The 115,343-nt window shown below is 50.2% G+C and carries 109 protein-coding genes, 7 tRNA genes and 2 pseudogenes (2 of these 118 cut by a window edge); 76 read left to right on the forward strand and 42 right to left on the reverse strand.

The window, feature by feature from the left end:
- From napA to maeB, 7 genes are all read left to right on the forward strand, one after another.
- Positions 1-1,005 carry the 3' portion of a nitrate reductase catalytic subunit NapA gene (gene napA, locus AC2A06_RS04680; RefSeq protein WP_484379525.1) on the forward strand. It extends 1,482 nt beyond the left edge of the window, so only the last 1,005 of its 2,487 coding nucleotides appear in the window; the start codon falls outside the window, past its left edge; its stop codon occupies positions 1,003-1,005.
- 9 nt (positions 1,006-1,014) lie between these two features.
- The gene (gene napG / locus AC2A06_RS04685; protein WP_023491111.1) at positions 1,015-1,764 is read left to right on the forward strand and encodes a ferredoxin-type protein NapG; all 750 of its coding nucleotides are present in this window, start codon (positions 1,015-1,017) and stop codon (positions 1,762-1,764) included.
- The gene (gene napH / locus AC2A06_RS04690; protein WP_484379626.1) at positions 1,764-2,672 is read left to right on the forward strand and encodes a quinol dehydrogenase ferredoxin subunit NapH; all 909 of its coding nucleotides are present in this window, start codon (positions 1,764-1,766) and stop codon (positions 2,670-2,672) included. Before napG ends, napH begins: the two co-directional genes overlap by 1 nt.
- On the forward strand, positions 2,669-3,118 hold the full coding sequence (gene napB, locus AC2A06_RS04695; RefSeq protein ID WP_023491109.1) for a nitrate reductase cytochrome c-type subunit: 450 nt from the start codon (positions 2,669-2,671) through the stop codon (positions 3,116-3,118). Before napH ends, napB begins: the two co-directional genes overlap by 4 nt.
- An 11-nt stretch (positions 3,119-3,129) precedes the next feature.
- Complete coding sequence (gene napC / locus AC2A06_RS04700) at positions 3,130-3,747, forward strand: cytochrome c-type protein NapC (protein ID WP_023491108.1); 618 nt, start codon at positions 3,130-3,132, stop codon at positions 3,745-3,747.
- A 111-nt stretch (positions 3,748-3,858) separates the two neighbouring features.
- Positions 3,859-4,434 (forward strand): GDP-mannose pyrophosphatase NudK, encoded by a 576-nt coding sequence (nudK, locus tag AC2A06_RS04705; RefSeq protein ID WP_484379526.1) that lies wholly within the window; start codon positions 3,859-3,861, stop codon positions 4,432-4,434.
- Positions 4,435-4,748: 314 nt separating this feature from the next.
- On the forward strand, positions 4,749-7,028 hold the full coding sequence (gene maeB, locus AC2A06_RS04710; RefSeq protein WP_484379527.1) for an NADP-dependent oxaloacetate-decarboxylating malate dehydrogenase: 2,280 nt from the start codon (positions 4,749-4,751) through the stop codon (positions 7,026-7,028).
- A 77-nt stretch (positions 7,029-7,105) separates the two neighbouring features.
- Here maeB and mmuM read toward each other — a convergent pair whose 3' ends face one another.
- The 13 genes from mmuM to nrfA form a co-directional block, all read right to left on the reverse strand.
- Positions 7,106-8,041, reverse strand: a complete 936-nt coding sequence (gene mmuM / locus AC2A06_RS04715) for a homocysteine S-methyltransferase (protein ID WP_484379528.1) — start codon at positions 8,039-8,041, stop codon at positions 7,106-7,108.
- Entirely contained in the window at positions 8,031-9,446 is a 1,416-nt protein-coding gene (mmuP, locus tag AC2A06_RS04720) for an S-methylmethionine permease (RefSeq protein WP_484379529.1), read from the reverse strand. The genes mmuM and mmuP overlap by 11 nt, the downstream gene beginning before the upstream one ends.
- A gap of 179 nt (positions 9,447-9,625) precedes the next feature.
- Positions 9,626-11,011: a purine-cytosine permease family protein gene (locus tag AC2A06_RS04725; protein ID WP_484379530.1), complete on the reverse strand. Its 1,386-nt coding sequence runs from the start codon at positions 11,009-11,011 to the stop codon at positions 9,626-9,628.
- A 132-nt stretch (positions 11,012-11,143) separates the two neighbouring features.
- Positions 11,144-12,259 (reverse strand): histidinol-phosphate transaminase, encoded by a 1,116-nt coding sequence (hisC, locus tag AC2A06_RS04730; RefSeq protein ID WP_484379531.1) that lies wholly within the window; start codon positions 12,257-12,259, stop codon positions 11,144-11,146.
- Positions 12,260-12,591: 332 nt separating this feature from the next.
- Entirely contained in the window at positions 12,592-13,050 is a 459-nt protein-coding gene (locus AC2A06_RS04735) for a YaiI/YqxD family protein (protein WP_484379532.1), read from the reverse strand.
- Between the two features lie 68 nt (positions 13,051-13,118).
- Positions 13,119-14,012: an N-acetylmuramoyl-L-alanine amidase AmiA gene (gene amiA / locus AC2A06_RS04740; RefSeq protein WP_484379533.1), complete on the reverse strand. Its 894-nt coding sequence runs from the start codon at positions 14,010-14,012 to the stop codon at positions 13,119-13,121.
- Between the two features lie 203 nt (positions 14,013-14,215).
- A complete protein-coding gene (locus AC2A06_RS04745; protein ID WP_484379534.1) occupies positions 14,216-14,782 on the reverse strand; it encodes a TPR domain-containing protein in 567 nt (188 codons plus the stop codon).
- The gene (gene nrfF, locus AC2A06_RS04750; RefSeq protein ID WP_484379627.1) at positions 14,779-15,144 is read right to left on the reverse strand and encodes a heme lyase NrfEFG subunit NrfF; all 366 of its coding nucleotides are present in this window, start codon (positions 15,142-15,144) and stop codon (positions 14,779-14,781) included. The genes AC2A06_RS04745 and nrfF overlap by 4 nt, the downstream gene beginning before the upstream one ends.
- A gap of 23 nt (positions 15,145-15,167) precedes the next feature.
- A complete protein-coding gene (nrfE, locus tag AC2A06_RS04755; protein WP_484379535.1) occupies positions 15,168-16,862 on the reverse strand; it encodes a heme lyase NrfEFG subunit NrfE in 1,695 nt (564 codons plus the stop codon).
- Between the two features lie 28 nt (positions 16,863-16,890).
- Complete coding sequence (gene nrfD / locus AC2A06_RS04760) at positions 16,891-17,838, reverse strand: cytochrome c nitrite reductase subunit NrfD (RefSeq protein ID WP_484379536.1); 948 nt, start codon at positions 17,836-17,838, stop codon at positions 16,891-16,893.
- A complete protein-coding gene (nrfC, locus tag AC2A06_RS04765; RefSeq protein WP_484379537.1) occupies positions 17,835-18,506 on the reverse strand; it encodes a cytochrome c nitrite reductase Fe-S protein in 672 nt (223 codons plus the stop codon). The genes nrfD and nrfC overlap by 4 nt, the downstream gene beginning before the upstream one ends.
- Positions 18,503-19,072: a cytochrome c nitrite reductase pentaheme subunit gene (gene nrfB, locus AC2A06_RS04770; protein WP_484379538.1), complete on the reverse strand. Its 570-nt coding sequence runs from the start codon at positions 19,070-19,072 to the stop codon at positions 18,503-18,505. The genes nrfC and nrfB overlap by 4 nt, the downstream gene beginning before the upstream one ends.
- A gap of 42 nt (positions 19,073-19,114) precedes the next feature.
- Positions 19,115-20,494 (reverse strand): ammonia-forming nitrite reductase cytochrome c552 subunit, encoded by a 1,380-nt coding sequence (nrfA, locus tag AC2A06_RS04775; RefSeq protein WP_473197983.1) that lies wholly within the window; start codon positions 20,492-20,494, stop codon positions 19,115-19,117.
- A gap of 591 nt (positions 20,495-21,085) precedes the next feature.
- Between nrfA and AC2A06_RS04780 the strand changes: the two genes are divergently transcribed.
- Positions 21,086-21,511, forward strand: a complete 426-nt coding sequence (locus AC2A06_RS04780) for a GNAT family acetyltransferase (RefSeq protein ID WP_484379539.1) — start codon at positions 21,086-21,088, stop codon at positions 21,509-21,511.
- Positions 21,512-22,024: 513 nt separating this feature from the next.
- Here the strand turns inward: AC2A06_RS04780 and AC2A06_RS04785 are convergent.
- The gene (locus AC2A06_RS04785; protein WP_484379628.1) at positions 22,025-22,414 is read right to left on the reverse strand and encodes a YgiW/YdeI family stress tolerance OB fold protein; all 390 of its coding nucleotides are present in this window, start codon (positions 22,412-22,414) and stop codon (positions 22,025-22,027) included.
- Positions 22,415-22,563: 149 nt separating this feature from the next.
- Here AC2A06_RS04785 and qseB point away from each other — a divergent pair, with 149 nt between their 5' ends.
- The 10 genes from qseB to cysM all read left to right on the forward strand — a co-directional run bounded on the left by qseB (position 22,564) and on the right by cysM (position 32,156).
- Entirely contained in the window at positions 22,564-23,223 is a 660-nt protein-coding gene (gene qseB, locus AC2A06_RS04790; protein WP_484379540.1) for a quorum sensing response regulator transcription factor QseB, read from the forward strand.
- Positions 23,220-24,569 (forward strand): quorum sensing histidine kinase QseC, encoded by a 1,350-nt coding sequence (gene qseC, locus AC2A06_RS04795; RefSeq protein WP_484379541.1) that lies wholly within the window; start codon positions 23,220-23,222, stop codon positions 24,567-24,569. The genes qseB and qseC overlap by 4 nt, the downstream gene beginning before the upstream one ends.
- Before the next feature lie 173 nt (positions 24,570-24,742).
- Complete coding sequence (locus tag AC2A06_RS04800; RefSeq protein ID WP_484379542.1) at positions 24,743-25,228, forward strand: DUF2919 domain-containing protein; 486 nt, start codon at positions 24,743-24,745, stop codon at positions 25,226-25,228.
- Positions 25,229-25,546: 318 nt separating this feature from the next.
- Complete coding sequence (locus AC2A06_RS04805) at positions 25,547-26,149, forward strand: RpoE-regulated lipoprotein (protein ID WP_484379543.1); 603 nt, start codon at positions 25,547-25,549, stop codon at positions 26,147-26,149.
- Between the two features lie 129 nt (positions 26,150-26,278).
- Complete coding sequence (locus AC2A06_RS04810; protein WP_484379544.1) at positions 26,279-27,181, forward strand: Dyp-type peroxidase; 903 nt, start codon at positions 26,279-26,281, stop codon at positions 27,179-27,181.
- A gap of 217 nt (positions 27,182-27,398) precedes the next feature.
- Positions 27,399-28,424, forward strand: coding sequence for a sulfate ABC transporter substrate-binding protein (locus AC2A06_RS04815; protein ID WP_484379545.1), 1,026 nt, complete (start codon positions 27,399-27,401; stop codon positions 28,422-28,424).
- The gene (gene cysT, locus AC2A06_RS04820) at positions 28,424-29,257 is read left to right on the forward strand and encodes a sulfate/thiosulfate ABC transporter permease CysT (RefSeq protein ID WP_023492613.1); all 834 of its coding nucleotides are present in this window, start codon (positions 28,424-28,426) and stop codon (positions 29,255-29,257) included. Before AC2A06_RS04815 ends, cysT begins: the two co-directional genes overlap by 1 nt.
- Complete coding sequence (gene cysW / locus AC2A06_RS04825; protein WP_023492614.1) at positions 29,257-30,123, forward strand: sulfate/thiosulfate ABC transporter permease CysW; 867 nt, start codon at positions 29,257-29,259, stop codon at positions 30,121-30,123. Before cysT ends, cysW begins: the two co-directional genes overlap by 1 nt.
- The gene (gene cysA, locus AC2A06_RS04830; protein ID WP_484379546.1) at positions 30,120-31,208 is read left to right on the forward strand and encodes a sulfate/thiosulfate ABC transporter ATP-binding protein CysA; all 1,089 of its coding nucleotides are present in this window, start codon (positions 30,120-30,122) and stop codon (positions 31,206-31,208) included. The genes cysW and cysA overlap by 4 nt, the downstream gene beginning before the upstream one ends.
- 66 nt (positions 31,209-31,274) lie before the next feature.
- Positions 31,275-32,156 carry a cysteine synthase CysM gene (gene cysM, locus AC2A06_RS04835; RefSeq protein WP_484379547.1) on the forward strand — a complete coding sequence of 294 codons (882 nt, stop codon included), beginning with the start codon at positions 31,275-31,277 and terminating at the stop codon, positions 32,154-32,156.
- A gap of 163 nt (positions 32,157-32,319) precedes the next feature.
- Here cysM and crr read toward each other — a convergent pair whose 3' ends face one another.
- From crr to cysZ, 5 genes are all read right to left on the reverse strand, one after another.
- Positions 32,320-32,829 (reverse strand): PTS glucose transporter subunit IIA, encoded by a 510-nt coding sequence (crr, locus tag AC2A06_RS04840; protein ID WP_023491068.1) that lies wholly within the window; start codon positions 32,827-32,829, stop codon positions 32,320-32,322.
- 49 nt (positions 32,830-32,878) lie between these two features.
- Entirely contained in the window at positions 32,879-34,606 is a 1,728-nt protein-coding gene (gene ptsI / locus AC2A06_RS04845) for a phosphoenolpyruvate-protein phosphotransferase PtsI (RefSeq protein ID WP_023491069.1), read from the reverse strand.
- Positions 34,607-34,652: 46 nt separating this feature from the next.
- The gene (gene ptsH / locus AC2A06_RS04850; protein WP_023491070.1) at positions 34,653-34,910 is read right to left on the reverse strand and encodes a phosphocarrier protein Hpr; all 258 of its coding nucleotides are present in this window, start codon (positions 34,908-34,910) and stop codon (positions 34,653-34,655) included.
- 403 nt (positions 34,911-35,313) lie between these two features.
- The gene (gene cysK, locus AC2A06_RS04855; RefSeq protein ID WP_484379548.1) at positions 35,314-36,282 is read right to left on the reverse strand and encodes a cysteine synthase A; all 969 of its coding nucleotides are present in this window, start codon (positions 36,280-36,282) and stop codon (positions 35,314-35,316) included.
- A gap of 345 nt (positions 36,283-36,627) precedes the next feature.
- A complete protein-coding gene (cysZ, locus tag AC2A06_RS04860) occupies positions 36,628-37,386 on the reverse strand; it encodes a sulfate transporter CysZ (protein ID WP_484379549.1) in 759 nt (252 codons plus the stop codon).
- 221 nt (positions 37,387-37,607) lie between these two features.
- Here cysZ and zipA point away from each other — a divergent pair, with 221 nt between their 5' ends.
- The 3 genes from zipA to AC2A06_RS04875 all read left to right on the forward strand — a co-directional run bounded on the left by zipA (position 37,608) and on the right by AC2A06_RS04875 (position 40,982).
- A complete protein-coding gene (gene zipA, locus AC2A06_RS04865) occupies positions 37,608-38,570 on the forward strand; it encodes a cell division protein ZipA (RefSeq protein WP_484379550.1) in 963 nt (320 codons plus the stop codon).
- A 166-nt stretch (positions 38,571-38,736) separates the two neighbouring features.
- Complete coding sequence (gene ligA / locus AC2A06_RS04870) at positions 38,737-40,758, forward strand: NAD-dependent DNA ligase LigA (RefSeq protein WP_484379551.1); 2,022 nt, start codon at positions 38,737-38,739, stop codon at positions 40,756-40,758.
- The gene (locus AC2A06_RS04875) at positions 40,758-40,982 is read left to right on the forward strand and encodes a DUF3820 family protein (protein WP_023491077.1); all 225 of its coding nucleotides are present in this window, start codon (positions 40,758-40,760) and stop codon (positions 40,980-40,982) included. The genes ligA and AC2A06_RS04875 overlap by 1 nt, the downstream gene beginning before the upstream one ends.
- Positions 40,983-41,056: 74 nt before the next feature.
- Here AC2A06_RS04875 and AC2A06_RS04880 read toward each other — a convergent pair whose 3' ends face one another.
- The 6 genes from AC2A06_RS04880 to AC2A06_RS04905 form a co-directional block, all read right to left on the reverse strand.
- A complete protein-coding gene (locus AC2A06_RS04880; protein ID WP_484379552.1) occupies positions 41,057-42,463 on the reverse strand; it encodes an 8-oxoguanine deaminase in 1,407 nt (468 codons plus the stop codon).
- A gap of 252 nt (positions 42,464-42,715) precedes the next feature.
- A tRNA-Lys gene (locus AC2A06_RS04885) sits at positions 42,716-42,854 on the reverse strand.
- Between the two features lie 131 nt (positions 42,855-42,985).
- Positions 42,986-43,061 (reverse strand) — tRNA-Lys (locus AC2A06_RS04890).
- A 69-nt stretch (positions 43,062-43,130) separates the two neighbouring features.
- Positions 43,131-43,206, reverse strand: a tRNA-Val gene (locus AC2A06_RS04895).
- 39 nt (positions 43,207-43,245) lie between these two features.
- Positions 43,246-43,321: transfer RNA gene (locus tag AC2A06_RS04900), tRNA-Val, on the reverse strand.
- A 30-nt stretch (positions 43,322-43,351) separates the two neighbouring features.
- A tRNA-Val gene (locus tag AC2A06_RS04905) sits at positions 43,352-43,427 on the reverse strand.
- 265 nt (positions 43,428-43,692) lie between these two features.
- On the opposite strand from AC2A06_RS04905, the gene gltX reads away from it, so the two are divergent.
- From gltX to AC2A06_RS04940, 7 genes are all read left to right on the forward strand, one after another.
- Positions 43,693-45,108, forward strand: a complete 1,416-nt coding sequence (gltX, locus tag AC2A06_RS04910) for a glutamate--tRNA ligase (RefSeq protein ID WP_037384097.1) — start codon at positions 43,693-43,695, stop codon at positions 45,106-45,108.
- A gap of 202 nt (positions 45,109-45,310) precedes the next feature.
- A tRNA-Ala gene (locus AC2A06_RS04915) sits at positions 45,311-45,386 on the forward strand.
- Between the two features lie 58 nt (positions 45,387-45,444).
- Positions 45,445-45,520: transfer RNA gene (locus AC2A06_RS04920), tRNA-Ala, on the forward strand.
- A 399-nt stretch (positions 45,521-45,919) separates the two neighbouring features.
- Positions 45,920-47,158, forward strand: coding sequence for an Nramp family divalent metal transporter (locus AC2A06_RS04925; protein WP_473197311.1), 1,239 nt, complete (start codon positions 45,920-45,922; stop codon positions 47,156-47,158).
- A 127-nt stretch (positions 47,159-47,285) separates the two neighbouring features.
- The gene (locus tag AC2A06_RS04930) at positions 47,286-47,978 is read left to right on the forward strand and encodes an aspartate/glutamate racemase family protein (RefSeq protein WP_473197312.1); all 693 of its coding nucleotides are present in this window, start codon (positions 47,286-47,288) and stop codon (positions 47,976-47,978) included.
- 191 nt (positions 47,979-48,169) lie between these two features.
- On the forward strand, positions 48,170-49,132 hold the full coding sequence (gene glk / locus AC2A06_RS04935; protein ID WP_473197313.1) for a glucokinase: 963 nt from the start codon (positions 48,170-48,172) through the stop codon (positions 49,130-49,132).
- A gap of 153 nt (positions 49,133-49,285) precedes the next feature.
- Entirely contained in the window at positions 49,286-49,612 is a 327-nt protein-coding gene (locus tag AC2A06_RS04940) for a DUF2502 domain-containing protein (protein ID WP_023491288.1), read from the forward strand.
- A 102-nt stretch (positions 49,613-49,714) separates the two neighbouring features.
- Here AC2A06_RS04940 and AC2A06_RS04945 read toward each other — a convergent pair whose 3' ends face one another.
- Complete coding sequence (locus AC2A06_RS04945; protein ID WP_484379553.1) at positions 49,715-50,959, reverse strand: DUF1479 domain-containing protein; 1,245 nt, start codon at positions 50,957-50,959, stop codon at positions 49,715-49,717.
- Positions 50,960-51,408: 449 nt separating this feature from the next.
- Here AC2A06_RS04945 and alaC point away from each other — a divergent pair, with 449 nt between their 5' ends.
- Positions 51,409-52,632, forward strand: a complete 1,224-nt coding sequence (gene alaC, locus AC2A06_RS04950; protein ID WP_473197316.1) for an alanine transaminase — start codon at positions 51,409-51,411, stop codon at positions 52,630-52,632.
- 228 nt (positions 52,633-52,860) lie between these two features.
- Entirely contained in the window at positions 52,861-53,070 is a 210-nt protein-coding gene (locus AC2A06_RS04955) for a glycogen synthesis protein (protein WP_473197317.1), read from the forward strand.
- Positions 53,071-53,149: 79 nt separating this feature from the next.
- Here AC2A06_RS04955 and AC2A06_RS04960 read toward each other — a convergent pair whose 3' ends face one another.
- Complete coding sequence (locus AC2A06_RS04960) at positions 53,150-54,472, reverse strand: 6-phospho-alpha-glucosidase (RefSeq protein ID WP_484379554.1); 1,323 nt, start codon at positions 54,470-54,472, stop codon at positions 53,150-53,152.
- Complete coding sequence (locus AC2A06_RS04965; protein ID WP_484379555.1) at positions 54,469-56,091, reverse strand: alpha-glucoside-specific PTS transporter subunit IIBC; 1,623 nt, start codon at positions 56,089-56,091, stop codon at positions 54,469-54,471. Before AC2A06_RS04965 ends, AC2A06_RS04960 begins: the two co-directional genes overlap by 4 nt.
- A gap of 284 nt (positions 56,092-56,375) precedes the next feature.
- On the opposite strand from AC2A06_RS04965, the gene AC2A06_RS04970 reads away from it, so the two are divergent.
- Positions 56,376-57,098: a GntR family transcriptional regulator gene (locus tag AC2A06_RS04970; protein ID WP_484379556.1), complete on the forward strand. Its 723-nt coding sequence runs from the start codon at positions 56,376-56,378 to the stop codon at positions 57,096-57,098.
- Positions 57,099-57,145: 47 nt separating this feature from the next.
- Here the strand turns inward: AC2A06_RS04970 and AC2A06_RS04975 are convergent, their stop codons facing one another.
- Positions 57,146-58,063, reverse strand: coding sequence for a tetratricopeptide repeat protein (locus AC2A06_RS04975; RefSeq protein WP_473197321.1), 918 nt, complete (start codon positions 58,061-58,063; stop codon positions 57,146-57,148).
- A gap of 256 nt (positions 58,064-58,319) precedes the next feature.
- Between AC2A06_RS04975 and ccmA the strand changes: the two genes are divergently transcribed.
- The 12 genes and pseudogenes from ccmA to AC2A06_RS05035 form a co-directional block, all read left to right on the forward strand.
- Positions 58,320-58,952, forward strand: a complete 633-nt coding sequence (gene ccmA, locus AC2A06_RS04980) for a cytochrome c biogenesis heme-transporting ATPase CcmA (RefSeq protein ID WP_484379629.1) — start codon at positions 58,320-58,322, stop codon at positions 58,950-58,952.
- Positions 58,952-59,611, forward strand: coding sequence for a heme exporter protein CcmB (gene ccmB, locus AC2A06_RS04985; protein WP_023491336.1), 660 nt, complete (start codon positions 58,952-58,954; stop codon positions 59,609-59,611). The genes ccmA and ccmB overlap by 1 nt, the downstream gene beginning before the upstream one ends.
- A gap of 121 nt (positions 59,612-59,732) precedes the next feature.
- On the forward strand, positions 59,733-60,470 hold the full coding sequence (locus tag AC2A06_RS04990) for a heme ABC transporter permease (protein ID WP_473197322.1): 738 nt from the start codon (positions 59,733-59,735) through the stop codon (positions 60,468-60,470).
- Entirely contained in the window at positions 60,467-60,712 is a 246-nt protein-coding gene (gene ccmD / locus AC2A06_RS04995) for a heme exporter protein CcmD (protein ID WP_473197323.1), read from the forward strand. The genes AC2A06_RS04990 and ccmD overlap by 4 nt, the downstream gene beginning before the upstream one ends.
- Positions 60,709-61,203, forward strand: a complete 495-nt coding sequence (ccmE, locus tag AC2A06_RS05000; RefSeq protein ID WP_484379557.1) for a cytochrome c maturation protein CcmE — start codon at positions 60,709-60,711, stop codon at positions 61,201-61,203. The genes ccmD and ccmE overlap by 4 nt, the downstream gene beginning before the upstream one ends.
- Positions 61,200-63,164: a heme lyase CcmF/NrfE family subunit gene (locus AC2A06_RS05005; RefSeq protein ID WP_473197325.1), complete on the forward strand. Its 1,965-nt coding sequence runs from the start codon at positions 61,200-61,202 to the stop codon at positions 63,162-63,164. The genes ccmE and AC2A06_RS05005 overlap by 4 nt, the downstream gene beginning before the upstream one ends.
- A 2-nt stretch (positions 63,165-63,166) precedes the next feature.
- Positions 63,167-63,718 (forward strand): DsbE family thiol:disulfide interchange protein, encoded by a 552-nt coding sequence (locus tag AC2A06_RS05010; RefSeq protein ID WP_484379558.1) that lies wholly within the window; start codon positions 63,167-63,169, stop codon positions 63,716-63,718.
- A complete protein-coding gene (locus tag AC2A06_RS05015) occupies positions 63,715-64,182 on the forward strand; it encodes a cytochrome c-type biogenesis protein (protein WP_484379559.1) in 468 nt (155 codons plus the stop codon). The genes AC2A06_RS05010 and AC2A06_RS05015 overlap by 4 nt, the downstream gene beginning before the upstream one ends.
- Positions 64,182-65,393 carry a c-type cytochrome biogenesis protein CcmI gene (ccmI, locus tag AC2A06_RS05020; RefSeq protein WP_484379560.1) on the forward strand — a complete coding sequence of 404 codons (1,212 nt, stop codon included), beginning with the start codon at positions 64,182-64,184 and terminating at the stop codon, positions 65,391-65,393. Before AC2A06_RS05015 ends, ccmI begins: the two co-directional genes overlap by 1 nt.
- Before the next feature lie 31 nt (positions 65,394-65,424).
- Positions 65,425-66,186 (forward strand): phospholipid-binding lipoprotein MlaA, encoded by a 762-nt coding sequence (gene mlaA, locus AC2A06_RS05025; RefSeq protein WP_473197327.1) that lies wholly within the window; start codon positions 65,425-65,427, stop codon positions 66,184-66,186.
- Positions 66,187-66,320: 134 nt separating this feature from the next.
- The gene (locus AC2A06_RS05030) at positions 66,321-66,947 is read left to right on the forward strand and encodes a YqiJ family protein (RefSeq protein ID WP_484379561.1); all 627 of its coding nucleotides are present in this window, start codon (positions 66,321-66,323) and stop codon (positions 66,945-66,947) included.
- Between the two features lie 88 nt (positions 66,948-67,035).
- Positions 67,036-68,691 (forward strand): annotated as a pseudogene (locus tag AC2A06_RS05035) (flotillin family protein); the annotation flags it as partial.
- A 233-nt stretch (positions 68,692-68,924) separates the two neighbouring features.
- Here the strand turns inward: AC2A06_RS05035 and fadL are convergent.
- Entirely contained in the window at positions 68,925-70,247 is a 1,323-nt protein-coding gene (gene fadL / locus AC2A06_RS05040; protein WP_484379562.1) for a long-chain fatty acid transporter FadL, read from the reverse strand.
- Positions 70,248-70,707: 460 nt separating this feature from the next.
- On the opposite strand from fadL, the gene AC2A06_RS05045 reads away from it, so the two are divergent.
- The 4 genes from AC2A06_RS05045 to sixA all read left to right on the forward strand — a co-directional run bounded on the left by AC2A06_RS05045 (position 70,708) and on the right by sixA (position 75,592).
- On the forward strand, positions 70,708-71,004 hold the full coding sequence (locus AC2A06_RS05045) for a YfcZ/YiiS family protein (protein WP_023491246.1): 297 nt from the start codon (positions 70,708-70,710) through the stop codon (positions 71,002-71,004).
- Positions 71,005-71,328: 324 nt separating this feature from the next.
- Positions 71,329-72,639, forward strand: coding sequence for an acetyl-CoA C-acyltransferase FadI (fadI, locus tag AC2A06_RS05050; protein ID WP_484379563.1), 1,311 nt, complete (start codon positions 71,329-71,331; stop codon positions 72,637-72,639).
- The gene (fadJ, locus tag AC2A06_RS05055; protein WP_484379564.1) at positions 72,639-74,798 is read left to right on the forward strand and encodes a fatty acid oxidation complex subunit alpha FadJ; all 2,160 of its coding nucleotides are present in this window, start codon (positions 72,639-72,641) and stop codon (positions 74,796-74,798) included. Before fadI ends, fadJ begins: the two co-directional genes overlap by 1 nt.
- 314 nt (positions 74,799-75,112) lie before the next feature.
- Positions 75,113-75,592, forward strand: a complete 480-nt coding sequence (sixA, locus tag AC2A06_RS05060; protein ID WP_037384106.1) for a phosphohistidine phosphatase SixA — start codon at positions 75,113-75,115, stop codon at positions 75,590-75,592.
- A 79-nt stretch (positions 75,593-75,671) separates the two neighbouring features.
- Here the strand turns inward: sixA and smrB are convergent, their stop codons facing one another.
- Entirely contained in the window at positions 75,672-76,202 is a 531-nt protein-coding gene (gene smrB / locus AC2A06_RS05065; protein ID WP_484379630.1) for an endonuclease SmrB, read from the reverse strand.
- A 177-nt stretch (positions 76,203-76,379) separates the two neighbouring features.
- Here smrB and prmB point away from each other — a divergent pair, with 177 nt between their 5' ends.
- The 6 genes from prmB to AC2A06_RS05095 all read left to right on the forward strand — a co-directional run bounded on the left by prmB (position 76,380) and on the right by AC2A06_RS05095 (position 81,322).
- Complete coding sequence (prmB, locus tag AC2A06_RS05070) at positions 76,380-77,312, forward strand: 50S ribosomal protein L3 N(5)-glutamine methyltransferase (RefSeq protein WP_484379565.1); 933 nt, start codon at positions 76,380-76,382, stop codon at positions 77,310-77,312.
- Between the two features lie 19 nt (positions 77,313-77,331).
- Positions 77,332-78,417 carry a chorismate synthase gene (gene aroC / locus AC2A06_RS05075; protein WP_484379566.1) on the forward strand — a complete coding sequence of 362 codons (1,086 nt, stop codon included), beginning with the start codon at positions 77,332-77,334 and terminating at the stop codon, positions 78,415-78,417.
- Positions 78,418-78,428: 11 nt separating this feature from the next.
- Positions 78,429-79,256 (forward strand): penicillin-insensitive murein endopeptidase, encoded by an 828-nt coding sequence (gene mepA / locus AC2A06_RS05080; RefSeq protein WP_484379567.1) that lies wholly within the window; start codon positions 78,429-78,431, stop codon positions 79,254-79,256.
- A 140-nt stretch (positions 79,257-79,396) separates the two neighbouring features.
- Complete coding sequence (locus AC2A06_RS05085; RefSeq protein ID WP_484379568.1) at positions 79,397-80,197, forward strand: sulfite exporter TauE/SafE family protein; 801 nt, start codon at positions 79,397-79,399, stop codon at positions 80,195-80,197.
- A 95-nt stretch (positions 80,198-80,292) separates the two neighbouring features.
- Entirely contained in the window at positions 80,293-80,838 is a 546-nt protein-coding gene (locus tag AC2A06_RS05090) for an elongation factor P hydroxylase (RefSeq protein WP_484379569.1), read from the forward strand.
- 202 nt (positions 80,839-81,040) lie between these two features.
- Complete coding sequence (locus AC2A06_RS05095; protein ID WP_023491233.1) at positions 81,041-81,322, forward strand: YfcL family protein; 282 nt, start codon at positions 81,041-81,043, stop codon at positions 81,320-81,322.
- Here AC2A06_RS05095 and mnmC read toward each other — a convergent pair whose 3' ends face one another.
- The gene (gene mnmC, locus AC2A06_RS05100; protein WP_484379570.1) at positions 81,323-83,350 is read right to left on the reverse strand and encodes a bifunctional tRNA (5-methylaminomethyl-2-thiouridine)(34)-methyltransferase MnmC2/FAD-dependent 5-carboxymethylaminomethyl-2-thiouridine(34) oxidoreductase MnmC1; all 2,028 of its coding nucleotides are present in this window, start codon (positions 83,348-83,350) and stop codon (positions 81,323-81,325) included.
- A gap of 169 nt (positions 83,351-83,519) precedes the next feature.
- Here mnmC and fabB point away from each other — a divergent pair, with 169 nt between their 5' ends.
- Positions 83,520-84,737 (forward strand): beta-ketoacyl-ACP synthase I, encoded by a 1,218-nt coding sequence (gene fabB / locus AC2A06_RS05105; protein ID WP_484379571.1) that lies wholly within the window; start codon positions 83,520-83,522, stop codon positions 84,735-84,737.
- 102 nt (positions 84,738-84,839) lie between these two features.
- Here the strand turns inward: fabB and pdxR are convergent, their stop codons facing one another.
- The gene (pdxR, locus tag AC2A06_RS05110) at positions 84,840-86,339 is read right to left on the reverse strand and encodes a MocR-like pyridoxine biosynthesis transcription factor PdxR (RefSeq protein WP_484379572.1); all 1,500 of its coding nucleotides are present in this window, start codon (positions 86,337-86,339) and stop codon (positions 84,840-84,842) included.
- A 29-nt stretch (positions 86,340-86,368) separates the two neighbouring features.
- Between pdxR and AC2A06_RS05115 the strand changes: the two genes are divergently transcribed.
- Entirely contained in the window at positions 86,369-86,821 is a 453-nt protein-coding gene (locus tag AC2A06_RS05115) for a rhodanese-like domain-containing protein (protein ID WP_484379573.1), read from the forward strand.
- Positions 86,822-86,881: 60 nt separating this feature from the next.
- On the opposite strand, the gene AC2A06_RS05120 is transcribed toward AC2A06_RS05115, so the two are convergent.
- Genes AC2A06_RS05120 through AC2A06_RS05130 form a run of 3 tightly spaced genes read right to left on the reverse strand, consistent with a single transcriptional unit; the run spans position 86,882 to position 89,825 of the window.
- A complete protein-coding gene (locus tag AC2A06_RS05120; RefSeq protein WP_484379574.1) occupies positions 86,882-88,387 on the reverse strand; it encodes a tripartite tricarboxylate transporter permease in 1,506 nt (501 codons plus the stop codon).
- Between the two features lie 11 nt (positions 88,388-88,398).
- Complete coding sequence (locus tag AC2A06_RS05125; RefSeq protein WP_473197340.1) at positions 88,399-88,830, reverse strand: tripartite tricarboxylate transporter TctB family protein; 432 nt, start codon at positions 88,828-88,830, stop codon at positions 88,399-88,401.
- A gap of 14 nt (positions 88,831-88,844) precedes the next feature.
- Positions 88,845-89,825 carry a Bug family tripartite tricarboxylate transporter substrate binding protein gene (locus AC2A06_RS05130; RefSeq protein WP_484379575.1) on the reverse strand — a complete coding sequence of 327 codons (981 nt, stop codon included), beginning with the start codon at positions 89,823-89,825 and terminating at the stop codon, positions 88,845-88,847.
- 122 nt (positions 89,826-89,947) lie between these two features.
- Between AC2A06_RS05130 and tctD the strand changes: the two genes are divergently transcribed.
- The 16 genes from tctD (at position 89,948) to hisP (ending at position 105,574) form a co-directional block, all read left to right on the forward strand.
- Positions 89,948-90,622 carry a transcriptional regulator TctD gene (gene tctD, locus AC2A06_RS05135; RefSeq protein WP_484379576.1) on the forward strand — a complete coding sequence of 225 codons (675 nt, stop codon included), beginning with the start codon at positions 89,948-89,950 and terminating at the stop codon, positions 90,620-90,622.
- On the forward strand, positions 90,609-92,024 hold the full coding sequence (locus AC2A06_RS05140; protein WP_484379577.1) for a sensor histidine kinase: 1,416 nt from the start codon (positions 90,609-90,611) through the stop codon (positions 92,022-92,024). The genes tctD and AC2A06_RS05140 overlap by 14 nt, the downstream gene beginning before the upstream one ends.
- A gap of 144 nt (positions 92,025-92,168) precedes the next feature.
- Positions 92,169-93,290 carry a 4-phosphoerythronate dehydrogenase PdxB gene (pdxB, locus tag AC2A06_RS05145; RefSeq protein WP_484379578.1) on the forward strand — a complete coding sequence of 374 codons (1,122 nt, stop codon included), beginning with the start codon at positions 92,169-92,171 and terminating at the stop codon, positions 93,288-93,290.
- A 59-nt stretch (positions 93,291-93,349) separates the two neighbouring features.
- Entirely contained in the window at positions 93,350-94,360 is a 1,011-nt protein-coding gene (locus AC2A06_RS05150; protein WP_484379579.1) for an aspartate-semialdehyde dehydrogenase, read from the forward strand.
- A complete protein-coding gene (truA, locus tag AC2A06_RS05155; protein ID WP_473197345.1) occupies positions 94,360-95,181 on the forward strand; it encodes a tRNA pseudouridine(38-40) synthase TruA in 822 nt (273 codons plus the stop codon). Before AC2A06_RS05150 ends, truA begins: the two co-directional genes overlap by 1 nt.
- Before the next feature lie 68 nt (positions 95,182-95,249).
- On the forward strand, positions 95,250-95,912 hold the full coding sequence (locus AC2A06_RS05160) for a DedA family protein (RefSeq protein ID WP_473197346.1): 663 nt from the start codon (positions 95,250-95,252) through the stop codon (positions 95,910-95,912).
- A 178-nt stretch (positions 95,913-96,090) separates the two neighbouring features.
- The gene (gene accD / locus AC2A06_RS05165; protein WP_484379580.1) at positions 96,091-96,999 is read left to right on the forward strand and encodes an acetyl-CoA carboxylase, carboxyltransferase subunit beta; all 909 of its coding nucleotides are present in this window, start codon (positions 96,091-96,093) and stop codon (positions 96,997-96,999) included.
- Positions 97,000-97,254: 255 nt separating this feature from the next.
- On the forward strand, positions 97,255-98,520 hold the full coding sequence (gene folC / locus AC2A06_RS05170; RefSeq protein WP_484379581.1) for a bifunctional tetrahydrofolate synthase/dihydrofolate synthase: 1,266 nt from the start codon (positions 97,255-97,257) through the stop codon (positions 98,518-98,520).
- Positions 98,521-99,225, forward strand: coding sequence for a cell division protein DedD (dedD, locus tag AC2A06_RS05175; RefSeq protein WP_484379582.1), 705 nt, complete (start codon positions 98,521-98,523; stop codon positions 99,223-99,225). It abuts the gene before it with no gap.
- Positions 99,226-99,403: 178 nt separating this feature from the next.
- Positions 99,404-99,889 carry a colicin V production protein gene (cvpA, locus tag AC2A06_RS05180; protein WP_023491207.1) on the forward strand — a complete coding sequence of 162 codons (486 nt, stop codon included), beginning with the start codon at positions 99,404-99,406 and terminating at the stop codon, positions 99,887-99,889.
- Positions 99,890-99,925: 36 nt separating this feature from the next.
- Complete coding sequence (gene purF / locus AC2A06_RS05185; protein WP_473197350.1) at positions 99,926-101,443, forward strand: amidophosphoribosyltransferase; 1,518 nt, start codon at positions 99,926-99,928, stop codon at positions 101,441-101,443.
- Between the two features lie 176 nt (positions 101,444-101,619).
- Positions 101,620-102,192 carry a UbiX family flavin prenyltransferase gene (locus tag AC2A06_RS05190; RefSeq protein WP_473197351.1) on the forward strand — a complete coding sequence of 191 codons (573 nt, stop codon included), beginning with the start codon at positions 101,620-101,622 and terminating at the stop codon, positions 102,190-102,192.
- Between the two features lie 305 nt (positions 102,193-102,497).
- Positions 102,498-103,280 (forward strand): lysine/arginine/ornithine ABC transporter substrate-binding protein, encoded by a 783-nt coding sequence (locus tag AC2A06_RS05195; RefSeq protein ID WP_473197352.1) that lies wholly within the window; start codon positions 102,498-102,500, stop codon positions 103,278-103,280.
- Positions 103,281-103,394: 114 nt separating this feature from the next.
- A complete protein-coding gene (gene hisQ, locus AC2A06_RS05200) occupies positions 103,395-104,081 on the forward strand; it encodes a histidine ABC transporter permease HisQ (RefSeq protein WP_484379583.1) in 687 nt (228 codons plus the stop codon).
- Positions 104,078-104,785 (forward strand): ABC transporter permease, encoded by a 708-nt coding sequence (locus AC2A06_RS05205; protein ID WP_484379584.1) that lies wholly within the window; start codon positions 104,078-104,080, stop codon positions 104,783-104,785. Before hisQ ends, AC2A06_RS05205 begins: the two co-directional genes overlap by 4 nt.
- A gap of 15 nt (positions 104,786-104,800) precedes the next feature.
- Entirely contained in the window at positions 104,801-105,574 is a 774-nt protein-coding gene (gene hisP, locus AC2A06_RS05210; RefSeq protein WP_484379585.1) for a histidine ABC transporter ATP-binding protein HisP, read from the forward strand.
- A gap of 116 nt (positions 105,575-105,690) precedes the next feature.
- Here hisP and AC2A06_RS05215 read toward each other — a convergent pair whose 3' ends face one another.
- From AC2A06_RS05215 to AC2A06_RS05225, 3 genes are all read right to left on the reverse strand, one after another.
- Positions 105,691-106,602, reverse strand: a complete 912-nt coding sequence (locus tag AC2A06_RS05215; protein ID WP_484379586.1) for a TIGR01777 family oxidoreductase — start codon at positions 106,600-106,602, stop codon at positions 105,691-105,693.
- Between the two features lie 68 nt (positions 106,603-106,670).
- Positions 106,671-107,054, reverse strand: coding sequence for a dihydroneopterin triphosphate 2'-epimerase (gene folX, locus AC2A06_RS05220; RefSeq protein ID WP_023491198.1), 384 nt, complete (start codon positions 107,052-107,054; stop codon positions 106,671-106,673).
- 172 nt (positions 107,055-107,226) lie between these two features.
- Positions 107,227-108,171, reverse strand: a complete 945-nt coding sequence (locus AC2A06_RS05225) for a LysR family transcriptional regulator (protein WP_484379587.1) — start codon at positions 108,169-108,171, stop codon at positions 107,227-107,229.
- A 110-nt stretch (positions 108,172-108,281) separates the two neighbouring features.
- Between AC2A06_RS05225 and AC2A06_RS05230 the strand changes: the two genes are divergently transcribed.
- Entirely contained in the window at positions 108,282-108,959 is a 678-nt protein-coding gene (locus tag AC2A06_RS05230) for a type 1 glutamine amidotransferase domain-containing protein (RefSeq protein WP_473197986.1), read from the forward strand.
- Positions 108,960-109,042: 83 nt separating this feature from the next.
- On the opposite strand, the pseudogene AC2A06_RS05235 reads toward AC2A06_RS05230, so the two are convergent.
- Positions 109,043-109,141 (reverse strand): annotated as a pseudogene (locus tag AC2A06_RS05235) (cupin domain-containing protein); the annotation flags it as partial.
- 130 nt (positions 109,142-109,271) lie between these two features.
- On the opposite strand from AC2A06_RS05235, the gene AC2A06_RS05240 reads away from it, so the two are divergent.
- Positions 109,272-109,712 (forward strand): DUF1240 domain-containing protein, encoded by a 441-nt coding sequence (locus AC2A06_RS05240; RefSeq protein ID WP_484379588.1) that lies wholly within the window; start codon positions 109,272-109,274, stop codon positions 109,710-109,712.
- A gap of 146 nt (positions 109,713-109,858) precedes the next feature.
- On the opposite strand, the gene AC2A06_RS05245 is transcribed toward AC2A06_RS05240, so the two are convergent.
- Both AC2A06_RS05245 and AC2A06_RS05250 read right to left on the reverse strand, forming a co-directional pair.
- The gene (locus AC2A06_RS05245; protein WP_473197358.1) at positions 109,859-110,182 is read right to left on the reverse strand and encodes a cupin domain-containing protein; all 324 of its coding nucleotides are present in this window, start codon (positions 110,180-110,182) and stop codon (positions 109,859-109,861) included.
- Positions 110,183-110,208: 26 nt separating this feature from the next.
- Positions 110,209-111,375 carry an oligogalacturonate lyase family protein gene (locus AC2A06_RS05250; RefSeq protein WP_023492542.1) on the reverse strand — a complete coding sequence of 389 codons (1,167 nt, stop codon included), beginning with the start codon at positions 111,373-111,375 and terminating at the stop codon, positions 110,209-110,211.
- A 500-nt stretch (positions 111,376-111,875) separates the two neighbouring features.
- On the opposite strand from AC2A06_RS05250, the gene AC2A06_RS05255 reads away from it, so the two are divergent.
- The 3 genes from AC2A06_RS05255 to AC2A06_RS05265 all read left to right on the forward strand — a co-directional run.
- Positions 111,876-113,453: an MFS transporter gene (locus AC2A06_RS05255; protein WP_484379589.1), complete on the forward strand. Its 1,578-nt coding sequence runs from the start codon at positions 111,876-111,878 to the stop codon at positions 113,451-113,453.
- 484 nt (positions 113,454-113,937) lie between these two features.
- Entirely contained in the window at positions 113,938-114,699 is a 762-nt protein-coding gene (gene kduD, locus AC2A06_RS05260) for a 2-dehydro-3-deoxy-D-gluconate 5-dehydrogenase KduD (RefSeq protein WP_023492540.1), read from the forward strand.
- A 59-nt stretch (positions 114,700-114,758) separates the two neighbouring features.
- Positions 114,759-115,343, forward strand: the 5' portion of a protein-coding gene (locus tag AC2A06_RS05265) for an RpiB/LacA/LacB family sugar-phosphate isomerase (RefSeq protein ID WP_023492539.1). The gene runs 57 nt beyond the window's last position; only the first 585 of its 642 coding nucleotides appear in the window; it begins with the start codon at positions 114,759-114,761; its stop codon lies beyond the right edge, outside the window.

The following is a 115,343-nucleotide window of genomic DNA, read 5'->3' on the forward strand; positions in this document are numbered from 1 at the left end:
ATGCCGGGTTGGCGTGATCCGCGTAATTTTATCGTCGTTTCTGACCCTTATCCTACAGTGAGTGCTTTGGCGGCGGACTTGATCCTGCCAACCGCCATGTGGGTAGAAAAAGAGGGGGCTTACGGTAATGCGGAGCGCCGTACCCAGTTTTGGCGCCAGCAGGTGAAAGCACCGGGCGAGGCTAAATCAGATTTGTGGCAGTTGGTGGAGTTTGCCAAACGCTTCAAGGTCGAGGAGGTTTGGCCTGCTGAATTGTTGAATCAGAAACCAGAGTATCGCGGCAAAACCTTGTATGACGTGTTGTTCGCCAATGGTGAAGTGAACAAATACAAGCTGGAAGAGATCCCGGCAGAACAGTTGAATGATGAGTCGCGTGAATTCGGCTTTTATATTCAGAAAGGGTTGTTTGAGGAGTACGCCTTTTTTGGGCGCGGACACGGCCACGATTTGGCCCCCTTTGATATGTATCATCAGACCCGTGGTTTACGTTGGCCGGTTGTGGATGGCCAAGAAACTCTGTGGCGTTACCGCGAAGGGAAAGATCCTTATGTGAAAGCCGGTGAGAGTGTGCGTTTCTATGGTAAGCCGGATGGCAAAGCGGTGATCTTTGCGCTGCCTTATGAACCCGCAGCGGAGAGTCCTGATAAAGAGTATGACCTGTGGCTCTCTACTGGCCGGGTGTTGGAACATTGGCATACTGGTTCCATGACGCGCCGGGTGCCGGAGTTACATCGTGCTTTCCCTGAGTCAGTGGTCTTTATCCATCCATTAGATGCCAAAGATCGCAATCTACGCCGTGGTGACAAAGTCAAAGTGGCGTCACGCCGTGGTGATGTGGTGAGTATTGTTGAAACCCGTGGCCGTAACCGTCCACCGCAAGGTCTGGTGTTTATGCCATTCTTTGATGCCGCGCAGTTGGTTAATAATCTGACGTTGGATGCTACTGATCCGCTGTCAAAAGAGACTGACTTCAAGAAGTGTGCGGTGAAGTTGGAGAAGGTATAAGGCGGCGCCATGGACCAGCAACGGGATAAGGCACCAGCCAGAAGGCGTTTTCTGCGAGATGCGGCGCGTAGTGCTGCCGGATTGGTGGGAATTGGTGTGCTGTTGGGGTTGCAACAAAGACAGTCTCAGGCACAGGGGCTGTTTTTACGGCCCCCAGGGGCATTGGCTGGCTCGGCTTTCGATAGTGCCTGTATTCGCTGTGGCCAATGTGTGCAGGCTTGCCCTTATCAAACCCTGAAGTTGGCAACGTTGTTGTCAACTCAAGCGGCTGGCACACCTTATTTCGTGGCGCGGGACACGCCATGCGAGATGTGTGAAGAGATCCACTGTGTGTTGGCTTGCCCCAGTGGCGCGCTGGACTCACAACTGACGGATATCAACCATGCGCGTATGGGGCTGGCGGTGTTGCTGGATCATGAGAGCTGCCTTAACTGGCAGGGGCTGCGTTGCGATGTCTGTTACCGTGTCTGCCCGCAGATTGATCAGGCGATTACGCTGGAGCTGCAGCATAACGAACGTACCGGCAAACATGCCAAATTCCTGCCAACTGTCCATAGCGATGCTTGTACCGGTTGTGGCAAGTGTGAACAGGCCTGTGTGCTGGAGCAGGCGGCGATTAAAGTGCTGCCGTTGGCATTAGCGCGGGGGCAGTTGGGTGAACACTATCGCTGGGGCTGGCAGGAAAAAGAACAAGCTGGGCACTCACTGGTGCCGGAAGAGCTCAAGTTGCCCGTGCGTGGCGGAATGGGAGGTGGATGATGACCAATCCTGTCGCCCAAGCTGGGCGTGAGGCGCGGTTACGCCATGGTTGGTGGCGTAGCCATCGTTTCCTGATCTTGCGGCGTTGCAGCCAGTTATCGATTTTGCTGATGTTCTTATCTGGTCCGCTTTGGGGTGTCTGGATTTTGCGCGGTAACTACAGTGCCAGCCTGCTATTGGATACGTTGCCGCTGACCGATCCGTTAATGCTGCTGGAAAGCTTGCTGGCAGGGCATTGGCCCAGTTGGTTGGCCTGGGCCGGCGTGCTGGTGGTACTGATTTATGGCTTGATTGGCAACCGGGTGTTTTGTGGTTGGGTATGCCCCTTGAACCCGGTCACTGATCTGGCGAGCTGGTTGCGACGCAAGTTGGGGTTACGCCAGTCGGCTACGCTACCACGCAGTCTGCGCTACGGCATTTTATTGCTGATTCTGGCGGGGAGTGCCATCAGTGGCACGCTGCTGTGGGAGTGGGTGAATCCGGTCGCTTTGATGGGGCGGGGCCTTATTCATGGGGACGGTAGCGGCGTTTTAAACTGGCTGCAGGGGTTAGCAGCCGCCTTTGGTGCTGGTATCTGGCTGATTGTAGCCCTGTTTCTGTTTGACCTGCTGGTGGTTGAACATGGCTGGTGTGGTCACCTTTGCCCCGTGGGGGCCTTGTATGGGGTGATTGGCAGACACGGCATGGTACAGATCAGCGCAGAAGGGCGGGAAAACTGTAATCGTTGCATGGATTGCTTTCACGTCTGCCCAGAACCACAAATTCTGCGTGACCCGGTATTACTTAAAAAAGGCACCCCCATAGTGGCCAGTGATAGCTGTATTGCCTGCGGACGCTGCCTTGATGTCTGTGCAGAGAATGTATACGAAATTAAGAGTAAATTTTATTATTCGGGAGCCAAAAAATGAAAAGCAGTGTTGTGAAAAAGCAGCTTTCCTTATGGGGCGCGCTGTTATCACTGATAGTGGCAAGTTTGGCATTTGCAGCCAGTGATGTGGATCTCCAGCAATCGCCAGAGGTTTCCGGAACTGTTGAAGGGCAGATCAAAATGCCTAAGCAGCAGGAAAAGATGGCATTAAATTACGTCAATCAACCACCGATGATCCCCCACAGTATTGATGGTTATCAGGTGACCAAGAATACCAACCGTTGCCTGCAGTGCCATGGGGTGGGGAGTTATCGTACCACCGGGGCACCCCGTATCAGCCCGACACATTTTATGGACAGTGATGGCAAAGTATTGGGGGAAGTGGCCCCTCGCCGTTATTTCTGTTTGCAATGTCACGTACCACAAACCAATGCCGCACCTATTATCGGTAATGATTTCAAGCCGATGCAGGGCTTTGGGCACTAAGCGGGGGAGTTATGTCTGAAGGTAACAATGCAGTATCCGAGAAAAAGGTCGGTTTGATCCGCCGTATATGGCGCTGGTGGCGTCGACCGAGTCGTCTGGCCTTGGGAACGCTGCTATTGATCGGTTTTGTGGGGGGGATTCTCTTTTGGGGGGGCTTTAACACCGGTATGGAGGCGGCTAACACCGAGCAGTTCTGTATCAGTTGCCATGAAATGCGCTCTACCGTCTACGAGGAGTATATGGAAAGCGTGCACTACAGCAACCGTAGCGGTGTGCGTGCGACCTGCCCGGACTGCCATGTTCCCCATGAGTGGGGGCCGAAAATGCTGCGTAAGATCAAGGCCAGCAAAGAGTTGTATGCCAAGGTATTTGGTCTGATCGACACACCGCAGAAATTTGAGGAACATCGTCTGACCATGGCCAGCAACGAATGGGCGCGGATGAAGGCCAATAAGTCGCAGGAGTGCCGTAACTGCCATAACTTTGAGTATATGGACCTTAGCGCACAGAAAACCGTGGCGGCCAAAATGCATAACCAGGCGATTAACGAAGGCAAAAGCTGTATTGATTGCCATAAAGGTATTGCACATAAACTGCCCGATATGCGCGAAGTGCCAAACGGTTTTTAAGTTTGGTTAAACAAACCCCGTGGTGCGAAATGGCCTACGGGGTTTTTTATTGCAAATTTTTCAGGGTTGCGCTTTGCTATTTGCCAATCAGCCCGCTAATGGAAAAGATCCATGTCATCGAAAATTGAAAATATCAGGCAAGAGCTGCTGTCGGATAATTGGTACACACTGAATAAATACACCTATGATTTAAAAAGGGAAAAAGGGGGTTCCGTTGAGCAGGTGCGTGAGGTTTATGATCGCGGCAACGGGGCCACTATTTTGTTGTATAACCGTGCCAAAGGCACTGTGGTATTAATCAACCAATTCCGTATGCCGACCTACCTTAACGGCAACACCAGTGGCATGTTGTTGGAGGCTTGTGCCGGGCTGCTGGATAATGACTCCCCGGAGCAGTGCGTCCGCCGTGAAGCGATGGAAGAGACCGGTTTTCAGCTAACCGAGGTGAAAAAAATTTTTGAAGCCTATATGTCACCCGGGGGAGTGACGGAGTTGATCCATTTCTTTATTGCCGAGTATCAAGATAGCGAACGCACTAGCCCAGGTGGCGGTATTGAAGATGAAGATATTGACGTGGTGGAGCTGCCCTTTAGCGACGCTATCGCGATGATCGCTGATGGCCGCCTCAAAGATGGCAAAACCATTATGCTGTTACAACATCTACAGATAACCCAACTGATGGCGTGATTTTTTGGTTTTACAGTGATCGCGCTAATCGCAGGGGGTAAATCAGGGGTAAATATTGATAAAATTATCCCTGCAGGCGGTTCTGGTAATATAGCCACCCTTTGCTGCGTTGCAAATCCCTCTGGCCGACCTATCCAGCCATCGCCACCCCGTTAACACAAAATAATGCTGCTTGATAAGTGTAATTGAACTTTTATTTGCGAATTTTACTCAAGGTTACGGGGTGCTTCAAAGTTTGGAACATTTATCTCACTATACTGGTTGCAGATTAATGCTTTACCTCAACATACATAGTAGAAAACAAGGACCCCATAATGGACGAACAACTCAAACAGAGTGCTCTTGATTTCCATCAGTTTCCTATCCCCGGGAAGATTCAGGTATCGCCAACTAAACCACTGGCTACGCAGCGCGATCTGGCTTTGGCTTATTCACCCGGCGTAGCAGCGCCTTGCCTGGAAATTGCTGACGATCCGCAGGCCGCCTACAAGTACACCGCAAAAGGCAACCTGGTGGCGGTGATCTCCAACGGCACGGCGGTACTGGGGCTGGGGAATATCGGGGCACTGGCGGGTAAGCCGGTGATGGAGGGAAAAGGGGTTCTGTTTAAGAAGTTTTCCGGTATTGATGTGTTCGACATCGAAGTGGACGAACATGATCCCGATAAACTGGTCGACATCATCGCCGCACTGGAGCCGACCTTTGGTGGTATCAACCTGGAAGATATCAAGGCACCAGAATGCTTTTATATTGAAAAGAAACTGCGCGAACGCATGAAGATCCCGGTGTTCCATGATGATCAACATGGTACTGCGATTATCACCACCGCCGCAGTGTTGAACGGCTTGCGAGTGGTGAAGAAAAATATCGCTGACGTCAAACTGGTGGTGTCAGGTGCCGGTGCCGCTTCCATTGCCTGCCTCAATCTGCTGGTTGCACTGGGGATGAGCAAGCAGAACATTACGGTTTGTGACTCCAGAGGGGTTATCTATAAAGGCCGTGACGCCAATATGGAAGATAACAAAGCCGTGTATGCCGTTGCAGACCAAGGCCTGCGCACGCTGGGGGAAGTGATTCCAAACGCCGATATTTTCCTCGGTTGCTCCGGCCCTGGCGTCTTGACGCCGGATATGGTGAAAACCATGGCCAAAGACCCGCTGATTATGGCGTTGGCTAACCCTGAACCGGAAATTCTGCCGCCGCTGGCTAAAGCGGTCCGCCCAGATGCCATTATCTGTACCGGCCGTTCCGACTATCCGAACCAGGTCAATAACGTTCTCTGTTTCCCCTTTATCTTCCGTGGTGCACTGGACGTAGGGGCTACCACCATCAATGAAGAGATGAAACTGGCTTGTGTGCATGCCATTGCTGATCTGGCGATGGCGGAACAGAGTGATGTGGTGGCTTCCGCTTATGGTGATCAGGATCTGAGTTTTGGCCCAGAATATATTATTCCAAAGCCTTTTGATCCCCGCTTGATTGTCAAAATTGCACCGGCAGTGGCCAAGGCGGCCATGGATTCCGGTGTCGCCTTGCGTCCGATTGAAAACTTTGCCGCTTATGTGGAACATCTGACCCAGTTTGTTTACAAAACCAACCTGTTTATGAAACCGATCTTCTCGCAAGCGAAGAAGGACATGAAACGTGTGGTACTGGCAGAAGGGGAAGAAGAGCGCGTACTGCATGCTACGCAAGAGCTGGTTACGCAAGGGTTGGCACATCCTATTCTGATCGGGCGGCCGGACGTTATCGAAATGCGTCTGAAGAAACAGGGCTTGCAATTGACGCCTGGTAAAGATTTTGATGTGGTGAATAACCTGTCTGATCCGCGTTTTAAAGAGTATTGGCAAGAATATTATCAACTGATGAAACGCCGTGGTGTGTCACAGGAGCAGGCGCGCCGTGCCGTGATGGCTAATCCCACCTTGATCGCCGCCATTATGGTGCACCGTGGGGAAGCCGATGCCATGATCTGTGGCACCATCGGTAGCTACCATGAACATTATGAGGTGGTGGAACAGGTATTGGGGTTCCGTGATGGGGTGCATGTGGCGGGGGCGATGAATGCGCTGATGCTACCGAGTGGCAATACATTTATCACTGACACCTATGTCAACGATGACCCAACGGCGGAACAATTGGCAGAAATCACGCTGATGGCGGCCAATACGGTGCGGCGTTTCGGTATTGAGCCGAAGGTAGCCCTGTTATCCCATTCCAATTTTGGCTCTGCCAATTGCCCAACGGCAACCAAAATGCGTGAAACGCTGGCGTTGGTACGTGAGCGGGCACCAGAGTTGGAGATTGATGGTGAGATGCATGGTGATGCTGCCCTGGTGGAAAGCATTCGTCATAACTTGATGCCTGACAGCCCACTGAAAGGCGCGGCGAATATCCTGATCATGCCGAATATGGAAGCGGCACGTATCAGTTATAACCTACTGCGAGTTTCTTCTTCTGAAGGGGTGACCGTGGGGCCGGTGTTGATGGGGGTTTCTAAACCGGTACATATCCTGACGCCGGTGGCTTCAGTACGCCGCATAGTCAACATGGTGGCGCTGGCGGTGGTGGAGGCGCAGACGACAGCACTGTAATCAGTAGCCCCGCCTGGTCGCTTAAGTTGGCGACCAGGCGGGTTATCTATCTACCTATCTATCTACCTATCTATCTATTAATGGCACTGTTGCGCAATAGCTTGAATATCTGCCGGAGTGGTGCGGCAACAACCGCCGATCAACCGGGCACCCGCACGCTGCCACTCTCTGATTTGACTGTTCAACGGGTTTTGCTCTGTGCCACAACCATGCCAGGTTTTACTGACCGCATCGTAGTGTTCGCCAGAATTCGGGTAAACCACTAACGGTTTATCACTCAATGTCGCCAATTGCTGTAACGCCGGGGTGACACTGTCCAATGCGATACAGTTGACCCCTACCGCTAACACTTGCGGATTGTCCGCCAGCCGCTCCATCACCAGCTTCAACGGTGAACCATCACTCAAGTGGTGGCTGTCTTGCAAGGTGAAAGAGAACCAGGCGCCCAAGGTGGGGAATTCGTGCAACAGTTTAAGCAGTGCTTGTAATTCAGCCAATGAGGGCAGGGTTTCGCAGGCCAGCAGGTCAACACCTGCTTTGGCCAGTGCTGCGATTCTAGGGCGATGGAAAGCCGCCATTTCATTGGGTGGCAAATGGTAATCGCCACGATATTCAGAGCCGTTTGCCAGATAAGCACCATAAGGGCCGACTGAACCGGCGATCAACAACGGCAAGGCTTGCGGCTGTTGAGCCAGATAATCATCTCGCGCCTGTTGTGCCAGTTTTACGCTTTTGGCGATCAGTGCCAGCGATTGCTGCTCATTGAGTCCGCGACGTTGAAAGCCTTGTGGTGTCGCTTGATAGCTGGCAGTAATGGCGCATTGTGCCCCTGCATTGAAGTAATCAAGATGTACCTGATAAATCAGTTGCGGGTTTTCAATCAGCACTTTTGCTGACCACAACGGATCACTGAGGTCGCAGCCGCGCGCTTCCAACTCAGTGGCGAGGGCACCGTCTAGCACCAAGGTACGGTTATTCGCCAGCAGTGGGGTGAGAGGGTTATTAACTGACATGTTCTTCTCCGCTATTCAGTGTGCCTTTTTGACCGCTGCTGCGCGTCAGATAATAGACCAGATAACAGAGAGCAACGAATGGCAGGCCACAAAATAAGGCCACTCGTTGTTCTGGATCAAATACTAGACCAATACAAGCCAATAAACAGAGTATGAACCCGACGATTGGGGTTAGTGGATAACCTGGGGCGCGGTACTTCAGCCCTTCTATAGGTTTACCACTGCGCAGGTAATGGCGACGGAAAGCATAGTGTGAGGCACAGATACTCAGCCATACGGCGACTACTGCAAAGCCGGATATAGCAGACAGTGCGACAAACACGGTATCAGGGGCGATCACGCTGGTCAGTAGGGCCAGTACACCACCGAGCATACTGAAAGTCAGTGCATTGATGGGAATGCCCCGAGCATTCAGGCGCGAGAAATAGGCTGGCAATGTACGTTGATTGGCTAGCGACCACAACATCCGCCCTGACGCATACAGCCCGGAGTTCGCTGCGGAGAGAATAGCCGTCAGGATAACAAAATTAAAAATATCAGCCGCATAAGGCACACCAATACGTTCAAATACCTGCACAAAGGGGCTTTTAACCACACCCGCCTGTTCCATCGGGATCAACGCCGCCAAAATAAATACGGTACCGATAAAAAATACCACCAAACGCAATACCGTGGTGCGAATAGCCAACGGGATGACTTTTTCTGGATTTTCGGTTTCACCGGCGGCAATACCGATCAGTTCGGTACCGGAAAAGGCAAAATTGACCGCCACCATGGTCATCAGAATGGGTAATGTGCCATGGGGCAACCAACCGGATGAAGTCAGGTTATGCAGGAAGGGGGCGGGGCTGCCGTCTTTCATCGGTAACAGACCAAATACCGCAGCACCACCCAACACAATAAAGGCCAGAATAGTGATCACTTTGATCAGTGAGAACCAGAATTCGCTCTCAGCAAAAAAACGGGTGGTAATGGTATTAAGCAAAAAAATGATGGTGCAGAAGATCAAACACCACAACCACACCGGGGATTGTGGAAACCAGTATTGCATGCAGAAACCCGCGGCGGTGAGACTGGAGCCTAGCGCCACCGTCCAGGTGAGCCAATATAACCAGGCGACGGTATAGCCCGTGGCTGGGCCAGGATAGCGTGCCGCATAGATATGAAATGCGCCGGTTTCCGGCATGGCGACGGCAAGCTCCCCCAGACACAGCATCACTAGATAAACCACCAAGGCACCGATTAAATAGGCCAACAAGGTGCCGAGTGCCCCGGTAGTGGAAATGATATAGCCAGTATTGAAAAACAGCCCGGTGCCGATAACACCACCCAGAGACAGCATCACCAGATGCCGGGTTTTCATGGTGCGTTTGAACTTCCCTTCAATGGGCGCTACAGATTGCATGGTCATTCATCCATTTAGACGTCTATATGGCTAATAGGTATACCCTTAATAGACGCTTAAATCAACGTATCCTTACTATTGCGTTAATGGCAAAGTTAGCAACTTGATGAATGAATAAACCTCATCCTTGAGGTTTCGGCTGGAAGCTTGCCGTTGAGATGTCAGGCGATATATTGGCCTTAAGTGGCGGTAGCCTGCCGCAGAGCAACGTTTTTGCCAAAGGTAATATAGAGTATGGCTGGTATCATTAATCCAACAATCCAGGAGATATCTGTACCGATAAAATCATACAGCGGGCCGGTATACAGTGGAGTGGAAATAAATGGGACCTGAATCAGCACACCGAGAAAATAGATGCTGATACCAAAAATATTCCAGCGACCATAGCAACCATTCGGATCCATTAATGCGGCCTTGTCATAATGACCTTTAGCAACAAAATAGAAACTGGCGATGTTAATGGCGGCCCAAGGGGTGAAGAAGGTGAGTAAGAACAGCAGAAACGCTCTGAAGGCTCTTAAAAAATCATCTTTAGCCAGAAATGCCAGGCAGGTGGAAACACCAACAATAAAAATAACCACCGCAAGTCGCTGGTATTTGTTGTAGCTAACATGGCCTTTAAAGCCGCTGATAATGGTTGTCAGGCACATCAGGCTACCGTAGGCATTCAGTGTCGAGATGGTGATTTTACCAAAAGCGATACTGAAATAGATCAGGGCAGCCATGATACCGTTGGCCCCTAAGCTAACGATGTAACCGACTTCATTGCCAGCAAAGTGATTGCCCGCTAATGCCGCGGCAAACACCCCCAGTACCATCGAAATTTGCGAGCCGCTAACCGACCCCAGCCAGATAGCGAGGAAAACTTTCGACGAGGGTGTATTACTGGGTAGATAGCGTGAGTAATCTGAGGCATAAGGAGAAAACGAGATTTGCCACGATGCTGAGAGCGAAACAGCAATCAGAAATTTATCCCAGGCAAAGAAACGATTATCCAGCAGTAAAGAAATATCATTAACAGACAGCAGGCGGACAAAAAGATAGGTAAATGCCACAATGCCAAAGATGGTTGCTATACGCCCTAGACGATGAATAAAGCGGTAACCAATCATGGCAGAGATAATAATGATGACACCAAAAGTCAATATCCCGGCAGTGTTACTGACACTGGCTAAATGGGAGATTGCTTGCCCAGCCAGGATAAGGCCGGTGGTATTGAACCCCATATAGAGTGCACAGACTAAAACAATCGGAATAGAGGCACCGAGCACGCCGAATTGTGCTCGGCTGGAAATCATCTGGGGCAAGCCGAGTTTTGGCCCTTGCATACCATGCAAAGCCATGATGACCCCGCCAATTAACTGGCCTATCATTAAACCGATAATGGACCAAAAGGCATCCCCGCCAAGAACTACCGCTAATGCACCGGTCACAATAGCGGTTATTTGCAGGTTGGCACCAAACCAGAGGGTAAATTGGCTGAATGGACTGCCATGTCTTTCGTTTTCAGGGATAAAATCGATGACGCGTGATTCGATTAATGGCGTAGCTTTAGTCGTGGTCATAATTATCCTTATTCTTGAGTAGAATATGTTTCTCAGGATTTGGCGCTATTTCATTATAACCTTCGATATTCAGGTTGTAGGGAATACAACCTGAATAAACGAAGCTGGGTTAGCCAAATCACCGGGCACTATTTATTGGTGTAACGCTTTCTCAAGTGCTTGAAGGAACATATTGTTATCATTACGGCTGCCAACGGAAACACGTAAAAAACGGTCATAGCCTGTTTCAAGCCAAGGTTTAATAATCACCCCTTGTTGCAATAAGGCCGTATTCACCGTATTTACCGCCACTGGGCTGGCAAGAAATATAAAATTAGTGACCGATGGAATCGGTTGTAACCCTAAATGCTGCTGTAAAACCTGCTCCATACGGCGTCGTTCACTGCGAACATGTTCGACACTGGCAAGCAAATGATCCGTGTCTGCCAGGGCAGCAACAGCTGCCGCTTGAGCACAGCGATTAACATTGAAAGGAGTACGGAGTCGGTCAATCATGTCTGCCAACGTGGCATCGCTGGTAATACCATAGCCGATGCGTAAACCCGCTAACGCATAAGCCTTAGAAAACGTTCTTAAAATCACGTAATGGCATTGGCTGTTCTGTAATATTTTCAGGCAGTCGGGATAATCCGTTTCACCGTTGGCATATTCAAAATACGCCTCGTCAAATACCAGCAGAGTATGGGCTGGCAAGTGATCAATCACATATTGCAGTTCATCCCCGTTAAGTGCTGAACCCACTGGGTTAGATGGGGATGAGAACATCAGCATGCGTGTGCGCGGTGTTATTGCAGCCATCAATGCGTGTACATCAATACGCATATCGGGCCCCATGGGAACACCAATCACTTCAGCACCAGCCGCCTGTGGGTAGATAATATGCAGGCCAAAAGACGGTAAAATGGTGACCACCTGGTCCCCATGATCGAGAAATACCCGGCAGAGTATGCTGATAAGATCTTCAGAGCCATTACCGAAAACCAAACGTTTTTCATCAATAGCCAGTTTGTGAGCCAGCGCGGTGCGCAATAGATGGCAAGATTGGTCGGGATAAAGTGCGCTATTACGGGCTTCTGCCGTCAAGGCGGCTAAGGCTTTTGGCGAAATCCCCAATGGATTCTCATTGCTGCCCAGTTTGGCGACCTGTGAAACACCATATTTTGCTTGTACCGCTTCAATAGAGAGTCCGGCATTGTAACTACTGAGGGCTTGTACTTCAGTACGCGCAAATGTGTTTGAAGCATACATAGGATAAGATCCTTCTAGATTAAGACGATGTAGATAGGGATGGGTCTATCCCTATGGCTACACCATCAGTGTAATAATCATTTTTTAACATATACCCGTATATACAGGTAAGCGCAACTAGGGCTGGGGGCATGATTATTCATTAGCAGTAAAATAGCCATTACTGATAATATCTTTATTTATCAGTAGTTTATTTTTTTCTTGATGATGAGTAGGGGGGTGATTATGGGTTTTTAATGCGTTTTTAACGGAAAAATCAGCACGAAATTGGTTTGTTTTTGAGCTGTCGCTCACACATTATTCACATATTTTTCACATGATGGCAGGCGTTATCAGCGCAAAGCTCCCTTGGCTTGCTGTAGCCATTTGTCCAATTCATTAGCGAATTGCTGGCGCTCACGTTGATTAAGCGGCGCTGGCCCACCACTTTGAATACCGCTGGAACGTAATGTATCGAGGAAGTCACGGATATTGAGCCGTTCACGAATAGTGTCTGGCGTATAGCGTTCACCGCGAGGATTGAGGGCAATAGCCCCTTTTTCTATGACTTCTGCCGCGAGTGGGATATCGGCAGTGACCACCAGATCGCCGGTTTGACAAAGGCGCACGATTTCGTTGTCCGCAACGTCAAAACCTGCTGGCACTTGCAATGTATTTATAAATCGCGATGGGGGGGTACGCACAGGTTGATTGGCCACCAAGGTAACCAGTATCGCGGTACGCTCGGCAGCACGAAACAGGACCTCCTTGATAACATTGGGACAAGCATCCGCATCAACCCAAATCTGCATTATTATTCCCCTGTGATCCGCGACTTACCGGATGTGGCTGTGGTCATTTCTATTTTGCGCGTGACAGACTAGCTCGGTCTTCGCTGGTGTGCATCATAATATTGGAAAAAGTTGATCACACCAACCGTAATCGCATGGGCAATTTTCTCACGAAAAGCCGTAGTGCCTAGCAGGCGTTCCTCGTAAGGATTGGTGATAAATGAGGTTTCTACCAGAATTGAAGGAATAGACGGGGACTTCAACACCGCAAATGCCGCTTGTTCGGTACTGTCACTATGCAGACGGTGTACCGGACGGATCTGCCCCAACACGTGGCGACCTAGCGTCAGGCTGTTATTGATAGTATCGGTTTGTACCAAATCGAACAGTGTCTGTTGCAGATAATTGTCCTGCTGCCGGTATTTGCCACCAGCAATTTCATCAGCGGCATTTTCGCGGCTGGAGAGATAGCGAGCCATCGCGCTGCTGGCACCCCGGTTGGAAAGGGCGAATACGGAGGCCCCTGCCGCGTCTGGGCTGGTATAACCATCAGCATGGATTGAGATAAACAGATCGGCACGATGTTGATGAGCAATGTCTACACGGCGAAATAACGGGACAAACTCGTCAACTTCCCGTGTCAGGCGCACTTCCACCTGATCATGTTGCTGCAAAAAACGGCGCACATGGTTGGCAATTTCCAATACCACATGCTTTTCCTTTGAACCTTCAGGCCCTACCGCGCCGGAGTCGATACCCCCGTGCCCTGGGTCGAGCATGACTAATCTTTTACTGCCCGCCTGCTTGGGTGTTGGTTGGCTGCGCTGGTTACGCAACATACCGCCACGATTATTGCTGGTTTGGGCGTAGGCCGCTTTACTACCGAGTAAGGCGAAAGCCAAACCTGATAACAGTAATTGCCGACGTGTTGTTGAAGTCGTGAGGGGGGCAAAATTAAAATAAGGTTTATTTTGTTTTTTCATCACACACATCTCCAACTCAATAAATTGATCGCCGCGACGTTATAGCGCATCGACGATGATTAATCGACTTGAGAACTATTGCTATTTATTTCCTGATTATTATGTACAGATATATTGAGAGCACTAAATAAGTATACACTTAAGATTATTTTAATTGCAGTTAGAATATGGACCCAAAATAATTCGCACCGCGTGATTTACTGCTACCGCAGCAGTAACTTTGCCATATTGATGGCCTCGATCAGTTGTGGCCGGTTTACCCGCGGTGATTGGCTATCTAACAGCTGTTGCCACAGGGCTATCGCCTTGGCATATTCAGCATGGGAAAAGGCATCGGCCGCTAACAACATCAATGCCGAGACTTCATTCTTATCCAACGCCAGGGCCTTTTCTATATAGCTCTTTGCCTGTGGGGTAATGCGTTGCCCAGCCTGGTAATAGAGCACGGTAGCCAGTGCTGAGTATAATTCTGCATTGTCGCCGCGCAGGGTTAGCGCCTGCTGATAGGCAATCTGCGCATCGGCAAAATTATCGTTGTAGAGATAATATTCCCCCAGTTCGGCCCATGCGACACTGTCTTGCGGGGACTGACTGACTTTTTGCTGCAACCGCTGTAATTGGCGTTCATTCTGCTCTTGGGGCGAGAGGGGCTGAACCGGTTTGTGTATCTCGGTGAGCACGCTGGCTGGGCGGCCACTGGCTGCATACCAACAGGCACTGATGCCAAGTACCAACCCGATAAACAACAGATGAAAAGTGCCTCGTTTCATTTCCTATCCCTACGCCGCCATAACACTAGCGAAATCAACACCAGCATCACTGCCGGAAGCGCCCAAAGTACGAGGGTAGAGCGTTCTAACGGCGGTTGATAACGGACAAAATTACCGTAGCGCGCGGTCATAAAAGTCAGGATCTCGTCTGCTGTTTTCCCTTGCTCGGTCATGGCGAATACCTCGTGACGCATTGCCACGGCCGCCGGGGCATTAGACTCCAGTAAGTTCTGATTCTGACATTGCGGGCAACGTATCTGAGCCGCTACGGCCAAGGCTTGGTCTTGAACCTCTGGTGAGGTAAAGGCCCAAGTATCCACAATTTGCGCCGCCAGTGGTAACGTTAGGCTTCCCCACGTTATGCTTCCCAACAACAACAAGAAAGCTAGCCAGCGCATGTCTGTCTCCTTTGCCAACCGCTCGCCAACACACCGATGATCATCAGCCCACCTCCCCACCAGATCCAGCGGATACCACTCTGTACATAGAAACGCATGGCGTAACGCTGTTCTCCGCTTTTTTCGCCCATTACCACGTACCAATCATGAAACGCATTCCAGTCGATACCCGGTTCAAACATCTGTTGCCGACGGGCGGTATAAAACCGCCGTTCTGGCATCAGTTGAGCCACCCGTTTGCCTTGCTGCGAAACATCAATAATGGCCTGTTCGCTGGTGAAATTGGGGTGAGCCAATAGGTCGACTGAGCGAAGTTTAAATTCATACCCCGCCAGGGAGACAGTTTCGCCGACAGAAACATTCTGGCTGATTTCATGGCGTTGCAGCGCTGAGCTTGCAATGCCTAACGCCGTCAGCAGCACGCCGGCATGGGCAATGCATTGTGGTAACCGCTGTCGATCGAATCCGCCGTAACACATTAACACCAACCCCAACAGCCCAAACGGTAACAGCACCAGGTTGAAATAAGGGGCGCCGACCGAAATTTGTCCCCATCCCATCAACCGGTAAAACATCGGGTACAAAGTACCGACCAGTACAATCAGCGCGGCAGAGCTGAATAATAGCAGTGCACCCAACAGCACTGGGCTAGCTTTGGTTGTTGAAGCCTGCTGGCGGTTAGCTCGCAATGCATAGACCAGGAACGACGCGCCACTTAGGAAAGTAAACAGTATAAACAAGGGTAATGCACGCAGCTCATCCAGTGCAAAGGCATGCACCGAAACCAGCACGCCGGAACGAACGATCAGGGTACCCAGCAGGCTGAGTATAAAGGTGCCCAATGCTAACAGTATCGACCAATGGTGCAGGCCACCGGTACGTTGGCTAACCGCCAAACTATGCAATAAGGCGCTGGCCGTCAGCCAAGGCAATAAAGAGGCATTTTCGACAGGATCCCAGAACCACCAGCCGCCCCAACCCAGTTCGCTGTATGCCCACCATGACCCCAAAATGATCCCGGCAGTCAGAAAACACCATGCAGGTTTGGCCCAGAGCAGGCAGTGCCGAGCACTCTCGGCAGTAAATGTGCCTCGCAGCAAGGAGGACAACATCAATACACTGCAAACGGCAAACCCGCCATAGCCCAAATAAAGCAATGGAGGATGCAAGATCAGGCCGATATGTTGCAGCATGGGATTGAGATCGCGCCCTTCAACTGCAGGAGGAAAGACACGAACAAAAGGATCGGAGAAGAACAGGATAAAAATCAGGAAGCAGCCGTTGATCAACGCCAGAATGGCCAGGGGGAGAGGCTGCACAGAACGCTCTGATTTAGCGCTGAACAGGGCAAAGCAGGCCGACCAACCACTGAGGCACAACAACCAAAGTAGTAACGAGCCTTCGTGCCCGCCCCATAATGCGCCGACTTTCATCAAGGGCGGTAATTGACGATGGCCATGTTGGGCAACGTACAACACGGAAAAATCATTACGCCAAAACAGCAGCAGCAGAATGGCAAATGCCAGTACGATCAGGGCAAAAATGGCATAGCTCCATTCTCGTACTGGCAATAACACCTGACGGTGTTTTATCAATGCAAACAACGTGGTGCTCGCCAACAGTAATGACGCAACACAGGCAAGTAATAAGGCAATAAATCCCAGTTCGGCTAACCACAACACAACAACCTGCCTTATTTGGTTACAGCACTCAGGCAACCGTCATTTGCCCGGCATACAGAATAAAATAACGCAGCAATAATACGCCACACAAACTACAGCCGCTGATCAACAGGATATGGATCCGGGTTTTACCCCAGCCTACGGCTTTCAGTAGCAACGGAAGAACCAGCCCCAGGCCAACTACGCCCAACCAGAACCACCAGGCCCAGAAACCACTAGCCAACGCAGCCGATAAGGCACGTAGCTTACCGTCATCCCCCAGCGCTAATCCGATGAAGAACGCAGCCAGCAGGAAAATTTCCAGCCATACCACGGGTGTTTCAAGGCGGTGAAGGAAATGCATCTCATGGCTGTGGATATCGCCTTTGGGCCTGAGGGTGACCACCAGCATGACGACCGCGATCCCTGATGAAATACCGGAGAACAGGAACAGCGCCGGTAACAACGGGTTGTTTAGCATGGGGTAAGACTTCAATGCCGAAAGCAGGAAGCCGGTGTAAGCGCCCAACAATACCGCCAGGACGAGCATCAGTGTTTCTATTGACCGCAACAAAGGCAAGAGGCGAGCCAACAATGTTGGGATCACCGACAGCTTTGGTAGCCAGCGTTGCTGCAATGAGGCCAATTCATCACGGAAAATCAGTGCGAGCCACAACACCAGCACTAACATGTAAATCTGGAACAGCATCACGCCCATGGACATCACTGAGGTAAAGCTGTAGTGGAACATCAGTTTCCAGAAGGTCCACGGGCGGGTCAGGTGAAAAATCAGAATGAACAGTCCGAGCGCAATTGAGGTGGGCGCGATAAACAGTGTGGTCAGCATGATCTGGCTTTTTGAGGACCCTTCCTCGGGATGATAAAGTCGCAGCAGGATGGACAGAGTCACCAGACCTGCAGAAATACCAATCAGAAACAGGTAAATGGCAATGGGCCAATCCCAGACCAGAGACTCAAAATGGAAGGCAGAAGTCATTGACTTATCTCTCCATATTTAAACGGAACACGATACATTTTGGGGTGTGTTCCTAACGCAATCTTGTAGCGATAAGTGGTTTTTTGCTGTAACAGACGCGAGATATCACTATCAGGATCGTCAAGGTTGCCAAATGTTAAGGCCTGAGTTGGGCAGGAAAGTACGCAGGCAGGCAACTTGCCCTGGCGAAGGTTGGTCTTGCGGCAAAAATCGCATTTATCCGCCGTTTTATTTACCGGGTGAATAAAGCGTACCCGGTAAGGGCAGGCCGCAATGCAATATTGACAACCGATGCAGAGATCCGGATTAACGTCGACAATCCCACTGGCTGCATCCAGGAATGAAGCCCCGGTTGGGCAAACATGCACGCACGGAGCACTTTCACAATGCTGACAAGAATGGCGAAAAAAGCGGTATTTCACATCAGGAAACTGGCCTATCGGCTCGCTGCGGATAATCTCCAGGCGTGAAACGCCCACCGGTACCTGGTTGACTTCACGGCAGGCATCCATACAGGCAGTACAACCGATACAGCGTGATTCATCATGAACCATGCCGTAGCGGATGCCGTTCACGTTCATGGTGCGTGCCAAGAGTTTTTCCGCCGCCATAGAGGTCATGGCCAGCACACCTATTCCTGCAATAAAACGGCGTCGTGAGCAGCTCATGGCTGCTCCTTATCCAGCTTGACCGATGCTGGATTAAACGCTGGGTTCTGCTGCTGTTGACGATGGCAGTCCACACAGATTTGTATCCGCCCTTTGTCGCTCAGCTCTTGCATTTTATCCTGCTCAGGATGAAGTCGGTGGCAACTGGCACAAGATACCTTGGCTAGATGCACATCATGCGGCCAGAAGGCTTTTTGCAATGCCTCGGGCAAATGGCAAGACAGACAAACGCTGTTTTGCTGCTCGACACCGAACATCGGCTCGTTGAAACGCATTACATCCTTGACGCCTTCACGGTGGTGCCATGATGGGGTTCCATGACAGTTGGTGCAAGTCACCGGTAATTTGTTATTTGGGTTGATGGCACCCTCATGTTTGCCATGCATCGCACTTTGTTGCGGCTTGTGGCAACGTAAGCAGGCATCATCTGGGTTCCGTTGCAGAGTAACTTCCGCAGAATTCTGTTTGGCTGCGGGATTTTCGGTTTGTGCTGATACCGGTAATACTGTCAGCCAAAGACTGCAGGCAAGCACCCCGGTAGCTAATAACGAACGCAGTACGCTCATATTGACTCCATTTTTTTACGCCCCGCGAACGAGGCGAAGGGGTTAATGGCTTAACAGCCCGGCTTTCTTTGCCTGCTCATCCCACTGGGGAACGACTGTCTTGAGGAACTCTTGTTTTTCGGCATTCAACTTCGGCATATCCATCCCCATAGCCAATTGGGCTTTTTCTTTGGTAGAGATATCCGGCAGCGCTATCTCATGGGTGACCCCTTTGGTGGCGAGCAAACGGATGAGCTGAGTGCGAGCCTGTGCAGCTTGATCAAGCGCCGTGCCTAGAATGCGCAATGCAACATCCGGTGCATGCATATGAATACCGTGTGAAGCGATAGCAAAGTCCCAACGCCACTGGGCGTGACGGATATGGGTCAGGATAGGTTTCATCTCGGCTTCGGTTGCGCCAGCATCCCAGGCAGCCTTGGCTTCAAAGTGCGCGTGAACCAGTTGATCCTCCACTTTCAATTTGATCTCGTTAATGTCGTGCTTATGTTTGGCCACCACCGCTTCCAGGCTGGCTTTATCTTGGGTGTGGCAGTTTTTGCAGGTATGCTCAAAGTTATCGAACGGGTTACCAATCTTGTGTTCGGTATAGATCTTGCCTTCAGCGTTTTGCACTTTCGGCATATGGCAGTCGATGCAGGTTACATTGTTCTTGCCATGCATCCCGGCACTCCAGGTTTCATACTCTGGGTGCTGAGCTTTGAGCAACGGTGTTTTCGATAATGGGTTGGTCCAATCGGAGAAAGCGATGTTGTCGTAATAGGCCTCCATGTCATCCACCGTTGTTCCCTTGTCCCATGGGAATTTCACCGCCTTGTCTTTGCCTTCAAAATAATATTCGACGTGGCACTGCCCACAGACCATAGATTGCTGCTCGAAACGACCCGCTTTATCAAAGGATTTACCGATCGTCTGCATGGCTCTATCGGCATAAGGGCGGGAAAGGGTCAGCATGGGCTTGCCAGCGGCAAAATCAGCGGAAGCGGTATTGTGACAATCGGCACAACCGAGGTCGTTAACAATTTCCGGCCCTCCACGCGCCCATTTGCCATGAAAGTAGTTCGCTTCCCCTTGTTCGGCGATCACTCTGGCGACATCTGGACTTTTACAACTCCAGCAGGCCATGGGCAATGGCCCGTCTTCCGCTGTTTTTGGCGCGCCAGTACGTAACGTTTCACGGATATCCGTCATGGCATAGGCGTGACCACGCGGCTTATTGTAATCCTTGGCAAACGGGTAGCCGGCCCAAAGAATCACCAGACGAGGGTCTGCTGCTAAAGCGTCTACCCGCTCTGATTGTTCAGCGGTGGCTTTCCAAGATTGGTATTGATCCGGGTGAGAAGCAGAGAAAGTTTCGTTTCTGGCCTCAATCTTCCCCGGTGCCTCGGCGGCAAGTGCCGAAAACGAGAAGAACCCCGTAATCATCCCTGCTAGAAATAGCGTCAATACATTGCTGACCTTATTCATAAGCATCCCATCCAGTTGGTCTGCGTTAACGCAGTACTTTATTAGTTGTTAGGTTCGGTTAAGAACAGATTTTCAACACCACATTTTGTAGGGATAACATAGGCCACATAAAAAATGTTGTTTTTGGTCAATTTACGAGGAGATCTTGAAGACTTGATTGAATTTTGAGAAGCAGCACTAAATTTTATATACCTCTAATTAGTTATTAAAATATAAGGCATTGCGTTGAAAGAGGGAGCAATAGAAATTATTGCATACTGCTTTTGATGATTGTCGGTCAAACGCGTCTTAGTAAAAACATAAGATATTTTTATGTAAATCCTTGTTTGAGTCGTGGCTAGAAGATAAAAAACGAATTTTTGCTCGCTTAACCCTTAGTTAAGGAATAGGAGGGCTGAAACAGACTTGAATACCACCAAGCAGTCACTGTACACCGCTAAGGGCGCTGTAATTTGTGCGATAGCAGAGGCAAATTTCAGTTTGATATTGCGTCATAGAATAATCACGCGATAATCAGGTAAACAGATTAAATAACAGTGGTGAGCACCGATGGAAATTCGCGTATTTCGACAAGAGGACTTTGAAGAGGTCATCACGCTGTGGGAGCGTTGCGATTTGTTGCGCCCATGGAATGACCCTGAAATGGACATTGAGCGTAAATTGAACCACGATCCGGAACTGTTTTTAGTGGCGGAAGTGGGGGGCGAAGTGGTGGGGTCGGTCATGGGGGGCTATGACGGCCACCGTGGTTCAGCCTATTATCTGGGGGTTCACCCCGATTATCGTGGGCGTGGTATCGCCAATGCGTTAATTAACCGCCTGGAGAAAAAACTGATCGCTCGAGGCTGCCCGAAAATTCAACTGATGGTACGTGAAGATAACGATACCGTTATTGAGATGTATGAAAAGATCGGTTACGAGATCCAGAGTATAACCTGCCTGGGTAAAAGGTTAATTGAGGATCAAGAATACTAAACGGTGTCCTAATAATTGACTAGGGTATTGTTCGAACAATTGAAACGTCTTATTGAATTAAAAAATAGTGGTTTTAAGCGCTTGTGGCAAGCTCGACAATACCCAGTCAATTGAGCTGAATTTAACCTTTATACCCGATCAACTTGCAGATGTTTGACCAAGCCTGTTATTAGGGACGGCGTGCTGAGGGTTCGTAGTGGCGTTAGCCGTCGGAACGGGTCTCAGTACGATTGTCCCGGGTATCTAAGACTCAACAAGAGTTTCAAGCCATTTTGAAGTATCACAGGTCTATAGGTATTAATAGACTCTAAATAATTCGAGTTGCATGTAGGTGGCAAGTTCTATAGTCGCCAAGAACATAGGCTACTATGTGACTGGTGCGACAAGTCTGCCGGGAGCAGACTTGAACGCTGCTGGCAGCGGCCCCAGCAGGGGCGAGGCTCAGGACGAGCCGAGTATCTGAACACAGCCATCACCCATGCAACTTGAAGGATGACGAGTATAAATAAAATACTATGGATTGATTTTATTGATTTGTTTTACATCGATTTCCGCGCTACGCCAGTCTTTATCCACTTCACCTTGGATCTCAATCAAATCCTGTGGGGCGACGGTAACGCCTTTCCAATATTTATGGTCAATGTCGACAGTGATCGTACCACTGGCATCTTTGAATATATAGGTATCATCCGATACGCGTTCGATGATGTTGCCTTGCAATCTGACCCAAGTACCTTCGCGTTGCTCTTTGGCATTGGCGATTGTGGTGATGCTGTGATTTTTGTCAACAAAGCCACCGGCTTGTGCTGTGGTTTGTGGCCCAGAAAATCCCCCTTGCTGAGCGGCAAACACTGGAGCGGTAGATAAAGCAAAGATAACCGTGCTAATCGCGAATTTTTTCATCATGTTGATCCTTTCTGTTGGTTTTCACAGTGATTAAACCTCATAATTCTTAACGATTCCTTAAGGTGTCAAAAGAAAATATTTTGCTGTACATCTGCGTGATGAGTCGCTTTGATTGACACCGGAAGAGGTGTAATAAAGGAATACTGATGCGCATACTGCTGGTAGAAGATGACAGATTGATTGGTGATGGTATCAAAGTAGGGCTGACGCGCCTTGGCTTTAGCGTAGATTGGTTTACGTCGGGGCGTGAGGGGAAAAATGCGCTGTTCAGTGCGCCTTACGATGCCGTGATCCTCGATCTCACCTTACCTGAAATAGATGGCTTGGTTATTTTGCGCGAATGGCGAGAGAATAATCGCCAAGAACCCGTATTGATTCTCACCGCGCGTGATGCGTTGTCGCAACGGGTGGATGGTTTACGTTTAGGGGCGGACGATTATCTTTGCAAACCGTTTGCTTTGATCGAAGTCGCAACACGCTTGCAAGTATTGATTCGGCGCACTTATGGGCAGACACAAAGTGAACTTTCTCACGGCAAGGTTACGTTAGACCCAGTTCGGTTAATCGCCAGTTTTGATGGTGAGCCACTTATGCTAAAACCCAAAGAGTTTGCCTTGCTCGAATTGCTGCTACGTAACGCGGGCCGTGTACTGCCGCGCAAACTTATAGAAGAAAAACTTTATAGCTGGAACGATGATATCGCCAGTAATGCGATTGAGGTATACGTACACCATTTACGACGCAAACTGGGTAGTACCTTCATTCGCACAGTTCATGGTATTGGTTACACACTGGGGGAGGCATGAAACGGACACAACGGCTGAGCTTGCGTGTGCGTCTGACATTACTGTTTCTGTCGCTAGCTGTCGTCGCCTGGGGTTGCGCCAGCTTTGTGGCTTGGAAGCAGACGACGCATAAATTGAATGAGTTATTCGACACCCAACAGTTGTTGTTTGCCAAGCGTATCAGTGCAATGGACTTTAGTGGGTTGAATGCATCAAAGTCGGTAGTACATCCGATGAAAAAGGATACTGGCGGTTATTCGGACGACGATGCACTGGCTTTTGCTGTTTTTACCGCAGAAGGCAAACGCATCTTACATGATGGGGAAAATGGCGCGCAGATCCCTTGGCATTATCAACATGAAGGGTTTAAGGATGGACAGTTACAAGATGATGACGACAAATGGCGTTTTTTGTGGCTCAGCACGCCTGATAAACAACACCGGATTGTGGTAGGGCAGGAGAAAGAATACCGTACAGAGATGGCGCTGGAGATTATTTTGTCGCAACTGCAGCCTTGGCTTGTTGCGCTGCCCTTGATGTTTTTATCACTGATAATCCTGCTGAGTTGGGAACTACAGCCACTTAAGCAACTGGCCAATGCGCTACTTAACCGTGCAGCCGATGCCGACGAACCCCTGGATACCGAGCAGGTTCCAGGGGAGGTGCGCCCGCTGGTTGATGCACTTAACCAACTGTTTTCACGTATCCAGGCACTGATGCTGCGTGAACGCCGCTTTACTTCCGACGCTGCTCACGAACTACGTAGCCCACTTGCTGCATTAAAAGTACAGGCGGATGTCGCACAGTTGGTGATGGAGGATCAGCAGGCGCTTAAAAAAGCATTGTTGCAGATGAATACGGGTATTGAACGTGCGAGTCGGTTGGTGGAACAACTGCTTATACTGTCACGCCTAGATTCACTGGATCATTTGGAGGAAGTTCAGGCTATCGCAATGGCAGAACTTTTACAGTCGGCAGTGATGGATATTTACCCTGTAGCGCAACAGGCGGGCGTTGATATACACCTCAATCTGGCGGCAGATAATGGGCTTTACACCGGACAACCGTTATTGCTTGAGCTTCTGGTACGCAATCTGCTCGATAACGCCATCCGCTACAGTCCGTGCGGCAGTGTGGTTCAAGTGACGCTCGAGAAGCATCAGTTCAGGGTCAGTGACAATGGCCCCGGTGTCACTGAGGAGGTTTTAACGCGGTTAGGGGAGCGATTTTGGCGGCCACCAGGCCAAGTAAGCACCGGCAGTGGTTTGGGGCTGTCGATTGTTAAACGTATTGCAGCACTACATAAGATGAAGATTTGCTTTGGTCATGCGGCGCAGGGTGGTTTTGAGGTGATCGTGCGCTGGTAAATTTGTGCCATCGAGATCACATTGCTGTTATTGACATGGGTGATCCTTAAGCTAGGAGGTAATGATAACGTCAACGGGTCGTCGCTACCTACGAGAGAGATAATATCGTTATAGTTTAGCAAGTGATAAGCATAAACGAGAGTAAGTCTGAGAATGGGGACTGACGTCATAAGATGAGTAAGCAACAACCTTTGAAACGCACCGTTCTCCGGTTTTCACCGGATGATTATGATCAGCATGGTGTATTGCGTTTACCATGTTGGTTTTGGGGAGTATTAATTCTGCAGGCGCGTACCTGGATACTGTTTGTCATGGCAGGAGCGTCACGTGACCAAGGGGCTGGGTTACTGCAACTGTTCTACCCTGATACTCAGCGCTTTTGGTTTGGCATGTTGCTGGGGCTACCTGCTGCCCTGGCTTTTGTCATCAGTGGACGTCGTCAGCATTGGCCCCGTCTGTGGTGTTGCTGGCGCTGGGTCTTAGTCATTGCTGTGGCTGTTGCTCTACTGGGGTCAGCTTACGGCGTGTGGCAACAGCAAGAGATGAACGTCCCTCCGGTAGATATCCTCCTGGTGTTGCTTGATGCGTTGGCGCTGAGCTATCTATTACTGAATCAACGCTTGATAGTGTGCTTTTCCCAGCCGATGGAACCGAGTTGACGCAGGTCAGTGCACCTAGTGGGTGGCGGGGCTGACAATGGGGTGTCTGGTAACGGGGTTAATTGTTTTTTGGTGGCACTTTTCCCAATTTTTGTACTCCAAACTGGCAACTTACGCTAGAGCCCTGCGGTAATGGGGCTTAAGTCGCTAATCTGTACTCAAAATAATTCGCGTTTCTTGACAAAACGCTGTGTGTTTTGAACAGCGCTTGTGCTAGCTCCGAAGGAACGAGGCTCAGGAAGCGCTGAGTATCAGAGTGTAGCCAACACCCAAGTAACGTGGAGTATTAAAATTATGTTTTATATTAAGGAGTTATTGATGACTATTCGCCCGCTGTTATTAGGGCTGCCGCTGTTGCTGGCAGGGTGTTCTAGCAGTTCCAGCTTCTCTTGGCCTAGCTTCTCTTGGTCCAGCTTGTCACCGTTTAATTGGTTTGGTAGTAGCAGCATGGTGGTGAGTGAGAAAGGGGTCGGTGATATCACCGCGACAACACCGATGACAGCCTCAGCCATTAGCAAAGGCCTGCAGGATAACTATCCAATTCTGAGCGGTATGACTAGCTATCAAGGGCAAGTCGTTTCCTACTATCAAGCGATGGCGGGGAATGACGTCAAGCTGTTGATTACTGGGGAATTTAAAGGGTCGGTACAACGGATCGAGGTCATGGACAGTAAAGTGCCTACCGAATGGGGCAGTAAACTGGGCACACCATTTAGTGAGTTATTCAGCAAGGCTTATGGTGCGTGCAAAGCGGGTGAAGGTGATAATGCTGGCAAAGTCGAGTGCGTAGCCACTCAGAGTCGCCATGTCAGCTATGTATTTAACGGCCAATGGGCAGGTCCACAAGAGATTATTCCACCTGACAATATCCTGCAGAGTTGGACGGTAAGTAAAATTATCTGGCATGCGAAAGCACAATAATTTATCGCCGGGTTGCCGTTAACTGCTTTGTCTTCGGGTAGGGCTGCGTCTTTTACCAGGTATAGGGTGTAACGCATTTTTCGTAGGGAAATGATTTGCTTACGAATTTAGAAAGTTGAGGATAATGATATGACACAGGTTCAGAGCGGTATTCTGTTGGAGCATTGCCGGTTTGCTATTTTTCTCGAAGCCAGGCTGCAAGGGGAACTTGCCGAGGTACGTCAGGGCTGCAAACAGTTTTGTCAGGTGCTAGATGAGTTACAGCAGAAATTTCCTGATGCCCATTTAGGCGCAGTGGTCGCTTTTGGTTCTGAGATTTGGCATGCCCTTGCCAATGGTCAAGGTGCTAAAGAACTGAAGCCTTTCGTCCCGCTAGGCAAAGGGCTGGCACCGGCAACTCAGCGCGATATGTTGGTTCATATCCAGTCACTACGTCATGACGTCAATTTCACCTTGGCACAAGCGGCGTTAGCTGCTTTTGGTGCCGCGATCCATATTGAAGAAGAAACTCATGGGTTCCGCTGGGTGGAAGATCGTGATTTAAGTGGCTTTATTGATGGTACTGAAAACCCAAAAGGGGAACAGCGTGCCGAAGTTGCGGTGATTGGTGAAGGTGATGAGGATGCCGGCGGGAGTTACGTCCTGGTACAACGTTACGAGCATAATTTGGGTCGTCCATGGCAAGGGTTGACCACTGAACAGCAAGAAAAGGTGATTGGCCGCACCAAGCAAGATAGCGAGGAGCTGCCAGCGGATCAACGGCCAGATACTTCACATGTTAGCCGGGTAGATCTGAAAGAGGACGGGAAAGGGTTGAAAATCCTGCGTCAGAGCTTGCCTTATGGGACCGCCAGCGGCAAACATGGCCTCTATTTCATTGCCTACTGTGCTCGCTTGCATAATATAGAAAAACAGCTGTTGAGCATGTTTGGTGAGTTGGATGGCAAACATGATGCGGTGCTGCGTTTCAGTAAGCCAGTGACGGGCAGTTACTACTTTGCCCCTTCGTTAACCCGCTTGTTATCGCTTTAATCTCTTTCTTCGGAGCCAGTTTACTGGCTCCTGCTTGCTACTCTTCCTGCGTGGTACTCCTCCTGCTACCTACCGTGCGCCTTGCCTTATAGCGTTTGATGATGGTAAAGCACTAAACATTCTATAAAAGCGTTACAACTCTGCATCGAGTTATCCATACACTGGTCAATATAGAAACGTCGTTTTTCTGGTTTGATGGTGAGTGACAAGGTGCACAATGAAATATACCTGGATCCCAAATAGAGTGTTGAAAGGCTACTTGGCGGTGGTGTTATTGACCAGCAGTGGTATCGCCTCGGCAGTTGAATTACTTAACAGTTCTTATGATGTGTCGCGCGAATTGTTTGCAGCGCTCAACCCTGGTTTTGAACAACAGTGGAACCAGCAACACCCAAGCGACAAGTTAACCATCAAACAGTCTCATGGCGGTTCATCTAAACAGGCTTTGGCTATTTTGCAGGGGCTACGTGCTGATGTCGTGACCTATAACCAGGTGAGTGATGTACAGATTTTGCACGCTCGTGGGCAATTAATTCCTCAAAACTGGCAGCAGCGCTTGCCGAACAACAGTTCACCGTTCTATTCCACCATGGCATTTCTGGTACGTAAGGATAATCCCAAGGGGATTCACACCTGGGCTGATCTAGTACGTGACGACGTCAAGTTAGTGTTCCCAAACCCGAAGACTTCCGGCAATGGTCGTTACACTTACCTGGCTGCCTGGGGGGCCACCAGCCAAGCCACCGATCACAATCAGGCCGCAGTCCGTGAGTTTATGACCCGCTTGCTGAAAAATGTGGTGGTGTTTGACACCGGAGGCAGGGGAGCAACCACCACTTTTGTTGAACGTGGTTTGGGGGATGTGCTTATCAGTTTTGAATCTGAAGTGAATAACATCCGCAAACAATACGGTGAGGGGAACTATCAGGTCATCGTTCCTGACGTGAATATTTTAGCGGAGTTTCCGGTGGCCTGGGTGGACAAGAATGTTGAAAAAAACGGCACCGAAAACGTCGCCAAAGCCTATCTGAATTATCTCTACAGCCCCGCAGCGCAACAGATTATCAGCAGCTTTTATTACCGCGTCTATGACCCACAGGTGATGGCCGCAGCGAAAGGCCAGTTCCCGGCAACCCAACTATTTAGCGTTGAGGCGCAATTCGGTGGTTGGCCACAAGTGATGAGTACCCACTTTGCAACCGGTGGGGAGTTGGACCAACTGTTAGCAGCAGGGCGTAAGTGATGTTTTCTATAGCCAGCAAGCGAGTGTTACCCGGGTTCACTCTCAGCCTGGGGAGTAGCCTGCTTTACACTTGCCTGATTTTACTGTTGCCGCTCAGTGCATTGGTGATGCAATTGGCACAGATGAGCCTGGCACAGTATTGGCAGGTTATTACCCATCCTCAAGTGGTTGCCGCTTATCAAGTCACACTACTGGCTGCGGCGGTGGCCAGTATTTTTAATGCGTTATTTGGCATGTTGATGGCCTGGATCCTCACGCGCTATCAGTTTCCTGGCCGGGCTTTACTTGATGGGCTGATGGATTTGCCTTTTGCATTGCCGACGGCGGTGGCGGGCTTGACCCTGGCCGGGTTGTTTTCCACCACCGGTTGGTATGGTCAGTGGCTGGCGCATTTCGATATCAAGGTTTCCTTTACCTGGCTAGGGATAGCGGTGGCGATGGCGTTCACCAGTATTCCTTTTGTGGTGCGCACTGTGCAGCCAGTGTTGGAAGAGCTGGGCCCAGAATATGAAGAGGCAGCGGAAACCTTGGGAGCGAACCGTTGGCAGAGCTTTCGGTTGGTGGTTTTGCCTGAAGTGGCTCCTGCATTGTTAGCGGGTACGGCGCTGTCATTTACCCGTAGTCTCGGTGAGTTTGGCGCAGTGATCTTCATTGCAGGCAATATCGCCTGGAAAACGGAAGTAACTTCTTTGATGATTTTTGTGCGGTTACAGGAGTTCGACTACCCGGCGGCCAGTGCCATTGCCTCGGTGATTTTGGCGGTATCACTGCTGTTACTGTTTGCAATTAACACATTGCAGAGCCGCTTTGGTCGGCGGATTGGAGGGCGCTGATGGCCGATCTTATTGCTGTAGATGAGGCAACACGCCCGCGCATCAATGGGCTTAAATGGTTACTGATCTTGGTGGGCGTGCTGTTTTCGATCCTACTACTAGTAGTGCCGATGGCGATGATTTTCATTGAAGCATTCTCTTCGGGTATCGCTGCGGTAGGGCATAACCTGGCTGACCGGGACATGTTACATGCTATCTGGCTGACGCTGCTGGTGGCATTAATCACGGTTCCGGTCAATCTGCTGTTTGGTACCTTGCTGGCCTGGTTGGTGACACGTTTTACTTTCCCTGGCCGCCAGTTGCTGTTGACGCTGTTCGATATGCCGTTTGCTGTATCGCCGGTGGTGGCTGGCTTGTTGTATCTGCTGTTCTACGGCAGTAATGGGCCGCTAGGGGGTTGGCTTGAGGCCCATGACTTGCAATTGATGTTTGCCTGGCCCGGTATGGTGTTGGTAACGGTATTTGTCACCTGCCCGTTTGTGGTGCGCGAACTGGTGCCATTGATGATGAGCCAGGGAAGTCAGGAAGATGAAGCGGCAGTGTTGCTTGGCGCTTCTGGTTGGCAGATGTTTCGCCGCGTAACCCTGCCAAATATTCGTTGGGCGCTGTTGTATGGGGTGGTGCTGACCAATGCCCGCGCGATTGGTGAATTTGGTGCGGTCTCGGTGGTTTCCGGTGCCATTCGTGGTGAAACCTATACATTGCCGCTGCAGGTTGAATTACTGCATCAGGATTACAACACTGCAGGGGCATTTACGGCGGCGGCTTTGCTGACCTTAATGGCAATAGTGACACTATTTCTGAAAAGTGCCTTGCAATGGCGCTTGGCTCGTCAAAATATTCGTCTCGAACAGGAGGAACTATGAGTATTGAGATTGGTGGTATCAATAAGTTTTTTGGTCGTACCAAAGTATTGAACGATATCTCGCTGGTTATTCCTTCTGGTGAGATGGTGGCGTTATTGGGGCCTTCGGGTTCTGGCAAAACCACCTTGCTGCGCATTATCGCCGGGTTGGAAACCCAAAGTGGTGGCAAACTGGGGTTTCACGGTACCGATGTGAGCCGCATGCATGCGCGTGATCGCCGTGTCGGTTTTGTGTTTCAGCATTATGCCTTGTTTCGCCATATGACGGTGTTTGACAATATTGCCTTTGGTTTAACGGTGCTGCCACGCCGTGAGCGCCCGAATAGCACGGCAATCAAACAGCGGGTTGAGCAGTTGCTGGCAATGGTCCAACTGAGCCATTTAGCTAACCGCTATCCGTCCCAGCTTTCTGGTGGACAAAAACAGCGTGTGGCCTTGGCGCGTGCATTGGCCGTGGAACCGCAGATCCTGCTGTTGGATGAACCTTTTGGTGCCTTGGATGCCCAGGTGCGCAAAGAGCTGCGCACCTGGTTGCGCCAGTTGCATGAAGAGCTGAAATTTACCAGTGTGTTTGTCACCCACGATCAGGAAGAAGCGATGGAAGTAGCGGACCGCATTGTGGTGATGAGTCAGGGGAATATTGAGCAAGTCGGCTCCCCGGTTGAGATTATGCGTGAGCCTGCCAGCCGCTTTGTGCTGGAATTTATGGGGGAAGTGAATCGCCTGCATGGCGAAATTCGCGGGACCCAGCTGTTTGTTGGGGCTCACCATTGGCCACTCTCTTTCCAACCCATTTATCAGGGGCCGGTTGATCTGTTCTTACGCCCTTGGGAGATGGAGCTTAGCAGCAAAAGCAGTGAGCGCTGCCCATTACCGGTGCAAGTTTTGGAAGTGAGCCCCCGTGGTCACTTCTGGCAATTGACGGTACAACCGATAGGTTGGCATCAAGAGCCCATCACGGTGGTGTTACCAATCGGTCATATCACTCCCGCTCGTGGTGACCGCTACTATGTAGGGAGTCTTAATGCGCGCCTCTATGCCGGTGAACAACTATTACAACCGGTTGAGTTAGCCAAGATCGCCTGATAGTTTTTTGTTATCTCTATTTTAAGGCAACCTCAGGTTGCCTTTTACATGATATGGGCAATAAGAGTGACGATTCTGGAACAATGCATTGGCAATACGCCATTAGTAAAACTACAACGCTTGGCTGAAGGTTCAGGCAGTGAAATCTGGGTTAAACTGGAAGGGAATAACCCAGCAGGTTCGGTGAAAGATCGTGCCGCACTGGCGATGATCCAGCAAGCGGAACAGTGTGGTGGGCTTAAACCCGGGCATCAGATTATTGAAGCAACCAGTGGCAATACCGGGATCGCACTGGCAATGATTTGTGCGATGAAGGGGTACGCCCTGAAATTAATCATGCCGGATAATATGAGCATCGAACGCCAGGCGGCGATGAAAGCTTATGGTGCCGAGCTGATACTGGTGACCCGAGAGCAAGGGATGGAAGGGGCACGAGATCTGGCGCTGGAAATGCAACAACAAGGGCTAGGGGTGGTGCTGGATCAGTTTAATAACCTGGCTAACCCCTATGCGCATTTTACCACCACTGGCCCAGAAATTTGGCAGCAGAGCGCGGGTCGTATCACCCATTTTGTCTCCAGTATGGGAACCACCGGCACCATTACCGGGGTGGGGGAATACCTGAAAAGCCAAAACCCGCAGGTACAAATTATCGGGTTACAACCTGCGCCCGGCAGCAGTATTCCGGGTATTCGCCGCTGGTCACCGGGCTACATGCCGGGGATTTTCCGCCCGGAGTTGGTCGATCAGGTGCTGGATATGAGCCAAAGTGACGCAGAGCAAACCATGCGCCAATTAGCTCAGCAGGAAGGGATCTTTTGTGGTGTCAGTTCTGGTGGCGCAGTTGCGGGTGCATTGCGTATGGCGCAGGGCAACCCCGGTAGTGTGATTGTGGCGATTATCTGTGATCGTGGCGATCGCTACCTCTCTACGGGTGTCTTTGATTAACGGTTTGTTAGTACTGGGGGGCCCAATATTTACTTTTTTGGACAGGGGTAAGAACAGGGCTCAGCGCAGTTGATCTTAAACGTAGTGGGAGTTGAGTAGGGCGGGGATATAAATTTAAACCCCATGTAAACATGGGGTTTAGTGACATTACGACAGACGACAGTTACTTCTTGATGCGGATAATCGGGGTTTCGCCCACAACTACGCTACCGGACAGTTTGATCAACTCTTTGATCTCATCCATGTTGGAGATAACAACTGGCGTCAAGGTTGATTTAGCTTTCTCTTCCAACAGCGGCAGATCAAACTCGATCACCACATCCCCTTTCTTGACACGTTGGCCTTCTTCCGCGATGCGCTTAAAGCCTTCGCCTTTCAGCTCTACAGTGTCAATACCAAAGTGAACAAACAGCTCAATACCGCTGTCGGATTCGATAGAAAACGCATGGTTGGTTTCGAAAATTTTACCGATGGTCCCATCCACTGGGGCGACCATCTTGTTGCCAGCGGGTTTGATAGCAATACCATCACCAACGATTTTCTCAGCGAATACTACATCTGGTACATCTTCGATATTGACGATTTCGCCAGAAATTGGAGCAACGATCTCAATTGTGCCGGTATCTTTTTTGTCATCAGAAACCAGAGATTTCAGTTTATCGAACAACCCCATGATCTTCTCCTAAGTATTAAATTGGGCGGCTTTCCAGTGTCGTAGCAGTTTAGCAGCGTGTATTTTCTTCGATGAATTTATCTACGCAATCCATCAATTCTTTCGCCGTGGGTTGTGCCAAGGCTTGCGCGGCTAATGCTTTCACATCTTCGAAGTTCGTGTTACGAATAATTTTCTTGATGCGTGGGATTGAAATCGAACTCATACTGAATTCATCCAGCCCCATGCCCAATAACAACAGTGTAGCACGCTCATCCCCCGCAAGCTCACCACACATACCGGTCCACTTGCCTTGCGCATGAGATGCGTCAATGACCTGTTTAATCAGACCTAATACAGATGGAGACATCGGGTTGTAAAGATGAGAAATCAGCTCATTACCGCGATCTACCGCTAGAGTATACTGGGTAAGATCGTTTGTCCCAATACTAAAGAAGTCAACTTCCTTCGCCAGATGGTGAGCAACCACAGCAGCAGCTGGTGTTTCGACCATCACACCCACTTCAATGGATTCGTCAAACTCTTTGCCTTCCTGCCGTAGTTGCGCCTTCAAGGTTTCCAATTCGCCTTTCAGGTCGCGCACTTCTTCAACTGAGATGATCATGGGGAACATGATACGCAGTTTACCAAATGCAGAAGCTCGCAGAATAGCGCGCAGTTGTGCGTGCAGGATTTCCCGGCGGTCCATCGCGATGCGGATCGCACGCCAGCCAAGGAATGGGTTCTCTTCCTTTGGCAGGTTCATATACGGTAAGTCTTTATCACCACCGATATCCATGGTACGGACGATCACTGCCTGAGAGCCCATGGCTTGTGCAACCGCTTTATACGCCAGGAACTGTTCATCTTCTGTTGGCAGAGAATCGCGGTCCATAAACAGAAACTCGGTACGATACAGGCCGACACCTTCCGCGCCGTTACGCTCAGCACCCGCGACATCACGCACGGTACCAATGTTAGCGCAGACTTCAACCTGGTGCCCATCCAGCGTGATGGCTGGCAGGTCTTTCAGTTTAGCCAACTCGTTTTTTTCAGAGACGTATTGATTGTGAATAGCTTTAAGCTGTTCGATAACATCTGCTGTGGGGTTGACGTAAATATGGTTATTGACGGCATCCAGGATCAGATAATCGTCATTTTTCACCTGCGTAGTCACGTCGCTGGTGCCGACGATAGCCGGTAATTCCAAAGAACGCGCCATGATCGAGGTGTGAGAAGTCCGGCCCCCCAGGTCAGTAATAAAACCCAGTACTTTATCCAGGTTTAATTGTGCAGTTTCGGAAGGGGTCAGGTCAGCAGCCACCAGAATGACTTGGTCCTGAATGGCGCTTAAATCGACAATGGGCATACCCAGGATATTGCGCAACAAACGCTTGCCAATATCGCGCACATCGGCTGCGCGCTCTTTCAGGTACTCATCATCCAGTTCTTCCAGTGCTTTCGCCTGGCCTTCGATCACGTTGTAAGCCGCAGCATCAGCAGAGGCCAGATTGTCTTTGATGAGGGCTATGATTTCCTGTTCAAGTTCTTCGTCTTCCAACAGCATGATGTGGCCTTCGAAGATAGCTTCTTTCTCTTCGCCGAAGGTCTCGCCCGCTTTGGTCTTGATCACCTCCAACTGTTCAGAAGCCTTGGCTCGGCCAGCCAGAAAACGTGAGACCTCTTGTTCAACCTGGTCCGCCGAGATTTTTTTCCGGTTGATGACAATCTCATCTTCTTTCAGTAAGAGCGCCTTACCAAAAGCAATACCCGGTGATACTAAAATGCCTGAAATCATAACCCTACCTTACTCATGACTGGTGTTAACTAAAAAGACGAGCTGTTTATTCAAGCTCTGCCATCAGTTTTACCAAATGCTCAACGGCTTTTTGCTCATCTTCACCGGTGGCTTCGATGGTGACTACGGTCCCTTGAGTCAGACCCAGCGTTTGCAGTTTAAACAGACTTTTGGCGCTAGCGCTTTTGCCATTGGAAGTCACAGAAATGTCAGACACGAAGCCTTTGGCTTCTTTAACGAACTGAGCAGCAGGGCGGGTATGCAGACCATTAGGTGCGGTGATAGTAACTTCTTGCTGGAACATTGGTATTTCCCCAACTTATTAGGATTAATGTTGTGGAGCTAAAGTTTAGCCTGAAGGCGTCATTTTAGCTTGTCTGTTTAGCGCCTGACTATGTTGTTACAGGGGCAAGGGTTGATGCAACAAAAAACGACGCTTTAGGCAGTTCAGATCAAAAAACTTAACTTGCGACGTCGTTTGAATCAGCTTCTTATTATGCCGTGTTTTCTACTGAAGCGACAAATGGGTAAATCGATTCAGCTGAAACAATAGCAGGAAGGCGATTAATTTTATGCACCAAAATAATTGCTCGGTTAAATACTAAAGCCAGCCGCTAAAAGCAATCTTCAAGTAGTGTAAACTTTGAAGTAGACCACAAAAAAGCACCCGAAAGGATGCTTTTTGAGCGTTTTTTGAGCCATTTAGTCTATTGCTGTAACTCTTGTTCGGTAAACAAATCGGCGAATAGCGCAGTGCTTAAATAACGTTCACCCGAGGAAGGCAGAATAACCACAATGGTCTTGTCAGCAAAATCTGGCTCTGCGGCGAGTTTGGCTGCGGCTGCGACGGCGGCCCCTGATGAAATCCCCGCCAGTATGCCTTCTTCTTCCATTAACCGCCGAGCCATGGCAATTGCATCATCGTTAGTGACTTGTTCAACGCGATCTATCAGGCTCAGGTCCAGGTTATCTGGAATGAAACCGGCACCGATGCCTTGGATTTTGTGTGGACCGGGTTTGATTTCAGCACCAGCTCGTGCCTGGCTGATTACGGGTGAGTCAGTGGGTTCAACCGCTACACTGATAATCGCCTTGCCTTGCGTGTTCTTGATGTAACGGCTGACGCCAGTCAAGGTGCCACCGGTGCCAACGCCGGCGATAAACACATCGACTTTGCCGTCGGTATCTGCCCAGATTTCAGGCCCAGTGGTTTTTTCATGAATCGCTGGGTTGGCGGGGTTACTGAACTGTTGCAGCAAGATATAGCGGCCAGGATCGGTTGCCACAATCTCTTCGGCTTTGGCTATCGCCCCTTTCATGCCTTTAGCACCTTCCGTCAGCACCAGTTTGGCACCCAGGGCTTTGAGCAGTTTACGACGCTCAATACTCATGGTTTCAGGCATGGTCAAGGTTAACGGATAACCGCGAGCAGCGGCGACAAAAGCCAGTGCAATCCCGGTGTTACCGCTGGTAGGTTCGACCAGTTCTTTACCCGGGGTTAGAATGCCGCGTTTTTCGGCATCCCAGATCATATTGGCACCGATACGGCATTTGACACTGAAACTCGGGTTACGAGACTCAACTTTGGCGAGAATACGCCCGTTGCCGATACGGTTCAGGCGAACCAGCGGCGTATGGCCGATTGTTAATGAGTTATCTTCATATATCTTGCTCATAGCCCTTCCTTTAACTCTATGAAAATTTAGGGAACATACAGAGCATACGCTAACTCTGCCAGCAGGGAAGAAAGGAATTGCTATAACGATATGTTATTAAGAAATAAGTTTTATACCCCTAATCATTCGCGCTGTAACGGAGTTAGTAGCAATGCAAATAAACCTGGTTGCTTATCCGACAAGCTACAGTGAGACTACCGTGATGTTGGGCATTAACTACAACGTCTAATTGGGTACTTTTTCTCCCTGTCAGCGCGTTATCGGCTGCGGACAGGGAGAAAATATGCGTTTTTGTCAGTTCCTTCCTTTGGTCGACTTTATGGCACTCTCCATACCACAGAGTCTCTAGCGGACGAATTGCGCACGATAGTGGTCCACCCACATTGCCGTTGCACCACATACCGCGACGGGCAGGATCACCAGATTGAGGATCGGGATCATGGTGAAGAGGCTCACCAAGGCACCAAACTGCAGATTATCGGCTCTGCGTGCACGCAAGGCTTTGCGCATATCGGCAAAACTGATTTTGTGGTTATCAAAAGGGTAGTCACAGTATTGAATTGCTAACATCCAGGCACTGAACAGAAACCATAATAGCGGTGCGACGGTTTGGCCGATGCCTGGTACGAAAAAAAGCAATACCAGGACTAACGCACGTGGCAGGTAGTACATCAGTTTGCGCCACTCACGGGACATGATACGTGGCAGATCTTTAACGATCCCAAGTATACCGGTGTCCGGCAGAGGTTGACCGGTGAGGCTTTTTTCCAACTGTTCCGCCAGTAAACCGCAAAACGGTGCGGAGATCAGGTTGGTGATGGTGCTGAACAGATAGCTGAATACCAATAAAACTGTCACCACCGTCAGTGGCCAGAGCAAGTAGCTTAACCATTGCAACCAGCTCGGTATATGGCTCATGAGGCTTGGGATCCACTGGCCTAACTGGCTGAATAGCCACCAGAAAGCGGACCCCATCAGCAGCACATTGACCAGCAATGGTAAGACGACATAGCGTTTGATCCCCGGGCGTGAAATCAGTCGCCACCCTTCGGTAAAATAATGTATACCGCTGTGGGGTTTGGCTGGAGGCTGCATATAGGACATGTTAAGTTTATCTCTTCATCTGAATGGGCAGCGCTATCATATCGGGATGAGTTTTTTCTTGCTAGGGTGTGATTGGCTGAAAAAGAAGCAAAAAAATGCAATATCATCATCTTTATGGTCATAAAGTTCAGTCCGGGCTTGCACTTGTGCCTGCAGGCAAATAAAGTTAAAGAGTGAATGTTTGCCGTGGTGGCAATGTATCGAAACAACTAGAGATAGCAATGATGCAGGATTTGCGTCTTATATTAATCGTTGTTGGCGCGATCGCCATAATAGCGTTGTTATTGCATGGGTTGTGGACCAGCCGTAAAGAACGCTCGTCAATTTTTCGTGATCGCCCAATAAAACGTGCCAAAAACGAGCGTGAGCTAACCCCACTTGATGATCCTGACGAAGGCGTAGGAGAGGTTCGTATTCGTTCCACTCGTTCGCAGAGTGAGCCGACAATAGGGCGTTTTGATACGGAACACGAAGAACCCGCGATCTCCCCACAGACCGTTGACTCCTCTTCGTCAGACATATATCAGTCTGAGCCATTGGCAGCGCAGCAGGATAATGGTGATATTCTGCTGGATAACTACGGGCAGAATGACGACGCTCATCAGCAGCCGTTATCAGCATCACATCGTGAGCCTCAGCGTGAAGATTTATCGCCAGTCTCCCAGCCAACGGAACCGCTGCATCAGTCTAAAGCAGAAACAAAAGTGGCTGAAGTATCACCGTCCTCACAGCCGGCTCAAGAACCGGTAAAATCAGCAAAACGGGCAGAGACAGTTCTGGTGTTGCATGTATCGGCACATCATGGGGGCCTGATTGGCGGTGAGTTGTTGCTACAGAGCATCTTGCAGGCGGGTTTTCAGTTTGGCGAAATGGGCATTTTCCACCGTCATATCAGCCCGGCCGGGAGTGGCCCTGTGTTATTCAGCTTAGCTAATATGGTCAAACCGGGTTCTTTTGATCCTGAAGCCATGTCAGACTTTTCTACACCGGGTGTATCAATATTTATGATGGTGCCGTCTTATGGTGACGCCAGTCAAAATTTCAAGCTGATGCTGCAGTCGGCCCAGCGTATTGCTGATGATGTCGGTGGTGTGGTATTGGATGATGAACGCCATCTGATGACACCACAAAAGTTGGAAACCTATAAAGCCCGCATCCGAGCAGTGTTGGAAAGCAGGTCCTGATAAATTGCAGCGTTCCCCCATTCCTGATGGGGGGCGTGACTGACAACTAGGGTGAGCCAACGGGTATCGTGGTGCAAATCTTCGATAGTTTGCTGGCAAAACTGTTCTTTTGTTAACAACTCTAAACCTCCGCCAGCCGGGGGTTTTTTATCTTTAATGGTGGGTCATGGCCTCGATTAACGAAACAATCAATCAACTACGAACCTCATTACGCCACCACGAATATCAGTATCACGTACTTGATGCACCACAGATCCCAGATGCGGAATATGATCGCCTGATGCATCAACTGCGTGAGTTGGAAGCGGCACATCCAGAACTGGTCACCGCAGACTCACCCACACAACGAGTCGGTGCGGCACCGTTGACCGCCTTTGAACAGGTGCGCCATGAAGTTCCGATGTTGTCGTTGGATAACGTTTTTGATGAAGAGAGCTATCTGGCATTTTACAAGCGTGTGCAGGATCGCTTGAAAAGCAGTGAAGCGCTAACCTTTTGTTGTGAGCTGAAGCTGGATGGGTTGGCGGTGAGTCTGCTGTATGAGAATGGTGAGCTAGTACAAGCGGCCACTCGTGGCGATGGTACCACCGGCGAGAACATTACTGCCAATGTGCGTACTATCCGCGCCATTCCGCTGCGTTTGACTGGAGCCGATATTCCACGCCGCTTAGAAGTGCGCGGTGAAGTGTTTATGCCACAGGCCGGTTTTGAACAGATGAACCAGGAGGCACGGCGTAAAGACGGAAAGATTTTCGCCAATCCGCGTAATGCGGCTGCAGGTTCACTGCGTCAGCTTGATCCACGCATTACCGCCAAGCGACCGTTGACCTTTTTTTGTTACGGGGTAGGGGTGCTGGAAGGGGGCGAATTGCCGCGCAGCCATTGGCAACGCCTGATGCAATTCAGAGACTGGGGGTTGCCTGTCAGTAATCAAGTCAAACTTTGTACTGGCAGTGCAGAGGTGCTGGCATTTTATCACCAGGTAGAAGCAGCGCGTTCTCATCTTGGCTTTGATATTGATGGTGTGGTGGTCAAGGTTGATGATATCGACTTGCAGGAAGCCTTGGGTTTTGTTGCCCGGGCACCACGTTGGGCGACGGCATTCAAATTTCCGGCACAAGAACAGATTACGCTAGTGCGCGAAGTGGAGTTCCAGGTTGGCCGTACTGGGGCCATCACGCCAGTGGCACGTTTGGAACCGGTACAGGTGGCGGGTGTGGTGGTCAGCAATGCCACATTACATAATGCCGATGAAATTGAACGCCTCGGCCTGCGTATTGGCGACACCGTGATTGTGCGTCGTGCGGGGGATGTGATCCCGCAAGTGGTGGGGGTGATAACAGAAAACCGCCCACTGGATGCGCGTGAAGTGGTGTTTCCATGCCATTGCCCGGTTTGTGGGTCTGATATCGAACGGGTAGAAGGGGAAGCGGTTGCTCGTTGTACCGGTGGTTTGTTCTGTGCCGCTCAGCGCAAAGAAGCATTGAAGCATTTTGTTTCCCGTCGTGCGCTGGATGTTGATGGTATGGGCGATAAAATCATCGAACAACTGGTGGATAAAGAGTATGTCAAAAATCCGGCTGATCTGTTCCATCTTTCGGCGGGTTTGCTCACCGGTTTGGATCGAATGGGGCCTAAATCCGCACAGAACCTGGTTAATGCATTAGAGGCTGCCAAACAAACCACCTTTGCTCGCTTCCTGTATGCGCTTGGTATTCGTGAGGTGGGTGAAGCGACAGCAGCCAATCTGGCGGCACATTTTGGTTCGTTAGAAAGCCTGCAAGCGGCAACCTTGGATTCGCTAAAACAGGTGCCAGATGTTGGGGAGATCGTAGCACGTCATGTGGTGAATTTCTTTGCTGAAGCGCATAACCAACAGGTGATTGCCGAGCTGATCAGCCCAGCGGTAGGTATTCATTGGCCAGCGCCGGTGGTGATTGTTGCCGAAGAGATAGACAGCCCGTTCGCCGGTAAAACCGTGGTGTTGACAGGCTCGCTCAGCCAGCTTTCTCGCGATGAAGCTAAAGATCGACTCACGGCGTTAGGTGCCAAGGTCAGCGGAAGTGTTTCTAAAAAAACTGATCTGGTGATTGCTGGTGAGGCAGCCGGTTCCAAGTTGGCCAAGGCTCAGGAGCTGGGTATCAAGGTGATCGACGAAGCGGAAATGATCCGCCTGTTAGGTGCCTGATGGAAAAAGAGAACCTGATTGAGATCGCCAACACCATTATGCCTTTTGGTAAGTATCAGGGCAGGGCATTGATTGATTTACCGGAGGAGTATCTGCTGTGGTTTGCCCGCAAGGGTGAATTTCCCAATGGTAAGTTGGGCATGCTGATGGAAATGACGCTGGCGATTAAAATTGAAGGATTGGACTATCTGGTTAAACCGTTGAAGAGAAACCCACCGCAGTAATATACGGTGGGTATATATTCAATAACAGATAGGTCTGGCAACGGGTAGTGTCCTATTTTTACATGGCGTGGAGATCACGAGCCAGTAACCAACTGTTGTGCCAGGCGATTGTGCTGCTCGATCACCAGCGGCATATCTACCGTTACCACTTTCCCATTCTCCACCACGATGCGGCCATTGATGATGTTGTAGGCCACTTTCCCTGGGTTACAAAATACCAGTGCTGCGAGGGGATCGTGCTGTGCGCCAGCCAAGCCGATATTATTGAGATTGAACACGGCAATATCAGCCATCATGCTGGGTGCCAGTGAACCGATATCGTCACGGTTAAGGTTTTTAGCTCCACCCAAGGTGGCAATCTCCAATGCTTCACGGGCAGTGAGTGCTTCCGGGCCAAAACCGACGCGCTGTAATAATAATGCCTGGCGTACTTCCGCTATCATGTCGGCACTGTCGTTGGAGGCAGAGCCATCAACGCCAAGGCCAACATGCATGCCAGCATCAAGCATCTGGCGAATCGGTGCAATACCCGACCCCAGGCGCATATTGGAGCATGGGCAATGCGCTACCCCGGTACCGGTACGAGCAAACAGCTTGATACCGTAGTCGTCGAGTTTTACACAGTGCGCATGCCATACGTCATGGCCGACCCATTCGAGATCTTCCACATACTGAGCCGGGGTTTTATTGAAGGTTTTTTGGCTATATTCAATATCGCTGACGTTTTCTGCCAGATGTGTATGCAGCGACACGCCATAGGTGCGTGCCAGTTTTGCCGAGTCGCGCATCAGTTGCTCACTCACCGAGAAAGGTGAACAGGGGGCAACCACGATACGGATCATTGCCCCGCGACTGGCATCGTGAAACTGTTCAATCACTCTTTGCGTGTCTTTAAGGATTGCATTTTCATTTTCAACAATGGAGTCAGGCGGTAAACCACCTTGCTTACGTCCCACACTCATACTGCCGCGACAGGCGTGGAAGCGCATCCCAATCTCCTGAGCAGCTTCAATACTGTCATCCAGCTTGATGCCATTGGGGTAAACATATTGGTGATCACTGGAAGTGGTACAGCCAGAAAGCATTAACTCGGCCATCGCGGTTTTGGTGGCGACTTTCATCATTTCCGGGGTCAGTTTTTCCCAGATAGGGTAGAGCGCGGTCAGCCATTTGAACAGTTCACCATTCTGTGCATCTGGGATCACGCGGGTCAAACTTTGGTACATATGGTGATGGGTGTTAATCAGGCCAGGGATCACAATATGACCTTTAAGATCGATAACGCGGTCTGCTGTTTGCGGCACTTCGTTTTCAGTGCCTACCGCCACAATGGTATTGCCTTTGATAAACAGGCAGCCTTTTTTAATTTCCCGGCGATCTTCATCCATTGTTACTAGCAGGTCAGCATTTTTTAGCAGTAGCGTTTGCCCAACAGTAGGGAGTGCAGCATGGGCTTTCACCTCGGCCAGCGAGGTTGCCATTCTCTCTTTTCCATCCATCATGTTTCCTTGATTAAATGCGCTTGGCTAAGCAGTTTTGAGTGCGAGTTGTTGCACCTAGTATCGTAGAACATGGATGACAACTGTTTGACTGCGCCGACGAAAATGCCAATAAGTAAAATTAAATAGCGAGAGTGGCTAAATAGTTGCGTTTAATTGTGGGGTGGTGGGGATAAGTTCGTAGGATCTGTAAGGTTGAGTGTTTAGGGAATGGTTGAGTGCTATTAAGAGAGATGGTGGGTCGTGCAGGATTGACTCGGCCTTCGGCCTCGCCCTGCGGGCAACGCTGCGCGTTGTCGTCTCGCTACGCTCGGCTCGAACCTGCGACCAATTGATTAAAAGTCAACTGCTCTACCGACTGAGCTAACGACCCATATTAGTGAGCTAACTGCTCAAGACATGGTTACTACTATTTAAAACTGTGCAAATCATTTGGAGTGCAGGATTGATTCGTGGGATCTATGAGGTTGAGAGAATACGAAATATCTGATGAGTATAGAGAGATGGTGGGTCGTGCAGGATTCGAACCTGCGACCAATTGATTAAAAGTCAACTGCTCTACCGACTGAGCTAACGACCCATATTAGTGAGCTAACTGCTCAAGACATGGTTACTACTATTCAAAACTGTGCAAATCCGAGTCAGATTGTGGTGGGTGATGACGGGCTCGAACCGCCGACCCCCTCCGTGTAAAGGAGATGCTCTACCAACTGAGCTAATCACCCACAATATAACTGACTACGGGTACAACCCTGAGAAAATGATGGTGGGTGATGACGGGCTCGAACCGCCGACCCCCTCCGTGTAAAGGAGATGCTCTACCAACTGAGCTAATCACCCTCATATTCTCATTTAAACTATCAGACGAGATGGTGGGCGATGACGGGCTCGAACCGCCGACCCCCTCCGTGTAAAGGAGATGCTCTACCAACTGAGCTAATCGCCCCGTCTTGATGGAGTCGCATTATAGGGATAGTTGAAAGTGAGTCAACGGTTTTTAAAGCGTTTTTATTTGTTCGCCGCAAAATTAGGCAAGGCTCATATCGCCAAAGGAAAAGCGAGAGCGTGTAAAGCGCGTTCAATGAGCGGTGGCGATAATCTGCCATCGTTGAGGAATTGTCATGGAGTGGTAGAATGACGTCCACTTTTTAAATTCCGAGCAATTATCGGTACTCTGCCGAGAAGCGTTGCATAATAAGGCTGTGAACCCAATGAAAATTAAAACCCGCTTTGCCCCTAGCCCTACCGGCTATCTTCATGTCGGTGGTGCCCGTACTGCGCTCTATTCCTGGTTGTTTAGCCGCCATAACGGTGGTGAGTTTGTACTGCGTATTGAAGATACTGATCTCGAACGCTCAACCCAGGAGGCTATCGACGCAATTATGGATGGCATGAACTGGTTAAATCTGGATTGGGATGAAGGCCCCTATTTTCAAACCAAGCGTTTTGATCGCTACAATGCGGTGATCGATGAAATGCTGCAGCAGGGAACCGCCTATAAATGCTACTGCTCCAAAGAGCGGCTGGAGGCATTACGTGAGCAGCAAATGACCGATGGCGAAAAACCACGTTATGACGGCCGTTGCCGTGATAGTGAGTGTAGCCATACTGCTGATGAACCTTATGTGGTGCGTTTTCGCAATCCGCAACAAGGCTCGGTCATTTTTGACGATAAAATCCGCGGTCCTATAGAGTTTAGTAATCAGGAATTGGATGATCTGATTATCCGCCGTACCGATGGCGCACCAACCTATAACTTCTGTGTGGTGATCGATGACTGGGATATGGAAATTACCCATGTGATCCGTGGTGAAGACCATATCAATAATACCCCGCGCCAGATTAATATCCTGAAAGCACTGGGCGCGCCAGTACCGGAATATGCCCATGTGTCGATGATCCTGGGGGATGATGGCAAGAAATTGTCTAAACGCCATGGTGCAGTGAGCGTGATGCAGTACCGTGATGATGGCTATCTGCCGCAGGCGCTGCTGAACTATCTGGTGCGTTTGGGCTGGTCACACGGTGATCAGGAGATCTTCTCGATTGACGAAATGAAGCAACTGTTCACACTGGACGCGATTAATAAATCGGCCAGTGCTTTCAACACAGAGAAGCTACAGTGGCTAAACCATCACTATATTAACCACCTACCAGCAGAAGAGGTGGCGGTCTATCTGGCGTGGCATATTGAGCAGCAAGGGATTGAGACCCGCAATGGCCCAGAACTTAAAGATATCGTTAAGTTGCTGGGAGAACGTTGCAAAACGTTGAAGGAGATGGCGGAATCTTGCCATTACTTCTATCAAGATTTTAGTGAGTTTGATGCGGATGCTGCCAAGAAGCATTTGCGCCCGGTAGCTCGGCAACCTTTGGAGGTGGTTCGTGCCAAACTGGCGGCGATCACGACCTGGACACCAGAAAATGTACATGATGCGATTCAGGGAAGCGCAGATGAACTGGGGTTAGGCATGGGTAAGGTCGGGATGCCATTGCGCGTTGCCGTTACGGGTGTCAGTCAGTCGCCAGGTATGGATGTGACCGTGCATGCTATCGGTCAGGCACGGTCGCTTAAGCGTATTGACCAGGCGTTGGCGTATATTGCGCAGCGTGAAGCCCAGGCTTAAGTCAGACCAGCAACAGATAAAGCCCAGAGAAGTGATCGGCTGAGCTTTATGCTGTTGAGCGGGTAAGGTGATTTTTTCGCATTAATGGTGTTGACGTGGTGGCTTTTTCAGCGCTTGATCGAGTAATTCAATTTAGCCGTTGACACTGTTTCAGGGGTTTCATATTATGCGCCCCGTTCACTGAATTTTGTTATTGTGGATTGGGGCTATAGCTCAGCTGGGAGAGCGCTTGCATGGCATGCAAGAGGTCGACGGTTCGATCCCGTCTAGCTCCACCAAACTCTTTTATAAAGAGTCGGTGAACACCGTAACGCCGGTTAATGCGTAGCACTTTGTGGGGTTATAGCTCAGCTGGGAGAGCGCTTGCATGGCATGCAAGAGGTCGACGGTTCGATCCCGTCTAGCTCCACCATCATTCTAAAAAGCCGACTTTAAGTCGGCTTTTTGCTTTTAGCGCATTCTACTTTCCAATATGAAGAATACCCGGTGAGTTTAACCGGGCATTTTCCTATGTTAACAACCTAATACCAGGCCGGCGATGCCAGTAGACAGAATGCTGACTAAAGTCGCGCCAGCAATAAAATGTTAATCATTGGTTTAAATGTAACGACTAATGTTACTTATGTGTGTATTTTTAGCTGGGTGTTGCCATACTCAGTCAGTAAAACAGCAAGGTTTAGTGCGATCCATGAATAAGCTTTGGCTTATTGGTTATCGCAGCGATAAGTATTAACACGATAAATGCGTTTGATAATTATTATCATTAGTGCAAAAGTATATGGCAGGGAATCATTAACAAGGGGTTCAGACAATGCTGAACAGTCGCACAGTGAATGAAACAACATCGATCCGTAGGTCGAGAAAGATCAAACTTTCTCTGATGGGGCCTGCGTTTATTGCGGCTATTGGCTATATTGACCCCGGTAACTTCGCCACTAATATTCAGTCCGGTGCTTCTTTTGGCTATACCTTGCTGTGGGTAGTGGTATGGGCCAATGTCATGGCGATGTTGATCCAGTTGCTTTCCGCCAAGCTCGGCATTGCGACCAATAAAAACCTGGCTGAACATATTCGTGATCGTTTCCCTCGTCCGGTAGTTTGGGCCTATTGGGTACAAGCAGAAATTATCGCTATGGCCACTGATCTGGCCGAGTTTATCGGTGCGGCCATCGGTTTTAAAATGCTACTGGGGGTCTCGTTGCTACAGGGGACCGTCCTGACCGCTATTGCCACGTTCCTGATCCTGATGTTGCAAAGACGCGATCAAAAGCCACTGGAACTGGTTATTGGTGGCCTGCTGCTGTTTGTGGCTGCGGCTTACATTGTCGAATTGGCCTTTTCTCAGCCCCAATTGAGTGGGGTATTGAAGGGCATGGCGATACCGGATTTACCCAATAGCGATGCCGTGTTTCTGGCGGCCGGGGTGCTGGGGGCGACTATCATGCCTCATGTGATCTATCTGCATTCGTCATTGACGCAGAATGCCGGTAAAGACTCTAAAGCTGAGCGTTATGCAGCAACCAAAGTAGACGTCGCTATCGCCATGACCATTGCCGGTTTTGTTAACCTGGCGATGATGGCGACCGCTGCTGCGGCATTTCACTTTAATGGTCACACTGGCATTGTCGATCTTGATCAAGCCTATCTGACATTACAACCGTTGCTGGGCAACGCAGCGGCAACCATTTTTGGCTTGAGCTTGCTGGCTGCGGGTCTCTCCTCCACCGTGGTGGGAACACTGGCGGGGCAGGTGGTGATGCAAGGGTTTATTCGTTTTTACATTCCCCTATGGGTACGACGTGTGGTTACCATGTTGCCATCGTTTATTGTCATTATGCTGGGGATGGACGCAACACGGGTACTGGTACTCAGCCAGGTCCTACTGAGCTTTGGGATTGCTCTGGCGCTGGTACCGTTGCTGGTGTTTACCGGTAATCGCCAACTGATGGGGGAGATGGTTAACAGCCGCACCATCCAATACATCGGTATTTCCATCGTGGTGGTGGTGGTGGGGTTGAATGGTTACTTACTGGTGAGTAGTCTTTTTTAGACCATCGTTACAACCATGCTTTTCTTCAGTGATGACCAATATTCTCACTTAACATAATGATGTCGTCAGATTGCTCGTTCTCGAGTAATGTTTGGTTGATGGGGTTAATAACAGTGAGAAGAGAAAAATGAAGGTACTGGGCTTATTAGGTGGAATGAGCTGGGAATCCACCATACCGTATTATCGCATGATTAATGAGCAGGTAAAAACTCAGCTTGGCGGTCTCCATTCGGCAAAAATTGTGCTTTATAGCGTGGATTTTCACGAAGTGGAGCGGTTGCAACATCAAGGGGATTGGGACGGGGCCGGGCGCCTGTTAGCATCCGCCGCCAGCGCGCTGCGTGCCGCAGGTGCTGAGGCCATTGTCATTTGCACCAACACCATGCATAAGGTAGCGGATGCCGTAGAGCAAGCCAGTGGCTTACCGTTAATCCATATTGCGGATGCCACCGCAGAGCAGGTATGCCAACAAGATATCCGCCGTATCGGGTTGTTAGGCACGCGTTTTACCATGGAGCAGGATTTTTACCGTGGGCGTCTGCAGGATAAATTTGGCCTTGAGGTCATCACGCCGGACGCTGCGGACCGTGAGATTATCCACCGTATTATTTATCAAGAGCTGTGTTTGGGTAATATTCTTGCGCCTTCTCGGGCGGAGTACCAGCGGATTATCAGTAAACTGGAACAGCAGGGTGCTGAAGGGATCATTTTTGGTTGTACTGAGATTAGCCTCCTGGTTGGTGCCCAAGATGCCACGGTGCCGGTCTTCGATACCACGGCAATTCACGCCTATGCCGCAGCCAGGTATGCACTGAGCTGACCCTCCCTTGACTGTCTTAAGCATCAACAAGCAATAACAGCCCAATAGATGGTTGAAAATCGTGCTGCGCGAAACATTTTTTGTGATCGGGTTCGCTATTGGAGCCTGAGGGCTGAATGGAGAGGGGATGTTTAGCGATATGCTTTTACTGTGTATACCGTTTTGCTTTACTGATTAGGGAGAAAATATCAATGACCTATGCTCTCGTAGGTGATGTGGGCGGTACAAATGCCCGTCTGGCGTTGTGTACGCTTGAAACGGGTGAGATTACCCAGGATAAAACTTACTCCGGCCTGGAGTTTGACAGCCTTGAGGCGGTGGTTGGTCACTACCTGGCTGAGCAGCAGCAGTGTGTTGAAAATGCCTGTATTGCCATTGCTTGCCCGGTTACAGATGATTGGGTCGCGATGACCAATCATAGCTGGGCTTTTTCAATTAAACAGATGAAAGCTAATCTGGGGCTTAATCATCTGGAAGTGATTAACGATTTTACCGCAGTTTCCATGGCAATCCCGATGTTGTCGGAGTCTGATGTTTTGCAGTTTGGCGGTGGTAAAGCGCGTAAAGATAAACCCATCGCGGTGTATGGCGCCGGTACGGGTTTGGGCGTGGCGCATTTGGTACCGGTTAACCAGCGCTGGGTCAGTTTGCCCGGGGAAGGGGGGCATGTCGATTTAGCACCAAACAGCGACGAAGAGCACAGCATCTTACAGGTGCTGCGAGCCGAAGTAGGCCGCGTTTCGGCTGAGCGGGTCTTGTCTGGCCCTGGGCTGGTGAATCTGTACCGAGCCATTGTCAAGGCGGACCAGCGTCAACCGGAAGCGCTGAAACCGCAAGATATTACTGAGCGAGCGTTAGCGGATAGCTGTACCGATTGTCGCCGCGCATTATCGCTGTTTTGTGTAATGATGGGGCGTTTTGGTGGCAACCTGGCACTGAACTTGGGAACGTTTGGCGGCGTGTATATTGCTGGCGGCATTGTGCCACGTTTCTTGGCGTTTTTTAAGGCTTCCGGGTTTCGCGCAGCGTTTGAAGATAAGGGCCGTTTTAGAGAGTATGTGCAGGAAATTCCTGTATTTATGATCACTCACCCTCAACCGGGCTTATTAGGGGCGGGGGCCCATTTGCGTCAAAGCTTGGGCATGCATTTGTAGGCGATCCTTCGGACAAGGAGGCCAACATTGTGCAGAAATAGTGAAGAATACGTCTGAAACAGGTAATTGGGCTTTTTCCCTCTAGTATGCGCGCTGTGGTGGCGCTACAGTAATGGCTGAACAGGCAGATTCCATTCTGTAGGGGTTGAGTTAATGAGAAAAGCATTGTTACTGGGGATGTTGCTATCATCGGCCCTGCCGATGGTGACTCATGCGGAGGTATCCATCGGTGTTAACGTGCCCGGTCTGTCACTGCATGTGGGGGATCGTGATGCACGTGGCTATTACTGGGATGGTGACTACTGGCGTGAACCACCTAGGAGGCATCGGCATCATCACCATTATGCGCCACCGCAGTATGCCCAGCCGCCACGGGGCTACTATTATGGGCCTCCACCACGGGAGTGGCATTCACGGCCACATTACCGTATGCCGCCACCAGGGTATTATTATCGTGGTCCGAAAGGCCCACGTAGATAATGACTGGCCAATACCCGTCACCATTGAAACGGCAAGGGGGAGCCCGGTGGTGAGGGAAGGTTCATTTTGTTTAATGGCTGCCGTGGTTAGGCAGCCTGGCTATTACTTGATACCTAACTGAGCTTTGCCCAGCGGGGTCAACATCTCAACACCGGCACGGCCAATAAAATCCACTTCAAAATCATCTGCAGCGAAATCGGGTGGCGTTTTACCTGACAGAAAGCTAGGCAACTGCCGCTGCAAGTAGGCATCATTTTTCTTACACCCGGGTGCTGCGGCAATGTACATGACGTTACTGTCAAATTCACCATGGTGCTCATTTTCAACAGAATGAATCACATCACAGTGCCAAAATACCGTATCTCCGGGTTCCAGGTCGGGAATAGGGGATAATCCTTGTAATAAAAGGGGATGCCATTTCTCTGATATTGACAAGGCACGCCCTGGTGCTGCATCACATAAATCATCTTCAGCCACATCATCTTGTAACGCACGCAACAGGATATAAGCCATGGCATTGGCGATCGGTACCACATTGAGTGTGCCAGCATGGGTACGTTGTGGTGTTAATGCCGTCCAGCCCTGAAAGGTTCGGAACATTGAACACACCGCCGGTGAGGCGATTTCTCGTACTTCGGTACGACCATCGGCAGCAAAAGGATCATACTGCTGCCAATGGCCAGAAAATACATGGCGATAGACGTAGCGGAAATTTTCATCCAGCCAGCGCTCGATTGTGCCACTGTCCACGTGCGGGGAAAGCCCCAGTGATGAGGAGTTTGGCGGGCGGCGACGGGTACGGTCAGCATAAGTCGTGACACGGGTGGGGTCAAAGTGCTGTTTACCGTTGCTTTCCGTTTCCCACAGGCTATTGAGAAACACCTGTACGGCGTGCATACGTTGGTGCTGGCGGGCTTCAACTTGTGGTTTTGACCAGTAGATACCATATATTTGTGGTTTTTTAGCTTCCAGTTTACCGAAGTAGTTATCTTCGGCGGCGTTCTTTAGCCGCTCAACGAAGTTATTGCGCTCCAGATAATCGCCGATCTCCTGATTCCAGTTTTCCGCCTGGCTTGGTGGAAATACACCACGAATCGAACAGACGCCGCGTTGTTTAATTAATGCGATTTGTTGCTCGCTGACGCGATGCTGGAGAATATCTTCAGCATCAAGCTGAGGAACCGCCTGCTGACCATTTGCTAGTTCCAGACGGATTTGATCAACCTGCTGGCGAATATCATCTTCCAGAGCTAGGAAGACTTCACGGTAGTTAGGTAGCGCTTGGCGTAACTGCTGTTTGACCGTCTTTATTGCGGCAGGAATGTCATCGATAAGTAAGGCAGCCATGGGTGTTCTCCTTGGGTAGTCTTTGAGCGAGGGCATACCCATTGTCATTTAAGACGCGGGGAGTTTGACCTCAACTTGAATGCACTGGGTACAGAGAGAAGGTTGATGTTTTGTTATTTTTACGTTAACCATTATCCGGCTTTATTAAGGGGAAATAAAGGGAGGAGTTTCATTCAAAATTTCCCTATTTCGTTATTCGAAGGTTATGTCAGTTTTTGGCAGGGGTTTCGTCAATCTTTATTCTCAGTCTGGGGCTAAGTGCAAAAAGCCTGTTGGTCATCAACGCCTGGCTAAGGGATACAGCGCTGCTGAGCCCTGGCATCAAGCCGGAAAAAATTTTTATTGGGGGGACTCGACACCCTTACGGCGGTGGGATATGTTCAAACACTGGCCACTCAGTGGTCAACGTCGCTCGGATGGTCCGGGCGCTAACGTCTTTTGAGGTATTTATGTCTGATAACAACCCACGCCGTTTCACACGGATTGAACGTCTTCCTCCTTATGTTTTCAATATCACTTCTGAACTGAAAATGGCTGCACGCCGTCGCGGTGAGGATATTATTGATTTCAGCATGGGTAACCCGGATGGGCCAACACCCCCACATATTGTTGAAAAACTCTGCACGGTAGCACAACGGGAAGATACCCATGGCTACTCAACATCACGGGGTATTCCTCGTTTGCGCCGGGCCATTTCGCACTGGTACCAGGAGCGCTATCAGGTGGATATCGACCCTGAAAGTGAAGCCATTGTCACCATTGGTTCGAAAGAAGGGCTGGCACATTTGATGTTGGCGACCCTTGACCATGGGGATACGGTGTTGGTGCCAAACCCCAGCTATCCGATCCATATTTACGGTGCGGTGATTGCCGGTGCTCAGGTGCGATCGGTGCCGTTAGTGGAAGGGGGAGACTTTTTTGGTGAATTAGAGCGGGCCATTCGTGAAACCATTCCACGGCCAAAAATGATGATTCTTGGCTTCCCGTCTAACCCGACGGCGCAATGTGTTGAGCTGGATTTCTTTGAGCGCGTGGTGGCACTGGCCAAGCAATACGATGTGTTGGTGATTCACGATCTGGCCTATGCCGATATTGTGTATGACGGCTGGAAGGCCCCTTCCATTATGCAGGTACCCGGTGCCAAAGAGATTGCTGTAGAGTTCTTTACGCTATCAAAAAGCTACAATATGGCGGGCTGGCGTATTGGTTTTATGGTGGGTAATCCAGAATTAGTCAGTGCATTGGCGCGGATTAAAAGCTACCACGACTACGGTACCTTTACCCCACTGCAGGTGGCTGCTATTGCCGCGTTGGAAGGGGATCAACAGTGTGTGCTGGATATTGCCGAGCAGTATCGTCAGCGCCGTAATGTGTTGGTGAAAGGGTTGCACGAAGCCGGTTGGATGGTGGAGAACCCCAAAGCCTCGATGTATGTGTGGGCGAGAATTCCGCAGCCCTACGCTCATCTGGGGTCATTGGAGTTTGCCAAACGCTTGCTGGCTGAAGCCAAAGTGTGCGTCTCGCCAGGAATTGGTTTTGGTGATTACGGCGATAGCCATGTACGCTTTGCGTTGATTGAAAACCAGGATCGTATCCGCCAGGCGGTGCGTGGCATCAAGGCGATGTTCCGGGCTGATGGGTTGATCAAACCCGCCAAATCGTCTACCGCGTAATCAGTTATACCAGACGATAGCCAAGGGTAGACAGCCTCCGGTAATGAACGAGAATCTTTGTGTGGCAGGGTTCTGATTTTGAACTATGCTTTTTTTACTGAATTGCACAGGGTGTGTATATTTTTTATTCGGTAAGAGTATTATTATGCCTATAGCTTGCTTTGTGAGCTATCGGCATCTAAGTGATAACACATTGTTTTTTTACTGTAAAACGTTCAGGAGGAGGCAATGGAAACCTTGGAAAAGTGTTACGTTTACGCAAAAAATACGAGCAACATGGATTTTCTCGCTTCTACGGTGGCATTCTTAGAGTTTCAAGGGCGTGAAATCGATGCTAATGGTGTGGCTGGTAATATGTCACCTGAACAGTGCGATAATTTTTTTGAGCGTCTCAATCACTATCGCTCTATCTATAAAAAGCAATCGCAGACAGCCTAAGCAATTCTGTATAAAAGCCCCGAGGATAACCTTCGGGGCCTTTTCCTAACACAACTTAACAATGCTTACTTAACAGTGCTTAGTGTAGCTCTGGCCAGTATTCCTTATTGGCGGCGATCAGGTCATCAAGAATAGCCTTGGCAACTGAAGCACTCGGTACCGTCTTAGACAAGGTGATCGCCTGCCACAGTTTCAGGTAACTCCTTTGTTCCCAGGCGTCGACCACCAGTTTTTCCACCGCCACTTGCTGGCTCATCAAACCTTTCTGAAATTGCGGTATATTCCCCACCACCAAGGGCTCTGGCCCGTTAGTTCCCACCAGACAAGGGATCTCCACCATCGCTTCAGGATCAAAATTATTGATGGCACCATTATTGGGCACAATCAACAACATGCGTTCTTGAGTGTTGAAGGCGATAGCGGTGGCCAGATCAACAATATAGGAAGCGTGTTCGTCAATTTCCAAATGACCTGCGGAGGATTTCCCCGCCTGAATGATGGCATGACAGGAACCAAAGACTTGTTTTTCACGGTGTTCCATAACCTCGTTTGCCCGGGTGTGTTGCGGGTTGGCATGTTGCACCACGTAATCGGGGAACAGGTAATACTTCAGATAGGTGTTCGGCAGCGTGGTAGGATCCAAGGCCCACACATCTTTCGCTTTTGCGAAGGTATCATTCCAACTGGCTTCGGTGGCGTGATGGTCTGTTGGTGGGACATAACCGAATTTTTCTACATGTTGACGAATTTTCGGCATTAAATCATTGCCTGCCAGATCTTCGACAGACGTCCACCAGCCAAAGTGATTCAGCCCATAGTAGCGAGTGCGCATCTGCTTGCGGTCTTGCAACCCGGCAATTTGCGCCATGCGGGCTTCAATGCCAATCGGCATATCACAGATATTGAGAATTTTGGCTTGAGGGCGCAGCCGGCGCGTAGCCTCGGCAACAATTGCCGCCGGGTTGGAGTAATTGAGCATCCAGGCATTAGGGGAGTACTTTTCCATATAATCGGCAATTTCCAAAACACCGCCAATGGAGCGCATCCCATAGGCGATCCCCCCTGGGCCGCAAGTTTCCTGGCCGACAACGCCGTGACTGAGCGGAATTTTCTCGTCCTTTTCCCGCATCGGGTATTTACCCACCCGAATATGTGCCATCACAAAATCCACATCACTGAAAGCGGCTTGTGGGTGGGTGGTATAGCTGAATTCAATGTCTGGTGCTTGTTCTTGCAGAATGATTTTGCAGGCTTCAGCAATGGTTTCCTGACGTGCACCATCGTTATCATAGAATTTAATCGCTCGCAGCGGAAAACGGTGCTGGTTAGCTAATAACATCAAGACAATACCGGGGGTAAAGGTACTACCACCACCAGCGACAACGACTGAGAATTTTTTCATGATATAGCCTCCATCATGGTTGTTTTTTCGGGAATAGGAATAGTTTTCATCAGGGCTTCAATTTGATCCCTGACTTGAGGAACATGCAGGCCGACAATGACCTGAATACCATTGCCGCGACGCACCACACCATGCGCCCCCAGTGCTTTGAAGACATCATCACTGGCGGTTTGCGCCATATCTACCAAGGTGATACGTAAGCGAGTGGCGCAATTATTGACGCTGGAAATATTGTCACTTCCTCCTAGTGCTTGCAGGAAAGCAGCGGCCTGTTGGTTGTTAGCCCCTTGGCTTGCCATCGCGGTGGTTTGTTTACGTGCAGCTTGGTAGTCAGCTTTGTTGTAGAGCTTGATTTCACTCTCTTCGCGACCCGGGGTTTTCAGATTAAAGCGCAGGATCAGTGTGCGGAAGACCACAAAATAGATCCCGGTGAACGCGATACCGATACCTATTTGTGTGGCTATCATCGAGGCATGGTTATGGAACATGGGGATCCAGTTCTGTGGCAGGAACTGATCAAGTAAGCCACCGCCCATATTGCCGACCACGCCACAAAGGTACATCACGGTTGCCATGGTGGCGGCGAGAACGGCATGGACAGCAAAGAGCACTGGTGAAATAAACAGGAAAGTGAATTCCAGCGGTTCAGTGATGCCAACCAACATGGCGGTGAGGGTGGCAGGGATCAATAATCCCGCTACCTTGATACGATTTTCTTTGCTGGCGGTGAAGTACAGTGCCAACGCAATACCGACAGAACCGAACACTTTCGAGTTACCGTGCAAGGCAAAACCGCCTTCAGGGAACAGCGTTTTTAACGGCACGGTACTTTGGCTGAATTCTTGCAGATGCTGCGCCCAGTAAACCTGAATCCCCCCCTCTACGGCAGCCGGGCCGTAAATGAAGGGGCCATAAACAAAGTGGTGCAAACCTGTTGGGATCAGAATACGTTCGAGGAAAGTATAAACCCAGACCCCAAGGGCTCCTGCGCTACGCAGAAAAACCTGTAAAGACTCAATACCCAGCTGGACTTTAGGCCAGCTTAGAAGCGTCAACCAGGCACAAGGGATCATCACTAGGAAAGCGATAATGACCACAAACGAACTGCCTTGAAAAATACCTAAAAATACGGGTAGGGGTTTATCGAAATAGCGGTTATGGATGGCGGTGACCAACCCGGCAATGATAATAGCCCCAATAATACTGGTATCGAGAGTTTTAATCCCGGCGATGACGGTTAAGCCGCTGCCGGCGGTGGGTTCAGCAGTGAAGTCTACGCCAAAGTAGCTTCCCCAGGTCATTCCCATGGCATTAATAAAGTAGTTCCAGGTCAGAAAACTGACTAATACCGCCAGACAAGCGCGCCCCTGAGCTTGTTTAGCCAAACCAATAGGCAAGCCAGCAGCAAATATCAGCGGCATATTACGAAATACCGTCCAACCCCCTTCTTCAATGATATAAACAATTTGTGCAAATAGATGCGTGGGGTCTGCCAGCGCCTCACCAACAAACATCGGGCTACGTAGCATGATGGCGATACCCACCACCATACCGGCAAAAGGAAATAGCAGCACTGGGGTGAACATGGCGCCGCCGAAACGTTGTATTTGACTGAGCATACTTAAATCCTCATGTAACAACCTGAATAATTATTGATGGTTTTTTTAGTATGAAGCAGGGGGGAGCATAAGAAGTGGTCAGTGATATAGCTTGGTCAGTTGTGGCGATTCGTGATCGCACGCATGGTTTTTATTGCACCAAAGTTGTCTAATTTTTAATGATTTTCTAGACAAAAGAATTCTAACTTAGAAAATGGGTTAGCGAAATTAAGCATAATTAACTGTTTAATAAATATTTATAGGGAATATTACCTGATGATTTTTTGGTTAAAAGAGATCTGCTGATGATCTACAAATCCATTGCCGATCAACTGCGAATTCGTTTGAACTCTGCCGATTACAACATTGGCAGCCCGTTACCGAGTGAAAAACGCTTGGTAGAGGAGTTTAACGTCTCGCGTATGACGATCCGTAAGGCTGTAGATTTATTAATAAGTTGGGGGTTGGTGGTCAGGCGCCATGGCAGCGGTACTTACGTTGCACAAAAGGATGTGCATCATGAAACCACCAATCTGACGGGTTTTATTGAAGTGATGAAAAATCAGGGCAAGCAGGTGATCAGTGAAGTGCTGGAGTTTGTGGTCATGCCAGCGCCACCGGCCATTGCCAGTCAGCTACGTATCAAGATTGATGAGCGGATCTATTATTCACGTCGTGTCCGTTCAGTAGATGGCAAACCCTTGATGGTAGAAGACAGTTATATGCCAGTAAAACTGTTTCGCAATCTGTCGCTAGCGCATCTGGAAGGGTCAAAATTTACTTATATTGAAGATGAGTGCCAAATAGTTATTTGCGGTAATTATGAAAGCTTAACGCCAGTATTGGCGGATAAAAAAATGGCCGCGTTGCTCAATATTGAACCGCTAACACCGATTTTAAGAATTACCTCCCTTTCTTACAGCGATAATGGCCAATTTCTTAACTATTCGGTGATGTTCCGTAATGCCAGTGAGTACCAGGTGGACTATCACCTGCGGCGCGAGTCACCGCGCCGTGATATACGTTAACTTGTTAAAATCATAGACATCACTTTGGGCAGTTATCACCCCATACGTTATTGCAACACACTAGCATCATAGGGGCAGGTAGCTTGCTCTGTAGGCTCAAACAGATCTTTTGCCCACTTTTCTGCGGCGGTGTACCAAGGAACGCTATTATTAGCTAATTCTTGTTTGGCTCGCTCAACACCATTATCGGCGGCTTTCTGTAACCAGAGGTCCCGTTGCTTGATGTTTACCATTATATCGCCGCTTTTGGCACCGATAGCATACTCATGTCCATACAAATGACTTAGTTCCAGCTGTGCATCGCCATAATTATGTTCTGCGGCCTGACAAAGCCAATAGACGGCTTTTTTATCATTGCTCTCATAACGGGGATCGATTTTGATCGTTATGCCATCAGCAGTGACTCTATAACTTTGCCCGTCACTGTCCATGAACCCGATTTGAATGTCCTGTTTCTTCCAGTACAAGTGGCTTAAATAGTATTGCGCTTCGGCATCACCTTGCTTTGCTGCTTGTTCATACCAGTACATGGCCGTTTGTTCGTTTTTATCAACCCCCGTTCCTTGCAGATAACTGACAGCCAGTTCTGTTTGCGCTAAAACAAGACCTTGCTTGGCCGCCTGTTGTAAATATGAAATCATTTTTTTCATATCAGGCTCACCGAGCAGGCCATCACGGTAAATAATTGCTATTTCAAAAGCGGCGCGCGCATTACCCAATTCGGCGGCTTTGCCATACCAACGTATTGCACCGGGATAATTTTGCTGAGTGTAATAGCTGTAGCCCAAGTTGAATGCCGCACTGGCATCCCCTTTGTTGGCTTTCTCGATCAAAACCAATTCCTGCTCGCCACTTTCTGCTGCTTCAGCGCTAACTGTGGCGGGCTGAGTGGCTTGAGCCGGGATAAAGCTGGCTGGAATAGTGGCAATAAACAGATAAAACGCGGCCCAAGGAAAACGTTTCATACATAACTCCATTTTAAAATAGTCCAGTTGCTATACGGTGAACTGTCCAATTTTAAGTGGGGCATCGGGCAATGAAAAGAAAAACAGATAGGGCAGGGAAGAGGATAGCCGCCAACGTAGCTGGTTTTTTCTGCACAACTTTGATCTGGTACCCGATATTACCCCTAATGGAGTAGCCTTGCATGAGGGTACGGGCTACGAGCACTCAATGGCTTATGTTATTATTTGGCAATCTAAAGAGGAGTATAAAATCCCCATGCTGGAAGCTAAAAGCCTGAGTTGTTTCCGTGATGAACGTCTTTTGTTTGACGGGCTCAGTTTTTTAGTGAGCCCAGGGGAGATTATCCAGGTTGAAGGGCCTAATGGTGCGGGTAAAACCAGCTTGCTGCGCATTTTGGCGGGGCTAGTGCAGTCAGAGAGTGGTGAGGTGTGTTGGCAAGGGGAAAATACGCGCTACCACCGCAGCAACTATCATCAGCAACTGCTATTTCTGGGCCATCAGCCAGGGGTTAAATCTATGTTGACCCCATTTGAAAATTTGCAATTTTATCAAGCCGTTGATCAACAGCCGGAGCCTGGCGCAGTCTGGCAGGCGTTGGAACAGGTGGGGTTGACGGGCTATGAGGATTTGCCGGTGGCGCAACTTTCCGCCGGGCAACAGCGGCGTGTGGCGCTGGCGCGATTATGGTTGAGTCATAAACCGCTGTGGATCCTGGATGAACCTTTAACGGCAATAGACAAACAAGGTGTTGTTGCACTGGCGGCACTGTTTGAACAACATCGGCAGCAGGGGGGAATGATAATACTCACCACCCACCAAGATCTGATCGGTACCCCATCGGCGGTAAGGAAAATTCGCCTGGCAGCAACAAGCGCGGAGAGTTCTTGATGTTTTTTATCATCCTGCGGCGTGAACTGAAAATAGCTTTCCGCAAAGGTGCCGAGATTGTTAACCCGTTATGGTTCTTCCTGATTGTTATTACCCTGTTTCCGTTGGGGGTAGGGCCGGAACCGCAACTGCTGGCGCGCATTGCACCGGGTATTATCTGGGTAGCAGCGCTGCTGGCATCACTGCTTTCTTTAGAGCGGTTATTCCGTGATGACTTCCTCGATGGCTCTTTGGAACAGTTATTACTCTTGCCGAGCCCTCTGGCGATGACGGTGTTGGGCAAAGTCTGTGCCCATTGGCTGGTTACTGGGTTGCCACTGTTATTACTCTCACCCTTGGTCGCGCTGTTGTTGTCGTTGGATATGCATACCTGGTGGGCGATGGCGCTGACCTTGTTGCTGGGTACGCCAGTATTGAGTTTGGTCGGGGGGATTGGCGTCGCATTGACCGTGGGGCTGCCTAAAGGGGGGGTACTCTTGAGTTTGTTGGTTCTGCCGTTGTATATCCCAGTGCTGATATTTGCTACGGCGGCCATTGATGCTGCCGCCATGGGCATGCCCATAGATGGTTATCTGGCTATCCTGGGGGCGATGTTGGCAGGCAGCATCACGTTGGCGCCTTTTGCTACTGCGGCGGCGTTGCGTGTGAGCATACATTGATTGTGAGCATATATTGATTGTGAAGATACATTGATCCTGAGTATCCATTGATGTGGCGTGGTTATAACCCTACTACTCAGGGCCGCCACCGAATAATTCTTTACCGTGAGCAAAAAAGATAATGTGGAAATGGTTACATCAATTTGCCCATCCAGAGCGTCTGTACTCTCTCTGTGGGCGCTTAGTTCCCTGGTTTGCCATCGCGGGGGGGCTTTGCCTGTTGATAGGTTGGGTGTGGGGATTTGGCTTCGCCCCCAAGGATTATCAGCAAGGTGATAGTTTCCGCATTATGTATATCCATGTCCCGGCGGCGATCTGGTCGATGGGGATCTATGCCTCCATGGCGGCTGCGGCGTTTATCGGCCTGGTATGGCAGATAAAAATTTCCGATACCTTGGTGGCTGCCATGGCACCGGTTGGGGCGGTGTTCACCTTTATCGCCTTGGTTACCGGTTCCGCTTGGGGCAAACCGATGTGGGGCACCTGGTGGGTGTGGGATGCGCGCTTAACCTCGGAGCTGGTATTGTTGTTCCTCTATTTAGGCATTATTGCCCTGTACAATGCCTTTGATGATCGTCGTCTTGCTGGGCGTGCTGCGGGTATTCTGGTGCTGGTGGGGGTGGTCAATCTGCCCATTATCCATTTCTCTGTTGAATGGTGGAACACATTGCATCAAGGATCGACCAATATGCAGCAAAGTATTGCGCCAAGTATGCGCACACCATTACGTTGGGCCATTTTCGGTTATCTGCTGTTCTTTATCACACTTACCTTGATGCGTTTGCGTAATCTGATTCTGCTTCAGGAGCGCCAGCGCGCCTGGGTTATCGCGTTGATTAATCGGGAGCGTCAGTCATGAGTAGCGCGGCATTCAACTCCTGGTCGGCTTTTTTTGCTATGGGGGGCTATGGGTTCTACGTCTGGTTGGCGGTGGCGGTTACCTTGCTCTCATTGCTAGGGTTACTCACTCATACCTTATGGCAACGTAAGCAACTGTTGGTGGAGATACGGCGTCAGGCCGCCCGTGAACAGCGCATTCGTCAATCAAATCAAAAAATGGCAGTACCGCAATCCGCCAATCGACAGGAGAAATCATTGTGAATCCACGTCGTAAAAGCCGCCTCTACCTGGCGATAGTGGTCGTCATGGGTATCGCGCTGACTATCACGCTGTTGCTGTATGCGCTGCGTGCCAATATCGATCTGTTTTATACCCCAAGTGAAATTTTACAAGGCAAGGGGCAGAAGCATGAAAAGCCACAAGTGGGTCAGCGTTTGCGCATTGGCGGGATGGTGATGCCTGGCTCGGTTAAGCGTGATCAGGACAGCTTACGGGTGAATTTCAAAGTATATGATGCTCATGGCGCCATTGATGTGACCTACCAAGGTATTCTGCCGGACTTGTTCCGGGAGGGGCAAGGGGTTGTCGCGCAAGGCGTATTAGGCGAGGGCAATGTTGTCAATGCCAGTGAAGTGCTGGCAAAACATGACGAGAAATACACACCACCAGAAGTGACCGCAGCGATGCAAGAGAACCATCAAGGCCCAGCATCCAACTATAGCAGCCAGCCTCAAGGGGAGAACCGGCCATGATACCGGAAGTGGGTAATTTTCTACTGTGCCTGGCATTAGCGATTTCACTGTTATTAAGCATCTATCCACTCTGGGGCGCTGAGCGGCAGGATAGCCGGATGATGTCGGTGGCTCGCCCGTTAACTTATGGCATGAGTGCGGCAATAACCTTGGCATTCCTCTGCCTGGTGTATGCGTTTATCACCAATGATTTCACCGTGGCTTATGTTGCCGCTAACTCTAATAGCCAACTGCCCGTCTATTACCGTATTGCAGCGACTTGGGGGGCCCACCAAGGTTCACTGCTGTTATGGGTGTGGCTATTAAGTGGTTGGTCGCTGGCAGTGGCCTGCTGCAGTAAGCGGATGCCACCTGATGCTGTCGCCCGGGTCTTGGCGGTGATGGGGATGATAACGGTCGGCTTTTTGCTGTTTATTATTGTTACCTCTAACCCATTTGTACGTACTTTGCCTGATTTCCCCATCGACGGTGCCGATCTAAACCCATTGCTGCAGGATATCGGGCTGATTTTCCATCCCCCTTTATTATATATGGGTTATGTTGGCTTCTCGGTGGCGTTTGCCTTCGCCATTGCTTCGTTGATGGCGGGCAGGCTTGATACGGCCTGGGCACGCTGGTCTCGGCCCTGGACCATGGCCGCTTGGGTATTCTTGACACTGGGCATCGTGCTGGGTTCGGCCTGGGCCTATTATGAATTGGGCTGGGGCGGCTGGTGGTTCTGGGACCCGGTAGAAAATGCGTCCTTTATGCCGTGGTTGGTGGGTACCGCGTTGATTCATTCATTAGCGGTAACTGAAAAGCGTGGCTCCTTTAAAGCCTGGACGGTGTTGCTGGCGATTACCGCTTTTTCACTGTGCTTGTTGGGTACCTTTCTGGTGCGTTCCGGTGTGCTGGTGTCGGTACACGCTTTTGCCTCAGACCCACAGCGCGGGATGTTTATTCTTGCTTACCTGGTGATTGTTATTGGTGGTTCACTGCTGCTGTATGCCGTGAAGGGCGGGCAGGTACGTAGCCGGGTACAGCATGAGGTTTTCTCACGGGAAACCTTTTTACTGGGTAATAACGTCTTGTTGATCGCCGCCATGTCCGTGGTGCTGTTAGGGACTTTATTGCCACTGGTACATAAACAGTTAGGTCTAGGCAGTATTTCTATTGGCGAGCCCTTTTTTAACACCATGTTTACCTGGCTGATGGCACCCTTTGCGTTGTTATTAGGCATCGGGCCACTGGTTCGCTGGCGACGTGATGAACCAGGCAAGCTTTGGCGACGTCTTGGATTGGCGCTGGTGGTGACACTGCTGTTATCGGTTCTACTTCCTTGGTTATTGCAAGACAGCATTGCCGGGATGACCGTAGTTGGCTTGGTGATGGCGTTCTGGGTGATCCTGTTAACGCTGCTGGAACTGCATGAGCGGGCCACCCATCGCCATGGTTTCTGGCGCGGTTTGCGCTGTCTTCCGCGCAGCCATTGGGGCATGACCTTGGGTCACTTGGGGGTCGCGGTGACGGTGATCGGTATTGCATTTAGCCAGAATTACAGCATCGAACGTGATGTGCGCATGCGCATGGGTGATAGCGTGGAAATTCGTGACTACCGCTTTACCTTCCGTGATGTGCATGACATCCGAGGGGCGAATTATACCGGTGGTGTCGGGATTATTGACGTCACTCGTAACGATCAACCAGAAGCGACCTTACGGGCGGAAAAGCGTTACTACAATACCGCGCGTAGCATGATGACGGAAGCGGCCATTGATGGTGGCCTGACGCGTGACCTTTATGCGGCGTTAGGTGAGGAGCTGGATGATGGCTCTTGGGCGGTACGCCTTTACTATAAGCCTTTTGTGCGCTGGATCTGGTTTGGTGGCCTATTTATGGCATTGGGTGGAGTGTTGTGTCTTCTTGACCCACGTTACCGTATCAGTAAACAGCAAAAGCTTGCCGAGAACAGCGGGGAATAGCCATGAGACGTAAGTTACTTTTTATCCCATTAATTATGTTTCTTTTATTGGCACTGGCGCTGTTGTTGCAACTAATGCGTAATGCCGGAGGGGAGGAACCTACCCTGCTGGAGTCGGCATTGATTGGCAAGCCGGTGCCGGTGTTCAAGCTTGAATCTCTCGAACATCCTGGGCAAACCTTTGATCAGGCGGTGTTGCATAAGGGTAAGCCGATGCTACTCAATGTTTGGGCCACCTGGTGCCCTACTTGCCGGGCGGAACATGAGTATCTCAATACGCTGGCTGCCAAGGGGGTACGTATTGTCGGTTTGAATTATAAAGATGACCGTAGTCAAGCAGTACGTTGGTTGCAGCAGTTGGGTAACCCTTACGCCCTGAGTTTATACGATGGTGACGGTATGTTGGGGTTAGACCTGGGGGTTTATGGTGCGCCAGAGACCTTCCTGATCGACGGCGAGGGGATTATTCGCTATCGCCATGCAGGTGATATGAACGAACGCATCTGGCAGCAAGAGGTGTTACCCCTGTATCGGAAATTTGGGGGGGATGCATGAGATTCTCCACCTGGCTGATGGCGCTGTTTCTGAGCTGGAACGCGTTTGCGGCGATCGACACCTACCAATTCGACTCCCTGGAACAGGAACAGCAATATCGCCAATTGACAGAACAGTTACGCTGCCCAAAGTGCCAGAACAATAGCATTGCTGATTCCAATGCCATTACTGCGGCGGATATGCGTACCAAAGTGTATGAATTGATGCAGCAGGGGCAAAGCAAACAGCAAATCATCGATTATATGGTCGCGCGCTATGGCAATTTTGTTACTTATGATCCCCCGGTAACGCCTGCGACGTTGATCTTGTGGATTGGGCCACTCTTGCTTGTCTTGATTGGCGGCAGCGTGGTGATCCTGAAGGCCCGTCATCGTCGCGGCGTTGAGGATAAACCAGAATTATCGGACTTGGACCAGCAGCGTCTTGCCGGGTTGTTGGAAGAGCGTGACAGGAAGAAAACCTAATGACTTTTTGGTTGCTTATCATAGTGTTGTTAGCGGGTGCAGCCTGTTTGCTGGTGGTGCCGGTACTACGGCGCGGTAAAGTGAACGAGGCGGTTAATCGAGATGCCTTGAATAAAGCGCTTTATCAGCATCATCTTGATGAACTGATGCAGGATGAAGCATTAGGCGTGGTGGCTCAACCCAGTGAACTGATAAAGGAATTACAGCAGAACCTGTTACAGGATATACCCGAGCAACCGCCAGTGCAGGGCAGTGCTATCAGCCGCTGGGCGTTGGTGCCCGGTGTGGTATTGCTGGTCGTGGTCGCGGTTGGTTTTTATCTGAAAACCGGAGGATTGACTCAGGTGGCGGCTTGGCATCAAGTCGAGCAGCAACTGCCACAGTTGCGTGAGCGAGTGGCTGATGAGCAGGCTAACCCGTTGAGTACCGAAGAGATTGCTCGTCTTGGTCTGGGACTACGCACCTCCTTACAGTATGATGACCGCAATATTAACGACTGGGTTTTACTTGGTCGCATTGGTATGGCGTTGAATAACGCAACCACCGCCACACAGGCTTTTGCTCATGCTTACCGTCTGGCCCCAGATAATATGGACGTGCGCTTGGGTTATGTTCAAGTGTTGATGCGTTCAGGCGATCCGGCTGACAATAAACAGGCGACAGAGATGTTGCGCAAGATGGTGGCAGAAGATCACTCTAATGTGCAGGTGCTGAGTCTGCTGGCATTTAATGCTTTTGAACAGCAAGATTACCCGCAAGCCATCAGCACATGGCAGTTAATGTTAAAATTGTTGCCAGCTAACGATACGCGAACAGAAATAATAAAACGCAGTATGGAGCAAGCAAAACGTCAGATGAGTGGGCAACTGGGTAACATTGCTGTTAATGTTACCTTGTCGCCAGAAGCCGCGAAGGCCTTACCTCCACAGGGAACGCTAATGGTTTCGGTCACTGATGGGGAAAATCCGCAGCCAGTGGCGGTTAAAAAGTTGGCTCTGAGCCGTTTCCCGCTGTCATTTACGTTGGATGACAGTGACGCTATGATGCCAGAACGCCAGCTTTCGGCTCTGCAGCAGGTGAAGGTGCATGTTCGCCTTTCCGGTGATGGACTGGCTACCCCGCAACCGGGGGAGTGGTTTGGTGACAGTGAGTTGCAGGCAGTAAGTGATAAGGAACCGATCAGCGTTCAGATAGACAAGCAGGTTCCCTGACAAAAAATCAATGGTTTTGATGGAGAAATATATGAATTTTCGCCTGACTGGATTGGCTTTTGCAACGGTGCTGTTAGTTGGATGCGCCAGTTCGTCCAGTAGTGATCCTCAAGGACGCTCCGATCCGCTGGAAGGTTTTAACCGGGCGATGTTTAACTTCAACTACAATGTGCTGGACCCGTATGTGGTGCGCCCAGTGGCAGTGGTATGGCGAGATTATGTTCCCACCCCGGCGCGTAATGGCCTGAGCAACTTTACTGGCAACCTGGAAGAGCCAGCCAGCATGGTGAACGAGTTTCTGCGTGGTAACCCCTATCAAGGCATGATCCACTTCAACCGCTTCTTCTTGAATACCTTGTTGGGAATGGGGGGCTTTATCGATGTCGCAGGAATGGCTAACCCGAAACTGGCACGTGAAGAGCCACGCCGTTTCGGTAGCACGCTAGGGCATTATGGTGTTGGTTATGGCCCGTATGTCCATTTGCCGGTCTATGGCAGCTTTACGATACGTGAAGATGGTGGCGATTGGGCTGACAGCGTTTACCCGGTGCTGAGCTATCTCACTTTCTGGATGTCGGCGGGCAAATGGGTGGTTGAAGGGGTTGAAACCCGTGCCCAGTTGTTGGACTCTGACGGACTGCTGCGCAACTCCTCTGATCCTTACCTGATGGTGCGTGATGCCTACTTCCAGCGCAACGACTTCCTGTCGCGCGGCGGAAAACTTCAACCGCAAGTGAACCCAAATGCCAAGGTAATTCAGGGCGAGTTGGATGAGATTGACTCTGCTCCGTAGGTGTTTGACGATTTCATTAACAAATGATACGGTTAGCTTAAGCTATTGAAGTAAAGGTATAAACAGTATTCTATCTTTTTGAAGGCTCCTGGATATCAGGGGCCTTTGTCATGATGTAGAGGGAGAACGTGAATATGGATCTACTGTCTGCGGGCAATGTCCCTTTTCTCACGGCCCTGTGTCTGCTGCTGATTATTGGTGTGTTGGAAATGCTGGCGGTGTTCATTGGGGCTTCATTGACCAGTCATATTGATGCAACATTCAATGCTCATTCAGACATTACTTTAGGTGAAAATCTATTTTCTCATGCTTTGGGCTGGTTGCATGTTGGGCGGCTGCCATTTTTAGTGATTATCGTTTTGTTTCTTGGGGGATTCTCCTTAACAGGGTTAGTGCTGCAATGGTTTGCTGGCGGAGGTTTACCTGTTTGGATAGCGGTTGTTGTCGCTTTTATTAGCAGCCTGTTTTGTGTGCGCTGGTTTGGACGAGGGATTGCCCGTTATTTGCCACGTGATGAAAATAGTGCTGTTTCTACAGAAAGTTTTGTTGGGCGGATAGCCATTATGGTCGGGGCTACTGCGACTGCGGGTTCCCCATCTGAGGCCAAACTGACAGACCAGCATGGGCGCATTCATTACATTCTGATTGAACCAGACGAGGCGAGTGTCGCTTTTTCCCGCGGGGAAAAGGTCTTGGTCACGGCGCGTATATCTGGCTCACTTTTTTATGGTACTGCAAATCCTTGGCCGGATTTGTTATGAGAATAGTCTGTTAATGGAATCATTTTAATAACCCTGAAGGAGGAATAATCTAGTGATAATTAATGATAATATTATTTTTTGGGGAGGGATGGCAGGTGGCATTCTTCTGGTTTTTCTTATTATTGGACTGATTTTTTCACGTTTGTATAGACGTGCTTCTGCTGAACAATCCATGGTGCGTACCGGGCTTGGGGGGCTTAAAGTCGTTTTAAGTGGTGGTGCCATTGTTCTGCCGGTGTTTCATGAAATTATCCCGATTAATATGAAAACGCTGAAGTTGGAGGTCAGCCGCGCGATGCGTGATAGCTTGATCACCAAGGACAGAATGCGGGTGGATGTGGTGGTGGCATTCTTTGTTCGCGTGCAGCCAACCATTGAAGGGATTTCTACTGCGGCGCAGACCCTCGGCCAGCGTACCTTGTCACCGGAAGATTTACGTCAACTGGTGGAAGACAAATTTGTTGATGCTTTGCGCTCTACTGCAGCGCAGATGACTATGCAGGATCTGCAGGACACCCGGGAAAAATTTGTTCAAGGGGTGCAGAACACTGTAGCTGAAGATTTGGCTAAAAACGGTCTGGAACTGGAAAGTGTGTCACTGACTAATTTTAACCAAACCTCCAAAGAGTATTTCGACCCTAATAATGCCTTCGATGCAGAAGGGTTGACTAAACTCACTCAGGAAACCGAGCGTCGTCGTCGTGAGCGTAATGAGGTTGAGCAGGATGTGGAGGTGGCGGTTCGTGAAAAAAACCGCGATGCCTTATCCCGTAAACTGGAGATAGAACAGCAAGAAGCGTTCATGTCATTGGAACAGGAACAGCAGGTAAAAACTCGGAGTGCGGAACAGAATTCGCGGATTGTCACGTTTGAAGCAGAGCGTCGGCGAGAGGCCGAGCAGAGTCGTATCTCCGCTGAGCGCCAGATTGAAGAGTCAGAAATTGAGCGTGAACAGGCAATACGAGCTCGTAAAGTGGAAGCGGATCGTGAAATCCGGATTAAAGAAATCGAGCAGAGTAAAGTGACTGAAATGGCGGCCATTGAGCAGCAAAAAGTGACAGAAATTGCTGAACAGGATAAAGCGATTGCCATTGCATCCAAGTCGGAACAACAGTCCCAGGCGCAGGCTCGTGCCAACGAGGCGCTGACCGAAGCAGTAAAAGCGGAGCAAAACGTTGAAACCACCCGCCAGACAGCGGAGGCTGATCGTGCTAAACAGGTTGCTTTGATTGAAGCTCGTCAGAAAGCGGAAACCGAAGCGATGCAACTAACGCTTAAAGCGCGTGCAGAAAAAGAAGCCGCAGAATTACAGGCTGCCGCTATTATCGAATTGGCCGAGGCAGCACGTCAAAAAGGGCTTGCCGAGGCAGAAGCACAGCGTGCATTCAATGATGCAGTTAATATGCTTTCTAACGATCAGACTAGCCTGAAGTTTAAGCTGGCATTACTGCAAGCAATGCCTGCGATCATTGAAAAATCAGTAGAGCCGATGAAGGCGATAGAGGGTATCAAGATTGTACAGGTTGATGGGCTAAATCGTTCGAATATGGCTGCAGGTGTAACAGCCTCTTCAGGGGGGAATGCTAATCTGGCAGAACAGGCATTATCTGCCGCCCTTTCTTACCGGACTAATGCCCCTATTATCGACTCTTTGCTGCAAGAAATAGGGATTAATGGCGGGTCGTTGCAAGCGCTAACTGCCGCTTTACCACAAACACAACCTGCAGTGCTGCAGGAAGTAGAGAAAACAGCAGAGAAAATAGCCTCTGGGCTTGAACCTTCGTCGGAACAAGAAATATCGATAGTCAACCCAAAGCCAACTCCACGGAAGTTACAGGCAGGGGCCGAGGTAACGACGTCTCCAGAGCTTGATTAATCCCAGGTGATGAGTGAATAGTCAGCCGCAAGTGCTGATTTATCGATATAAAAAACGGCGGATAATCCGCCGTTTTTTTCTGTACAGCACCTTAAGAACTATTAGAAACGGTAGTTGACTCCAGCACCGTATAACCAGGCGCTACCGTCGGATTCAAAACGGTAAGGCCCTTCGTTGATGGTGACTTTCTGGCCATGCATATAGGACAGCCCGACATCAACCGAGGTGTTTTTATTGAAGGCGTAAGTTGCCCCGGCACTTAACCAGGTGCGGTTTTGGTCTGGAATAGAGATACTTCGGTTTTGGGCGGGTACCGGGCTTTGGTCAAAGGCGATACCGGTGCGGAAGGTCCAGTTATCGTCATGGAAATAGGTAGTCCCGATCGCCATGCGGTAAGCATCGCGGAAGCCTTCATGCTTGTAGAACAGCGTATTACCGCCACTGCCAGTGGCTTTCAGTTCTTGGAACTGACTCCAACTGGTATAGGTCATGTTGTAGTGGACTGCCCATTGTGGTGCCACTTTGTGATAAGCAGAGAGCTCCCACATTTCGGGTAAATTCAAGGTGAGATAACCCGGGATGGTATTACCGTCAGTCCCCATTGGTAATCCGAGCTGCTGCAATAGGCCATTGTATGCCGATGGCAGTTGACTGCTGTAGTCACCATCAAAATCTATTTTTATTTCAGAACGATAAGTGAAGCCAAAACGGTTGTTCTCATCCATTTCATACAGAATACCGGCATTCCAGCCATAACCCCACTTGCTGCCTTCCAGATGAGAAATTTGCGTATTAGCAGGAAGTTGCGCAACTTGGCCAGCTAAAGCGTGCGGTAGTTTCCCGGAACCGGCGATCAGTAACGGTAAATCACCGGCGTGCCGCTCAATTTTGGCGTCAGCATACACGGCGTCAAAGCCCAAGCCGAAGCTGAAATTCTGATTCAGCCGATAAGCAGCACTTAGGTTTAGATTCAGTGTCGTCAGCTCGGTGTTTCCCCCAACGGAGCCCGCGGGGTAATTGTCACTATATTCCGTCGACAAACCGTAGTTGCTGGTGACGGAACCACCGACTGCCCATTGGTCGTTCAGTGGCTGAATATAATGCAGATCTGGCACCCAGGCGGTTGGGGCGATATCTTTGGCATCAAGGCTCTGCCCGGAAGGTGACCTACCGGTGATATTGACATCAGGGTCGATAAATACGGCACCACCAGAGATGATTGGGCTGCTAAACATCATCATGGTTGCCGGGTTCCGGCTTGCTGACGCAGCGGTATCAGCCACTGCACCTTCACCAGAATAAGCGCGGCCTAAACCAATGGCAGAAAACTCGTTCAATTGGAATCCGGCAGCGTAGATATTGGAGGAGATAATTGCCACTGCAGCGGCAAGCGCTGATTTAGCGAACAGGTTTTTCTGGCTCATGACCAAAACCTCGTCTTATAGGTTTATTATTTGAATAATGTTACACGGTGTAACACCGAATGTACCAGTGTAATAGTCCATTGCCATATCGACAAATCGGACCAGTGCTGAATTATAAGTCTGATTTATTAAAATAGCGCAATGTTGACGGCCAAATGTTGCATATATGATCTCAAAAAAGAGATCTGTACTGCAAAAAAGGGGCTTATTTTAACCGGTGATGGTTATTTAACCAGGGAGCGACTTGGCCAGATTGAACCTGTTCAATGCGCTATTTTGCGACAGAACAATAATTGTGAGTTCTGGTACGCTATTTGCCAGTTAAAAATAGAGATGAAAAGTAAATCTAGTGATTGGTGGGTCTGAAGCGTAAAATAGCGCTAATAACTTGGCGAGAGTTAACAGAATCAAATAACTATTTATCCGCATGCAATATGCGGTTTGTGAGGAGGTTTACGTTATGTCAGATGCAATTAACAAATGTAGTGCTCAGGAAACTGCGGCTTGCTGCTGTGTGGATGTCGGTACAGTGATGGATAACACAGATTGTACCGCCTCTTATAGCCAGGTGTTTGCCACCCAACCTGAGGCAGAAAAAGCGTTGGCGGCATTGACAGAGAAAGCGCGTAGCGTTGAGTCTGATCCTTGTGACATTAGCAGCCAGATCAAACCGGTTGAAGGTGGCGTGCAACTGGATGCTGATTTTACTTTTACCTGCCAGGCAGAAACGCTGATTTTCCAACTCGGATTACGTTAATTCCATAGTTCTATCCGCCTAGACAAGAGCAGACTCCCTGGTCTGCTCTTGTGCCCCAAGCGCCTGCGTTATTCAACGTATTAGTAATCCTACTTCTGACCATGTTCCCGGAAGCTTGCCGAAAGGTCGTATTTAAATCGGCTTATGGCGGGATTTGTCATTCAACTTACTGGTTATGGCTTGAATTACCTGGCAGGAAAGTTGCTGCTGCTCGCAGTTTTCACCGCTCCCCCTTTGCCAAATGTGGCTATCTGGTTAACAATGAGCGGGTCAGGTCAGACCTCTTTGATTCGTTGTGTCAACGGCCTCTCTTTAGGAGTGTTTATGAATAAGGCATTGCCGCTGGTTACTGCTTCTGGTGATCGTATCGCCATTGTTCAGGGTTTACGTACCCCTTTCGCTAAACAGGCTACGGCTTATCACGGTGTACCGGCGGTCGATCTGGGCAAAATCGTGGTCAGTGAATTGCTGTTTCGCAGTGGTATCGATCCGGCATTGATTGACCAACTGGTTTTTGGGCAGGTGATACAAATGCCTGAAGCCCCCAATATTGCTCGGGAAATTGTGCTCGGCACCGGAATGAGTGTCCACACAGATGCCTACAGTGTTTCACGCGCCTGTGCAACCAGCTTCCAGGCCATTGCCAATGTGGCAGAAAGTATTATGGCGGGTAGCATCAGCATCGGTATTGCTGGTGGGGCGGACTCCTCATCGGTATTGCCCATCGGTGTCAGTAAGGCACTGGCTCGCACCCTGGTGGATGTTAGTAAAGCTCGTACGCTATCACAACGGTTGAAACTGTTTAGCAAATTAAGACCCCGCGATCTGATGCCCGTGCCCCCGGCGGTGGCAGAGTATTCAACAGGGCTGCGTATGGGGGATACTGCCGAGCAAATGGCGAAAACCCATGGTATTACGCGTGAACAACAGGATGCATTTGCACATCGTTCCCACCAATTAGCCGCCAAAGCATGGGAGCAGGGGGGGCTGCGGGATGAGGTGATGGTTGCCCATGTACCACCCTATAAGCAGCCTTGCGATGAAGATAACAATATCCGCAAAGATTCCACGCTTGAGTCTTATGCCCGCCTGAAACCAGCGTTTGATCGCAAACACGGCAGTGTGACTGCGGCGAATAGTACCCCGTTGACCGATGGTGCCGCTGCTGTCCTGATGATGAGTGAATCTCGGGCCAGAGAGCTGGGTTTGCAACCGTTGGGCTACCTGCGTAGTTTTGCCTTTGCTGCCATTGATGTTAGGCAGGATATGCTGCTTGGTCCCGCCTATGCTACCCCACTGGCCTTGGATCGAGCGGGTATCACACTGGCTGATCTTACACTGATAGATATGCATGAAGCTTTTGCCGCGCAAGCCCTGGCCAACTTGAAGATGTTTGCCAGTACTGAGTTTGCTCAACAGCAACTGGGGCGTGAACAAGCGATCGGTGCAGTCGATATGGATAAGTTTAATGTGTTGGGGGGCTCAATAGCTTATGGTCATCCCTTTGCAGCAACCGGGGCTCGTATGATCACTCAGACGCTACATGAACTAAAAAGACGCGGTGGTGGGTTGGGATTGGTTACTGCTTGTGCGGCCGGTGGATTAGGTGCTGCGATGATTGTGGAGGTGGAATAATGAGCTTAGATCAGACCTTGCTAGAGCAGCCAGCCCAGCCTTCAGCGTTTCATTTGACTCTGCGACCTGACGATATTGGTGTGATTACCATTGATGTACCCGGGGAAAAACTTAATACCCTGAAGGTTGAATTTGCCGAACAGATCAGTCAGGTGTTATTGGCTGCGCAACAGCACACGGGGCTGAAAGGTTTAGTGATTCTGTCTGGTAAAGCGGATTCGTTTATTGCAGGTGCCGATATCACCATGATTGCCGCCTGTCACAGTGCTAAAGAGGCAGAACAGCTGTCACAGCAGGGGCAGCATCTATTGGCGCAGATTGCGGCGTTTCCGGTACCGGTAGTGGCTGCTATTCACGGCGCTTGCCTGGGCGGGGGCCTGGAGTTGGCACTGGCTTGCCATAGCCGTATTTGTTCGCAGGATGATAAAACAACCCTCGGCTTGCCGGAAGTTCAGCTCGGCCTGCTACCAGGTTCGGGGGGGACCCAGCGTTTGCCACGTCTGGTTGGGGTGGTTAAGGCGTTGGATATGATGCTGACAGGGCGACATATCCGCCCCGCACAGGCCCTGCGAATGGGGTTGGTCGATGATGTGGTGCCCGCTGCTATTTTGCTGCAAACGGCCATTGAGCGAGTCAAACAAGCGGGCCAAGCATCGCGCAGGTTACCTTGGTTGGCGCGTGCGTTTAATTTGCCATTAGCCAGAACTTGGCTGCTAAACCAGGTGCGTAGCAAAACCCTAGCGAAAACCCACGGCAACTATCCGGCAGCAGAGCGTATTATTCAAGTTGTGCGCATTGGGCTGGAGCAAGGGGAGAGCCAAGGCTATCAGGCAGAGGCCAGTGCTTTTGGCAAACTGGCAATGTCATCTCAATCGGCGGCATTACGTAGCCTATTCTTTGCATCAACGGCGGTGAAGAAAGAGTATGGCGTTACCGCAACACCGCGTGAGTTACAGCGCATCGGTATTCTGGGTGGCGGCTTAATGGGCGGCGGAATTGCCTTCGTTACTGCTATCCGCGCAGGATTGCCGGTACGCATTAAAGATATCAACGCGCAAGGGATTAATCATGCGTTGAAATATACCTGGGATTTGCTCAGCAAACGGGTGCGTAACAAACTGATGCGCCCAGCAGAGCGTCAGAAAAAAATGATGTTGATCTCGGGCTCAACGGATTATCGCGGTTTTGAACGCGTTGATATCGTGATTGAAGCGGTATTTGAAGATATAGAACTGAAACAGCAGATGGTGCAGGATATTGAACAGTATGCCGCGCCACAGACTATTTTTGCCTCCAATACCTCCTCGTTGCCGATCGGCCAAATTGCTGCCAAGGCGGCCAGGCCACAGCAGGTGATTGGCCTTCATTACTTCAGCCCGGTAGACAAAATGCCATTGGTGGAGGTGATCCCCCATGCGACGACCAGTGACGAAACGGTGGCCACCACCGTAGCCTTGGCACACCGACAGGGTAAAACGGCGATAGTCGTCGCTGACCGGGCGGGGTTTTATGTTAACCGAATACTGGCGCCTTATATTAGTGAAGCCGCGCGCTGCTTGCTGGAAGGCGAACCGATCGAATCGTTGGATAAAGCCTTGGTTGACTTCGGTTTCCCAGTGGGGCCGTTTATGTTGCTGGATGAAGTGGGTATTGATGTCGCCACCAAAATCACCCCGATTCTTAAAGCGGAATTAGGGGCGCGCTTTGCTGCACCAGCGGCATTGGACGCGGTGCTGAATGATGGGCGCAAAGGGCGTAAGAATGGCCGAGGTTTTTATCTCTACCCGACAAATATCCTGCGCAAGTGGCAACGCAAACAGGCAGACAAGAGTATTTACCCTTTGTTGGGGATCACCGCGAAAGTGCATATTCAGCATGCGGTGATTGTTCAGCGCTGTGTGATGATGATGCTTAATGAGGCGGCCCGTTGTCTGGAAGAAGGGGTGATCCGCTGCGCTCGAGATGGGGATATTGGTGCGGTCTTGGGCATTGGCTTTCCCCCTTTCCTTGGCGGCCCATTCCGGTATATGGATGAGCTGGGGGCAGAGAAGATGGTGAAAACATTGCGATATTTGCAGCATCATTATGGCGAACGGTTTACTCCCTGTGAGAGCCTGTTACGTATGGCCGATCAAGGTGAGCGTTATCACCCTTTGTAGTAAGCGCTATTTTTAACCGTAATTTCAATAATAACCGTGGGATAGGGAGGAGTAACGTCGCGTATTGTGATCTACGTGTGGATGTTAAGCTGTGATGGGTTTACCTTGGTGCTCAAGTGGTGTAAAAACAGCGTTTTCTTTCATACGAACTTTCAGGCAAAATGCCTCACCGCTATGATACCGGCCGTTATTTAAGCTGGGTATGGAAAGGAAAAGTGTCATCGCTATTCATTTTGGTTGGAGTTGGAATTGATAAACTCAACACGGCGATACCATCCTATATAGCGCTATTTTGTCAACAACAGCGGTGCAATATGCAAGTTTTTATTATGCGGCACGGAGAGGCGGCAATGGATGCCGCCAGTGATTCAGTAAGACCCCTGACAACCTGTGGTCGAGATGAGTCGCAACAAATGGCGACTTGGCTGAATGCCAAATCAGTGGATATTGAATGCGTGCTGGTCAGTCCTTATTTGCGGGCCATGCAGACCTTAGAAACGGTACGTGAAGTATTAACCCTGCCAGACGGTGAAGAGGTACTGCCTGAGCTGACGCCGGGTGGTGATGCTGGGCTGGTAAGCTGTTACCTGCAAGCATTGGCGAAAGAAGGGGTTGGAGCGGTGTTGATCGTTTCCCATCTGCCGTTGGTTGGCTATCTGGTTGCTGAGCTCTGCCCGGGTGAATGCCCCCCGATGTTTGCCACTTCGGCGATTGCTAACGTTGAACTGGATGTTAATGGTGCTAGTGGCAAGTTTGTCTGGCAGTGCAGCCCCTCCAATATCGATTCGATGTAACTATTTCTTGTCCCTCTGGTCGTAACAGAGGGCATAGTGACCTGTTGCTGCCGTTGATTTAAATAACGGCGGCCAGATTTTATCCCGTCAACTCTACCAGCACTAATACTGCCGCATTCCCTCCCCACTCTTTTGGGGCCTGGTGAAACGCCAGTACATCTGGATGTTGTGCCAACCACAGTGGCGCCTGTTGCTTAAGAATATGTTTTCCATGACCATGCATTACGCAGGCACAATGGATATGTTCGCGTTTACAGGCGGCGATCATCGCCCCCAGTTCCTGCTTGGCTTGCAATTGTGTCAAACCATGCAAATCGAGAAACAGGTCTGGAATGTAATCCCCCCGGCGTAGCTTCTTCAATTCATAATGGTTATAACCCGGGCGAACATAACGCATGGGCCCCTCAGCATCTAACTGTGGCTGAAATTCATCAGAAAAGTAAAAACTGGCATCCACCTGTTCTTGCAGCAGGCGTTGAGGCGTCACTTTCCTGCTGATTATTTTGGGCTTGGGATGGACGATAGTATCTTGCCGCAACCTTCTGGTGCCCGCGACCGATTCCCTGAAGAGCTGCAATTCGTCTTTGCTCAGCGGGTGACTATTTTTCATCATTAACTCACTGAATATCATTCACTCTATGGCGATAGTTTACCTTGTCGAGAGGTGCTGTCGACGCAAAACTTAATCCGTGAGCCCTTTGTTGCCGTTATAGCTGCTGATTTGTCGTCGGCTTCATGGCAAACTATGCCGATAAATCATGAAACAGCTTGTCTGCTGGAGGGTAAATTGGACAAAATTTTCGTCGAAGAAGCAGTGAGTGAGCTGTACAGCATTCAGGATATGCTGCGTTGGGCCGTGAGCCGTTTCAATGCGGCCGATATCTACTATGGTCACGGAACAGATAATCCGTGGGACGAGGCGGTGCAGTTGGTTTTACCTACGCTGTTCCTACCGCTGGACATTCCTGAGGAGATGTATACTTCGCGTTTGACCTCCAGTGAACGTCATCGCATTGTCGAGCGGGTTATCCGCCGGGTGAGTCAGCGTATACCGGTAGCTTACCTGACCAACAAAGCCTGGTTCTGTGGCATGGAGTTCTATGTTGATGAACGCGTATTGGTTCCACGCTCACCGATTGCTGAACTGATCAATAATCGCTTCAGTCCACTACTGCCCAATCCACCTCGCCATATTCTTGATATGTGCACCGGTAGTGGTTGTATTGCCATTGCTTGTGCGGATGCTTTCCCGGAAGCAGAAGTGGATGCGGTGGATATTTCCACTGATGTCTTGGCGGTGACTGAGCGCAATATTCAGCAACATGGTGCTGAGCATCAGGTGATCCCGATCCGTTCTGATTTATTCCGTGAACTACCGTTGATCCAGTACGATCTGATTGTCACCAATCCCCCTTATGTCGATGCGGAAGATATGTCTGATTTGCCGCAAGAGTTCCGCTGTGAGCCGGAACTGGGGTTGGCTGCCGGGAGTGATGGCCTGAAACTGGTGCGCCGCATACTGGCTTGTGCGCCAGACTACCTGAGCGAGCAGGGTGTGCTGATTTGTGAAGTGGGTAACAGCATGGTACACCTGATGGAGCAATACCCGGATATTCCGTTTATCTGGCTGGAATTTGAAAACGGTGGTGATGGCGTATTTATGCTGACCAAACAACAACTGATTGATTGCAAAGAGCACTTCAGCATCTATCGTAGTTAACCAACGGTAAGGAGCCGGGATGGCAGGCAACAGTATTGGGCAATTTTTCCGTGTTACCACCTTTGGTGAGTCTCACGGCGTGGCATTGGGTTGTATTGTTGACGGTGTGCCCCCCGGCATCCCGTTAACAGAGGCTGATTTACAGCACGATCTGGATCGTCGTCGGCCAGGCACCTCACGTTACACCACACAGCGCCGCGAGCCGGATCAGGTACGCATTCTTTCCGGCGTATTTGACGGGGTGACCACCGGGACCAGCATCGGCTTGATGATCGAAAATACCGACCAACGTTCGCAAGATTACAGTGCGATTAAAGATCTCTTCCGTCCGGGCCATGCTGATTACACCTATGAGCAGAAATACGGTGTGCGTGATTATCGTGGTGGTGGCCGTTCATCGGCACGTGAAACCGCCATGCGCGTGGCGGCGGGTGCTATCGCCAAAAAGTATCTGACGCAAAAATTTGGGGTAACAGTACGCGGCTACCTGGCTCAGATGGGTGAGGTGTGCTGTGAACTGAAAGATTGGCAGCAAGTTGAGCAAAACCCCTTCTTTTGTCCGGATCCCGACAAGCTGGAACAGCTGGATGAACTGATGCGGGCGCTGAAGAAAGAGGGCGATTCTATTGGGGCCAAAGTCACGGTGGTGGCGGAGCATGTCCCCGTTGGCCTGGGTGAACCCGTTTTTGACCGTCTGGATGCTGATTTGGCCCATGCCTTGATGAGCATTAACGCCGTGAAAGGGGTGGAGATCGGTGACGGTTTTGCGGTGGTCACCAAGCGCGGTAGCGAAAACCGTGATGAGATCACCCCACAAGGTTTCCAGAGTAATCATGCCGGCGGTATTCTCGGCGGGATCAGTAGCGGGCAGCCAGTGATTGCCCATTTGGCGTTAAAACCCACTTCCAGCATCATGGTGCCGGGTCGTACCATTAACCGCCAGGGGGAAGAGATGGAGATGGTGACCCGTGGGCGCCACGACCCTTGTGTGGGCATCCGCGCAGTACCGATTGCGGAAGCAATGATGGCGATAGTGCTGATGGACCATCTGCTGCGGCAACGGGCGCAAAATGGCGATGTGATTTCTGACGTTCCACGCTGGTAAGGGTAATAACAATGAAAAAATGGATGTTAGTCATTGCCGCCTTGGTTGCCTCTAGTTCTGCCATGGCACTAACGCCGTGGCAAAAAATCAATAACCCGGTCAGTGGCACTCCCCAGGCTGTCGGTGAATTCTCCAACGGGTGCATTATTGGCGCACAATCCTTGCCGGTGAATTCTGCGGATTATCAGGTAATGCGTACCGATCAACGGCGTTACTTTGGTCACCCGGACTTGGTGGCATTTATCCAGCGACTCAGTCAGCAGGCTAGTCAGAAATCATTGGGAACGGTGTTGATTGGGGATATGGCGATGCCTGCTGGGGGGCGCTTTAGTAGCGGCCACGCCAGCCACCAGTCTGGGCTGGATGTGGACATCTGGTTACAATTGCCACGGCAACGTTGGAGTGCCCAGCAATTACTCAAACCACAACCGATTGATCTGGTCGCGGCGGATGGTAAGCAGGTGGTAGACCGTCTGTGGCAACCACAAATCGAATCCTTGATCAAACTGGCTGCTAAAGACAGTGGAGTGACACGTATCTTCGTCAACCCGGCGATCAAACAGCGTCTGTGTCAGGATGCTGGGTCAGATCGTAGTTGGTTACACAAGGTTCGCCCGTGGTTTGCTCACCGCGCGCATATGCATGTGCGTTTGCGCTGCCCAGCGGGGAGCCAGGAATGTCAGGATCAAGCGCCACCTCCAGATGGTGACGGCTGCGGAGCCGAACTGGCTAGCTGGTTTAAACCACAGCAACCTAACGCTAACCCGGTCAAGACTGAGCCGCCACCATTGCCGCCAACCTGTCAGGCGTTGTTGGATAATCACTTTGCCAAGCGCTGAGCAGGCATAATCTCGCTGTAACGAGCTGAGTTAGGGAAGCCAATGCTACTGCAGCCTTAAATGGCGACGGGTAAATACCCTGCTCTTAGGGTTGCACTGGCATGAATTAGGCATGGATCCATTTTTTAGGCAGAAAACTTATGGATGGGCTGGCGTTAGCTCCCGAAATACTCGGAATACTGTTTTTTGTGGCGCTGTTTGCTGGGTTTATTGATTCAATCGCTGGTGGTGGTGGGTTGTTGACGGTACCGGCATTGTTGGCTGCGGGGGTGCCTCCGGCACAGGCGTTGGCCACCAATAAGCTGCAATCAGTTGGCGGCTCATTTTCTGCCAGCCTCTATTTTGTTCGCCGTCGGGTGGTGGATCTTAATACCCAGAAACTGACGATTTTCCTGACGCTGATAGGGTCAGTGATTGGTGCGATTCTGGTTCAGCACCTGCGCTCTGACTTGTTGCGCCAGATGTTACCCTTGCTGGTGATCAGTATCGGCATTTACTTCCTGTTAACCCCACGCTTGGGGGAAAACGATCGCCAGCGCCGTGTGGGAGCATTAGCTTTTGGCCTGGTCGCTGGGGGCGGTATCGGCTTTTATGACGGTTTCTTTGGCCCCGGTGCCGGTTCGTTTTATGCCCTGGCTTATGTGACGTTGTGTGGTTTCAATCTGGCTAAAGCGACAGCACATGCCAAGGTATTAAACTTCACTTCTAACCTGGGTAGCCTGGTGATGTTTATCATGGGCGGGAACGTGGTCTGGACCATTGGCCTGGTGATGCTGGTGGGCCAAGTGTTGGGGGCGCGTTTAGGGGCACGAATGGTGCTGACCAAAGGGCAAAAACTGATCCGGCCAATGATCGTCGTGGTGTCACTACTGATGAGTGGTAAGCTGCTCTACGATAGCCATGGGGCGGAAATTCAGCAGTGGTTGGCCGGGTATTTTTAGTGGTATTTGAACTTGCGCTGGTACTGCTTAGCTGAAACGTAAAACCCCTTCGGTATATAATGCCTACTTATTTTATGGTTATTTGAGTTTTTTATATGTCAGAGCAACACCAATATTTACAACTGATTGAAATTTTTAATCAATGTTTTAGTGAAGACTATAATACCCGCCTGGTTAAAGGGGACGATGAACCTATCTATCTGCCCGCTGATGAGCAATTTTCCTATCATCGGGTTATCTTTGCCCACGGTTATTATGCCAGCGGGATGCATGAAATTTCCCATTGGTGCATTGCCGGTGCCGAGCGCCGCAAACTGGTGGATTTTGGTTACTGGTATTGCCCGGATGGGCGCGATGCGCAGACACAAAAGCAATTTGAAGTGGTTGAGATCAATCCCCAAGCGTTGGAGTGGATGTTTTGCGTAGCCGCAGGGTTCCAGTTCAATGTCAGTTGCGACAATCTTAGTGGTGATGTTGAGCCGGATCGCATTGATTTCCAGCGGAAAGTGCGTAGCCGAGTGCTGGAGTTGCTCGAAAAAGGCATACCCACACGCCCAGCACGCTTTATTCAAGCACTACAATCGTTTTACCATACGCCTCCGCTCGCCGCTGAGCACTTCCCGTATCCGGAAGATCTTTAGCCAAGTTCATTCAAGTTGCAGGCAGGCGGCAACTGAGCGAAGCCCCAGGAGCTTACACGAGATCGTTCCTGGGGTGAATAAAGGTAGCCAACACCGCTGCAGTTTGAATGGCGACGGGTATTAACTGACGTAACCCATGACCGATTTAAGTGGCAGCCATCGTTATGTCATTTGAATCATAAGCGCGACAAGAGGAAATAAGATGATCGCAGAGTTCGAAACACGCATTCTGGCACTGATTGATGATAGGGTAGAACAGGCCAGCGATGATGAGCTATTTGCTGGTGGCTACTTACGCGGTCATCTGACTTTGGCGGTAGCTGAGTCGGAACAACAAGGGGAGCAGCGTGCCGAACAACTCGACGCACGGGTGCAGAGCAGCCTGGATAAAGCCATCAAGGCCGGGGAACTTTCCCCGCCCGACCAAGTGTTAGTCTTGGAGATGTGGCAGAAGCTGTATCAAGCCGCGTTGCAGGCTAACTAGTCAAACCTCCCGTCCCTTTAATAATTTTCTGATCCACATGCGGTTTGGGTTTAGCGCTGCCAGCATCTGAGCATCGCCAGGTAATGGTTCAGCAAACAACTGGGCCGCCAGGATTTCTGCGGCCAAGGGCGCAGAGCACAGGCCGCGTGAACCCAACCCGCTAATCATAAATAACCCCGAATAGAGCGGTGCTGGGGCAATGGTTTCCCCACCTTGCCGTTGCTGCTGCAAATCACTGTATAGCGCCAATGTGGCGGCATAGTCTGGCACCGCACCGACCATGGGCATATGGTCACGGGTGGCGCTGCGTACACTACAGCGTGCTTGCTGGTCACTGATATCGACCTGCTGCGGCCATGACAGTTGCGGCAGGCAACGCAGCAGGCGTGTACGGTTCTCTTGCTGTTCTGTTTCACTGTAGTGCGTTTCTGATATGCCGCGCTGGTAACTGGCACCGATACAGTGCTGTTGATGGCGCGGGTTGACCGGTGTCAGATAACCTTCGTAACACAGCACCTGTTTTAATGCACTTAAGGCTGGGGTGGTTGGAATATGTGAAACCTGGCCGCGCACTGCATAGATCGGTAGTGCGGCGCAGGGCGCCAAGGTGGAGAGTTGGTGGCCATTCGCCAGGATCACCGTGGCATGTTGCCGTGCTTCGCCATTGGCAAAAAGTAGTTGCCAGCCTTCAGCCAGCGGCTGTAAATCAGTGAGCCGATGCTGATAGTAGCAGTGCAATCCTTGCCGTTGCGCCAGAACCATGGCCTCGGTAGTCAAGTCTGCTGGGCATAGCCACCCTGCCAAGGGGTAATAAATACCACCAACGCCGCTATCAATGCCGCAGAGATGGCTCAGAGTGGGGTGATCAACAGCTTGCACCAAGGCCGGGGGCCAGTCAGTGGCTACTATTTTGGCAATCTTGGCGGCACTTTTCTGGTTATAAGCCAACTGGCTGACGCCGCACCATTGATGATCGAATCTGACCCCTTGCTGTAACAGAGCATCGTACTGGCGGCGGGCGAAGAGAAAGGCGTTGCTGAAGAAGTTTTCTCGCTCATCACCCGAACCATTCAATAACGGATAGAGTGCGCCCTGGCGGTTGCCAGAGGCCCCCGTGGCAGGGCGGGTATCGGCACAATAGAGCGTCACCTTGGCGCCACGGCGTAACAAGGCTAAAGCGGTGAGTACACTGGCGATGCCACCGCCAATAATGGCGATATCATCACGGTTTTTTGCCGCCGGGCGCAGGAACCAAGGGGCCTGATGTGCCACAGTCGGGGTGTTAACCGGTAATTGCCCGGTGAGCATCTCACGTTTTTGGCCAAACCCTTTACTGCGGGTGACATTAAAACCCGCCTGTTGCAATCCGCGCCGCACAAATCCTGCTGCGGTAAAGGTCGCAAAACTCCCTTCCGGGCGGGCAAAACGTGCCATGGCGGCAAATAACGCATCGCTCCACATATCGGGGTTTTTTGACGGTGCGAAACCATCAAGGAACCAGGCATCAATTTGACCATTCATACTACTGTCAAGCTGCGGTAACAAATGATTGATATCACCGAACCACAGGTCGAGCGTGATGCGCCCTTCGGCAAGCAGCAGACGGTGGCAGCCAGGTAAAGGCAATGGCCATTGGCTGCGCAATTCATCGGCGAAAGGGGCCAACTCCGGCCATTGTGCATGGGCGGCAGCCAGATCAGCCTGCTGCAAAGGGAATTTTTCAAAACTGATGAAATGTAACCGTTGCAAGTGGGCCGCAGGGTGGTGGTGGTGGTGGTGGAAATCGGCAAATGCTTGCCACAGGGCAAGAAAATTCAGCCCGGTGCCAAAACCGGTTTCAGCGACAATAAATAGAGCGCGGGGGTGCTCAGTGAAACGTTGCGGTAATCGGTTACCGGCAAGAAACACATAACGGGTTTCTTGTAACCCATCCTGATTGGAAAAATAGACGTCATCAAACTGTTTCGAAACAGGTGTACCCTGTTCATTCCAGCTTAATGCTGCGGGTTGGATGGGGGCATGGCTCACGGTAAGAGGCTCGTTATTCAAGGGATGGGGTGATTTTAACCAGGGGCGGGTAGCGGTGCAAACAAGATGGTATTAATAGAGAATTATTCTGATCGGACTTGTTCGGCGTACAACTGTACGCTAAAGTGCGAACAAAATCCCGAATGTGAAATAGTGGAAGAGGTACCGAATGAAACGTGCAGTGATTACTGGCTTGGGAATCGTCTCCAGCATTGGTAACAACCAGCAGGAAGTTCTGGCAAGTTTGCAGGAAGGACGCTCTGGGATCACCTTCTCTCAGGAGCTGAAAGATTCAGGCATGCGTAGTCACGTATGGGGCAATGTTAAGCTCGATACCACTGGCCTGATTGACCGTAAAGTGGTTCGCTTTATGAGCGATGCCTCGATTTATGCTTATCTGGCTATGCAGGAGGCGATTCAATCTGCTGGGCTAGAGGAGTCGGTTTATCAGAACAACCCGCGTGTTGGCCTGGTGGCTGGTTCAGGCGGTGGCTCACCCCGTTTTCAAGTGTTCGGTGCCGATGCCATGCGCAGCCCACGTGGCCTGAAAGCGGTTGGCCCTTATGTGGTCACCAAAGCGATGGCTTCCGGTGTTTCTGCTTGTCTGGCGACTCCGTTTAAAATCCATGGCGTCAACTACTCAATCAGCTCTGCTTGTTCCACATCTGCTCACTGCATTGGTAATGCGGTAGAACAGATCCAGATGGGTAAACAGGATATTGTGTTTGCCGGTGGCGGTGAAGAACTGTGCTGGGAAATGGCCTGCGAGTTTGATGCGATGGGTGCCCTGTCGACCAAATATAACGACACGCCAGAGAAAGCCTCTCGCACCTATGATGCCAACCGTGATGGCTTCGTCATCGCCGGTGGTGGCGGTATGGTGGTGGTTGAAGAGCTGGAACATGCTCTGGCCCGTGGTGCGCATATCTATGCCGAGGTGGTGGGCTACGGTGCCACTTCTGATGGTGCTGATATGGTGGCACCATCCGGTGAAGGTGCGGTGCGTTGTATGCAATTGGCAATGAGTGGTGTGGATACCCCAATCGATTACATTAACGTACACGGTACTTCAACCCCGGTTGGTGATGTTAAAGAGCTCTGGGCTATCCGTGAAGTATTTGGTGATCAGGTCCCGGCGCTTTCGGCCACCAAGGCGATGACCGGCCACTCACTGGGTGCTGCGGGTGTGCAGGAAGCAATTTACAGCCTGCTGATGCTGGAGCATGGTTTTATTGCACCGAGCATCAATATCGAGACCCTGGATGAGAAAGCGGTGGGCATGAACGTTGTCACCGAACCGACTAAGCGTGAATTGACCACTGTGATGTCCAACAGCTTCGGTTTCGGCGGGACTAACGCGACATTGGTGATGCGTAAACTGGCGTAATCAAGCGCTATTCGCAGTCAATGTATAGAGTTATCAGGCACGGTTTACCGTGCCTGAACTTTTTTTAGCTGTGCTCAGGTGAGCGTAGCGGTTTCCCTCTGATTAAGGCAGTTTGATTCTGCTGAGTCGTTCAACTGCCAAGCTAATTTCACCCGGCGTTAATGCAGAAAACCCAAGCAACCAACCATCACGTTGTGCCGCAGTCGTTTGATACTGCCTGGATAGCGGGGGGGTGATAACGCCCAATTGTTGTGCCTGCCTGGTTAACGCGCTTTCTTGACCCGTGGGTAGCCATACCGTGAGCTGTAAACCCCCACTCGCCGCTTGTGGCGTAGCAATATGCTTCAAATGCTGCTCGATTTGAGTTAACAACCAATCACGACGGCTGTGGTAAAGCTGGCGCATATAGCGAATATGCGCGGCAAAATACCCTTGTTGAATAAACTCTGCCGTTACCGCTTGCATCAATTGGTTGCTATGCCCGTCATACAGGGTGCGTGCGGTAGTGAATGCATTAACTAACGTCGGCGGGACAACCAGATAAGCCAAGCGTAGTGATGGGAACAATGTTTTGGAAAAGGTGCCGACGTACAGCACCGAACCGTGGTTATCAACCCCTTGCAGTGCAGGCATCGGTTGACCGGTGTAATGAAATTCGCTGTCGTAATCATCCTCAATAATCCAGGCATGGTTTTTCCGTGCAGTCTCTAACAGCATCAAGCGCCTTTCCAGACTCAGCGCGACACCAGTGGGATAATGGTGGCCCGGTGTTACGTAGATCAAACGTGGAGCAGGGAGGGCATTATTGGGTTGTAGCCCATCCTGATCGACGCTGACGGGGATGAGATTGGCACCGATACTGATAAAGGCATTTCTCGCCCCCACGTACCCAGGTTCTTCCATCCACACATCATCACCATGGTCGAGTAACAAGGTGGCAATTAACTGTAATGCTTGTTGTGAACTGGTGAGGATGATGACCTGCTGTGCATCACAGTTCACTCCGCGCGTCTGACCAAGGTAACCGGCAATGGCCTCGCGCAGTGGTCGGTAGCCTTGTGGATCACCGTAGCGCAGTAATTGCTCCCCTCTGATGCGTAATTGTTGGTTGGTGATCTGCTTCCATAGTTTCAGTGGGAAAGCGCGCAGTTCTGGTGAGCTGGCGGCAAAGGCTTGTGGTTGTAGTGGGTCCTGGCAACCCCCGGTTTGGACAATTTGGTTACCGCGCTGAGAAAGTTGTAATAACCGAGAAGGTCGAGGCGTCTTGGGCGGCTTGATAATTTTGATTGAAACATAGGTACCCACCCCCACTTTACGCTGCAGATACCCCTCCGCTTCCAGTTGTGAATAAGCAGATTCGACAGTAACACGTGAAATATTCAAATCAGCGGCCAGCACTCGGGATGAAGGCAAGCGTTGCCCGAGAGGCAGTGCCCCACTATGAATGGCATTGCGTAAACTACTGCACACCTGTTCACGTCGTGTTCCTGCAGTGTTTTTTGCCTGTTGAAACAAGGGAATCAGTATCTGGCGTGTCATTGGTCTTATTGTGCTGGCTAAATGGGTCTTATTGATAAGACCAAAATCAGGCAAAATTGTCATTAAATTTTAGCCAGACAGGAGCAATGACCATGGGCGACGTTTCACTAGTGTTAGCTTTTCCCCCACCAACGGCAGCCGAGAGTCAAAACTACTTGGCCGCAAAGCTGAGCTATTACACGGATTCTGCCGATGTGGCAGCAGATCTGCGTAATGGCATTGGCGATATTGTGGTGATCGACACGCGATCCGAGGCTTTGTATGGTGCAGGGCATATCCCCGGGGCAATCAGTTTCCCCCATCGTCTAATGAATGAAACCGCTACTCGCCATCTCGACCGGAGCAAAGTTTATGTGACCTATTGTGATGGCATTGGCTGTAACGGCTCGACTAACGGGGCTTACAAGTTGGCAAAACTCGGCTTGCGGGTGAAAGAGCTGATAGGCGGGTTGGATTTCTGGCAGCGTGATGGTCATCCGTTAGCGCTGGGTGATCAGCCGGGCAGCATGCAAGGTGAAGAAAGTCATCTGGCGTGCGGCTGCTAACCGCATAAGGTTGATTAAATTGGCGGAGTATCCCGCCAATTTGGGTTACTTGTTCTCTATTTACTCAGCAGTGGATAAACGGCGTTGGCGAAGTTTGCGCAACACCGGTGGCAAGATCAAGACGGCGACCGCCAGCACTAAGAGACATTGCGCAATCGGGCTGCTCCACAGAATAGCAAACTCACCGTTACTGATAGATAACGCACGGCGCAGGTTCTGCTCCAGCATTTCACCCAGCACAAAACCCAGGATCAGTGGCGACATGGGAAAGTGCAATTTCCGTAGAATATAGCCAAACACCCCGAGCCCTACCATCAACAGTAAATCGAAGGTAGTACTGTGAACCGCATAAACACCCACTGCCGAGACGGTAGCAATCGCGGGAACCAGCAGCCACAATGGAATGTTCAACATGCGGGTGAACAGACCGATTAACGGAATGTTCATAATCAGTAGCATGACGTTGGCGATCAGCAGTGCGGCAATCAGCCCCCAGACGATATCGGGTTGTTCGGTAAACATCGCCGGGCCCGGGGTAATATTATAGAGCGTTAATGCGCCTAACATTACCGCGGTAGTACCGGAGCCTGGGACCCCCAAGGTTAACATCGGGATAAACGAGCCACAGGCGGAGGCGTTGTTGGCCGCCTCCGGTGCTGCGACACCGCGAATATCGCCCTTGCCGAATGAGTCGCTGTTACCGCTGATCCTTTTCTCTGTCATATAAGTTAGCGCACTGGCGATGGTAGCTCCGGCCCCCGGTAAAATACCGACGAAAAAGCCAATCACCGATGAACGCAGGGTCGGGCCAACGCACTCTGCAGCCTCTTTACGGTTAAACAGCATACGCCCAGTTTTCCGGATCAATTTCTGCCCGCCACTGCTATTTTCCAGCATCAGCAGGATTTCACTGACAGAGAACAAACCGATCACCACCACGATAAATTGAATGCCATCGGAAAGGTGTACGCTGTCGAAGGTAAAGCGATAAACCCCGGTGTTGGCATCGACCCCTACGGTGGCTAAGCCCAGGCCGATCAACGCCGCCAGCAGCGATTTCAATGGGTTTTGACTCATCATGCTGCCCAGGCAAGCAATAGCAAATACCATTAAAGCGAAGTACTCTGCCGGACCAAATGCCAGCGACCAGCGGGCCAGGATGGGGGCAAACAGAATAATTCCACTGATGGCGATCAGTGAACCGAAAAAAGAACTGACGGCGGAGATAGACAGCGCCACCCCGGCACGTCCTTGTTGCGCCATTGGGTAACCATCCAGTGCGGTCATGATGGCGGCAGCATCCCCAGGGACATTCAGCAAAATTGAAGAGATACGCCCACCGTATTCACAACCGATATACACCGTCGCCAGCAGAATCAAAGCCGATTCGGCGGGTAATTTTAGTGCAAAGGCCAACGGCAGCAAGATTGCCACGCCGTTAATTGGCCCAAGACCCGGTAATAACCCGACGATGGTACCGACGAAGCAACCAATCAGTGCAATGACCAGATTTTGTGGTAGCAGAGCCACTTCAAAACCTTGTGATAAATATTGCCAGGTTTCCATCATAGCTCCTGTTAACTTAGCCAAATGCCGAGTGGCAGCGTGACATCAAGTAAATAATCAAAGGCGTAGAACAGTGAAATGCTCATGATAACGCCAGAGATCAGCGCTGCAATCAGGCTGGCTTGGAATAGCATGCCAATACTGAAGGTCAGCAGGGTGGTGGCCAGAGGGAAGCCGAGCCATTCGAAACCCCAGGCATAAAGCACCAAGGTGATGACCAAGACCAGCAGGCGTTGCAGGACTTTATGGTGCGGCCAAGCGATCACTTGTGGCTTACTGAATAACAATAAGGCGGCACACAAGGCCATCAGGCTTAGAATAACCAGCGGAAAGGGGCGTGGCCCCAGCGGTTCATAGCTATATTCACTTTGAATATTCCAGCCGACAAACAGACCAGCGAGACACAGCAACAACCATAAACCGGCAAAAATACGTTCACTCATGGCATGTTCCTGGGTTATTTGGCGAGACCAAATGATTTAGCCATTTCACGGTATTGGTTAACCTGTTGTTTTACGTAGGCATCCAGTTCTGGCCCCGTTAAATTGAATTCAAACAGACCGCGTAAATTACGTTGTTTTTTGAACTCCTCGGTTTCGACCAATTTCTTGAAAGTATCGCTCCACCATTGATATTCGGCCTCGCTCACTTTAGGCCCCATATAAAAGCCACGGATGATAGGCCATACCAGGTTGTATCCTTGCTCTTTAGCGGTGGGAACAGAGGCAAGATCCCCGGGTAGACGTTGTTCAGCATAGACCGCCAGTACGCGCAGTTTATCGCCATTCAAATAGGGCACCATTTCGCTTAGGTCACCGGATACGGCCTGAATATGGTTACCGAGCAGTGCGGTGACCGGTTCGCCGCCCCCTTCAAAGGCGACATAGCGCATCTTGTGAGGGTCGATACCTACTTCCCGCGCTAGCAAGGCTGTTTTCATCCAATCCTGGCTACCAATAGAAGCACCAGCACCAAATACCACCGCGTTAGGATCCTTTTTGAAGGCTTCCATCAGATCGTTGAGTGTTTTGTAGGGGGAATCCGCACGCACAGCAATGGCACCATAGTCCGTGCCTATCGCCGCCAGCCATTTCACATCATTAACGTCATAACGGCCAAATTTGCCTTGTGACAGATTCAGTAACGAACCGCCCGAGAATGCGACAACGGTACCAAATTCTGCTGGTCGCTGGGCGACAATCGCGTTATAGGCCACCGCACCAACGCCGCCGGGCATATAGGTGACGCGCATTGGTTTGCTGATGGCGTTGGTTTCTTGTAATGAAACCTGAAGGAGTTTACAGGTGAGATCAAACCCACCACCCGGCTTGGCCGGGGCGATACATTCGGTACGTCCTGGTGCGTCAACGGCCCAGGTTTGATTGGCAGCTAACAACAGCAGTGCGGCGGTAAAGGTATGAGTCATTATTTTTTTCATGGTTTTCCCTATTGGTTTTATTTCAGTTTGTGATATCGCCACCTGACAGGTAGTTAATATCTTGTTAAAACATTTACCTTTCATTTACCTTTCACCGTCGGGAAAAATTGACAGGATGTGATATGCGTCTCTTGCTTGTAGAGGATCACCCGGAGTTGTCACACTGGTTACAGAAAGCCCTCACCGGACTGGGGTTTGCTGTGGATGTCGCTTTGGATGGTGTGGTTGCAGACCATCTGCTATTAAACGAAAAGTATGCGCTGGTGGTATTGGATGTCGCCCTGCCACGGTTGGATGGTTTTCAACTGTTGGCACGTTTACGTAAGCGTGGTCAGGCATTACCGGTATTGCTTCTGACCGCGCGAACGGAGGTCACTGATCGTGTGAAAGGGCTGAATCTGGGCGCTGATGATTACCTTACCAAACCGTTTGAGCTTGATGAGCTAGAGGCCAGGATCCGTGCGTTACTGCGCCGCAGTGTCGGTATTACGCAACAGGTGTTGGAGTTCGGTGCACTCACTTATCACCATGAAGGTTATTTTGCCTTGGACGGTCAACCGCTGGCACTGACCCCGCGTGAGCTGGCGGTATTGACGGTGTTAATACATCGTCGTGGCCGGCCGGTTGCCAAAATGCAGTTATTTGAACAAGTTTTTACCCTCAATGATCAAGCCAACCCTGAAAGTATCGAATTGTATGTGCATCGCTTACGCAAGAAATTGCTGGGTAGCAATGTGGCGATTATGACCTTAAGAGGGCTGGGGTACAGCCTGGAGTTGTGCAATGAAGTGGTTTAAGGCACCGCGCTCACTGTTTTATCAATTAATGTTGTTCTTCGGTTTACCCTTGTTGGTGCTGGGCAGCGTTTCAATCTATATCCATTATTTTAGCGCCATGAATGCCGCCAGATTAGCCTATGATCGTACCTTGTTGGCTTCCGCTCGGACGGTGGCGGAAAGGGTGGTGGTGCGTAACCAGAAACTGGAGGTGGATGTCCCTTATGTGGTGCTGGATAGCTTCGAACGTAATATGAATGACCGTTTGTATTATCAGGTGATCTCGCCGCAGGGAACTACGATTTCAGGTTATAACGACTTGCCACCGATGCCACAGAAAACCTCTCGTTCCGAGCTTTATCCGGCATTGGTGCATTTTTATGATGCGCAATATCGTGGCCAGCCGATCCGGGTGGCGGCCCTTTTTCAGCCAGTTAATGAAGCGGGTGTTATGGGGGTAGTCACCATTCTGGTGGCAGAAACCTTGGTGTCGCGCCATTATCTGGCACGACAAATGCTGTTAAGCGCGCTGCTCAGTCAGGGGGGCGTGGTCATTTTGACCTTGGCGTTGGCCTTTATTTTACTGAAACAAGTATTAAAACCCTTAGGCAAACTTTCCAGCCTGATGTTGCGCCGCGATCCGGGAGAATTGACACCACTACCCATGGTTTTACCTTGGTCTGAAATGCGCCCCTTACTGTTGGCATTTAACCGCTATATCGAACGGTTACGCTTGATGGTGGCACGTCAAGAGCGGTTTAGCGCTGATGCCGCGCATCAATTACGCACACCTTTGGCGGTACTGAAAACTCAGGTTGGCGTCGCCTTGGCCAGTGATCAACCGGAACAATGGCGTGAGAGCTTGCAAGGGATGAATGCAACGCTAGACAGCACTATTGCGCTCACCGCGCGTCTTTTGTCTCTCTCTCGGCTGAAGAGCGATGGTCAACAGGCTAACCATCAGTTACAGCCGGTGAATTTAGTACAAATATTGCGTGATACCTGCTTTTCATGTTTACCCCAGGCACGCAGTAAACAGATCGATTTGGGGTATGAAGGTGTTGATGCCTGTTGGGTGGCGGGAGAGGCGCTATTGCTGGCCGAATTATGTGCCAACTTGCTCGATAATGCCTTGAAATATACACCCTGCGGCGGAACGGTCACTGCGCGAGTGAGAATGACTAGCGAGTTTATTCAGTTAGAAATTGAAGACAGTGGGCCGGGTATTGCTCAGGAACAGCGGGTGGCGGCCTTGCAACCCTTCCATCGCCTGGATAATGTCGGTGATCAGCCTGGTGCTGGGCTGGGGTTAGCATTGGTGAACGATATCTGCACCTATCATGGCACCCATCTGGAACTCTCCCGAGCTGATTCGTTAGGGGGCTTGCTGGTATCTGTCCGTTTTATCCCTACGGCTCTTTGAACCGCAAAAAAACTGCCTTGCTCCGCGCAATGCGGGCACTGCTCGGCTTCTTGAAACTTGATCCACTTTTCTGTCGATGCCAGCCTGCAACTTAATGGCGCTTGGGTATAGAATAGGGCGATTGCAAGATGATGGGAGATAAACGTGAAGATCCTGGTTGATGAAAATATGCCCTATGCGTTGGAACTGTTTGGGTGCCTGGGAGAGGTGCAGGCGGTTCCTGGGCGGCCTATCCCGCAGCAGGCACTGGCTGAAGCCGATGCACTGATGGTGCGCTCCGTGACAAAAGTGAATCAGGCATTGTTAGCCGGGACGCGAGTCAGCTTTGTTGGCACCGCCACTGCAGGCACCGATCATGTGGATGAAGCCTGGTTGCAGCAGGCGGGGATTGGATTTTCAGCGGCCCCTGGATGTAATGCCATCGCGGTGGTGGAGTATGTGTTTTCTGCCTTGCTGTTCTTGGCAGAGCGGGATGGTTTCCATTTGCGTGATAAAACGGTGGGGATTGTTGGCGTGGGCAATGTGGGCTCTCGCCTTGATGCGCGCCTCAAGGCATTAGGGGTACGTACCCTGTTGTGCGACCCTCCCCGTGCCGAACGTGGGGAGAGTGGTGAATTTTGGCCACTGGAAAAACTGGTGGCAGAAGCAGACATTCTCACCTTCCACACCCCATTGAACAAAACCGGGCCTTATAAATCGCTGCATCTGGTGGATGCCGATCTGCTGGATGCGCTGCCGGATGAGCGGATCCTGGTTAATGCCAGCCGTGGTGCGGTGGTGCACAATGCCGCGTTGCTGAAAGCATTAGAGCGCGGAAAAAGGTTGAGCACGGTGCTGGATGTCTGGGAACCGGAACCGGATCTTTGCGTACCACTACTGGAGTGGGCGGATATTGCTACCCCCCATATCGCCGGTTATTCGCTGGAAGGCAAGGCGCGCGGGACCACACAGGTGTTTGCCGCGTTGGCCCAACACCTGGGGCAACCCCAGGATATTGAGCTGTCGTCGCTGTTACCGGTGGCGGAGTTCAATGAGATCTGTTGCCACGGTCCGTTGGATGAAGGGAAATTAAAACGATTGATTCACTTGGTGTATGATGTGCGCCGCGACGATGCGCCATTGCGCCAGGTTGCCGGGCTGCCCGGTGAATTTGATCGCCTGCGCAAGTATTACCCGGATCGACGGGAATGGTCATCACTGCGGGTACAGTGTGATGACAGTGCCAGTGCTGAACTGTTGCAGCGACTCGGTTTTTCTGTTCGCTAAACGGTGGCGCAAGGTGAAATCCCTGTCGCCATATAAATAGATACTCTGGAGAACATCCCATGTCTGATGGTTGGAACATAGCTCTGCTCGGTGCCACAGGTGCCGTTGGTGAGGCGTTACTGGAATTGTTACAGGAGCGCCAGTTTCCGTTGGGTGAGCTGTTTCCTTTAGCCAGTGAGCGCAGTGCTGGTGCGACGGTTCGCGTTAACGGCAAATCGATATTGGTAGAGAATGCCGAAGGGTTTGACTGGTCGCAGGTGCAACTGGCTTTTTTTGCTGCCGGCAGCGAGGCGGCGGCACGTTATGCTGATGAGGCGGCCAATATGGGCTGCCTGGTGATTGATACCAGTGGTTACTTTGCCTTGGAACCAGATGTTCCGTTAGTGGTACCCGGTGTCAACCCGCAGGTATTGGCGGATTATCGTAACCGCAATATCGTGGCGATAGCCGACAGCATGGTCAGCCAATTGCTGACCGCGATTAAACCGCTGACCGAACAGGCGGGTCTTTCCCGTTTACAGGTAACGACGCTGATGTCAGCTTCATCACGCGGTAAACTGGCGGTGGATGAGCTGGCTGGGCAGAGTGCGCGTTTGCTTAACGGCATTCCTGCTGAACCCGGTATCTTTGCCAAGCAGTTGGCTTTCAACCTGTTACCTCTGATCAGTGATGAACAGGGGAGCGTGCGGGAAGAGCGTCTTATCGTTGACCAGGTGCGTAAAGTGTTGCAAGACGCCGGCTTGCCGATTTCCGTCAGTTGTGTGCAAACATCGGTATTTTACGGTCATGCACAAGTGGTGCATGTGGAAACCTTGCGTCCGCTGACAGTTGAAGAGGCACGCGGTGAACTAGAGCAAGCCGATGATATTCAACTGAGTGAAGATGACGACTACCCGACACAGGTGACGGAAGCTTCCGGGAGTGAGGTGTTAAGTATTGGTTGTCTGCGGCAGGATTATGGTATCCCGGAAATGCTGCAGTTTTGGTCAGTGGCCGATAATGTGCGCTTTGGTGGTGCCTTGATGGCTGTTGAAACCGCAGAACGCTTGTTGCAGGAGCAGATGTACTGATGTCTGCAGAGTCACCCATTCTCCCGCCAATGCTGAAAATTGCGCTGGGGGTTGAATATGATGGTAGTCGTTATTATGGTTGGCAGCGCCAGCAGGAAGTCACCAGTGTGCAGGCTTGCCTGGAGCAGGCGTTAAGTAAAGTGGCCGATGCGCCAATCAGCGTATTTTGCGCCGGGCGTACTGATGCCGGGGTGCATGCCACAGGGCAGGTGGTGCATTTTGAAACCACGGCGCGTCGTCAGGATGCTGCCTGGACAATGGGCGTCAATACGCATTTGCCGCCAGATATTGCGGTGCGTTGGGTTCAGGGAGTGAGCAGCGATTTTCATGCGCGTTTCAGTGCCACCGCGCGCCGCTATCGCTACATCATCTATAATCATCGCTACCGTCCGGCGATTATGCAGCAGGGGGTAACGCATTTTTATCACCCGCTGGATGCTGAACGGATGCATCGCGCCGCCCAGGCTTTATTGGGTGAGAATGACTTTACCTCATTCCGTGCAGTGCAATGCCAGTCACGCACGCCATGGCGCAATGTAAAACAGGTGAAGGTTTCGCGTTATGGTGGCTATATCCTGGTGGATATCAAAGCCAACGCATTTGTTCATCATATGGTGCGAAATATTGTTGGAAGCTTGTTGGAAGTGGGGTGTGGTAACCAGGAAGAGAGCTGGATAGCCGAACTGTTGGCGTTGAAAGATCGCAACCTGGCAGCCGCCACGGCACGGCCAGACGGTTTGTATCTGGTGGCGGTGGATTACCCAGAGCGTTTTGCGTTACCTCGCCCCCCGTTGGGGCCGTTGTTTTTAGCTGACGATTAAACCGTCAGATAGTAGATAGATAAGTATTTAGTACTGGGTAGCGTTACCCGGTTAAAATGAGAGAGTTTATGGACGTTATCAAGTTTATCATTGATTTTATTCTGCATATTGATGTGCATTTAGCCGAGTTGGTGGCGCAATATGGCGTCTGGGTTTATGCCATTTTGTTTTTGATCCTGTTTTGTGAAACGGGATTGGTGGTTACCCCGTTCCTGCCAGGGGACTCACTGCTGTTTGTTGCCGGAGCTTTGGCGGCGTTACCATCTAATGATCTCAATGTTCATACCATGGTCGCTTTGATGGTGGTGGCAGCGGTGCTTGGCGATGCGGTGAACTATACCATTGGGCGTTTGTTCGGTGAAAAGCTGTTTACCAATCCCAATTCCAAAATTTTCCGCCGCAGTTATCTGGATAAAACTCACCAGTTTTATGAAAAATATGGTGGTAAAACCATTATCCTGGCACGGTTTGTGCCTATTGTGCGTACCTTCGCCCCCTTCGTGGCGGGTATGGGGCATATGAACTATCGCCATTTTGCCGCTTATAACGTGGTTGGCGCACTGGTTTGGGTATTGCTGTTTACTTATGCGGGCTACCTGTTCGGGGATTTACCGATAGTGCAAGAAAACTTGAAACTATTGATTGTTGCCATCATTGTGGTTTCAATTCTGCCGGGTATTATTGAGATTTGGCGCCATAAACGTGCGGCAGCTCGGCAGCAAAAACAGTAAAAGCAACGGTTAACCCGTCAGTTAACGCAGTTTTTTGTCTACAGTATCGGGCCGATATGGTTTAATAAGCAGTATCTATGGTCTGTTTTTGTGAACCCGCCTATAGCCAGAGGTCTGGTGGTGGTTATCGCATAAACAGCGGGCTGGCATCTGCCTGGTTCAAACAGAAAGGTCATCAATGAGCTGGATTGAACGAATTCTTAACAAAAGTAATGTGACTCAAACCAATAAGGTGAGCATTCCTGAAGGGGTCTGGACCAAATGCGCTAGCTGTGGTCAGGTTCTTTATCGTGCTGAGTTGGAACGTAATCTCGAAGTGTGCCCCAAGTGTGATCACCATATGCGCATGTCTGCGCGTATGCGCTTGCATTCCTTGCTGGATCAAGGTAGCGAGGTTGAGGTGGCGAGTGAACTGGAGCCGAAAGACGTTCTCAAGTTCAGGGATTCTAAAAAATATAAAGATCGCCTGAGTGCGGCGCAAAAAGCCACGGGTGAAAAAGATGCGCTGGTGGTAATGAAGGGGACACTTTACGGTATGCCCATCGTCGCCGCTTCGTTTGAATTCGCCTTTATCGGTGGTTCGATGTCTTCCGTGGTGGGTGCCCGCTTTGTGCGTGCGGTTGAGCAAGCCTTGGAAGATAACTGCGCATTGATCTGCTTCTCTGCCAGTGGTGGCGCGCGTATGCAGGAAGCGTTGATGTCGCTGATGCAGATGGCCAAAACCAGTGCGGCGTTAGCCAAATTGCAGGAACGTGGTCTGCCCTATATTTCGGTGTTGACTGACCCGACCATGGGGGGCGTTTCCGCCAGTCTGGCGATGCTCGGGGATATCAATATCGCCGAGCCTAAAGCATTGATTGGTTTTGCCGGTCCGCGTGTTATTGAGCAGACAGTGCGTGAGAAACTGCCGCCAGGTTTCCAACGCAGTGAGTTCCTGATTGAAAAGGGCGCGATCGATATGATTGTTCGTCGACCAGAAATGCGCCGGACTCTGGCAAACATCATTTCCATGTTGACTAACCAACCCCTGCCAGATTTTGATGGTGTTGCTCCGCTAGCCGCAGAGGAAAACCAGGCCAACGCCTAAGGTATGTCAGACCCTGCGTGTCGCCATTAGCGGGGTCGTCGTCACTTTATGGTTATACCCAAGTTCAATCAAGTTGCAGGTAGGCGGCAAAGGAGTGAGTCCCTAGGAGCATAGAAAACTATGTGACTAGGGTGAATGAGAGTAGCCAACAACCCTGCAGCTTGAATGGCGACGGGTATATCACGGAATGCCCTCTTGGATTGACTTAAGAGGCGCACCTGACGGATTTTGAACCTAAAGTCAGTGATAGGATGTATGCAAAACCACCAAACTCCCCAAGCTACGGCACCCCTGAATACGTGGCTCTACTATCTGGAACATCTGCATAGCCAAGCGATAGAACTCGGTCTGGATCGTGTACGGCACGTTGCCGCCCAACTCGATCTGCTTACGCCGGCTCCGACGGTGTTTACGGTGGCCGGCACCAACGGCAAAGGTACTACCTGCCGCACGTTGGAGGCCATTATGTTAGCCGCCGGGTTACGGGTAGGGGTTTATAGCTCCCCGCATCTGGTGCGCTATACCGAGCGGGTGCGTATCCAGGGGGAGGAACTCAGCGAAACGGAACACTGCCGTTCATTTGCCGCTATTGAGGCCGGTCGCGGTGAAACCTCGTTGACCTATTTCGAATTTGGTACCCTGTCGGCATTATACCTGTTTAAACAAGCTAGACTTGATGTCGTCATCCTCGAAGTGGGGCTCGGCGGGCGTCTTGACGCCACCAACATTGTTGATGCTGACGTGGCGGTAGTGACCAGTATTGCGCTGGACCATACTGACTGGTTGGGGTGCGATCGTGAAAGTATTGGCCGTGAAAAAGCGGGTATTTTCCGTGGTGGCAAACCTGCTGTGGTCGGTGAACCGGATATGCCTCACAGTATTGGGCAAGTGGCTGAGGAGCTGGGGGCCCGCTTGTATCGCAGTGGTGACAACTGGGTGTTCAGTGAACAAGGGGAGCGTTGGCAGTGGCAAGGGGAGGGCACCAGCCTGACTGAGTTGCCGATGCCTAATGTGCCCTTGGCCAATGCGGCAACCGCGTTGGCAGCGTTATACTACTCAACATTAGACATTGATGAGAAAGCCATTTTCAGTGGCTTACAGCAGGCTACGCTGCCTGGGCGTTTTCAAACTGTACAGCACAACCCACGGGTGATCCTGGACGTGGCTCATAACCCGCATGCTGCAAGCTATCTGGCGCGTCAACTGGCAAAATTGCCACGTAACGGTGGCAAGGTTCGTGCGGTGGTGGGGATGCTATCGGACAAAGATATCGCCGCTACGTTGGCTTGCCTGAGTGAAGTAGTGGATATATGGTACTGCGCATCGTTGGATGGCCCAAGAGGGGCAAGTGCAGAACAACTGGCACAATATTTAGTGCAGCCACAACAGTTTGATGATGTTGAAACTGCCTGGCGCCAGGCTATGCAGCAAGCAGATATTCAAGATATTGTGATCGTCTGCGGCTCATTTCATACGGTAGCACCGGTGATGGCAGCTATAGACGAGGGGCGGGGAGTGTGAGTGGCAAGTAAATTTCAGAATCGACTGATTGGCACGGTGATTTTGGTCGCCTTAGGGGTCATCATTCTGCCGGGTTTGCTGGATGGCAAAAAAAGGCATTATGAAGATGAGTTTGCCGCTATTCCCCTGGTACCCAAACCCGGTGACTCCCATGAAGCTGACATGATCCCGCCAGCGTCACAACCATTACCTTCTCACCCCCCTGAAGGGGCGGGGGCATTGGTTGAACAGCAGGCAGCGGTAGAAGCGGCAGCCCAACAGGCCGCCAGACAAAATACTCAGCAGCAGCAATCGGCACCAGTTGTGGTGCCTCCGGCAACCAGTCAACCGATTCAACCCTCGCTGCAGCAGGAAACCAAGCCAGCAGAGGTGAAACCCAAGCCAGTGGTTGAACCGAAACCGGAAGTGAAGCCTGAAACCAAACCGCAGCCTAAACCCGCAACCGAAGAAAAAGCACCGGTGGGGCAGGCCTATGTGGTGCAGTTAGGTGCGTTGAAAAATGCCGCCAAGGTCAATGAAATTGTCGCTTCATTACGTTTGTCTGGCTACCGGGCCTATACAGTGCCTTCGACACCGGTTCAAGGGGTGATTACCCGGATCTATGTGGGGCCTGATGCATCGAAGCAGAAATTGCAGTCATCTTTGGCTGAACTCAATGCCATTAGTGGGTTGAGTGGTCAGGTGAAGCCGTACAGTGTTCGTTGATGGGGCTGAACTGCTCTCTGTTGGCGGCAAACACTGAAGGTGAATGGCATGGCGTTCAGGTTTTTTTCGCCGCGTTATATTTTTAATGTGGCGGGAAATCCGCTACGCAAACGTTTTCTTTTTCTGTTAGAATTCGCCGCGAATGAGATGCAAGGGCGATTCATCATTGGAATAGTTCATGGTCTGGATTGATTACGTCATTATAGCGTTGATTGGATTTTCGGCTTTGGTCAGCCTGGTCCGAGGTTTTGTACGCGAAGCATTGTCACTTGTGACATGGGGATGTGCGTTTTTTATAGCCAGCCATTTTTACCCTTACCTTGCAGCCTATTTCACTCGTTTAGAAGATGAACTGGTGCGGAATGGCGTTGCGATAGCCCTATTATTTATCGCAACGTTGATTGTGGGCGCTATTGTTAACAACGTGATCGGTACATTGGTTGATAAGACCGGGTTATCGGGTACTGATCGCGTGTTAGGTGTCTGTTTTGGCGCATTGCGTGGCGTATTGATTGTGGCGGCGCTCCTGTTTTTTCTGGATACCTTCACCACCTTGTCACAAAGTGCGGATTGGAAACAGTCGCAATTTATCCCCTATTTCAAGCCCATCATCACTTGGTTCTTTGACTATCTGCAAAGCACGTCGAGTTTATTACCCCCCTAGCTACCGGGGCGGTAACGGCTTAGAGGAAAAGACAACATGTGCGGTATTGTTGGTATCGCCGGTTTTATGCCGGTAAACCAGTCTATTTATGATGCGTTGACAGTGCTTCAGCACCGTGGGCAGGATGCCGCTGGCATCGTAACGATTGATGCCTATAACGGGTTTCGTCTGCGTAAGGCCAATGGCTTGGTGAAAGATGTGTTTGAAGCACGTCATATGCAGCGTTTGCAGGGTAACATGGGCATTGGCCATGTGCGCTATCCTACTGCAGGCAGCTCCAGTGCTTCAGAAGCCCAACCATTCTATGTCAACTCGCCATTCGGTATTACGCTGGCACACAACGGCAATCTGACGAATGCCCATGAACTGCGCCAGAAACTGCTTGAAACTGGTCGCCGTCATATCAATACGACCTCCGACTCGGAGATCCTACTGAATGTGTTAGCCACTGAGCTTGACCGTTTCCAGCACACCCCGCTGGAAGCTGATAATATTTTTACTGCCATTGCGGCAATGCACCAGCAATTACGCGGTGCCTATGCCTGTGTGGCGATGATTATCGGCCATGGTCTGGTGGCATTCCGTGATCCTAATGGTATTCGCCCGCTGGTGATTGGCAAGCGGACATTGGATGATGGGCGCTGTGAATATATGGTGGCATCCGAGAGCGTGGCGCTGGATACATTAGGTTTTGAGTTCTTGCGTGACATTGCACCTGGTGAAGCGGTCTATGTCAGTGATCAGGGGCAGCTTGCCACCCGCCAGTGTGCTGAAGATCCTAAAAACCACCCCTGTTTGTTTGAGTATGTCTATTTTGCCCGTCCAGATTCGTTTATGGACAAAATCTCGGTCTATAGTGCGCGAGTCCGTATGGGGCAGAAGTTGGGTAAAAAGATTGCCCGCGAATGGGAAGATCTGGACATTGATGTGGTGATCCCAATCCCGGAAACATCTTGCGATATTGCGCTGGAAATTGCCCATATTCTGGGAAAACCTTATCGCCAGGGATTTGTTAAAAACCGTTATGTGGGCCGTACTTTTATCATGCCGGGTCAGCAAGTGCGCCGCCAGTCGGTACGTCGCAAGCTGAACGCCAACCGTGCTGAGTTTCGTGACAAGAACGTGTTATTGGTGGATGACTCCATCGTGCGTGGCACGACCTCTGAGCAGATTGTCGAGATGGCCCGTGATGCGGGAGCCAAACGGGTTTATTTGGCCTCTGCGGCACCGGAAATCCGTTTCCCCAATGTCTATGGTATTGATATGCCGAGCGCCTCAGAGCTGATTGCTCATGGGCGTGAAGTGGATGAAATCCGCAAGATGATTGGTGCCGATGGGTTGATTTTCCAGGATCTGACTGATTTGATCGACGCGGTTCGGGAAGAGAACCCAGATATCACTCAGTTTGAATGCTCGGTGTTTGACGGTATTTATGTCACCAAAGATGTCGACCAAGGCTATCTGGAGTATCTGGAGACATTGCGCAATGATGATGCCAAAGCGTTGCGCGGCCAAACCGAAGCGGAAAATCTGGAAATGCACAATGAAGGCTAATCGCTAATCGGGCTGCTATATTCCGGTTCATTCAAGTTGCAGCCTACATTGCTGCAGCTTGAATGGCGATGCGGGTCTAGCATAGAGCTCACTCACCATCCCTTCTGCTGGGGGGCTGCAAAGTCTACCCCAATTCAGCTATGCTAGCGGCCTATCTCCAGGCAGAGACTCGTGTTATGAAAAAACTCATTGTCGGAATTTCTGGTGCCAGTGGCGCCATCTATGGTGTGCGTTTGCTGCAAGTTTTGCGCAGTGTGGAAGGGGTTGAGACCCATTTGGTGATGAGTCAAGCGGCGCGCCAGACGTTAGCACTGGAGACCTCGTTAAATCTGCGTGATGTACAAGCGCTGGCGGATGTGGTCTATGATTCGCGCGATATTGCCGCCAGCATCTCTTCGGGTTCTTTCAAAACCATGGGCATGGTGATCCTGCCTTGCTCAATCAAAACATTATCTGGCATCGTCAACAGCTATACGGATGGGTTATTGACCCGTGCTGCTGATGTGGTGCTGAAAGAACGGCGGCCCTTGGTCCTCTGCGTGCGTGAAACCCCCCTGCATCTTGGCCATCTGCGTTTAATGACTCAGGCAGCGGAGTTGGGGGCGGTGATTATGCCACCGGTGCCTGCCTTCTATCATCGCCCACAAACCCTTGACGATATCATTGATCAAACCGTGAACCGGGTTATCGACCAGTTTGATATTGAACTGCCGCAAGACCTGTTTACGCGCTGGCAAGGCGTTAATTAACAAATTTACAATTAAATCTATACATTTTTGCAGCGTTGCACTGATTTAGTGCCACCTATGCACCATAATAGTTCTGCTGCACCATGCTTTCATACGGGTGTTTACCCAAGGTGAGAAGGGCTAGACTCAAACAACGGTCTATTTCACCAACCGCGTCCTGTGAGATTCACGCCAGTGAATGGAATAGGTGCAGAGTCAATGGCTTATCGTGTTCTGTAACAAGAAATGGCATGATTGCTGCATCCTTGGTACCGGAAAAAGGTCACCTCTGTGTGGACATCGGAAAAATCTAATCGAGGAATATTATGAAAAATCTTGTTAAGGCTCTTCCCTTAGTGTTACTGCTGGGGGCGATGGGTAGTGCTTTGGCTGCTTTGCCCACGACAATAAAAATTGGTACTGACCCAACTTATGCTCCTTTTGAATCCAAAAATGCGCAGGGTGAATTGGTGGGTTTTGATATCGATTTGGCTAAAGAGATGTGCAAACGGGCGAATATCCAGTGCACTTTTGTCGAGAGCGATTTTGATGCGCTTATCCCTTCACTGAAAGCGAAAAAAATTGACGCAATTCTCTCCTCACTCTCCATTACTGAAAAGCGCCAACAGGAAATCGCCTTTACCGACAAATTATTTGCCGCTAATTCACGCCTGATCGCACCGAAAGGTTCAACGATTTTACCCACCATAGAAGCACTGCAAGGCAAGAGTGTGGGGGTGTTACAAGGAACCACACAAGAGGCTTATGCTAACGCTTTTTGGCAGCCTAAAGGCATCACGGTGGTCCCTTATCAGAACCAGGATTTAGCCTATGCAGATTTAGCTTCCGGGCGTATTGATGCGGCGTTCCAGGATGAGGTGGCGGGGAGTTATGGCTTCCTTCAGCAACCTATGGGTAAGGATTATGCCTTTGCGGGTGAGTCAGTCAAAGATGACAAATACTTTGGTGTCGGTACTGGTATGGGGCTACGCAAGGATGCAACCGAGTTGAAAGCAGCATTGGATAAGGCTTTTGCTGAAATGCGCCAAGATGGCACTTACGATAAATTGGCCAAGAAGTACTTTGATTTTGATATCTATGGTGGTTAATTCTCGTCCTGTCTCATGTTGAAGCCACTGGGTGAGCTTCAATAGGCTGGTATGATCTCGGGAACCGCCGACAAGCTGTGGCGGTTCTTAGCCAATCAAAACAGGATAAAAGAAATGCTACAAGGCTATCCTCTATTGATCTTCGAGGGGGCTCTGGTGACACTGGAGCTGGCCCTCAGTTCCGTTCTGTTGGCGGTGGCGATCGGCTTGTTCGGTGCTGGCGGTAAGCTTTCGTCCAACCCTATCATCTCAACAATATTCGGTGCCTATACCACGCTGATCCGCGGAGTCCCTGACTTGGTGCTGATGCTGCTGATCTTTTATGGCTTGCAGATTGCCTTGAATAGCGTGACGGAGTCACTGGGTTTTGCGCAGATCGATATAGACCCTTTAAGTGCCGGTATTATTACCTTGGGCTTTATCTACGGTGCCTATTTTACGGAAACTTTCCGTGGTGCCTACCTGGCAGTACCGAGGGGGCAAATTGAGGCGGCCACGGCGTTTGGTCTTTCCAAAGGGCAAATTTTTCGCCGTATTCTGTTCCCGGCGATGATGCGTTTTGCGTTACCTGGCATTGGCAACAACTGGCAGGTGATCCTGAAGGCAACCGCATTGGTGTCGATCCTGGGTTTGAATGACCTGGTAAAAGCGACACAGTTGGCGGGAAAAGGCACCTACCAGCCTTTTTTCTACGCCATTGTTGCTGGGGCGGTCTATCTGCTTTTCACCACCCTTTCTAATGGTGTCTTGCTGTGGCTTGAGCGGCGTTATTCACTGGGCGTCAAAAGGGTTGAGCTATGATCGACATCTTGCAACAGTATTGGCAACAACTACTGTGGACTGATGGCTACCGTTTTACTGGTGTGGCGGTGACGTTATGGTTGCTGATTTCATCGGTGGTGATGGGGGGGCTAATGGCAGTCCCGATGGCGGTGGCGCGAGTCTCTTCTGTTCGCTGGCTGAGTCTTCCCGTTTGGCTGTATACCTATGTGTTTCGCGGCACTCCGCTGTATGTACAACTACTGGTGTTTTATTCTGGGGTGTACAGCTTGGAGATGGTGCGTGGCACCGAACTGCTGAACGCATTTTTCCGCAGTGGACTTAACTGCACCATTTTGGCACTGACACTGAATACTTGTGCCTATACCACCGAGATTTTTGCTGGGGCAATCCGTTCGGTACCCGAAGGTGAAATTGAAGCTGCCAAAGCCTATGGTTTTTCGCGCTTTAAACAGTATCGCTGCATTATTTTACCTTCAGCACTGCGTACCGCATTACCGGCATACAGCAATGAAGTGATTCTGATGCTGCACTCGACGGCATTAGCGTTTACCGCCACGGTACCGGATTTGTTGAAGATTGCGCGTGATATTAATGCGGCGACGTACCAACCCTTTTATGCCTTCGGCATTGCAGCAGCACTGTATTTGATTATCTCTTACGTGTTGATCAGTCTGTTCCGTAAAGCGGAGAAGCGTTGGATGGCACATGTTACTCATCGATAAATGGCGGAAATAGTCATGTCTGAAAATAAATTAGCCGTCAGTGGATTATACAAACGTTATGGTGACCATGAGGTATTGAAAGGCGTTTCTCTGGCGGCGAACGCCGGGGATGTGATCAGTATTATTGGTTCATCTGGCTCGGGGAAGAGTACGTTTTTACGCTGCATTAATTTTCTGGAAAAACCCACCGAGGGAAGTATCAGACTAAACAATAAAGATATTTCCATGGTACGTGATCGTAATGGTCACTTAAAAGTTGCGGATAGTAAGCAACTGCAGTGGTTACGTACCCGGCTAACCATGGTATTCCAGCATTTTAACTTATGGAGCCATATGACCGTGTTGGAGAATGTCATGGAGGCTCCTATTCAGGTATTAGGCTTGAGTAAAGCGCAAGCCTTTGAGCGAGCAGTGCGCTATCTGGAGAAGGTCGGCATTGATGAACGCGCGCGGATTAAATATCCCGTCCACCTTTCTGGTGGTCAACAGCAACGGGTGTCGATTGCCCGGGCACTAGCGATGGAACCGGAAGTCTTATTGTTCGATGAACCGACTTCCGCCTTGGATCCGGAACTGGTGGGGGAGGTGTTGCGCATCATGCAAAAGCTGGCGGAGGAGGGGAAAACCATGGTGGTGGTGACCCATGAGATGGGTTTTGCACGCCATGTGTCCAACCACGTTATTTTCTTGCATCAGGGCGTGATTGAAGAGCAAGGCTCACCAGACGAACTGTTCGATCATCCGAAAAGTGCCCGTTTACAGCAGTTCCTTTCCGGGTCACTGAAGTAAACGCCGTGATGGTCATTATTTGAAGGTGGTGTTGGTTAAATGGGTCACCTTTTTGCTGGACCAAAACGTTGAATATTTTGGTCCAGCGACTTGAATGGTAAAGCTCTCAATAAATTCTAACGTTGTGACTGGCGATTAACCACATCATCCAGTGCCTGCTCCAACTCCATAAAGTGGAATTTGAAACCCGCCGCCTCCAATTTTCTTGGTATCGCCCGTTGCCCTTCGAGAACCAGTACTGAGGCCTCCCCCATCAGTAAGCGTATGGCAAATGCCGGGGTACGCAGAAAGGCGGGTCTAGCCAACACATTAGCCAAGATGGCGCTGAATTGCTCATTGTGCACTGGGTAAGGGGCCACCATATTAAATGGACCGGACAGTGAAGGATGGTCCAACAGATAAATGATGGCATTGACCATGTCGTCAATATGGATCCAGGGCATATATTGGCGGCCATTACCTATTGGCCCACCCAAGCCTAAACGAAACAGGGGGATTAACTTTGCCAATGCGCCCCCTTTGGGGGCCATTACAATACCGGTACGTAGCAAGCAGACTCGAGTGTGGCTACTTTGTGCCTGAAGTGCCAGAGCCTCCCAACGCTGGCAGAGTTGATGAGTAAACCCCTGCTGGGGTGGCTCATCTTCGGGCACTACCGATTGGCCCTGATCGCCATAATAGCCCACTGCGGAGCCAGAAATCAGTACCGTAGGGGGGAGGGAGCTGGCCTTGATCAAGCCCGCCAGCCGTTCAGTCAGTTCCCAGCGGCTACGGCACAGGCGCTCTTTTTGTGTTGCACTCCACCTTTTATCCGCAATGGGTTCTCCTGCCAGGTTGATCACCGCATCAAATCCATCCAGAGAACGTTGTTCATCCAGCGAAGACCAATAGCTCACGGTATCACCGAATTTTTCCCGCGCTTTACTGATATTACGGGTCAATAAGGTGAGTTGATGCGAAAGATGCAGAAGCTGCCTGGTGAGGTGGCTACCGATCAATCCTGTTGCGCCGGTAATCAGGATCTTCATGGGCGGATCTCCCTGATAGGTATAAATAGGCTGTTATTCAGAGAGATAATTTATCTCTCTGAATCAGTTTAAGTATAGGAGGGCTCCCGGCAGTAACTCAAGGTCATCGAGACCGAGTCGGCATAACGCAGGGCCAACAATTTATCTATTTCCACTTCAGCATAGGTGACCCAAGGATGTTGTTTCACGATATCGAGCACATCTTGAGTTAATTTTTCCAATAAAGCGAAACGGTTATCTTCGATATGGCGAATGATCGATTTAGTGATCGTGCGGTAATTGAGGGCATCGGCAATATCTTCACTATGACGGGCTTTATCGGCTGGATAGTGAATCACCACATTAACCAGGATATCCTGGCGGTTGTTGATTTCTTCTTCCTTGATACCAATAAAAGTACGTAATCGCAGGTTTTTAATACGGATAATGGCATCGTTTGGCGGAACAGGCATCGGAAGTCCTCTACAGGTCAGTATGTTGCTACCCAGCATAGATGGAAAATAAGGAAAGACAAAACATTGATCACTGTTACAAGATAAACGGCGCTGTTTCAGCCGTGGTTGATACCCTTATGGCGGGTTAGGGCCCTCTAATAAAAATTATCCAGAGCAAGAATTCAATAGTTTAAGAGCCCGAACCAAGCACAGAACGATTTTCTGCTAATGCTAAGGCATGTTGTTGAATCGTCAGTCGCAACCAGCGGCGCAACCGATCATTATGTGTTCGCTCATGCCAGATCTGCATCATGTCGACACGCGGTAGTTCTAGGGGTAAAGGGTAAAGGCGCAATTCAGGATCGCGAGTCACTGCCTCTTCGCCCACTGAACGCAGACAGGTGAGCAATAAGTCACTGCCTCGGATTAAACGGCTTGGTGCAAGAAAACTGGAGAGCCCAGCAACGACGTTACGCGCGAGGCCTTGGCGTTGAAGATAACGATCAACCACCCCATTGAGATCACCAGTTAATGTTGTCAGAACATGCTCGCAGGCTAGATAAGTGTTCAGGTCGAGCCCTTCTTGCAGTAAATGATGACCTGCCGCGGCGAGTACCACAAAATCCTCACTCAGCAAGCGTTGCTGATGAAACGTATCCGGCAGTTGATCGTAGAAACCGGCAATAGCCAGGTCACAGGTTCCCTTTTCGAGTTCTTCCCGTGGTAATACGCCGCGTGTGTTATGGGTGATCAGCACCAGATTGGGCGCCTCTTGTCGCACTATTGGCAACAAGCCTGGCATCATGATCTGCTCCATGTAATCGGTGGTATAGATGTGGATGCGCTCGGCGCGGGCAAGAAAATCACGACCTTCACATTGATCGTAAAACGTCTCAATATCCTCCACCAGCTTTTGCACCTGAACCGCAATTTGATGGGCACGTGGGGTAGGGGCCAGACCGCGTGGCGCTCTAACAAAAAGCGGATCGCCAAACTCATGGCGCAACTTACTGAGTTTATGGCTCATTGCGGGTTGGCTGAGAGACATGCGAACCGCCGCCATTGAGGCATTACGCTCTTGATATAACACGTGGAAAAACAGCAGCAGATTGAGGTCTTTATTGAATATATTCATTTTTTGAATACCTGAAATGAAAGCTTTTAATTTTTAGAATTATAGCGACTCATCTATGCTTATATCCAGTTCACTGATTCAGGCGCAATAGCGCTCAATGGAGATAAATGATGAAAATCCTGATGGTATTGACCTCTCACGACAAACTGGGTAACACCGGCCACAAGACCGGGTTCTGGCTGGAAGAGTTTGCGTCACCCTATTATGTTTTCCGCGATGCGGGTGCGGATATTACTCTGGCCTCACCGCAAGGGGGCCAACCGCCTCTGGATCCGAAAAGCAGTCAGCCAGATGCACAAACGGCGTCTACTCGTCGGTTCGATCAGGACACCACCGCGCAGCACGCGCTGGCGAATACCGTGAAGTTGCAGGATATTAACGCTGACGATTTTGATGCGCTGTTTTACCCAGGCGGCCATGGCCCGCTGTGGGATTTGGCGGAAGATAGCGTCTCTGTTGCTCTGATAGAACAATTCCACGCGCAGGGTAAACCGGTTGCTGCGGTGTGCCATGCCCCAGCCGTATTGCGCCACGCCAAGAATACAGCAGGCCAGCCCCTGGTTATGGGCAAGCAGGTCACAGGATTCAGCAACAGTGAAGAAGAGGCGGTACAACTGACTCAGGTAGTGCCATTCCTGGTTGAAGAGATGCTTAAAGGTAACGGTGGGCATTATAGCCGTGCTGAGAACTGGCAGAGCCACGTCGCAGTGGATGGTTTGCTGATTACGGGGCAAAACCCAGCATCTTCCGATGCAACCGCTGAAGCGGTACTCAAATTGCTCAAATAATGAAAGACGCGAACCACCGCTAATCAAACTGCGGGACTCCATTCACAGGGAATGCCTGTGTCTGAGGGCCCGCAGTTATCTGGTTATTTCAAAAAGTCTTCACGCTGAGGGGTAAAGGTATCCAGCAGCGTTCCCGCCTCCAGACAGACACAGCCATGTATCACATCAGGCTTTTTATTTAAAACAAGGGTTTATTGATATAGTTGCCCTTGAGATGGATAAAATGCTTAATAAAGGTGTGGAGTTTGCTCAATACGAAGTTAAGAAGTACATTAGGAATGCAATATCTGAGTTGCTTAGAGGACGTTTTTGATGGAAAAAATAACATTTAAGATGCGTTTTTTCGCATTTTTTTTCATGGCATTTATTCTTGCACCATTATGTGCTTTTTTAGTATATATATTTTTTTATAATTTAAATGCTTGGTCTGGAAATCCTGACGTTTTAGTTTTTTCTTCGGTCAGCATTTCTGCTGGAGTCATTGCCCCATTATTTTTTATTGTTTTTATTATTATTTCCATACAACCTATATTAAAAGCTCGTAGAGCATCAGATACACTACAAGCGATTTGTTCTAAATTGATTTACCTGTTATTGCTCGTAGGAGTATTGATAAATTTTGGATTCAAATATTACTATACAGAAAAGTTAACTGAACAGGGTTATCTTCGATGCAAAGGTGTACCTAATAGTTCCATGCTCGGAATGGCTGCCAAGTATGCTAAATCAGAAAGTTTGTGCAATTTAAAATAGTAAGTGTAACTTCAATTTAGATGTGGGGAACGGCGACTGTCTAAACAAATTGCTCAAGTAACGAGAGAGACGCGAACTATCGCTGATCAAACTGCGGGACTCCATTCACAGGGAATGCCTGTGTCTGAGGGCCCGCAGTTATCAGGTTATTTCAAAAAGTCTTCACGCTGAGGGGTAAAGGTATCCAGCAGCGTTCCCGCCTCCAGACAGACACAGCCATGTATCACATCAGGCTTTTTATACAGGGTGTCACCAGCGCCCACTTCTTGGGTAACGCCATCAATGGTAAAGCTGAAACGCCCGGAAAGTACGTAGGTCAACTGCTCGTGGGGATGACTGTGCAATGGACCTATCGCGCCCTGGCTGAAGTTGACCTCCACCGCCATCATGGTGCCACCATGGGCGAGGATACGCCGCGTAACGCCATTGCCTAAATCTTCCAGTGGACACTCATTTTTATAGATAAACATAACTTTTCCTCATTACATGCGACAGATCAGGCAAACAGATTTTCAGGTAGTTGCGCCAGATAGAGGGCAGGTTGACCTTCAAAATCTGAAGTGAATAGCACCTGCCGATTGTCCGGGGTAAAGGAAGGGTGCGGGTGGGTTACTTGGCGGTCACCGTTGAGCACACGCCATGAACTGTTATGGGCAGCCAGACGAGCCTGACGTTTCTGCTTGGCATCGAACACATAAAGCCAAGGATCGTTTTCAATGGTATAACCCTGCGCATCTTTAATATCGACTGGCGAGTCGGAACCGTCCCCGACCAACAGGCTACCGTCGTAGTTGCTCATCAGGTGTGAACAAGCAGGCATGGTCATCACAATTTCATCTTTACCGCTTTCAGGATCATAACGGCAGATATTGCGCTCTTGCTGGCCTTTTAAATAGGAAACGTACATCAGCGCTGAGCCATCGGGTACCCAGAATTCATGAGTGCAACTCTCCCCTTCAGCATGGTTCTTCACCTTGCGCATATTACTACCATCTTCATTAATCAACCACATACGCGCATCAACCAGATCGTGTGGCCCTTCATGGCAGAAAGCGACACAATTATTGTGATAAGGGCGATAGATAGGATGGCCCAGCCAGAGGTTATCTTGATAGATGACTCGAGACTCACCACTGTTGAGATCGACGCGTAGCAGACGGCAGTGTGGTTTTTTGGTAAAGAAACTGTGGAAAATTTTCCAATCGGTCAGGGGTTGCCAATCTTTGCGTGAAATTTCAATCCCCACCAGGCTGGTACAATCGCTGTTCGCCACCCAGGTACCGTAGCCGACCCACTCTTCAGGCACTTGATAGATGGTCTGCTCATCGCCAGTAGTCAACTCGACCCGGCGCAGCTGGCGTTCATTTTTTACGTAAAAGAGAAAACGGTCATCGGGTGATAAAAAACCGCCAAAGGTATTATCGCCAGCCCCTTCGGTCAGTTGAACCGCTTGCTGTTTTTGCAGATCAAGCAGGTAATAGTTGCGATTACCGTCAAACTCACCAGCAAATAGCAGCTTGCTGCCGTCATTGGTAAAGCATTTTTGGTAGAAATAATTGCGGTGGCATAACACATCGGGTGGCGTCAAACGGGTGATCTGCGCGCCGGTACCGGCATCAGTTGAATGATGGAAATTGAAATTGAGAACTGAACCTTTAGCCACAATGGCCTCCCTTAATCTTAGCGATAAACTGTTCAGTGAATACCTGCGCGGTTCAAGCTGTTGTCATGGGGCTGCGTGATTTGGCCTATGTGTAAGCTTTGTCTTGCTGCCGCCAGCCAACAACTCGAAATAGCATGGCGATATGAACAGTAACTTAATTATTAAAACATTATTTCATAAAATAAGAAAAAGGAAATCAAATTTACACCCAAGGCCAATCAAGTCGAGCAATTTATGCGAGAGGTATCGCATAAGTCGTTTAGTGCTGTGCCGCCTCAGTGCGGGATGACTGCACTTCACCAAGCCTAGCGAACCGTCATGACATACCGTTCAATCACACTAGGGCCTTGTCGCCAAATCCACCCGTATACGTACTGAGTGACAAATCGATAACTGATATTTTTGTGATTTATATCATATCAATCTAGCTGGTCAAAATGTATAAACTGCGTTCCTTTAAAAATGAAACAGTGGTTTATTTTTGTTTAAGAGAAGAGTAGATGAAAACAAGTAGTCGCATTCCCTCGGGAAAGGAGCATAGCGTCACATTTGGGCATCAATTGGCTTATGGTGGGGGGAACCTGCTAGGCAGTGGCGCGTTGGCAATCAGTGGCGCCTGGTTGCTCTATTTTTATACTACTTTCTGTGGTTTGACGCTGTTGGAAGCGTCATTCATCTTCTCTGTTGCCAGTGTTATTGATGCTATCAGTAACCCGGTGATGGGTTATCTGACGGATAATTTTGGTCAGACCTGGCTTGGCAGGCGTTTTGGACGGCGGCGTTTCTTTGTGCTGATTGGTGCGCCTTTGATGCTGTTTTATCCGCTGCTGTGGATAGAGGGCTTTGGTTTTTGGTACTACCTCTCCACCTATGTGATTTTCGAACTGATTTATACCTCGGTGATGGTGCCTTACGAGACCTTGGCCACCGAAATGACCGATGACTTTGCCGTGCGTTCCAAACTGACGGGTTATAAGGCGATTTTTGGCAAGATGGCCAACTTCCTGGCGGCATTTATTCCTGGGCAATTTATTTTGATCTACGGTAAAGAGTCGGCCACACCGTTCCTCTATACCGGTATTACTTATGGTGTGATCCTGTTTTTTGCTATCGGGACGCTTTATCTGTTCTCGTGGGAGCGCAAAACTGAAATCGTGGCCTCGATACAGCAGAAGAAAAAGTCACTGCTAGAAACACTGGTCAATCTGGCGCGTGATATGCAATCCACTTTCTACCTGCGTGTGTTCCGCAAACATCTGGGAATGTATTTGTGTGGCTTTGGTGCTGAGTGGTTGTTTGCGTCGATATTTACTTATTTCGTGATCTTTGTCTTACAGTATGATCCAGCCATGCTGGCGGGTTTGAATAGCCTGAATGCCATACTGCAATTGGTTTCGACCGCTGTTTTCATTGGCATTTGTGTGAAAAAGGGTTTCAGCAAACCTTACATATGGGCACTGGGTATCGTTATCTTTGCCGTTTGTTGTTACTCATTGCTGCATTTCTTCCATCTGCCAGTTTATATCGCAACCATCGCAATTATCGGTATTACGGTGGTATTTGGCCTGGGTACTGGTGGGGTCTATTACATTCCCTGGACGGTGTACACCTTCTTGGCGGATGTGGATGAGGTCTTTACTGGTCGTCGTCGTGAAGGGATCTATGCGGGTGCCATGACCTTCTCCGGCAAAATCATGCGTTCCATTATTGTCTTCACCATGGGGGCTATCCTTAGCTACTACGGTTTTCAATCGAAATCCCATACTCAACCCGAAACCGCGATTGCTGCTATTTCCTGGGTATTCTTTGCCGGTGTGATTGTATTGGCACTGATGGCGATGGTTTTCAGTAGCCAGATGGCGCTTAACCGCCAAACCCACCAAGTGGTGTTATATGAAGTTGCTCGAATCAAGGCGGGCGGCAAGATCAGCGATATTCAACCCGAGGTGCGTTTGGTGATCGAGAAATTGGTGGGGTTACCTTATGAGCAATGCTGGGGTAACAGCAAAATCTGCCAGAAGATGAATATCACTCCTGAGGTTCCCACGACGTTAAGTCAATCATCCTCAACGGTCTGATTAATCTAAACCGGGGCCTCTCACGACATTAAGGGGCCCCGATAACAGGCTGAAAATATTAGGAAATAGTGAAAACCAAACGGGTGCTATTCTTCATTTGGCAATGTTGAGTTTTTATCATCGGTTGGCAGCGTTGTTTACTGCCTATTGGCATAAACCGCACTATATTTGTCATCAATATTAAGCAAGAAAATCAATTTTATTTAAAATAAAACAACGTTTCATTTATTCTTGATTGCAATAAAGATACGCGCTAGACTTGGCATATCCTGATGACAGCAAGGAGACATTGTTTTTCCTTGTGTAACTGCAAGTTGCAGACAGAAAACCATGTGCATCCAAGTGATCGGTAACTGGGGCAGGGCGTGATGCCGAGTTATAGACCCATGCCGGTTCACTTGAAAATAACGGGTATAAACGGGATTGCAAAACGATCCTGACTTTTGATAAGGGCTGTAACGCCCTGAGTAATAAGGATAACAGCATGATTCTCGACAATTTTTCATTACAAGGTAAAGTAGCGATTGTGACCGGTTGTGACACCGGCTTGGGTCAGGGCATGGCGATTGGGTTGGCACAAGCTGGCTGTGATATCGTCGGTATCAATGTGGTCGAACCCGAAGAAACCATCACTAAAGTGACTGAGTTGGGGCGCCGTTTTTTAAGCTTGAAAGCCGACCTGAGCAAGCTGGAAGTGTTACCTGAGTTGCTGGAAAAAGCGGTGGCTGAGTTTGGCCATGTTGATATTCTGGTTAATAACGCCGGGATTATTCGCCGCCAGGACGCAATCGCCTTCACTGAGAAAGATTGGGATGATGTGATGAACCTGAACATCAAAACTGTTTTTTTTATGTCTCAGGCTGTGGCTCGTCAATTTATTGCTCAAGGCACTGGCGGCAAGATTATCAATATTGCTTCCATGCTCTCTTATCAAGGCGGCATCCGGGTGCCTTCTTATACGGCATCAAAGAGCGCCGTGATGGGCGTAACCCGTTTGTTGGCCAACGAGTGGGCCAGCCATGGTATCAACGTTAACGCATTGGCCCCAGGCTATATGGCGACCAACAATACGCGTCAGTTACGTGATGACCAAGCACGCAGCGAAGCGATTCTTGAGCGTATACCAGCAGGTCGCTGGGGATTACCGCAAGATCTGATGGGCCCAGTGGTATTCTTGGCTTCATCGGCTTCAGATTACATTAATGGTTATACCATTGCCGTAGATGGCGGCTGGTTGGCTCGCTAAGCTTGAGTCAAGTTTGGCATAAAAAATAACTGTTTGATTTTACTGATTGAGAGGAAAAGATGAATATTGCGCTGATGATGGAAAACAGCCAAGCGGCTAAAAATGCGCTGGTTCTCGCACAACTGCAAGCTGTTGCAGCAGGTAATAAGGATGCGGTATTTAACGTTGGTATGTGTGATGAACAGGATCACCACCTGACCTATATCCACCTGGGAATTATGGCCAGCATTCTGTTGAATGCCGAAGCGGTTGACTTTGTGGTCACCGGTTGTGGTACTGGTCAAGGGGCATTAATGTCATTAAACATTCACCCGGGTGTCGTGTGCGGCTACTGTATTGATCCAGCAGATGCGTTCTTGTTTGCTCAGATCAACAATGGCAATGCACTGGCGCTGCCTTTTGCCAAAGGCTTTGGCTGGGGTGCTGAATTGAATGTCCGTTATATCTTTGAGAAGGCATTCACTGGGCGTAAAGGTGAAGGTTACCCGCTTGAGCGTAAAGAACCTCAGGTGCGTAACGCCGGGATCCTCAATCAGGTTAAAGCTGCAGTGATCAAAGATAATTATCTGGATACCTTGCGCGCTATTGATCCTGAATTGGTGAAGACTGCAGTGAGTGGTGCTCGTTTCCAAGAGTGCCTGTTC

The organism is Serratia sp. HNCC26DJ244 (assembly GCF_057180565.1).

Bases quoted from the DNA above. Each gene is read 5' to 3' on its own strand.
- AC2A06_RS04925 (WP_473197311.1), top strand. From the start codon at position 45,920: ATGCTGAACAGTCGCACAGTGAATGAAACAACATCGATCCGTAGGTCG.
- folX (WP_023491198.1), bottom strand. From the start codon at position 107,054: ATGCCTGTTCCGCCAAACGATGCCATTATCCGTATTAAAAACCTGCGA.
- AC2A06_RS04965 (WP_484379555.1), bottom strand. From the start codon at position 56,091: ATGCTCAGTCAAATACAACGTTTCGGCGGCGCCATGTTCACCCCAGTG.
- cvpA (WP_023491207.1), top strand. From the start codon at position 99,404: ATGGTCTGGATTGATTACGTCATTATAGCGTTGATTGGATTTTCGGCT.
- cysZ (WP_484379549.1), bottom strand. From the start codon at position 37,386: ATGTCCTATATGCAGCCTCCAGCCAAACCCCACAGCGGTATACATTAT.
- tctD (WP_484379576.1), top strand. From the start codon at position 89,948: ATGCGTCTCTTGCTTGTAGAGGATCACCCGGAGTTGTCACACTGGTTA.
- AC2A06_RS05045 (WP_023491246.1), top strand. From the start codon at position 70,708: ATGTCAGATGCAATTAACAAATGTAGTGCTCAGGAAACTGCGGCTTGC.
- nrfA (WP_473197983.1), bottom strand. From the start codon at position 20,494: ATGATTACGGGGTTCTTCTCGTTTTCGGCACTTGCCGCCGAGGCACCG.
- AC2A06_RS04800 (WP_484379542.1), top strand. From the start codon at position 24,743: ATGAGTAAGCAACAACCTTTGAAACGCACCGTTCTCCGGTTTTCACCG.
- ptsI (WP_023491069.1), bottom strand. From the start codon at position 34,606: ATGATTTCAGGCATTTTAGTATCACCGGGTATTGCTTTTGGTAAGGCG.
- AC2A06_RS05190 (WP_473197351.1), top strand. From the start codon at position 101,620: ATGAAAAAACTCATTGTCGGAATTTCTGGTGCCAGTGGCGCCATCTAT.
- nrfC (WP_484379537.1), bottom strand. From the start codon at position 18,506: ATGAGCTGCTCACGACGCCGTTTTATTGCAGGAATAGGTGTGCTGGCC.
- AC2A06_RS05140 (WP_484379577.1), top strand. From the start codon at position 90,609: ATGAAGTGGTTTAAGGCACCGCGCTCACTGTTTTATCAATTAATGTTG.
- glk (WP_473197313.1), top strand. From the start codon at position 48,170: ATGACCTATGCTCTCGTAGGTGATGTGGGCGGTACAAATGCCCGTCTG.
- mlaA (WP_473197327.1), top strand. From the start codon at position 65,425: ATGAATTTTCGCCTGACTGGATTGGCTTTTGCAACGGTGCTGTTAGTT.
- AC2A06_RS04940 (WP_023491288.1), top strand. From the start codon at position 49,286: ATGAGAAAAGCATTGTTACTGGGGATGTTGCTATCATCGGCCCTGCCG.
- kduD (WP_023492540.1), top strand. From the start codon at position 113,938: ATGATTCTCGACAATTTTTCATTACAAGGTAAAGTAGCGATTGTGACC.
- AC2A06_RS04930 (WP_473197312.1), top strand. From the start codon at position 47,286: ATGAAGGTACTGGGCTTATTAGGTGGAATGAGCTGGGAATCCACCATA.
- AC2A06_RS04955 (WP_473197317.1), top strand. From the start codon at position 52,861: ATGGAAACCTTGGAAAAGTGTTACGTTTACGCAAAAAATACGAGCAAC.
- AC2A06_RS05240 (WP_484379588.1), top strand. From the start codon at position 109,272: ATGGAAAAAATAACATTTAAGATGCGTTTTTTCGCATTTTTTTTCATG.
- AC2A06_RS04805 (WP_484379543.1), top strand. From the start codon at position 25,547: ATGACTATTCGCCCGCTGTTATTAGGGCTGCCGCTGTTGCTGGCAGGG.
- AC2A06_RS05215 (WP_484379586.1), bottom strand. From the start codon at position 106,602: ATGAAGATCCTGATTACCGGCGCAACAGGATTGATCGGTAGCCACCTC.
- AC2A06_RS05225 (WP_484379587.1), bottom strand. From the start codon at position 108,171: ATGAATATATTCAATAAAGACCTCAATCTGCTGCTGTTTTTCCACGTG.
- AC2A06_RS05130 (WP_484379575.1), bottom strand. From the start codon at position 89,825: ATGAAAAAAATAATGACTCATACCTTTACCGCCGCACTGCTGTTGTTA.
- AC2A06_RS05125 (WP_473197340.1), bottom strand. From the start codon at position 88,830: ATGAGTGAACGTATTTTTGCCGGTTTATGGTTGTTGCTGTGTCTCGCT.
- AC2A06_RS04975 (WP_473197321.1), bottom strand. From the start codon at position 58,063: ATGAAACGTTTTCCTTGGGCCGCGTTTTATCTGTTTATTGCCACTATT.
- AC2A06_RS05195 (WP_473197352.1), top strand. From the start codon at position 102,498: ATGAAAAATCTTGTTAAGGCTCTTCCCTTAGTGTTACTGCTGGGGGCG.
- AC2A06_RS05010 (WP_484379558.1), top strand. From the start codon at position 63,167: ATGAGACGTAAGTTACTTTTTATCCCATTAATTATGTTTCTTTTATTG.
- AC2A06_RS05030 (WP_484379561.1), top strand. From the start codon at position 66,321: ATGGATCTACTGTCTGCGGGCAATGTCCCTTTTCTCACGGCCCTGTGT.
- fabB (WP_484379571.1), top strand. From the start codon at position 83,520: ATGAAACGTGCAGTGATTACTGGCTTGGGAATCGTCTCCAGCATTGGT.
- AC2A06_RS04815 (WP_484379545.1), top strand. From the start codon at position 27,399: ATGAAATATACCTGGATCCCAAATAGAGTGTTGAAAGGCTACTTGGCG.
- accD (WP_484379580.1), top strand. From the start codon at position 96,091: ATGAGCTGGATTGAACGAATTCTTAACAAAAGTAATGTGACTCAAACC.
- sixA (WP_037384106.1), top strand. From the start codon at position 75,113: ATGCAAGTTTTTATTATGCGGCACGGAGAGGCGGCAATGGATGCCGCC.
- hisP (WP_484379585.1), top strand. From the start codon at position 104,801: ATGTCTGAAAATAAATTAGCCGTCAGTGGATTATACAAACGTTATGGT.
- nrfD (WP_484379536.1), bottom strand. From the start codon at position 17,838: ATGACTTCTGCCTTCCATTTTGAGTCTCTGGTCTGGGATTGGCCCATT.
- aroC (WP_484379566.1), top strand. From the start codon at position 77,332: ATGGCAGGCAACAGTATTGGGCAATTTTTCCGTGTTACCACCTTTGGT.
- gltX (WP_037384097.1), top strand. From the start codon at position 43,693: ATGAAAATTAAAACCCGCTTTGCCCCTAGCCCTACCGGCTATCTTCAT.
- AC2A06_RS05150 (WP_484379579.1), top strand. From the start codon at position 93,350: ATGTCTGATGGTTGGAACATAGCTCTGCTCGGTGCCACAGGTGCCGTT.
- amiA (WP_484379533.1), bottom strand. From the start codon at position 14,012: ATGAAAAAACAAAATAAACCTTATTTTAATTTTGCCCCCCTCACGACT.
- folC (WP_484379581.1), top strand. From the start codon at position 97,255: ATGCAAAACCACCAAACTCCCCAAGCTACGGCACCCCTGAATACGTGG.
- ccmD (WP_473197323.1), top strand. From the start codon at position 60,467: ATGAGTAGCGCGGCATTCAACTCCTGGTCGGCTTTTTTTGCTATGGGG.
- hisQ (WP_484379583.1), top strand. From the start codon at position 103,395: ATGCTACAAGGCTATCCTCTATTGATCTTCGAGGGGGCTCTGGTGACA.
- ccmA (WP_484379629.1), top strand. From the start codon at position 58,320: ATGCTGGAAGCTAAAAGCCTGAGTTGTTTCCGTGATGAACGTCTTTTG.
- AC2A06_RS05245 (WP_473197358.1), bottom strand. From the start codon at position 110,182: ATGTTTATCTATAAAAATGAGTGTCCACTGGAAGATTTAGGCAATGGC.
- zipA (WP_484379550.1), top strand. From the start codon at position 37,608: ATGATGCAGGATTTGCGTCTTATATTAATCGTTGTTGGCGCGATCGCC.
- AC2A06_RS04735 (WP_484379532.1), bottom strand. From the start codon at position 13,050: ATGCAGATTTGGGTTGATGCGGATGCTTGTCCCAATGTTATCAAGGAG.
- cysW (WP_023492614.1), top strand. From the start codon at position 29,257: ATGGCCGATCTTATTGCTGTAGATGAGGCAACACGCCCGCGCATCAAT.
- fadL (WP_484379562.1), bottom strand. From the start codon at position 70,247: ATGAGCCAGAAAAACCTGTTCGCTAAATCAGCGCTTGCCGCTGCAGTG.
- alaC (WP_473197316.1), top strand. From the start codon at position 51,409: ATGTCTGATAACAACCCACGCCGTTTCACACGGATTGAACGTCTTCCT.
- napB (WP_023491109.1), top strand. From the start codon at position 2,669: ATGAAAAGCAGTGTTGTGAAAAAGCAGCTTTCCTTATGGGGCGCGCTG.
- AC2A06_RS05255 (WP_484379589.1), top strand. From the start codon at position 111,876: ATGAAAACAAGTAGTCGCATTCCCTCGGGAAAGGAGCATAGCGTCACA.
- qseB (WP_484379540.1), top strand. From the start codon at position 22,564: ATGCGCATACTGCTGGTAGAAGATGACAGATTGATTGGTGATGGTATC.
- AC2A06_RS05005 (WP_473197325.1), top strand. From the start codon at position 61,200: ATGATACCGGAAGTGGGTAATTTTCTACTGTGCCTGGCATTAGCGATT.
- napH (WP_484379626.1), top strand. From the start codon at position 1,764: ATGACCAATCCTGTCGCCCAAGCTGGGCGTGAGGCGCGGTTACGCCAT.
- AC2A06_RS05205 (WP_484379584.1), top strand. From the start codon at position 104,078: ATGATCGACATCTTGCAACAGTATTGGCAACAACTACTGTGGACTGAT.
- AC2A06_RS05085 (WP_484379568.1), top strand. From the start codon at position 79,397: ATGGATGGGCTGGCGTTAGCTCCCGAAATACTCGGAATACTGTTTTTT.
- AC2A06_RS05120 (WP_484379574.1), bottom strand. From the start codon at position 88,387: ATGGAAACCTGGCAATATTTATCACAAGGTTTTGAAGTGGCTCTGCTA.
- AC2A06_RS05115 (WP_484379573.1), top strand. From the start codon at position 86,369: ATGGGCGACGTTTCACTAGTGTTAGCTTTTCCCCCACCAACGGCAGCC.
- cysK (WP_484379548.1), bottom strand. From the start codon at position 36,282: ATGAGCAAGATATATGAAGATAACTCATTAACAATCGGCCATACGCCG.
- AC2A06_RS05160 (WP_473197346.1), top strand. From the start codon at position 95,250: ATGGACGTTATCAAGTTTATCATTGATTTTATTCTGCATATTGATGTG.
- AC2A06_RS05095 (WP_023491233.1), top strand. From the start codon at position 81,041: ATGATCGCAGAGTTCGAAACACGCATTCTGGCACTGATTGATGATAGG.
- napC (WP_023491108.1), top strand. From the start codon at position 3,130: ATGTCTGAAGGTAACAATGCAGTATCCGAGAAAAAGGTCGGTTTGATC.
- AC2A06_RS04990 (WP_473197322.1), top strand. From the start codon at position 59,733: ATGTGGAAATGGTTACATCAATTTGCCCATCCAGAGCGTCTGTACTCT.
- purF (WP_473197350.1), top strand. From the start codon at position 99,926: ATGTGCGGTATTGTTGGTATCGCCGGTTTTATGCCGGTAAACCAGTCT.
- fadI (WP_484379563.1), top strand. From the start codon at position 71,329: ATGAATAAGGCATTGCCGCTGGTTACTGCTTCTGGTGATCGTATCGCC.
- ptsH (WP_023491070.1), bottom strand. From the start codon at position 34,910: ATGTTCCAGCAAGAAGTTACTATCACCGCACCTAATGGTCTGCATACC.
- ccmI (WP_484379560.1), top strand. From the start codon at position 64,182: ATGACTTTTTGGTTGCTTATCATAGTGTTGTTAGCGGGTGCAGCCTGT.
- AC2A06_RS04785 (WP_484379628.1), bottom strand. From the start codon at position 22,414: ATGAAAAAATTCGCGATTAGCACGGTTATCTTTGCTTTATCTACCGCT.
- mepA (WP_484379567.1), top strand. From the start codon at position 78,429: ATGAAAAAATGGATGTTAGTCATTGCCGCCTTGGTTGCCTCTAGTTCT.
- qseC (WP_484379541.1), top strand. From the start codon at position 23,220: ATGAAACGGACACAACGGCTGAGCTTGCGTGTGCGTCTGACATTACTG.
- ccmB (WP_023491336.1), top strand. From the start codon at position 58,952: ATGTTTTTTATCATCCTGCGGCGTGAACTGAAAATAGCTTTCCGCAAA.
- mmuM (WP_484379528.1), bottom strand. From the start codon at position 8,041: ATGTCAGTTAATAACCCTCTCACCCCACTGCTGGCGAATAACCGTACC.
- cysA (WP_484379546.1), top strand. From the start codon at position 30,120: ATGAGTATTGAGATTGGTGGTATCAATAAGTTTTTTGGTCGTACCAAA.
- AC2A06_RS05015 (WP_484379559.1), top strand. From the start codon at position 63,715: ATGAGATTCTCCACCTGGCTGATGGCGCTGTTTCTGAGCTGGAACGCG.
- AC2A06_RS04810 (WP_484379544.1), top strand. From the start codon at position 26,279: ATGACACAGGTTCAGAGCGGTATTCTGTTGGAGCATTGCCGGTTTGCT.
- napG (WP_023491111.1), top strand. From the start codon at position 1,015: ATGGACCAGCAACGGGATAAGGCACCAGCCAGAAGGCGTTTTCTGCGA.
- AC2A06_RS04780 (WP_484379539.1), top strand. From the start codon at position 21,086: ATGGAAATTCGCGTATTTCGACAAGAGGACTTTGAAGAGGTCATCACG.
- AC2A06_RS04970 (WP_484379556.1), top strand. From the start codon at position 56,376: ATGATCTACAAATCCATTGCCGATCAACTGCGAATTCGTTTGAACTCT.
- truA (WP_473197345.1), top strand. From the start codon at position 94,360: ATGTCTGCAGAGTCACCCATTCTCCCGCCAATGCTGAAAATTGCGCTG.
- nudK (WP_484379526.1), top strand. From the start codon at position 3,859: ATGTCATCGAAAATTGAAAATATCAGGCAAGAGCTGCTGTCGGATAAT.
- nrfB (WP_484379538.1), bottom strand. From the start codon at position 19,072: ATGAGCGTACTGCGTTCGTTATTAGCTACCGGGGTGCTTGCCTGCAGT.
- smrB (WP_484379630.1), bottom strand. From the start codon at position 76,202: ATGAAAAATAGTCACCCGCTGAGCAAAGACGAATTGCAGCTCTTCAGG.
- pdxR (WP_484379572.1), bottom strand. From the start codon at position 86,339: ATGACAATTTTGCCTGATTTTGGTCTTATCAATAAGACCCATTTAGCC.
- cysT (WP_023492613.1), top strand. From the start codon at position 28,424: ATGTTTTCTATAGCCAGCAAGCGAGTGTTACCCGGGTTCACTCTCAGC.
- hisC (WP_484379531.1), bottom strand. From the start codon at position 12,259: ATGTATGCTTCAAACACATTTGCGCGTACTGAAGTACAAGCCCTCAGT.
- maeB (WP_484379527.1), top strand. From the start codon at position 4,749: ATGGACGAACAACTCAAACAGAGTGCTCTTGATTTCCATCAGTTTCCT.
- ligA (WP_484379551.1), top strand. From the start codon at position 38,737: ATGGCCTCGATTAACGAAACAATCAATCAACTACGAACCTCATTACGC.
- AC2A06_RS04725 (WP_484379530.1), bottom strand. From the start codon at position 11,011: ATGACCACGACTAAAGCTACGCCATTAATCGAATCACGCGTCATCGAT.
- fadJ (WP_484379564.1), top strand. From the start codon at position 72,639: ATGAGCTTAGATCAGACCTTGCTAGAGCAGCCAGCCCAGCCTTCAGCG.
- AC2A06_RS04960 (WP_484379554.1), bottom strand. From the start codon at position 54,472: ATGAAAAAATTCTCAGTCGTTGTCGCTGGTGGTGGTAGTACCTTTACC.
- AC2A06_RS04945 (WP_484379553.1), bottom strand. From the start codon at position 50,959: ATGGCTGCCTTACTTATCGATGACATTCCTGCCGCAATAAAGACGGTC.
- AC2A06_RS04745 (WP_484379534.1), bottom strand. From the start codon at position 14,782: ATGAAACGAGGCACTTTTCATCTGTTGTTTATCGGGTTGGTACTTGGC.
- AC2A06_RS04880 (WP_484379552.1), bottom strand. From the start codon at position 42,463: ATGGCAACCTCGCTGGCCGAGGTGAAAGCCCATGCTGCACTCCCTACT.
- AC2A06_RS04875 (WP_023491077.1), top strand. From the start codon at position 40,758: ATGGAAAAAGAGAACCTGATTGAGATCGCCAACACCATTATGCCTTTT.
- AC2A06_RS05090 (WP_484379569.1), top strand. From the start codon at position 80,293: ATGTCAGAGCAACACCAATATTTACAACTGATTGAAATTTTTAATCAA.
- AC2A06_RS05230 (WP_473197986.1), top strand. From the start codon at position 108,282: ATGAAAATCCTGATGGTATTGACCTCTCACGACAAACTGGGTAACACC.
- mmuP (WP_484379529.1), bottom strand. From the start codon at position 9,446: ATGCAATCTGTAGCGCCCATTGAAGGGAAGTTCAAACGCACCATGAAA.
- crr (WP_023491068.1), bottom strand. From the start codon at position 32,829: ATGGGGTTGTTCGATAAACTGAAATCTCTGGTTTCTGATGACAAAAAA.